The sequence below is a fragment of the Nitrospira sp. Vd2 genome, assembly GCF_979581665.1.
On record NZ_CEFZSK010000011.1, the window covers coordinates 224,495 to 338,466 of the forward strand.

The 113,972-nt window shown below is 59.5% G+C and carries 109 protein-coding genes and 2 tRNA genes (1 of these 111 cut by a window edge); 36 read left to right on the forward strand and 75 right to left on the reverse strand.

Going from position 1 to position 113,972, the window contains the following annotated elements; all coding sequences use genetic code 11:
- Positions 1-39: 39 nt before the first annotated feature.
- The 5 genes from AC1U7K_RS06190 to AC1U7K_RS06210 all read left to right on the forward strand — a co-directional run bounded on the left by AC1U7K_RS06190 (position 40) and on the right by AC1U7K_RS06210 (position 2,001).
- Positions 40-231 (forward strand): hypothetical protein, encoded by a 192-nt coding sequence (locus AC1U7K_RS06190; protein WP_480250070.1) that lies wholly within the window; start codon positions 40-42, stop codon positions 229-231.
- Positions 232-361: 130 nt separating this feature from the next.
- Positions 362-781 (forward strand): hypothetical protein, encoded by a 420-nt coding sequence (locus AC1U7K_RS06195; RefSeq protein ID WP_480250071.1) that lies wholly within the window; start codon positions 362-364, stop codon positions 779-781.
- Entirely contained in the window at positions 750-1,628 is an 879-nt protein-coding gene (locus tag AC1U7K_RS06200) for a DUF4403 family protein (protein WP_480250072.1), read from the forward strand. Before AC1U7K_RS06195 ends, AC1U7K_RS06200 begins: the two co-directional genes overlap by 32 nt.
- Positions 1,612-1,827: a hypothetical protein gene (locus tag AC1U7K_RS06205; protein WP_480250073.1), complete on the forward strand. Its 216-nt coding sequence runs from the start codon at positions 1,612-1,614 to the stop codon at positions 1,825-1,827. The genes AC1U7K_RS06200 and AC1U7K_RS06205 overlap by 17 nt, the downstream gene beginning before the upstream one ends.
- Before the next feature lie 18 nt (positions 1,828-1,845).
- Positions 1,846-2,001, forward strand: coding sequence for a hypothetical protein (locus tag AC1U7K_RS06210; RefSeq protein WP_480250074.1), 156 nt, complete (start codon positions 1,846-1,848; stop codon positions 1,999-2,001).
- Positions 2,002-2,096: 95 nt separating this feature from the next.
- Here AC1U7K_RS06210 and AC1U7K_RS06215 read toward each other — a convergent pair whose 3' ends face one another.
- The 3 genes from AC1U7K_RS06215 to AC1U7K_RS06225 all read right to left on the reverse strand — a co-directional run bounded on the left by AC1U7K_RS06215 (position 2,097) and on the right by AC1U7K_RS06225 (position 4,053).
- Entirely contained in the window at positions 2,097-2,549 is a 453-nt protein-coding gene (locus AC1U7K_RS06215; RefSeq protein WP_480250075.1) for an FKBP-type peptidyl-prolyl cis-trans isomerase, read from the reverse strand.
- Between the two features lie 92 nt (positions 2,550-2,641).
- Positions 2,642-2,959, reverse strand: a complete 318-nt coding sequence (locus AC1U7K_RS06220) for a hypothetical protein (RefSeq protein ID WP_480250076.1) — start codon at positions 2,957-2,959, stop codon at positions 2,642-2,644.
- Positions 2,960-3,528: 569 nt separating this feature from the next.
- Positions 3,529-4,053 carry a UpxY family transcription antiterminator gene (locus AC1U7K_RS06225; RefSeq protein ID WP_480250077.1) on the reverse strand — a complete coding sequence of 175 codons (525 nt, stop codon included), beginning with the start codon at positions 4,051-4,053 and terminating at the stop codon, positions 3,529-3,531.
- Between the two features lie 257 nt (positions 4,054-4,310).
- On the opposite strand from AC1U7K_RS06225, the gene AC1U7K_RS06230 reads away from it, so the two are divergent.
- Positions 4,311-5,186 (forward strand): PAS domain-containing protein, encoded by an 876-nt coding sequence (locus tag AC1U7K_RS06230; protein ID WP_480250079.1) that lies wholly within the window; start codon positions 4,311-4,313, stop codon positions 5,184-5,186.
- A gap of 71 nt (positions 5,187-5,257) precedes the next feature.
- On the opposite strand, the gene AC1U7K_RS06235 is transcribed toward AC1U7K_RS06230, so the two are convergent.
- Positions 5,258-6,265 carry a PAS domain-containing protein gene (locus tag AC1U7K_RS06235; protein ID WP_480250081.1) on the reverse strand — a complete coding sequence of 336 codons (1,008 nt, stop codon included), beginning with the start codon at positions 6,263-6,265 and terminating at the stop codon, positions 5,258-5,260.
- 336 nt (positions 6,266-6,601) lie between these two features.
- Between AC1U7K_RS06235 and AC1U7K_RS06240 the strand changes: the two genes are divergently transcribed.
- The 4 genes from AC1U7K_RS06240 to AC1U7K_RS06255 all read left to right on the forward strand — a co-directional run bounded on the left by AC1U7K_RS06240 (position 6,602) and on the right by AC1U7K_RS06255 (position 9,796).
- Complete coding sequence (locus tag AC1U7K_RS06240) at positions 6,602-6,913, forward strand: hypothetical protein (protein WP_480250082.1); 312 nt, start codon at positions 6,602-6,604, stop codon at positions 6,911-6,913.
- Between the two features lie 107 nt (positions 6,914-7,020).
- Positions 7,021-7,701: a response regulator gene (locus AC1U7K_RS06245; RefSeq protein WP_480250084.1), complete on the forward strand. Its 681-nt coding sequence runs from the start codon at positions 7,021-7,023 to the stop codon at positions 7,699-7,701.
- A 516-nt stretch (positions 7,702-8,217) separates the two neighbouring features.
- A complete protein-coding gene (locus tag AC1U7K_RS06250) occupies positions 8,218-8,706 on the forward strand; it encodes a Spy/CpxP family protein refolding chaperone (protein ID WP_480250085.1) in 489 nt (162 codons plus the stop codon).
- A 418-nt stretch (positions 8,707-9,124) separates the two neighbouring features.
- The gene (locus AC1U7K_RS06255; RefSeq protein WP_480250086.1) at positions 9,125-9,796 is read left to right on the forward strand and encodes a hypothetical protein; all 672 of its coding nucleotides are present in this window, start codon (positions 9,125-9,127) and stop codon (positions 9,794-9,796) included.
- Positions 9,797-9,935: 139 nt separating this feature from the next.
- Here AC1U7K_RS06255 and AC1U7K_RS06260 read toward each other — a convergent pair whose 3' ends face one another.
- From AC1U7K_RS06260 to AC1U7K_RS06270, 3 genes are all read right to left on the reverse strand, one after another.
- Entirely contained in the window at positions 9,936-10,694 is a 759-nt protein-coding gene (locus AC1U7K_RS06260) for a GAF domain-containing protein (RefSeq protein WP_480250087.1), read from the reverse strand.
- A complete protein-coding gene (locus AC1U7K_RS06265) occupies positions 10,682-11,389 on the reverse strand; it encodes a response regulator (RefSeq protein WP_480250088.1) in 708 nt (235 codons plus the stop codon). Before AC1U7K_RS06265 ends, AC1U7K_RS06260 begins: the two co-directional genes overlap by 13 nt.
- A 282-nt stretch (positions 11,390-11,671) precedes the next feature.
- The gene (locus AC1U7K_RS06270) at positions 11,672-14,089 is read right to left on the reverse strand and encodes a PAS domain-containing sensor histidine kinase (protein WP_480250089.1); all 2,418 of its coding nucleotides are present in this window, start codon (positions 14,087-14,089) and stop codon (positions 11,672-11,674) included.
- 401 nt (positions 14,090-14,490) lie between these two features.
- Between AC1U7K_RS06270 and AC1U7K_RS06275 the strand changes: the two genes are divergently transcribed.
- Positions 14,491-15,186 (forward strand): response regulator, encoded by a 696-nt coding sequence (locus AC1U7K_RS06275; protein ID WP_480250090.1) that lies wholly within the window; start codon positions 14,491-14,493, stop codon positions 15,184-15,186.
- A gap of 34 nt (positions 15,187-15,220) precedes the next feature.
- Here the strand turns inward: AC1U7K_RS06275 and AC1U7K_RS06280 are convergent, their stop codons facing one another.
- Both AC1U7K_RS06280 and AC1U7K_RS06285 read right to left on the reverse strand, forming a co-directional pair.
- A complete protein-coding gene (locus tag AC1U7K_RS06280; protein WP_480250091.1) occupies positions 15,221-15,883 on the reverse strand; it encodes a response regulator in 663 nt (220 codons plus the stop codon).
- A gap of 353 nt (positions 15,884-16,236) precedes the next feature.
- Complete coding sequence (locus AC1U7K_RS06285; RefSeq protein ID WP_480250092.1) at positions 16,237-21,234, reverse strand: pilus assembly protein; 4,998 nt, start codon at positions 21,232-21,234, stop codon at positions 16,237-16,239.
- 543 nt (positions 21,235-21,777) lie between these two features.
- Here AC1U7K_RS06285 and AC1U7K_RS06290 point away from each other — a divergent pair.
- Both AC1U7K_RS06290 and AC1U7K_RS06295 read left to right on the forward strand, forming a co-directional pair.
- Positions 21,778-22,197, forward strand: coding sequence for a hypothetical protein (locus AC1U7K_RS06290; protein ID WP_480250093.1), 420 nt, complete (start codon positions 21,778-21,780; stop codon positions 22,195-22,197).
- 89 nt (positions 22,198-22,286) lie between these two features.
- On the forward strand, positions 22,287-22,694 hold the full coding sequence (locus AC1U7K_RS06295; protein ID WP_480250094.1) for a hypothetical protein: 408 nt from the start codon (positions 22,287-22,289) through the stop codon (positions 22,692-22,694).
- Between the two features lie 948 nt (positions 22,695-23,642).
- On the opposite strand, the gene AC1U7K_RS06300 is transcribed toward AC1U7K_RS06295, so the two are convergent.
- Positions 23,643-23,906, reverse strand: coding sequence for a hypothetical protein (locus tag AC1U7K_RS06300; protein ID WP_480250095.1), 264 nt, complete (start codon positions 23,904-23,906; stop codon positions 23,643-23,645).
- A 47-nt stretch (positions 23,907-23,953) separates the two neighbouring features.
- On the opposite strand from AC1U7K_RS06300, the gene AC1U7K_RS06305 reads away from it, so the two are divergent.
- Both AC1U7K_RS06305 and AC1U7K_RS06310 read left to right on the forward strand, forming a co-directional pair.
- On the forward strand, positions 23,954-24,304 hold the full coding sequence (locus AC1U7K_RS06305) for a PG0541 family transporter-associated protein (protein WP_480250096.1): 351 nt from the start codon (positions 23,954-23,956) through the stop codon (positions 24,302-24,304).
- An 823-nt stretch (positions 24,305-25,127) separates the two neighbouring features.
- Entirely contained in the window at positions 25,128-25,346 is a 219-nt protein-coding gene (locus AC1U7K_RS06310; protein ID WP_480250097.1) for a hypothetical protein, read from the forward strand.
- Between the two features lie 1,523 nt (positions 25,347-26,869).
- Here the strand turns inward: AC1U7K_RS06310 and AC1U7K_RS06315 are convergent.
- Positions 26,870-26,945: transfer RNA gene (locus tag AC1U7K_RS06315), tRNA-Thr, on the reverse strand.
- A 75-nt stretch (positions 26,946-27,020) separates the two neighbouring features.
- Entirely contained in the window at positions 27,021-28,904 is a 1,884-nt protein-coding gene (locus tag AC1U7K_RS06320) for a caspase family protein (protein ID WP_480250098.1), read from the reverse strand.
- A gap of 371 nt (positions 28,905-29,275) precedes the next feature.
- On the opposite strand from AC1U7K_RS06320, the gene ubiA reads away from it, so the two are divergent.
- Positions 29,276-30,187 (forward strand): 4-hydroxybenzoate octaprenyltransferase, encoded by a 912-nt coding sequence (ubiA, locus tag AC1U7K_RS06325; protein WP_480250099.1) that lies wholly within the window; start codon positions 29,276-29,278, stop codon positions 30,185-30,187.
- A 79-nt stretch (positions 30,188-30,266) separates the two neighbouring features.
- Here the strand turns inward: ubiA and AC1U7K_RS06330 are convergent, their stop codons facing one another.
- The 14 genes from AC1U7K_RS06330 to hpnH all read right to left on the reverse strand — a co-directional run bounded on the left by AC1U7K_RS06330 (position 30,267) and on the right by hpnH (position 44,368).
- Positions 30,267-31,286 carry a c-type cytochrome gene (locus AC1U7K_RS06330; protein ID WP_480250100.1) on the reverse strand — a complete coding sequence of 340 codons (1,020 nt, stop codon included), beginning with the start codon at positions 31,284-31,286 and terminating at the stop codon, positions 30,267-30,269.
- A gap of 11 nt (positions 31,287-31,297) precedes the next feature.
- Entirely contained in the window at positions 31,298-32,059 is a 762-nt protein-coding gene (locus tag AC1U7K_RS06335; RefSeq protein ID WP_480250102.1) for an ethylbenzene dehydrogenase-related protein, read from the reverse strand.
- A 111-nt stretch (positions 32,060-32,170) separates the two neighbouring features.
- Positions 32,171-32,890, reverse strand: a complete 720-nt coding sequence (locus tag AC1U7K_RS06340; RefSeq protein ID WP_480250104.1) for a c-type cytochrome — start codon at positions 32,888-32,890, stop codon at positions 32,171-32,173.
- Between the two features lie 30 nt (positions 32,891-32,920).
- Positions 32,921-33,562 carry a c-type cytochrome gene (locus AC1U7K_RS06345; RefSeq protein ID WP_480250105.1) on the reverse strand — a complete coding sequence of 214 codons (642 nt, stop codon included), beginning with the start codon at positions 33,560-33,562 and terminating at the stop codon, positions 32,921-32,923.
- Positions 33,563-33,720: 158 nt separating this feature from the next.
- Complete coding sequence (locus AC1U7K_RS06350) at positions 33,721-35,577, reverse strand: cytochrome ubiquinol oxidase subunit I (protein ID WP_480250106.1); 1,857 nt, start codon at positions 35,575-35,577, stop codon at positions 33,721-33,723.
- A 42-nt stretch (positions 35,578-35,619) separates the two neighbouring features.
- The gene (locus tag AC1U7K_RS06355) at positions 35,620-36,570 is read right to left on the reverse strand and encodes a hypothetical protein (RefSeq protein WP_480250107.1); all 951 of its coding nucleotides are present in this window, start codon (positions 36,568-36,570) and stop codon (positions 35,620-35,622) included.
- 180 nt (positions 36,571-36,750) lie between these two features.
- The gene (locus AC1U7K_RS06360; protein WP_480250109.1) at positions 36,751-37,863 is read right to left on the reverse strand and encodes a cytochrome b; all 1,113 of its coding nucleotides are present in this window, start codon (positions 37,861-37,863) and stop codon (positions 36,751-36,753) included.
- A gap of 54 nt (positions 37,864-37,917) precedes the next feature.
- The gene (locus AC1U7K_RS06365) at positions 37,918-38,847 is read right to left on the reverse strand and encodes a QcrA and Rieske domain-containing protein (RefSeq protein ID WP_480250110.1); all 930 of its coding nucleotides are present in this window, start codon (positions 38,845-38,847) and stop codon (positions 37,918-37,920) included.
- A gap of 24 nt (positions 38,848-38,871) precedes the next feature.
- Positions 38,872-39,672, reverse strand: coding sequence for a c-type cytochrome (locus AC1U7K_RS06370; RefSeq protein WP_480250111.1), 801 nt, complete (start codon positions 39,670-39,672; stop codon positions 38,872-38,874).
- Between the two features lie 35 nt (positions 39,673-39,707).
- Positions 39,708-41,417: a cytochrome ubiquinol oxidase subunit I gene (locus AC1U7K_RS06375; protein ID WP_480250112.1), complete on the reverse strand. Its 1,710-nt coding sequence runs from the start codon at positions 41,415-41,417 to the stop codon at positions 39,708-39,710.
- A 27-nt stretch (positions 41,418-41,444) separates the two neighbouring features.
- Positions 41,445-42,026 (reverse strand): c-type cytochrome, encoded by a 582-nt coding sequence (locus AC1U7K_RS06380; RefSeq protein WP_480250113.1) that lies wholly within the window; start codon positions 42,024-42,026, stop codon positions 41,445-41,447.
- Positions 42,027-42,195: 169 nt separating this feature from the next.
- Positions 42,196-42,552: a hypothetical protein gene (locus AC1U7K_RS06385; RefSeq protein ID WP_480250114.1), complete on the reverse strand. Its 357-nt coding sequence runs from the start codon at positions 42,550-42,552 to the stop codon at positions 42,196-42,198.
- Between the two features lie 390 nt (positions 42,553-42,942).
- The gene (locus AC1U7K_RS06390) at positions 42,943-43,329 is read right to left on the reverse strand and encodes a hypothetical protein (RefSeq protein WP_480250115.1); all 387 of its coding nucleotides are present in this window, start codon (positions 43,327-43,329) and stop codon (positions 42,943-42,945) included.
- Positions 43,330-43,351: 22 nt separating this feature from the next.
- The gene (hpnH, locus tag AC1U7K_RS06395) at positions 43,352-44,368 is read right to left on the reverse strand and encodes an adenosyl-hopene transferase HpnH (RefSeq protein ID WP_480250116.1); all 1,017 of its coding nucleotides are present in this window, start codon (positions 44,366-44,368) and stop codon (positions 43,352-43,354) included.
- Between the two features lie 103 nt (positions 44,369-44,471).
- Between hpnH and AC1U7K_RS06400 the strand changes: the two genes are divergently transcribed.
- Together AC1U7K_RS06400 and AC1U7K_RS06405 are read left to right on the forward strand one after the other, a co-directional pair.
- Positions 44,472-45,329, forward strand: coding sequence for an SDR family oxidoreductase (locus tag AC1U7K_RS06400; protein ID WP_480250117.1), 858 nt, complete (start codon positions 44,472-44,474; stop codon positions 45,327-45,329).
- Positions 45,330-45,890: 561 nt separating this feature from the next.
- A complete protein-coding gene (locus AC1U7K_RS06405; protein WP_480250118.1) occupies positions 45,891-46,058 on the forward strand; it encodes a cysteine rich repeat-containing protein in 168 nt (55 codons plus the stop codon).
- Here AC1U7K_RS06405 and AC1U7K_RS06410 read toward each other — a convergent pair.
- From AC1U7K_RS06410 to AC1U7K_RS06420, 3 genes are read right to left on the reverse strand one after another with little or no spacing between them, the layout of a single operon-like run.
- Positions 46,053-46,769 carry an FHA domain-containing protein gene (locus AC1U7K_RS06410; protein ID WP_480250119.1) on the reverse strand — a complete coding sequence of 239 codons (717 nt, stop codon included), beginning with the start codon at positions 46,767-46,769 and terminating at the stop codon, positions 46,053-46,055. The two genes, AC1U7K_RS06405 and AC1U7K_RS06410, sit on opposite strands and share 6 nt — an antisense overlap.
- A 12-nt stretch (positions 46,770-46,781) precedes the next feature.
- Positions 46,782-47,603, reverse strand: a complete 822-nt coding sequence (locus AC1U7K_RS06415; RefSeq protein ID WP_480250120.1) for a Stp1/IreP family PP2C-type Ser/Thr phosphatase — start codon at positions 47,601-47,603, stop codon at positions 46,782-46,784.
- Between the two features lie 7 nt (positions 47,604-47,610).
- Complete coding sequence (locus tag AC1U7K_RS06420) at positions 47,611-48,990, reverse strand: serine/threonine-protein kinase (protein ID WP_480250122.1); 1,380 nt, start codon at positions 48,988-48,990, stop codon at positions 47,611-47,613.
- A gap of 195 nt (positions 48,991-49,185) precedes the next feature.
- Between AC1U7K_RS06420 and AC1U7K_RS06425 the strand changes: the two genes are divergently transcribed.
- The 3 genes from AC1U7K_RS06425 (at position 49,186) to AC1U7K_RS06435 (ending at position 50,442) form a co-directional block, all read left to right on the forward strand.
- Complete coding sequence (locus AC1U7K_RS06425) at positions 49,186-49,893, forward strand: DUF72 domain-containing protein (protein WP_480250123.1); 708 nt, start codon at positions 49,186-49,188, stop codon at positions 49,891-49,893.
- Positions 49,890-50,078, forward strand: a complete 189-nt coding sequence (locus AC1U7K_RS06430; RefSeq protein WP_480250125.1) for a hypothetical protein — start codon at positions 49,890-49,892, stop codon at positions 50,076-50,078. The genes AC1U7K_RS06425 and AC1U7K_RS06430 overlap by 4 nt, the downstream gene beginning before the upstream one ends.
- Positions 50,079-50,184: 106 nt before the next feature.
- Complete coding sequence (locus AC1U7K_RS06435) at positions 50,185-50,442, forward strand: hypothetical protein (RefSeq protein ID WP_480250126.1); 258 nt, start codon at positions 50,185-50,187, stop codon at positions 50,440-50,442.
- 43 nt (positions 50,443-50,485) lie between these two features.
- Here the strand turns inward: AC1U7K_RS06435 and AC1U7K_RS06440 are convergent, their stop codons facing one another.
- From AC1U7K_RS06440 to AC1U7K_RS06515, 16 genes are all read right to left on the reverse strand, one after another.
- Positions 50,486-50,911: a bactofilin family protein gene (locus tag AC1U7K_RS06440; RefSeq protein WP_480250127.1), complete on the reverse strand. Its 426-nt coding sequence runs from the start codon at positions 50,909-50,911 to the stop codon at positions 50,486-50,488.
- 666 nt (positions 50,912-51,577) lie between these two features.
- A tRNA-Cys gene (locus AC1U7K_RS06445) sits at positions 51,578-51,653 on the reverse strand.
- A gap of 65 nt (positions 51,654-51,718) precedes the next feature.
- Positions 51,719-52,906, reverse strand: a complete 1,188-nt coding sequence (ispG, locus tag AC1U7K_RS06450) for a flavodoxin-dependent (E)-4-hydroxy-3-methylbut-2-enyl-diphosphate synthase (RefSeq protein WP_480250128.1) — start codon at positions 52,904-52,906, stop codon at positions 51,719-51,721.
- Between the two features lie 14 nt (positions 52,907-52,920).
- Positions 52,921-54,885 carry a 1-deoxy-D-xylulose-5-phosphate synthase gene (dxs, locus tag AC1U7K_RS06455; RefSeq protein ID WP_480250129.1) on the reverse strand — a complete coding sequence of 655 codons (1,965 nt, stop codon included), beginning with the start codon at positions 54,883-54,885 and terminating at the stop codon, positions 52,921-52,923.
- Positions 54,886-55,036: 151 nt separating this feature from the next.
- On the reverse strand, positions 55,037-56,245 hold the full coding sequence (locus AC1U7K_RS06460; RefSeq protein ID WP_480250132.1) for a BamA/TamA family outer membrane protein: 1,209 nt from the start codon (positions 56,243-56,245) through the stop codon (positions 55,037-55,039).
- A 20-nt stretch (positions 56,246-56,265) separates the two neighbouring features.
- Positions 56,266-56,886, reverse strand: coding sequence for an MlaC/ttg2D family ABC transporter substrate-binding protein (locus AC1U7K_RS06465; RefSeq protein WP_480250133.1), 621 nt, complete (start codon positions 56,884-56,886; stop codon positions 56,266-56,268).
- Between the two features lie 47 nt (positions 56,887-56,933).
- Positions 56,934-57,377: an outer membrane lipid asymmetry maintenance protein MlaD gene (gene mlaD / locus AC1U7K_RS06470; protein WP_480250134.1), complete on the reverse strand. Its 444-nt coding sequence runs from the start codon at positions 57,375-57,377 to the stop codon at positions 56,934-56,936.
- A 120-nt stretch (positions 57,378-57,497) separates the two neighbouring features.
- Positions 57,498-58,250, reverse strand: coding sequence for an ABC transporter ATP-binding protein (locus AC1U7K_RS06475; RefSeq protein WP_480250136.1), 753 nt, complete (start codon positions 58,248-58,250; stop codon positions 57,498-57,500).
- Positions 58,251-58,507: 257 nt separating this feature from the next.
- Positions 58,508-59,269: an MlaE family ABC transporter permease gene (locus tag AC1U7K_RS06480; protein ID WP_480250138.1), complete on the reverse strand. Its 762-nt coding sequence runs from the start codon at positions 59,267-59,269 to the stop codon at positions 58,508-58,510.
- 15 nt (positions 59,270-59,284) lie between these two features.
- Positions 59,285-60,055, reverse strand: coding sequence for a phosphorylase family protein (locus AC1U7K_RS06485; protein WP_480250140.1), 771 nt, complete (start codon positions 60,053-60,055; stop codon positions 59,285-59,287).
- 47 nt (positions 60,056-60,102) lie between these two features.
- Positions 60,103-62,268, reverse strand: a complete 2,166-nt coding sequence (gene shc / locus AC1U7K_RS06490; protein WP_480250141.1) for a squalene--hopene cyclase — start codon at positions 62,266-62,268, stop codon at positions 60,103-60,105.
- A gap of 179 nt (positions 62,269-62,447) precedes the next feature.
- Positions 62,448-66,092, reverse strand: coding sequence for a chromosome segregation protein SMC (smc, locus tag AC1U7K_RS06495; RefSeq protein ID WP_480250143.1), 3,645 nt, complete (start codon positions 66,090-66,092; stop codon positions 62,448-62,450).
- A gap of 218 nt (positions 66,093-66,310) precedes the next feature.
- Positions 66,311-67,261, reverse strand: coding sequence for a 4-hydroxy-3-methylbut-2-enyl diphosphate reductase (gene ispH, locus AC1U7K_RS06500; RefSeq protein ID WP_480250144.1), 951 nt, complete (start codon positions 67,259-67,261; stop codon positions 66,311-66,313).
- Between the two features lie 146 nt (positions 67,262-67,407).
- The gene (locus AC1U7K_RS06505; RefSeq protein WP_480250146.1) at positions 67,408-68,403 is read right to left on the reverse strand and encodes an inorganic phosphate transporter; all 996 of its coding nucleotides are present in this window, start codon (positions 68,401-68,403) and stop codon (positions 67,408-67,410) included.
- A 332-nt stretch (positions 68,404-68,735) separates the two neighbouring features.
- Positions 68,736-69,365: a DUF47 domain-containing protein gene (locus tag AC1U7K_RS06510; RefSeq protein WP_480250148.1), complete on the reverse strand. Its 630-nt coding sequence runs from the start codon at positions 69,363-69,365 to the stop codon at positions 68,736-68,738.
- Between the two features lie 10 nt (positions 69,366-69,375).
- Complete coding sequence (locus AC1U7K_RS06515) at positions 69,376-70,368, reverse strand: 3-oxoacyl-ACP synthase III family protein (protein WP_480250149.1); 993 nt, start codon at positions 70,366-70,368, stop codon at positions 69,376-69,378.
- Between the two features lie 148 nt (positions 70,369-70,516).
- On the opposite strand from AC1U7K_RS06515, the gene AC1U7K_RS06520 reads away from it, so the two are divergent.
- Positions 70,517-71,410, forward strand: a complete 894-nt coding sequence (locus AC1U7K_RS06520; RefSeq protein WP_480250150.1) for an outer membrane protein assembly factor BamD — start codon at positions 70,517-70,519, stop codon at positions 71,408-71,410.
- Between the two features lie 309 nt (positions 71,411-71,719).
- Here AC1U7K_RS06520 and AC1U7K_RS06525 read toward each other — a convergent pair whose 3' ends face one another.
- From AC1U7K_RS06525 to resB, 6 genes are all read right to left on the reverse strand, one after another.
- Entirely contained in the window at positions 71,720-72,928 is a 1,209-nt protein-coding gene (locus AC1U7K_RS06525) for a geranylgeranyl reductase family protein (RefSeq protein ID WP_480250151.1), read from the reverse strand.
- 153 nt (positions 72,929-73,081) lie between these two features.
- Positions 73,082-73,828, reverse strand: coding sequence for a cytochrome c biogenesis CcdA family protein (locus tag AC1U7K_RS06530; protein WP_480250152.1), 747 nt, complete (start codon positions 73,826-73,828; stop codon positions 73,082-73,084).
- Positions 73,825-74,382, reverse strand: a complete 558-nt coding sequence (locus AC1U7K_RS06535; protein ID WP_480250154.1) for a peroxiredoxin family protein — start codon at positions 74,380-74,382, stop codon at positions 73,825-73,827. Before AC1U7K_RS06535 ends, AC1U7K_RS06530 begins: the two co-directional genes overlap by 4 nt.
- Positions 74,383-74,387: 5 nt before the next feature.
- Positions 74,388-74,996 (reverse strand): TlpA disulfide reductase family protein, encoded by a 609-nt coding sequence (locus AC1U7K_RS06540; protein ID WP_480250156.1) that lies wholly within the window; start codon positions 74,994-74,996, stop codon positions 74,388-74,390.
- Positions 74,997-75,095: 99 nt separating this feature from the next.
- On the reverse strand, positions 75,096-76,007 hold the full coding sequence (gene ccsB / locus AC1U7K_RS06545; protein ID WP_480250158.1) for a c-type cytochrome biogenesis protein CcsB: 912 nt from the start codon (positions 76,005-76,007) through the stop codon (positions 75,096-75,098).
- A gap of 68 nt (positions 76,008-76,075) precedes the next feature.
- Complete coding sequence (resB, locus tag AC1U7K_RS06550) at positions 76,076-77,503, reverse strand: cytochrome c biogenesis protein ResB (protein WP_480250161.1); 1,428 nt, start codon at positions 77,501-77,503, stop codon at positions 76,076-76,078.
- 330 nt (positions 77,504-77,833) lie between these two features.
- On the opposite strand from resB, the gene metK reads away from it, so the two are divergent.
- The 3 genes from metK (at position 77,834) to AC1U7K_RS06565 (ending at position 81,433) form a co-directional block, all read left to right on the forward strand.
- Positions 77,834-78,982 (forward strand): methionine adenosyltransferase, encoded by a 1,149-nt coding sequence (gene metK / locus AC1U7K_RS06555; protein WP_480250163.1) that lies wholly within the window; start codon positions 77,834-77,836, stop codon positions 78,980-78,982.
- A gap of 79 nt (positions 78,983-79,061) precedes the next feature.
- Entirely contained in the window at positions 79,062-80,318 is a 1,257-nt protein-coding gene (gene ahcY, locus AC1U7K_RS06560; RefSeq protein WP_480250164.1) for an adenosylhomocysteinase, read from the forward strand.
- A gap of 473 nt (positions 80,319-80,791) precedes the next feature.
- Entirely contained in the window at positions 80,792-81,433 is a 642-nt protein-coding gene (locus AC1U7K_RS06565; protein ID WP_480250167.1) for a hypothetical protein, read from the forward strand.
- A gap of 905 nt (positions 81,434-82,338) precedes the next feature.
- On the opposite strand, the gene AC1U7K_RS06570 is transcribed toward AC1U7K_RS06565, so the two are convergent.
- From AC1U7K_RS06570 to AC1U7K_RS06595, 6 genes are all read right to left on the reverse strand, one after another.
- Positions 82,339-83,280, reverse strand: a complete 942-nt coding sequence (locus AC1U7K_RS06570) for a hypothetical protein (protein WP_480250169.1) — start codon at positions 83,278-83,280, stop codon at positions 82,339-82,341.
- Positions 83,281-83,650: 370 nt separating this feature from the next.
- Positions 83,651-83,797: a di-heme oxidoredictase family protein gene (locus AC1U7K_RS06575; RefSeq protein WP_480250170.1), complete on the reverse strand. Its 147-nt coding sequence runs from the start codon at positions 83,795-83,797 to the stop codon at positions 83,651-83,653.
- 55 nt (positions 83,798-83,852) lie between these two features.
- Positions 83,853-84,047, reverse strand: coding sequence for a hypothetical protein (locus AC1U7K_RS06580; protein ID WP_480250171.1), 195 nt, complete (start codon positions 84,045-84,047; stop codon positions 83,853-83,855).
- Entirely contained in the window at positions 84,044-84,313 is a 270-nt protein-coding gene (locus tag AC1U7K_RS06585; protein ID WP_480250172.1) for a hypothetical protein, read from the reverse strand. The genes AC1U7K_RS06580 and AC1U7K_RS06585 overlap by 4 nt, the downstream gene beginning before the upstream one ends.
- The gene (locus AC1U7K_RS06590) at positions 84,297-84,446 is read right to left on the reverse strand and encodes a BrnT family toxin (protein WP_480250247.1); all 150 of its coding nucleotides are present in this window, start codon (positions 84,444-84,446) and stop codon (positions 84,297-84,299) included. Before AC1U7K_RS06590 ends, AC1U7K_RS06585 begins: the two co-directional genes overlap by 17 nt.
- 255 nt (positions 84,447-84,701) lie before the next feature.
- A complete protein-coding gene (locus AC1U7K_RS06595) occupies positions 84,702-85,901 on the reverse strand; it encodes a di-heme oxidoredictase family protein (protein WP_480250174.1) in 1,200 nt (399 codons plus the stop codon).
- A 141-nt stretch (positions 85,902-86,042) separates the two neighbouring features.
- On the opposite strand from AC1U7K_RS06595, the gene AC1U7K_RS06600 reads away from it, so the two are divergent.
- Both AC1U7K_RS06600 and AC1U7K_RS06605 read left to right on the forward strand, forming a co-directional pair.
- A complete protein-coding gene (locus AC1U7K_RS06600; RefSeq protein ID WP_480250176.1) occupies positions 86,043-86,762 on the forward strand; it encodes a DUF72 domain-containing protein in 720 nt (239 codons plus the stop codon).
- A gap of 67 nt (positions 86,763-86,829) precedes the next feature.
- Positions 86,830-87,819, forward strand: coding sequence for a VIT1/CCC1 transporter family protein (locus AC1U7K_RS06605; protein ID WP_480250178.1), 990 nt, complete (start codon positions 86,830-86,832; stop codon positions 87,817-87,819).
- 141 nt (positions 87,820-87,960) lie between these two features.
- On the opposite strand, the gene AC1U7K_RS06610 is transcribed toward AC1U7K_RS06605, so the two are convergent.
- Positions 87,961-88,707, reverse strand: a complete 747-nt coding sequence (locus AC1U7K_RS06610; protein WP_480250181.1) for an endonuclease/exonuclease/phosphatase family protein — start codon at positions 88,705-88,707, stop codon at positions 87,961-87,963.
- 310 nt (positions 88,708-89,017) lie between these two features.
- Here AC1U7K_RS06610 and trxA point away from each other — a divergent pair, with 310 nt between their 5' ends.
- Complete coding sequence (gene trxA, locus AC1U7K_RS06615; protein ID WP_480250183.1) at positions 89,018-89,413, forward strand: thioredoxin; 396 nt, start codon at positions 89,018-89,020, stop codon at positions 89,411-89,413.
- Here the strand turns inward: trxA and AC1U7K_RS06620 are convergent.
- The 11 genes from AC1U7K_RS06620 to AC1U7K_RS06670 form a co-directional block, all read right to left on the reverse strand.
- Positions 89,403-89,924, reverse strand: a complete 522-nt coding sequence (locus tag AC1U7K_RS06620) for a hypothetical protein (protein ID WP_480250185.1) — start codon at positions 89,922-89,924, stop codon at positions 89,403-89,405. The two genes, trxA and AC1U7K_RS06620, sit on opposite strands and share 11 nt — an antisense overlap.
- Positions 89,925-90,189: 265 nt before the next feature.
- Positions 90,190-91,065, reverse strand: coding sequence for a succinate--CoA ligase subunit alpha (sucD, locus tag AC1U7K_RS06625; RefSeq protein WP_480250187.1), 876 nt, complete (start codon positions 91,063-91,065; stop codon positions 90,190-90,192).
- 298 nt (positions 91,066-91,363) lie between these two features.
- A complete protein-coding gene (gene sucC / locus AC1U7K_RS06630) occupies positions 91,364-92,596 on the reverse strand; it encodes an ADP-forming succinate--CoA ligase subunit beta (RefSeq protein ID WP_480250188.1) in 1,233 nt (410 codons plus the stop codon).
- Positions 92,597-92,760: 164 nt separating this feature from the next.
- Positions 92,761-94,341 carry an FAD-binding protein gene (locus tag AC1U7K_RS06635; protein WP_480250190.1) on the reverse strand — a complete coding sequence of 527 codons (1,581 nt, stop codon included), beginning with the start codon at positions 94,339-94,341 and terminating at the stop codon, positions 92,761-92,763.
- A 107-nt stretch (positions 94,342-94,448) separates the two neighbouring features.
- Positions 94,449-95,165, reverse strand: coding sequence for a 2Fe-2S iron-sulfur cluster-binding protein (locus AC1U7K_RS06640; protein ID WP_480250191.1), 717 nt, complete (start codon positions 95,163-95,165; stop codon positions 94,449-94,451).
- A 66-nt stretch (positions 95,166-95,231) separates the two neighbouring features.
- On the reverse strand, positions 95,232-97,472 hold the full coding sequence (locus tag AC1U7K_RS06645; protein ID WP_480250193.1) for an NADP-dependent isocitrate dehydrogenase: 2,241 nt from the start codon (positions 97,470-97,472) through the stop codon (positions 95,232-95,234).
- Between the two features lie 53 nt (positions 97,473-97,525).
- Positions 97,526-99,772 (reverse strand): aconitate hydratase, encoded by a 2,247-nt coding sequence (locus AC1U7K_RS06650; RefSeq protein ID WP_480250196.1) that lies wholly within the window; start codon positions 99,770-99,772, stop codon positions 97,526-97,528.
- Positions 99,773-99,879: 107 nt separating this feature from the next.
- Positions 99,880-101,706, reverse strand: a complete 1,827-nt coding sequence (locus AC1U7K_RS06655) for a citrate/2-methylcitrate synthase (protein ID WP_480250199.1) — start codon at positions 101,704-101,706, stop codon at positions 99,880-99,882.
- A 151-nt stretch (positions 101,707-101,857) separates the two neighbouring features.
- A complete protein-coding gene (locus tag AC1U7K_RS06660) occupies positions 101,858-103,057 on the reverse strand; it encodes an ATP citrate lyase citrate-binding domain-containing protein (protein WP_480250201.1) in 1,200 nt (399 codons plus the stop codon).
- Between the two features lie 245 nt (positions 103,058-103,302).
- Complete coding sequence (gene mutM, locus AC1U7K_RS06665) at positions 103,303-104,124, reverse strand: bifunctional DNA-formamidopyrimidine glycosylase/DNA-(apurinic or apyrimidinic site) lyase (RefSeq protein WP_480250204.1); 822 nt, start codon at positions 104,122-104,124, stop codon at positions 103,303-103,305.
- On the reverse strand, positions 104,117-104,767 hold the full coding sequence (locus AC1U7K_RS06670; RefSeq protein WP_480250206.1) for a uracil-DNA glycosylase family protein: 651 nt from the start codon (positions 104,765-104,767) through the stop codon (positions 104,117-104,119). The genes mutM and AC1U7K_RS06670 overlap by 8 nt, the downstream gene beginning before the upstream one ends.
- A gap of 234 nt (positions 104,768-105,001) precedes the next feature.
- Here AC1U7K_RS06670 and AC1U7K_RS06675 point away from each other — a divergent pair, with 234 nt between their 5' ends.
- Together AC1U7K_RS06675 and AC1U7K_RS06680 are read left to right on the forward strand one after the other, a co-directional pair.
- Positions 105,002-105,361 (forward strand): hypothetical protein, encoded by a 360-nt coding sequence (locus AC1U7K_RS06675; RefSeq protein WP_480250209.1) that lies wholly within the window; start codon positions 105,002-105,004, stop codon positions 105,359-105,361.
- A 44-nt stretch (positions 105,362-105,405) separates the two neighbouring features.
- Complete coding sequence (locus AC1U7K_RS06680) at positions 105,406-105,603, forward strand: hypothetical protein (protein ID WP_480250210.1); 198 nt, start codon at positions 105,406-105,408, stop codon at positions 105,601-105,603.
- Here AC1U7K_RS06680 and AC1U7K_RS06685 read toward each other — a convergent pair.
- Complete coding sequence (locus AC1U7K_RS06685; RefSeq protein ID WP_480250211.1) at positions 105,600-106,793, reverse strand: small ribosomal subunit Rsm22 family protein; 1,194 nt, start codon at positions 106,791-106,793, stop codon at positions 105,600-105,602. The two genes, AC1U7K_RS06680 and AC1U7K_RS06685, sit on opposite strands and share 4 nt — an antisense overlap.
- Positions 106,794-106,846: 53 nt before the next feature.
- Here AC1U7K_RS06685 and AC1U7K_RS06690 point away from each other — a divergent pair, with 53 nt between their 5' ends.
- The gene (locus tag AC1U7K_RS06690; protein ID WP_480250213.1) at positions 106,847-107,095 is read left to right on the forward strand and encodes a hypothetical protein; all 249 of its coding nucleotides are present in this window, start codon (positions 106,847-106,849) and stop codon (positions 107,093-107,095) included.
- 80 nt (positions 107,096-107,175) lie between these two features.
- Here the strand turns inward: AC1U7K_RS06690 and AC1U7K_RS06695 are convergent, their stop codons facing one another.
- From AC1U7K_RS06695 to AC1U7K_RS06715, 5 genes are read right to left on the reverse strand one after another with little or no spacing between them, the layout of a single operon-like run.
- Positions 107,176-108,525: a transketolase C-terminal domain-containing protein gene (locus tag AC1U7K_RS06695; RefSeq protein ID WP_480250215.1), complete on the reverse strand. Its 1,350-nt coding sequence runs from the start codon at positions 108,523-108,525 to the stop codon at positions 107,176-107,178.
- Positions 108,526-108,558: 33 nt separating this feature from the next.
- Positions 108,559-109,323: a carbon monoxide dehydrogenase beta subunit family protein gene (locus AC1U7K_RS06700; RefSeq protein WP_480250216.1), complete on the reverse strand. Its 765-nt coding sequence runs from the start codon at positions 109,321-109,323 to the stop codon at positions 108,559-108,561.
- A 21-nt stretch (positions 109,324-109,344) separates the two neighbouring features.
- Entirely contained in the window at positions 109,345-109,668 is a 324-nt protein-coding gene (locus AC1U7K_RS06705) for a 4Fe-4S dicluster domain-containing protein (RefSeq protein WP_480250217.1), read from the reverse strand.
- A gap of 30 nt (positions 109,669-109,698) precedes the next feature.
- Positions 109,699-110,415, reverse strand: a complete 717-nt coding sequence (locus AC1U7K_RS06710) for a 2-oxoacid:acceptor oxidoreductase family protein (RefSeq protein WP_480250218.1) — start codon at positions 110,413-110,415, stop codon at positions 109,699-109,701.
- A 54-nt stretch (positions 110,416-110,469) separates the two neighbouring features.
- Positions 110,470-111,369 (reverse strand): thiamine pyrophosphate-dependent enzyme, encoded by a 900-nt coding sequence (locus AC1U7K_RS06715; protein ID WP_480250219.1) that lies wholly within the window; start codon positions 111,367-111,369, stop codon positions 110,470-110,472.
- A gap of 365 nt (positions 111,370-111,734) precedes the next feature.
- Between AC1U7K_RS06715 and AC1U7K_RS06720 the strand changes: the two genes are divergently transcribed.
- From AC1U7K_RS06720 to AC1U7K_RS06740, 5 genes are all read left to right on the forward strand, one after another.
- Positions 111,735-111,983 (forward strand): methylenetetrahydrofolate reductase C-terminal domain-containing protein, encoded by a 249-nt coding sequence (locus AC1U7K_RS06720; RefSeq protein WP_480250221.1) that lies wholly within the window; start codon positions 111,735-111,737, stop codon positions 111,981-111,983.
- A 1-nt stretch (position 111,984) separates the two neighbouring features.
- Entirely contained in the window at positions 111,985-112,383 is a 399-nt protein-coding gene (gene queF, locus AC1U7K_RS06725) for a preQ(1) synthase (protein WP_480250222.1), read from the forward strand.
- Between the two features lie 104 nt (positions 112,384-112,487).
- Positions 112,488-112,859, forward strand: coding sequence for a DUF4864 domain-containing protein (locus AC1U7K_RS06730; protein WP_480250223.1), 372 nt, complete (start codon positions 112,488-112,490; stop codon positions 112,857-112,859).
- 69 nt (positions 112,860-112,928) lie between these two features.
- On the forward strand, positions 112,929-113,762 hold the full coding sequence (locus tag AC1U7K_RS06735; protein ID WP_480250224.1) for a symmetrical bis(5'-nucleosyl)-tetraphosphatase: 834 nt from the start codon (positions 112,929-112,931) through the stop codon (positions 113,760-113,762).
- A 148-nt stretch (positions 113,763-113,910) separates the two neighbouring features.
- Positions 113,911-113,972, forward strand: partial view of a response regulator gene (locus AC1U7K_RS06740; protein WP_480250225.1) — the beginning only. The gene runs 298 nt beyond the window's last position; 62 of the gene's 360 nt are visible here — the first part of the coding sequence; its start codon is at positions 113,911-113,913; its stop codon lies beyond the right edge, outside the window.

Sequence of the window (113,972 nt, forward strand, 5' to 3'; positions counted from 1 at the left end):
ACGTTATGGTAGTGGTAGCAACCTTTGTGGGGAGGGAACATGACGCACGTAATGCTCCTGGTCTCGATGCTGATGATCGGTCAATTCGCCGCGGGCTGTACGACGCATACACACGAGCGTGAGGATCGGCCGCCGGCGGTGATCCACCAAGACGTGACGCCGCCGTCCTCTGATGCTCGGGAAGCTGCGCGCGAAGGAGCCCGTGAAGGCGTCCGAGATATGACCCGATAAGGCGAGCAGCTGTTCAAGATGAGCGGCGGCGGATGCTGCGTGCATCCCGCCTATGCAGGTGGGGAAGCTTGGGGAGAAGTGGCCCTTCCTGCAATTTCATCCCTCGTATCCGCGCTAAGGAAGACACGCCATGAATAAAGGGAGTGCCGCATCGCTGTCGCTCTTCTTGCTCACCATGGCATGCAGTCACAACTTGCCCGATTACCGCGTCCAATCCATTGCACAAGTTCCCCCTGCTGGATCGACCGTGGTGCAATCGCAACTCCCGCACTCTTCGTTGCCCGTCGCGCTGCAGATCGACCTCTCACCGGTTCAAAAGACCCTTCAGTCCGCGGTGCCCGACCGGCTCACCGAAGCGGGCCATCCGCTCGGGAACGATTATCGGTGGACGTTCCTTCGGGACGGCGAACCCACGGTATCGGTGCAGGACGGTTTGGTGATCGTGCGAAGCACGTATAAAGGCGACCTGGAGGCGAAAGCCGGCGCGCGGGTGCCGGCTCGATCCCTTGTATTCCGTGGTGGAGACGTCCGGCCGCCTCTCGGTGCGTGACGAAGGCAATCGTTTGATCGTGCTCTTGGACGATCCGCAGACGACGATTGACTTGAAGCCGGAAAGCGATTCGAAATGCAATATGTTCAACGTGCCCGTGAAGGACCAGCTCGTCGAGTTATTCAATCGAGATCAGTTGACGCAGGCGGTGGAAGCCGCTGTCGACAATCGGTTTGAAGTGCCGCTCGACACGCTGTGGTCGAAGCTTCAGACTCCGTTCGCCGTCAATGTCGTTCCGATCAACGCTCAAGTCTGCCTCTATGGAAAGCCGGAAGACATGGTGATCGGCGGACTGAAAGGCACGGGGACCGAGACGATCATACCCGTGGCCGTCAAAGAAACGCCGACGGCCGTGTTCGAACCGCAGTGTCGACGATCGGGCGCATCGCCGCTCAAAGTCGGCACGGGCAAAGTTTCGACGGAGCGAGAACCGTATAAGGTCCTCGCCTCCATCGCGGTGCCCTACGCTGCGATCAACCAGTCGCTACAGGACAAACTGTTTCACCAGGAATTAACGCTTGATGGCTGGATCAAGGACAAGGTCTTGATCGAACGCGTCAGCGCGTCGGATCTTTCCGGCAAGATGCTCATCCTGGTTGAGACGAGCGGCGATCTCAACGGCAAGATCTATTACTGGGGGACGCCGCAGTTGGACAGCCAGGGCATGATCGTCACCACTCCCGACCTCAAGATGGCCAATGAATCGAAGGCCATGTTGGACAAGATCAAGCTCGGCTATTGGCAAACGATCGATCAGCAGTTGCGGCGCCGTCTGCTGGCGGCCAGTTCCATTGACCTCTCGGATCGATTGGCCAAAGATGCGATCCGCGATGAACGGACAACATAAGGCGAGCGACTTTACTATGGACCTGCTGATGACGCGTCATCAGCCCCAGCGCGCCTATTCGACACCCGCCGCGCTCGTCGCCGACGTCGTGTTGGAGGGAACCGCGCAAGGCACCGCACAGGTGCCCGCCGAAACGGCGCCAATCCGGACTGATCCGGAACGGTCGCCGATGTCCTCGCGGCGGTCCATGGGAATGTAGACGAGGAGGAAGATCCCCATGACGGATTGGGCCAAGACAGAAGCCGAATCGATCATCGACGCCTTTGTGGCCGACCACTCGTCCGCTGATCTGCTGCATCTTCAGGAATCGATCGCCGCAGCGTTGCGCCATGCGTATGATGAGGGCAAGTCGGCCAGCAACGTGGCGGCGTAACGCTTGAGCGACGAGGAACGGCGCCGACGCGTCGCCTCGACCGCGATCGGCGCACGGTCGGCTTCACCCGATTGACGTCTGTCGATCATCGACCTCTAGCGCCGATCAGCACCATTTTTGATCACTTCGACCACGCTGACGTCGAAGATCAAGTCCTTTCCTGCCAGCGGATGATTCGCATCGAGCGTGATACGCGTATCAGCCACGTCGGCCACACGAACAGGAACCGTGTTTCCGGCGCCATCATTGACTTCCAACTCCATACCAACCCGTGGATTGACACCCTCCGCTGAAAACAGCGCGCGATCCACGTCGACGCGCAACGACGGTTCGTACGGTCCATAGGCGTCATGGCTCGCGATCCGTTCGGTTTTCGAGTCGCCCGCCTTCATTCCTTGAACGGCCTGATGAAAGCCGCTGATGATGCCCGTTGAGCCCACCTGAAATTCGATCGGATCGCCGCCATACGAGGTATCGAAGACCGTTCCATCGTCGAGCTTTCCGGTGTAATGGACGCGAACGGTGTCCCCTGGTTGAGCGTATTCCATCGGCAGTCTCCTCCCTCCACAACGGTTGAGCCGGACCGAGGCCGGCACCGGAAGCGAGGTGCTCCGGTGCCGTTCGGAGTTTAGCGGTACTTTTAGCGGTACCAGCGAGCGTCAAGTGGCTGAATCGAGGTCGTTGTCCCTCCTGGTGTCACATAGGCCACGACCTGATCCCCTTCTTTCACCGGTCCCACATGCGTGGACTCATGAAGCAAGAGACGGACTTCTAGTCGGTCAGCTTCGACGATCACGGCATCCGGCTGGACTTTTTTGACCTCTCCATAGATCGTGCCTCGCACGACTTTCGCTTGGGCGCCGTCTGCCGCTTCTGGAAGAGAGGCGGCGTACGCGTGTTGCCCCGAGAATGCAAGGGCAGCGACTGCGGTCACGATCCAAATGTAGGTTTTTCCCATGGTGACCTCCTGGGGATAGAAAAATAATGAGGCCAAAGCAACTGTCGGTGCGGCCGGCCGCAGTGCGCGATCCGCCACAATCAACTATTGCTTTGGCCTCGTTACGCTTATTGAACCCGCTTCGAAGATAGGCCTATGTCGGCCGCCTCTGAAATGAAGGTCAGACGGAGAAGGAAAGATAGTGCCGAAGCGGGCTGACGCCCACAAAACGGATTCGTTGTATGACGTCGACCACGGCGCCCGGGCACCGTTCACGAGGTGCGGCCCTCGGAGGAGAAGAGCCCCTGCTATTTTCCTTCCGGCGTTAAGGTCAATCCGGCCTCGGACCCCGCTCGGGGCGTTCTCTCGCGTTGTGGCTTTCCCGCTTCCGGGCCACGCTGACCCGGTATGACGCCCTCACTCGACGTGGCCTGATCTAGTGACGAACTGACGTCAGAGCTCCCGCGCTCCTCCACACGAATTTGCTTACAACGAAGGAAGCGGCCGAGACGGCCTGCTGGTGATGTGACCTTTAGAGGAAGCTGGGGCCGTTGGACTTGATGCCGAAAGGCCGACGAGGCTGATTGGCGTCACACCGCCGCTTGGTGGACCGCGACGAGGTCGGCGCCGTTCATGTCGACGGCCGCCCCTTGCTGAATCAAATTAATGGATACGACCAGTCGTGATCCATTGCCTTTTCTCATCAAGACTCCCCGCAGCCCCATAAGTGGGCCTCGCACGACCTCCACTTCGGTCCCCGGCGCAAGGCCGGGATACGGATCGTAGGGGTAGTGGCTCTCGATCACGCGCTGAAGAGCCTCAATTTCACGATCGGGGATCGGCTCCAACGTTCCCAGGGCACTGCCGATGATGGATACCACTCCCGGAGTCTGAAGGACCGTGAGCTTTTGTTCGAGATGAAACCGAGCAAAACAATAGCTAGGGAACAACGGCCATTCGATCCGCTTCCGTCGATCCTTCCATTGACTCACTCGTGAGATCAGTGGCAGCAGGGGTTCGATTCCTCGACCGAGTAACTGCTCACGAACGACTTTCTCGCTGCGGGAACGCGTCCGCACCGCGTACCATAAAGCATCGGACACGAGGAGAAACATGCAGGCCCTCCATCTGGGAACAAACCCTATGCATGGTGTAGCAAAAGAAGGTACCGCCGTGCGACAACGTACGCCATCGCGCATTCGATGATTTTTCTGTCGTGCATATCGTGATAGACGAGCAATCTAAGGAGTTGCCAGATAGGGTAAAGGGAGGGAGAAATGGTGGTCAGCCCTGAATTCTACACCCTACCAAAAGGATATCCGGGCTTGCTATTCTAAGTGGCTGTCGGTTGGACCTTCATGGGACGGCAAATATGGAACGACGCGATCACGATAAGAAGCGAGCGTCAAGCAAGACCCCGTCATCTACACTGAAGCGCGCCAAGCCGACCGTGTATCCCGCCAAAAAGAAGAAAACACGACAGCAGCCTTTTTCGGACGATCAATTCCGCTTGATGGTCGAAGCGGTCAAGGACTACGCGATTTATATGCTCGATCCAAAAGGGCGCATCATGAGTTGGAATTCCGGGGCGCAACGGATCAAGGGGTACGCGGCGAACGAAGTCCTCGGCAAGCATTACTCCATGTTCTTTACCAAAGACGCCATCGACGCTGGAAAGCCGCAACTGGAACTCGCCCTCGCCAAACGTGACGGCCGTTTCGAAGAAGAAGGTTGGCGCGTTCGAAAACTGGGGCCGCAATTTTGGGCCAATGTGGTGCTCACGCCGATCTATCACAATGGGCGATTGCGGGGGTATGTAAAAGTCACTCGGGATCTGACGGAACGAAAAGCGGCGCAAGATGCGCTCTTGCAGAGTGAGCAGTGGCTCCGCACCACGCTCGAAAGCATTGGGGATGGTGCGATTGCGACCGATGCGGCCGGCGACGTGAAGTTCTTAAACCCGGTCGCGGAGGCATTAACGGGCTGGAAGCAAGCCGACGCAAAGGGGCAACCACTCGACACGGTATTTTCGATTATGAACGAAGAAACCCGGAAGCCGGTGACCAGCCCATTCTTCAAGGTGGTCGCCAGTGGCAACATCGTGGGGTTGGCAAATCACACGGTCCTGATACGACGGGACGGCACGGAAGTGTCTATCGCGGACAGCGCCGCTCCCATTTTGAGCCCGGACGGCAATATCATCGGTGTCGTCATCGTCTTTCGTGAGCAATCACATTCGGCGCCATAACGCGAACCGCTCGCCCCTCGGCTTGGCGCCTTCCTCAACAGGCCAACGAACTACGGTGGCTTCGAGTCAGTCTACGGCTTCAACGAGGTGGATTCCTGCTTCAAGGCGGCAATCTCTTTTTCAAGCTTGATCATCTTCAGTTCCCGGTCCACGACCACGTCGTGGAATTGCTCGAGCTCGGTGAGACGCTGCTGAAGGTCCGTCGTGCGCTCCAGCACACGGCGTTCGAGTTCTTCATTCGCTTTGCGGAGCGCCTCCTGGGCCCGGCGCCGCTCCGATAAATCCCGCGTGACTTTGGTAAAGCCGATAAGGGTTCCGTCCTTATACAAGGGAGTAATAACGACATCGGCCCAAAAGCGGGAGCCATCCTTCCTGACGCGCCACCCTTCTGCCTCCGTGCGGCCGTGCTGTTGGGCCTGAGCCAGCAGTTTCTGTGGCATGCCCGCCTGCAGATCGGCCGGTGTATAAAAGCACGAAAAGTTCCGGCCGATGATTTCGTCGGCGCGATACCCTTTGAGCAGTTCAGCACCGGTGTTCCAGGTTCGGATGTTCCCTGCAGGGTCCATGAAGTAGATCGCGTAGTCTTTGACGGCCTCGACAAGGAGCCGAAAAAGCCGTTCGTTATCGGCCCGCTGCTTCAATTCGTCGTTTGCCGCGCGGAAGGACTCCTCGGCCCGACGCCGCTCGGATAGATCTCGAGTGACCTTCCCAAAGCCTATGAGCTCGCCGTCCTCGTCGTACAACGGAGTGATGACGACATTGGCCCAAAAGCAGGAACCATCTTTCCGGACCCACCAGCCCTCCGCCTCCGCCCGTCCGTCCTGTGTGGCCTGCGCCAGCAGTTTCTGCGGTAACCCATGGCGTCGATCTTCCTCGCCGTAAAAGCGAGAGAAATGCTGGCCGATGATTTCATCGGCTCGGTAGCCGTTGAGGAGCTCAGCTCCCGTATTCCATGTCATGATCTCGCCGGTAGGGTCCATCATCACGATCGCATAGTCCTTCACGGCATCAACGAACAACCGCAAGAGATGCTCGCTGTTTGCGTTCCGCGGCAGGCGCCGGTGGTGGTTCCAGTCCATATCCGCCTATATAGAGGAAAGGTGGGCGATCATTAAAGTTGGCCACAAGCGAGTGTCGGTGTAGGCAGGATCACTACAGCGGGGCGGCCGCCCGCGTGAAAACTGGAGAAAAACTCGGCAGAGGCAGCGTTAAGAGAGCCAAACGATGCCGGTTGTCGGCCTTGGCACACCGGAGCCAAGGACTTTAATCAAGCTTGGAAGCGGCGCCGACGACACGACATCCGGGGGTGCTCCGCGTCCATGTGTAGGCCCATGCCTATTGACAGGCGTTTCAGAGTGAGCGTACCGTGCAATTATGCTCATCGTTGGCTCTACTTAGGATTTACTTAGATCACGATGGCGTCGAAGCTGTACATCACCGGGCTTCCTTTCTATCTCAGCGAACGTCAGCTCCGCTCGGCCCTGTCACACTGTCCTCTCACGTGGCTCTCAATCGTTCGCTCGAACCACGGCATCGTCTCGATGGGCGAAGTGGACAGCGTTGAGGAGAGCCAACGCCTCACCGAGGTGCTGAATCAATGGTCACTGAACGGCCAGTGCAAGATCGCCGTCATTCCATGCGACATCGCACAAGCGTGCACGGTCGAGGAAATGGTCCTACGAGCTGCGCTCCGGCGCAGCCCAGACGCGAGCAGATCGGCGGCGTAAGTCCCAGCCGGCTGCTGGACGGGTCCTGATCGGTCTCGCGTACACAGAACGACCTGCGCGCATTGTTGCAGTTGTGTGGCCTCACGGCGGTGAAAGGGCCTCCCGCCATGCGCGGCGCGACACTTTTTCTCCTGGATGATGACCCGGCATTCTCCGGCGTCATCCCTCACCTCCTCGAACGAAGAATCCCAGGCACGCAGATCACGTGCTTTCGATCCCCGCAGGCCATGCTCGAACGTCTCGCATCCGGCCGACCCTCGACAATTCTGACGAACTGCTCGCTCGACCACATGGACGTCTTCGATCTTCTCAAGGAGATCGCCAGGCGTCGAAGCGACGCTGCAACGATCGTGATGTCGACTGCCGTGGACACCGCAAGATGCGACGCGCTGCTCCAGTCCGGTGCGGTCGAAGTCATCCCAAAGCAGCCGGACGGCGACATGCTGGAGAGGGTGGTGAGAACGGCGGATCGGATCAGCCGCCTGCGGCGGCTTGTGCGAGCGAAGCAACTGCGTCTGGAGCGTCTCCACCTGACTCTCAAGACGCTCGAAGAGATCATCAGCAATGCGAAAGGCCGACCGGCGAGGATTTCCTCCCCCTCATTCGCCCATCGCCTTCTCGACTTTCATCGGCGATCCCGTCACACCGTGGAGACGCTGCAACGTTCGTTGGACGCGTTGCACGACTCCATGGAGCTTGTGAAAACCATGCTCACGGAAGCCGAAGCGAAGCTGAGCCAAGCGATGAATGCCGCGCGGCGGGCGACGTTTGCGCGGCTTCTTCCGTAGCGCCCTCACGCCTTCCGCTTCAATCTCCCTACTCTCAGAATCTTCTGATCATGAACGGCCGGCGAGCCGGAGGGATTTGTAAGCGCCCATCGCGCGAACTGGGATTGCAGAGCATTCGGATGGCTTGTGCGTCGGCAGGTCAAAACGGGCGCCGAAGTCCGCCTCAGCGCCCGTACCGGCTCTTGGGCTTGGCTCGCTACCCGGCGAGAAGAAGATGAATCCCCTCCCCTCGTAGGCTGCATCAGCAGGTGTGATTCCGAGCCGGTTTCCAATCACGCCCTGCTGGCGCAGTCGTCACGATAGCAAGATCACAACGACACCACAAGCCGGGCAAAGTCTCTACGGAAGTGATCCAGATGATCGACCGCTTCATTTCGTCCCATCTGTCCCTCACACTGACGAGGCGAGGATCAAGAGCTGTCGTAACCTTCTTCCTTGGCCACACGACTGTGACCCATATAGGAATGGCCGCCCGTCGGTGGCGGCCTGCCTGCTCATTCACAGTGGAGGTGATCTATGCACTCGCGATCTGCTTCAGCCTACTTGCGTCCGATGCTCATCAGCCTGACCGTCCTGACGTGGCTGGCTTTGCCGACAGCGGCGCTGGCCGACCCGGATGAGCACCATCCCGATTTTGCCAAGCACGCCTTGTGGAGTCTGCTGTACCATCAGAAGGATATGGGCCTCTCGGCCGAGCAGGTCGAGAAGATCAAAGAGATTCAGATCAACTACGCCAAAGCGCACGTCAAAGCGGAGGCGGACACCAAATTGGCGAAGATCGATGCGATGGTGTTGAAGATGGATGAGAAATCCGATCTCGGCGCGATCGAAGCCGCCATGCAAAAACACGAGCGGGCCGAGACGGCCATGCATCTCGAGAGCGTGAAGGCGATCCGCGCCGCGATGGCGCTCTTGTCTGCCGAGCAGCGAGACGCCTGGAAGATGCACATGATGAAGCTCGGCAAAAGACTTCATGAACGGACACACGGCTGCGAACGGGATTGAGAAGACGCTGCGCCTGCGAGAGCGGGCCGAGCACGCTCAGGCCACGTCTCTTCACCGGTCCGTCTCGCAGGCACCGTAGATGGGAGAGACGATCTGTTGGCGCTCACGTGGCTCCCGGTATTCGCTCTGACATTGACGGCCGACGTTGAGCGCAACGAGCACGTGCTGTGGTCCACAGGGATCACCCATCGCGAGGTTCATCCATGAGGGGAGACGGGCATCATTCACTTCGATGTGCCGAGGCCCGGCCGGCCCGGCTGCTGATCATCGACGATGATCCTGTTTTGCTCAATGCGCTACGGACGGCGATCGCCTTGGACGAGATCGACTCTCGGCCTTGTTGATCACTGTCCTGACAAGGCGGCACGATGAGCGCGACTTAGCGCATCAGGCGGCCTGACGGCAAGGAGGAGGAGAAATGACACGCGTTGCCAGGAGCGTTGTCTTGTCGGCGGCCTTCCTCGGTGCCGTCCATCCAGCAGTCTCTTCTCTTGCCGGCGAGCCGACCAGACCCTCCTCCGTCGCCGGTGCGCCGGTCGCGCAGGGTGTCGTGCTGACCTATTTGCTGGACCCGCGCGGTGATGTTGAGGGACTGCTCTTGAGGGACGGCTCACAAATGCATATCACCTCGCGTGCATCGAGTGCGTTGATCAACAGCGTTCACCCCGGCGATCTCGTGCAGGTCTATGGGTCTCGGGAGCCGGCCTCTCCGTTGGTCAAGGCCGATGTCATCGTCAATGTCTCGGATGGCACAACGTTCACGGTGCCCTACCGCCTCGACCTGCCCATCCTTCCTGAAAGCCGGCTCTCGATGCATCACATGACGGCAGGAGGAGCCGTGCAGATCTTGCTGTACGACTATCTGAAGGGAGTAGTCCACGGCATGCTGCTCTCCGACGGCACACAGGTTCGCCTTCCTCCCGATGTCGGTGAATCCTTCCGCCGGTCGTTGAAAGTGGAGCAGCACGTGCAGGTTGAAGGGTATGGAAAAGAGACGACCTACGGACGCGCCCTCGAAGCGGTCGCGATCGGGGTTCAAGGACGTCCAGTACTCCCGCTCGACCGCGCCAGCGAAAGCATCGACCGCTGATCCAATCTCAGCATCGCGATAGGCGCGGTCCTCGACGCTTTACCGCAACAGGTTGAGCACTCCTTCGAGACGGCGTGGGGAAGCCGCGTGCGGATACAGCGGATGATCCGGGTAGACGAGACGCCGAGTGAAGAGTCGGCTAGGCGGCGCTCTCCTCAGTCCTGAGGGGGGAATCAGATGGCGAGCCGGTCGCCGCGACGGCGCGTTCAAAGCAGACCAGCCGTTCGCGCAGCCGCGTGATCTCCTTCTCCAGATCGATCATCTTGAGCTCGCGGCCGACCACCACATCGTGGAACGCCTCCAGCTCGTCGACCTTCTGCATGAGCTCGCGCTCCAAGGCCTGCCGCTGCTGCAGTTCGGCCTCGGCCTTCACGTAGAGATCGCGTAGTTCCGCTGCCCGCGCTTCCGCCGTCTGTTTCGCCTGTTGGAGCTGCTCGATCAGTTGCACGTTCTCCATCGCGACCGCGGTGGAATCCGCGAGGGCGCTCAAGAGGTCGATCTCCTCGTGTGTGGCTTCATGTGGCGTCGCCCAATACGTGCCAATGGCGCCGATCGGGTCCCAGGACCGTATGGGGACCATCACGAGGCTCTTGACGAACGTCGCGCGGTACGCGTCATGCGGGATGCGGGCATCGGCGTAGATATCGGGCACGCCGAGCGCCGTTCGATGCAGAATGGCCCAACCCGAAATACAGGCGGACAACGGGAACCGCTGGCCCTTCCAGAGCGGGGCAATCGCGTCCTCATCGGCGTAATACACGCGGTCCCCTTCCCTGAGCACGAAGGTCGCCCCATCGGCGTGGGTGTGGGTGCGTGCCGCGTGGCGCACCGTCGCCATGACGTCCGCCAGCGATCTCGCGGATGACAGCCGCCGCAGCACATCGATCAACCGTTCCACAGGCTGGTGCCCCTTAACGGAAGACTACATGACGCGCGGGGTGCGAACCGTTGACGAAGCCGGGCGCGGGCTCGCTCCTCTGCCGCCGTCTCGGCGGCGGCAACTTCCGCCTGGTAGCGCCGGCACTCGGCCGCTAAGAAGTCCCGTATCCCCTCGGCCTGGACAATCGTCTTCGTCAGCGTGCCGACGGCGGAGTCCATGATTGCCCTTGTCGGGTGGGGTCCCTGCATGCCTCGATCGCTTGATGTCTTCGACTGAGCCACGCGACGTTCCAGCCGCTCGAGGCGTTGTCGAAGACCCGCGACAAGCGCCTCTTGACGAATTAAACGCTCCGCGACTCGATGCGCACGGATCGCATACCGGACGGCTGTCACAAGCACATCACGCTCGAACGGTTTGGAGAGGAAGTCAAAGGCGCCGTGTTGAAACGCTTGCTCAGCCACTTCCAAGTCCGGCACGCCCGTCATCACGATGATCGGCGTGGTCGGGGCCGCGTCCTTCAGCTTGGGAAGCAGACGCAGTCCGTCGCACTCCGGCAGCGAGAAGTCGGTAATCAGCGCGGCGTACGCGTCGCGTGCCAGGCATGCCAGTGCGGCCGAGGGCCGTGTCGTCGTTTCAACGGCGACGGAGAGTTGTCGGGTGATGATGTGCGGAATGACTTCGACTAACGCGGGATCGTCGTCTAGCACCAACACTCTAGATTCGACCATGGGCGAGAGTGTACGTGATGCCGACGAGCAGGGCAAGATCGGACATCGCTCTACGATACAGACTTTATAGGGGCGATCATGTCTGCCTCCTCAAGGCGGGCGGTCCAGCCGACCGCGGAGACCACGTCGGCGGCTTCCTCGAAGCGGCCGAGTTCGAGTTGAGGCAGCCGGTTTACGTTCCTGCTCGGTGACCCGCTGTCGCCGGACGCGCATCACGCTGATGCTCAACCGATCGCTGCGGTCGCGATCTCCCGGTTGCGAGAATCGTTACACCGCTGTGCCATCTGCTCCCTCGGCTGGTCCCGCCCGGAGTGGCAGTCGGATAACAAAGGCTGTGCCGACGCCCGTCTCGCTGTCGACGCTGATCGAGCCGCCCATGTCCTTTACGATGCGGTAGGAGATCGACAATCCGAGCCCCGTCCCCTTCCCGACGTCCTTGGTGGTGTAGAACGGATCAAAGATGCGCGAGAGCGCATGGAGGGCGATTCCGTGACCCGTGTCTTTGACGGTGATGATCGCATCGCGGTCTTCCCGGCCGGTGGATACAGAAATGAGCTTGCTGTCCGCGTGCTCGACGGCATCGCGGGCATTCGTCAGCAGGTTTACCAGGACCTGTTCAAGCTGAATCCCACTCCCGGTCACGACCGGATCTTCGGGGCTATAGATTGATTCGACGCGAATGTCGCACAGGCTAAATTGCGTCTCCAGCAACTGCACCGCCTCCCGGACGACGGTATTCAGCGAAATCTGCTCTGTGGCGGCCTTCGGCTTCCTCGCGAACGTCCGAAGATGGTCGATGATCTTTGCGGCTTTCGTCGTTTCGCGCTGTGCCAGGCTAAGAGAGGCTTCAATCGCCGGGTCAATGTGTGCGTCACGCAACCGGTCCAGGACATTCCCGACGCACAGGTTGATATTGTTGAGCGGATTGTTGAGTTCGTGTGCGATGCCGCTCGCCATCTCGCCCAGACTCGCCAGCTTGGCCGCCTGCACCAGCTGCTCTTGCTGCTCGCGTAGTTCCCGCTCACGCCGCTGCGCCTCACGCAGGAGACGATGGACCTCTTCTTCGGCGCGCTTGCGCTCCGTGATATCGATGATGAAGGCGACGCATTCCGACGCCGGTCCGGTGCCCTTCAGCCGCGTCGGGGCAAACAATCCCCACCACCGCGATCCGTCCCTGCGGATGTGCTGCTTCTCGTAAGGCGCCGTTTCACCCTTTGTCGCCAACTCCTCCGCGGCGTGAGCCGTGACGGCGAAGCACTCAGGCGGTGTGAGCGTGTTCCAGTCGACGACCCGCAGCTCCTCGCGACTGTACCCGCTCATCCGCTGAAAGGCTGCGTTCGCGTCTATCATCCGTCCGTCGAGCGTGAAGAACAGGACGCCGACGGTGTCGATGGAGAGCGCCTTCTGCAGCCGGCCCTCGCTCTCGCGCAATGCCTCCTCGACACGCTTGCGCTCGGTGATGTCATTGAACAGGATGGCGACTTTTCGTTCCGCCGGCGTGCCAACCCTCCACGCATACACCTCGTAATACCGGTGCAGTTGCGCTGCACGGTTCTCGAACCGCCTTGCCTCGCCCGTCAACGCGATGTGGCCGTAGATTTGGAACCAGTGCTCTTCATGCTGCGGCGCGATTTCCCTCATGCGGCGGCCGACGGCATGCGGGATGCCGGTCTGGCGCTCGAAGGCCGGATTGACGAGGAGAAACCGGTAATCCACAGGCTTCTCATTCTCGTCGAACAACACTTCAATGGTGCAGAACCCTTGATCGATGGACTCAAAGAGCCTGCGGTATTTCTCCTCCGACTCACGCAACGCGCCTTCAGCCCGCTTCCGCTCTGTCACGTCGTTGAACAGCACCGCCACATGTCGACACTCTGGATCGTCGATTCGGAAAGCATACACGGTCCACCATCGCTGCAACGGGGCGGAGAAGTACTCGAAGCGCGCCGGCTCACCGGTCAACGCCACGTGCCCATACACCTCGCAGGAGTACGGGTCCTGGCCGGGTGCGATGTCGCGCATCCAGCGGCCCACCGCGTTCTCGATACCTGTCTGTCGCTCGAAGGACGGGCTGACTTCCAGGAACCGGTAGTCGACAGGCTTCTGATGTTCATCGAACAGCACCTCAAGCGTGCAAAAGGCTTGATCGATGGAGTGGAACAAGGCATTGTATCGGTCTTCCAATTGTCGGAGTTTCGCTTCGGCCCGCTTCCTCTCGGTGATATCGGTGACCAGCATGACCACGCCGTGGACGGTGCCGGCGGCATCGACGTGCGGAGTGTACGCGGCGTGAATCGACCGCCGGTTGCCCGTCTTGTACTGCACCTCCGCTTCGTACTCGAAGGCCCGTCCGGCAAGCGCGGTCTTGATGTGCGGGCGAATGATGCGCCACGCATCCTCTCCCAACACCTCGCGCATAGAGCGGCCCAGAATCTCCTCGGTCGTCAGTCCAAACCAGGCCGTGTAGGCGCGATTACAGAATTGATAGCGGCATTGAGTGTCGACGTACGCGAGGAGCGCCGGGACGTGATCCGCTATGAGCTGAAGCTGCTCGCAGCTCGGCCCTCTGGCCGGCTCCCGGCTCCGCAGCTTCTCTAATTCAGCCTGCAATTCCCGGATACGGGCTTCGAGATGTACCGTTGATGGGGGAACAGTCCGATGACCGTCCGCTCCCGGGACGCTCATGAAGCGAATCCCCTGACACGATAGTGCGATGTCATGATTACGGAGGATACAGTAGACGCGAAGCAGGGTCTGTAGGCTTTCGCCTTACGGGAGCTGTCATCTCCCTTACTCTAATCAGGGCCGCTGCGCTGGTTCCAACCCGCTCAGGAGTACCTGCGCGGCCTCCTCGCCCTCCGCCGCGGCCGCGGCGGAGGGGACGCAAGTACAAGTCGACCGAAGGGGTAGGCGTGATCTCAAGCCGCGCGCGAAGAGGGAACCCCTGGAATTGCTCGGACAACGTTACGCATCATGATGCGCTGATGCAGAGACGATCGGTCATCACATCGCCCTAGTATCTGACGTCTGTTAGGTCCATGACAGTGAGGTGTCGTTGAAGATGGTACCGTGGGGACGATACTGACGTGGGACGTCTCATGTCTTCCGCCGTGCTACTTGTCGATGACGACCCCGCGTTGCTTTGCGCACTGCCGGATGCATTGCGTCCGCGTGTTCCGTCCTTGCTCGTCGAAACCACCACGTCTCCGCGCGAAGCGTTAGCCTCAGTTCAGCGGAAACCGTACGAGGCAGTGATCACCGATCTACGGATGAGTGAGATGGATGGGTTGGCATTGCTCTCGGCCGTCAGAGCGATCACCGATGAGCTACCCGTCGTGATTATGACGGGAACCGCCGATGTAGACCTGGCTCGGCATGCGCTGGACAACGGCGCGTTCGACTTCCTGTCGAAGCGCTTCGAGCTTGATGATATGACCAACACCGTCCGGGCGGCCCTTCGGTGGCACAGGTTGAAACGCAAGCAGAGGCAATATCAAGTGGCGCTGAGCCAATTGATGGTCCGCCTCGCTGATCTTGAGACGACCCATGCAGGCAGAGACACTTCGCCGGTCGAGCGCCACGGCGATTGCGCGATACGGCAGATTCTCAAAGATTCACAGGAACACGTTGAGCAGTCCTTCCAAACGGCTCGAAGGAGCAGCGAGCGGATGAAGCAAACGATCCGGGTATACGACAAACTCATCGCCAGGCAGGCGGCCTTCACGGCCGAGCTGCGGGAAGAAGCGTACCGCCGCGCGCTGAGCCGATTCGCCTCCCGTTAACAGCGCCATGTGAAATGGGCGCTCGTGCGCCTCGTTAAGACGGGCGGTCTAACCGACCACGGAGACGCAGGTCGGCGGCTTCCTCTAAGCTGCGGAGTTCGAGCCGAGAGGCCGCCAGTTTGCGTTCCTGCTCAGTGAGCCGCTGTCGCAGGACGCGCATCACCCTGATGCTCAACCGATAGCTGCGGTCGAAGGACGGGACCAGGAGCTTCGAGAGTTGATCGCGCGGAGCAGGCCGGACACTCCACCGCTGCGCCTCGATGCGTAAGCGGTGCAGACGGTGGAGTCTCTGTTCGATGGTCTGGACGCGATGCCGGAGACGATACACGCGCAGGGCATGCTGCACCACGGGGATGAGCTGCCGAGCTGGGATGAGCTTACGCACGAGGTCGAATGCCCCGCCTTCGAGCGCCTGTTGGATCCTGCGCGGCTCGACGTTCTCGGACGCGCAGATGACCGGGCTAAAGGGCTGCTGCCGCTGAACCTCGTGTAGGGCGCCGAATCCCGTGCCAAACGGTAACGTCAGGTCGGTGACCGCCACACTGACCGGCCGCTCGATTAAGAGTCGTCGGAGCGGTACCAACGAGTTGACGTGTTCCAACGCGACACCCGGCAGTCCTCGGCTGACAACCTCATCAACGAACTTCACGAAGGCGGGCTGTTCGGTGACGAGCACCAGATGTTCGGACGATGGCATGTTGAGGAACCTCTGGTGGTATGGACGGCTTCGGAAAACGGGCCAGATTGTCTCACATTTTCGGCGCCTACGCGATCATTTCACAGTCGTACGTAGGTCCACTATGGGAAGGCAGCGACAGCTCGTTCGTAGCAGTATGCGCGTCCGGCACTACACACAAGAACGGTTCACGGCAGCCGTCAATGCTGTTTTGCAGACAGCACGCCCCCCCTACGCGCCCCCGACCTGTTCCCCATGCTTGAAATCACCCGACAGTTGCACGATCCGGACATCGTCTTCCGCAAGCACCGATCTGCGAGGACAAGAGCCTGCACGCCATGCCGCCCGACTGTTGCTCGCCACTGGCATGGATGCTACAGCCGTTGATTGTTCCAAGATAAGTAGCGACTCCAGATCGGCGCGACCTTTGTACAGACGGAGTTGAGCGCGCCGGTGCTCGACTGAATGATCCCGACGACACGACTCTGACACCCGCTGCCGCTGGTCGCGCTCCCCGCTCCTCCCGTTCCTTGGCCGCTGATAAAGACAGCCATCTCAGACCCGAGCCCCGTGCCGCTTCCGACGGAGACGGATCGGAGGGCATTGTTCGTCCCCCCACCGTTCGGCGTGGTGCCCAAGAAGGCGTTTGTACTCGCACTTCCTGTGAGATAGAAGAGTCCGTAGAGGTTACTGGCCCCGGCTGACGTGCAAATATCGCTGGCCGGCGTGAATGACGTAAAGAAGACGGCGCCGCCGATCAGCGTCGGGGTGACCACGACCCGCTCGCCCGGCGTCGGTAAGAGGATATACCAGCCGTCCATGCCCTGGATGAGGCCTTGAAGCGACGTGCTGGTCGTTCCTGTCACCGTCGAGACGCCGGGCACGCCTGAAACCTGACTCCCCGTGCAATCCACGCACACAGTCGCGTTCGAGACGTTCAACAGATTGTTGTTCCAGCAACTCGTGACGCTGCTTTCGGTACAGGTTTGGCTCATCACCGAGTCTTTGATGCCGAAGAAATATTGCGTTTCCGTATTGGACTTATCCGCGGTGCTCCAGAAACGGCCCGTGCCAAAAAAGACCCAGACCTTGTTGGTGTCGTCCATCGTGACCGCCACGCCGCTGGTCACAGGACCGGGCGTGGTGCTGCCGCTCGGCGGAAAGGTAGCCAAGATTTCCGTCGGGACACGGGCACCGCCTGTTGAAAATCCCCAGGTGCTGGATTGGCACGGGGCGCTTGTACAGGGATTCACTATCAGACGATACAGTTTGCCCTGCCATGGTGGCGTGCCGGCATTGATCGTCGTGCCCATGTAGCCTACATCGACGCGATAATCCAGATCGCGATCCACCGTTGTCAGGTCGCTCATAAACGCATTCGCAGTGCTGACAGGAAAGGTGACGACGCCGGCGTTCGCGCTCCCTGGCCCGGCAAGGAGATCGATGCCATACAGTTTGGGCGACTGCGTGATCCCGCCGTTGTAATCGGTGGGTCCCGACCCGATGAGCAGATACCATTTCGCGTTGGTGGCGTCCGAGGGGTTGGGGGCAGTTGTTGGATTCATGCGCACGACCGCCGGATAGCTCGTCGTCAATCCAAGGCCGGCATCACTAAATGCCCACAGGAGTTGCGGATCTTTTTCGGGGTCGGTGATGTCGAGGACGAGATAGCCGCTGTAAAAGGTCCGAGTGTCGGTGGGGTCGGTCGTGCTGCCGTTATTGTTGAAGTCGGCGGTCAACGTCATGGGCGGGGCCTGACTTGTGCAGTTCCCGCAGCTTCCGCCCAGACGGAGGCCGACGATGAGGATCGTCCCCCAACCGGACGGGTGGGAGGTACTCTGGCCGTTGATGCAGGGCGTCGGCGCCGCCGTCCCGGCATCGCAGAAAATTCGGACGTCCGTCGCTTTTGGTTTGAGATCGACGTAGTAGACGTGACTGTAGTTTGGGTCTGCGAGCCAGCGGAGATGAGGCAAGAGCTGTTGCGGGATAAAGGCCCACAGTTCCTGGCCGAGTGGCGGGGTCTTCGTCACGAAGGGCGCCGTCAAGCGCTGAGTGGTAAACCAGCCATTTTCAGTCGTTCCTGATGTGGTTGGATCATCCCCGGGATTATAGAAGCCCGCGTTGAAGGCATGGAGCATTCCATCGTTCGCACCGGCGTAAATGACCTGCCGACGCGTCGCATACGCCTGATAGAAGGCTTGGTAAGAAGGATCGCCATAGAGCAGATCATAGCGTTCGTGAGGCGCACCGACCAACGTCGGCGTGGAATTCACGATGTCGCCAAGTTTCCAGGTCTGGGCCGTGCCGGCAATCGTTAATTGCCGGTTACGCAGCCCGGCGACCTGATTGCCGAGAATGAAGTTAATGACGTTATCGGTGGTAAATGGCGCGCTGGCGCTCGTATTTAAGTAGGGGGCCAACGCGGTATCATTGGCGACGGAGAACACAAGTTGTTCGCCGGGATCCACGATTCCGACATTGTTAGGATCCACCCACGTCAGGATGCGCCGCGAGGACGGTGCAGTCGACGCCAGCACGCTGCCGGCTTCCCAAATCGGCCGGAGGGACGTCAATGGTTGATTGGACACGGTGGGAGTCGAATTATCGGCTTTCCCGTCGCCGTTCGCATCGGCAAACTTATTGATCAGGACCTGCCCGTATGTCGGGCTGCCGGGGTTATTGTCATAATAGGTCGTGATGATGAAATCAGTATTATAGACCAGTCGGCCATCTCCGTTCGTGTCCTCCCGTAGATTGCCGAACTGGTCGATGAACAGCGACTGCAGGTAGCCGAGCCACCGGACTTCGTTGAGCGTCGCGGTGTCGAACGTGGAAGGGAGAAAATACGCTTGATAGAGCGCACCGGTGCCTCGCGAGGAGTTCGCGAGCACGGACACGGCCGTCCCTGATGCCGTCTTGCTCAGAATTGAGACAAACGCAGCCCCCAACTGTGCCTGGAGTTGCAGCGGATTGGCGGTGTAGAAGTATGTGTCGGGCTGCCCGTCGCTGTTGGCATCCCATTCAGACGGTTGATCGGGAACGTTATTCCCGTTCCTGTCCGTGAAGCCGCCATACTTGGCGGCATACCACAGCGGATCGTTTAACACCTGCGCGGTCGTCCCGCCGACGGCAAAGGTTCGCGTGTTGACGGAGTTCCCCATCCCGTCGACCGCGGAGCTAATCCCATTGTAGACGTCGCAATCATTAAATCCTGCTTGTCCGCCACACGTAACGTCCAAGTACTGTCCGGGTGCCGTCACACCGTTGATGAAGTAGCCGGCGTAGTCAGTATGGCCCGCCGCGCCGTACAACCCTTTGGTCTTGACTGTAATGGACGTGGACGTCGTCTTGACGTACAGCCTCATCCGGACGTCGAGCTCGTAATCCCATCCATAGTCGGCATCGTCCCAGAGGATATCGACACACGAAGTAAACCCATTGCCTTGTTCGGTCGTCCAATCGACGTCGTTTTGACAGTACTGGAAATCGACGATTTCGCCGCCGGAGTTATCGCCGTTCGTCCCTTGCGACGTGCAGCCGCCGTAGCCGGGCGAGCCCCAGCCGCTGGTCGGACAGCCGTCATGAAAGGCGGGAATGATCTGGACTTGCTGGCTGCCAACCGTGTAGGTGAGCGTGGGGAAGGGAGGATCGGTGGCCACACTGTACGTCGTCACCGACTGCGTGCCTGTCACATCGGTCCGAAGGTCAGTCGTCTTCGCATAATTCGCCAGCCCGGCGAGATAAAACGAACCCTGTTTGGTCGGCTCTTCGATGCAGAGCCCCCGGAGGCTGGCGAAATTGCCGGACTTCGGCGTGCACTGGCGGTCGTACGTGGAGCCGGACTGACCGATATAGACGCTCCCGATCCCTTCGAGCGCATTGATATTCGCGTTCGCAATTAGCGTCTGGACGCCGGGCACGTCACTGGTGCTGATCGTGTTGTACCAATAGGAACCCGGGAGTTGATCGGAATCATACGAGGGGCGGGGATCGGTCAGCATCAGGATGAACGGCTTCGAGCAATACGGGCAGTTTCCCCCCGTCGGACTATAGGGGTCGACCCAAGAGGAGGCAACCGTTAACCCGAGGAGCCCGGCGTCGGGACTGCTCACTTGGAACTGCGAGGTGGGCCCGCTCTTGCCCATGAAATAGCGCAGTGCCTCGTAAAACATCTCGCCGATTGGATTGCCCCAGCTTCGGCAGATACCGTTATTCGACGTACTTAAGTCGAGTATTTCGGCGCTATTACAGTTGTTATTACTTTGAGCGGAGGTCGCCGAGGCCGTGCCTTCATACCAGCTGTCTCCCCAGCTGTACTGTACGATCTGAAAGCGATCGATATTGGTGATAATCTGCGACGTCGACGCGACCATCCCGGTCGCGGGGTCGATTTCTCCATTGACGTCCGTAATGTTACTGCGCAAGACGCCGCCGCTCACATGGGCCCCGTAGCTTCCACTGATCAGCGCAAATTTCATGAAGATCGTATCGTCGCTCGTCGTCGCCGTGCCTTTTCGATCCACGCCCAACTGCTGCATGAGGCCGACGGGCTTATAGTGATTGGTGTTGCTGCTATCCGTATAGGTTTGGCAATTGACCTCGAGCATGGCCGGATTACAGACTAAAACGTCGGCGTTATAGGTCGCGTAGACGGTGAGGGCAGGCCCATAGGGAGAGCTGGAGTTTTGATTGTACTGCCACAGGCATTGCTTGTTCTCCGTGCTGGCCGCATAGGGATAGTAGCCGTTAATCACCATGATCAAGCCCGAGGTCTGGGATGCCGCGGTATTCGTGTTACAGAACGTGATGCTGGCCCAAGAAAATGGCGTTAATGATGAGATGTTGGTCCCGTTGTAGACCTTGGCCCACGAATGGCCGTCTTGCGGGAGCAACGTCCGGCTGAGGACGGTCGTCGACGTCGTATCGATGCTCCGGCGACCGCCGTAGAGAACCTTCCGGGTCACGTCAATCCGAGCCATCGTGGCCCAGTTGAGAAAATTTCCGCTCCAATTCCCGGTGCAGAAGTGACCGTTCGGGCCGGTCGCAGAGCCGACGGGCTCGAATCGTGCGGATGGCGAAGCGCCACTGTTGTAGGTGTAGCACTTCGTCCAGTCGAAATAGCCGTCGTACTGGATCGTGTCCTTGTACGTCGTGTCGACGACGCCGTCGCCGTCGAGGTCGGTGATGTCGTTGTAGGCCTTCAGAAACAGCCGATGGTCCTTTGACGCAAGCAACATGACCAGCGGCGGAACCGTATTATTGATAAACGGAGGGAATGCCGTGTACGCCGACATGGATGGAGCCGCTGCTTCCGCCGAAGGGCCGACCGCTGCAACCAACAACGCGAGGGCGAGCATGACCGCGTTTCTCATGCGACATCCCGGCCGAGTGGCGGACCGGTAGGCCAACGGTTGTCTCGTGATGGAGAAGTCCTGCGGTGGACGACAAATGTTAGGTGCCGTCGGAAACGAACCCAGAAGAGCGGCGGTGTTTTGTGTGATGAATGACCAGTGCATGACTTCCTCCCCGGCACACGCTGTGGTCTTTCGACTGCACCGAGCAGCCGGTGCAACGCCGTTGCCGAACGAGGAAGAGTGGGGGTGCGTATTGACACGCAAAAAAGGTTGTCACTTGTGAATCGCTTTCGGTCGTCGTGCTCTCCAGTCACGTGCGTCGAGTGCGATTCTGCACGAGAAGTCCCAAGAAAAATATCGGCGGAAAGCAATTTTTGCTTTGACACAGCGACAATTCTTGCCACAATAGCACGTAAGCGATCCGAGCAGCATCGGGCCGGGATGCTATTCAGATTAAATAAACTTAACAGCACCACATCCCGTGAAGCGAACTTGGCGACGCGGTTTTGCGATGCGCCGTTTGGAAGATTCTCGCCACTAACTCACACGGTCCGTGTATTGATGATCATATGGCTGATTGCGTGGGTGAGCGTCGTTCCGCTTGTTCATCTTCACCTCGCGCAGGTCTTTGACGACACAGACGCGAGCATCGCCCGTCAAAGTGAAATTCCACACACCGTTTTCTCCCCCGACGTCCCTAACGAGTTTGCCGCTCGCGATCATCAGGCACGGATTCCGCAGTCGGCCGTCACCGTGCCCACGCCGATAAATAAGGGCGAGCTGTGGCTCGCGGCTCTTCGCCCTTACGACGATGACAAGCTCACCAAAGCCACGCAGCATTTCGAGGGCGGGTCTTCACCGCTCGCTCCAGTTCAAGTGCACCGGCAGGTTCGCAGAGCTATCGCGACCAGCTTCTTTGTCCCCAAAACGCCCAACAGGACAATCGCTCTCCTTCGCGGCCCCCCAGTGTCCCTGGCCTGAATCACGTCAATCTACCGTGCGATGCACACGCGCCCGGTGCAGAAGTGCACGGGTACGCGTCGCCGCATGTTGCCGAAAGAGGAGGACGTATGGTGAAGGGAACGCTGATAGCCTTCTGTGTCCTAATCGTGCCGGTCATCGGCGCGGCGTCGGCCGATTCTCCATGGTTAGGGATCTATGTTGGTGCGCGCGTGCCCAGACATCACATTGTAAAATCGCAGGTAATCGTCACGCGCTACAGCGGCGGGCCGACTGAAGCGCTGCACTACGACAAGGGAATCAAGGCATTGGGAAAAGAATGCCGTACAGACGGCGGCGTGGCACTTGTGAATCTCCACATTTCTTTTGAGCTGGGAAGTACGAGCGAGGGGGAAGGCGGAAGGGTCAAGACACACGGCGCGTCCAAGGAATATCTGATCTATGCCGACTGCGTCCTCACCGCGACTAAGGAGGACACGGAGCAAACGTCCCCGGCCGGTTTGGCGCTGGAACGATAGGGGGCCATATGGAAGCAACGAGCAGCGCACGCCAACGGCGCGTCCAATGGCTTCTTCGTCATCGGGAGTTATGGCACGACTTTCCGGGGACCATCGCACAGATGTCGGCCGAACATTGGGCGAGACAGGAATACATTATTAATCGGATGCGCATTGAACGACTGTACTCGCACTCTACGCGCGCGAGAGACGTGAATCTGATTAAGTTGTTGAGGGAGGCTAGGAGGCGACAGGTGGCTAGTATGGCACACGGCTGACCGTTGAGCTTTTAAGCGCTGTCCCGCGAGGATCGGTCGAAGAAAGGCGGTAGCATCGATTCCGGGCCGACGCTACGTGAGGTACTCTGCCCCGCCATTCTGGCGCAGCCAATTGCCCGGGCCGCATAACAATACACGTATGAGGACAATGGTGTTCTTAATTTAAGTCAGCGTCCTTGAGGGGCCACGCTTCAGTTAGACGAGGCCGAAGCTAAAAGCAAGGCCCTGCTAGAACGCCTGTCAAAATGACTGCCGTCTTGGAGGCGGTGCTGTGGATTTTGAACACTGCGCGCAGTCGCGCATGCTGCCGTGGTTATAGTGAGGCTCGGACGAGAGGAATGATTCGAGAGGAAATAGAAGGGTTCGCGGCCGAAAGCCTCTAAGCGTGCGAGATCTTGGAACGGGAGTCGCTGTTGGAACGATGTGGGCGTGCCACCCGGCCAATGCTATTCTCTGCTGGTGGCAGTGAAACCGATGCACGAAAGGGTATTCCGCCGCAGTGGCCGCCCCATTTATCCGCATGAGGCTACCGTGAATCACACGCATAAGCAATCTGTGTGGTGTTCCGACACCTTCCTGCACAAGGCAAGCAATAGCGCTAGGCGCGGCATTTCAACTGATTGATCTACAGGAAGGGTGCACGACAAAAAGATTGACACATTTTCTCTGACCTACGGTGTTTGCTAGAACCTCAGTGCTGCTTTCTAGCCTTCTGCCCGGCTTTTCCTTTTCTCGCTGCCTTCCTACCCTGTGGCACCATCGACGGCTTGCCGCCCTTGGTCACCTCTCGCTGGTAAGGTGCAAGTTTTTGACGTTCCGCATCTGAATAGATTCTCGCACCGTATTTCTCCATCAATTCGATCTGAGCCTTCACATCACCACGGCGGGCACGAGCAAGAAGGTTTTTCCGTGCATCGTCTTCTTCTTCCCGGCTTGGAGTGCCATCACGACGCATACTGCATGATATCACGTATTCGTGTTATTTGCTGTATGGTTGCTTGCATGATACAAATCAGCCATGCAGCAAAACAAGCCGGGAGGCCCACTATGCAAATGCTCACGATAATATCTGGCGCTAAAATTGAAGAGCAAGTTCGCTTGTTATTGGACAACCTCGCCGTCAAAGGCTACACCATCATTTCCGACGTGGGAGGTAGCGGTCAAACTGGGACGGTGTTTGGGAAAGGCTTATGGACCGATCGCAGCAAGTTATTTCTCATTGCCTTGGAGGACGAGCAGATGGCTGCATTGGTGAACGCGGTGAGGGAACTGCATGCCAAACTTGTCCAAGAACGCCACGGGCTTGCCGTGCCGTTAAAAGTTCTTCTGCAGCCCTGCGAGCTGATCGTCTAACAAGATGGACATTCCAACTCAGATAGATGTCGTTATTGTATAGGTCATAATTCGATCTGCAGTCGATCCTCACGGCGTTAAGCTGCTCGTATCTTCTCCTTGGTCAACGGCACACTGTCGATGAACCTCTGCATCGGGTCTTGTCGTAACACCATTTCCTGATGGGAACGCTGTATCCTGCTCCCCTCTGAGTTGAGACCACCTCTAAGACAGGTCGAATAGCGGACCACGGGAGGTGGACGTGATCGATGAGACAAGTGAACCGAGGTCTGTCGCGCGACCCTGCAGCGTCGATCCGAGGGACGGACGTCTCGGCGTCGGGAGCCGAGATGGCTGCGTGCCCCGGAGCCGTTGATTACCGCCCATCCCACCTTCGGCTATCGCCGGTTGTGGGCGCTGCTCCGATTCCAGCGCGGCATCCACGTGAATCAGAAGGCGTCTACCGAGTGCTGCGGGAGAAGCGCTGGCTGGTCCATCAGCGGTGCGCGACGCCGCGTCCGCGGCTCGCGGTCCGGTGCGTCAGGCCCGTCGCAGCAATGAACGGTAGGGGCGATGGACCTCACGCATTCCCTGCGGGCGAGATGGCTGGGCCGATTTGGCGGCGGTGATTGATTGTCATGATCGGGAAGTCATTGGCTATGAGTTCGCGTTGCGCAGTCGCGCCAAGCAGGCTGAGCGAGCGGTGGAGGCAACATGATTGACCAAACAGCAAGCGCCTCGTGTGATCGGAAGATCATTAGATCCTTGCCACAGAACTGGCAGTTGGTCCTCGGCACGTTGAAGCGGCCGTGACACTTGAAGCCAGCAGCGAAGTGGAAGAGCGGTGCGACAGGCGCAGGCGGCGATGACGGGTGCCGGATTCGCTGCGGCGGGTGCCGTCCGCGCCGAATGGCACGCGAAGACCTCAGACCTGATCGAAGAAGGCGCGCCCACCGTCGCGGTTAATCACGGTCCCTTTACCAGCCATCTGGATGCCCACTACGGCTTAATGCCGCTACTGCTACCAGTTGCCATGGTCGTCGCATTTTCCAGCGACCCGTAGCATGACCATTACCAAGGTGAGGAACAAAACAATACCAGTGCAAGCACAAGGATACCTGCGATAATGGTAAACCCATGGTTGATCACGATGTCCATCATGGCATCCTCCTGTCGTATGGAACGTGCCTTTTCGTACGACGTGCCTTTTCGTACCGTGATCGACGCTGAGGCGCCTTGTACATCGTGCGTTTCAGGATTTTGTCGTGGTTACGGATTAGGGGTAACTATCGTGCGGACCGAGACAGGTAAGCGTTCTAGGGCCGGATCGGTAGGGAAACAGGCGCGACATCAGAGATCGCCCGATCGCTAATGTCATGGCCCGACGTGTGGCGCCCCCTGCTACGAATCGTTGGGCAAGGGGTCCGGGCCCTGACCGGGCTTCATGTCTCTGACACGTCGCGTCGGGCGGCTGCTAAATATTCCTCTGATGGCCTGATGTCACCATCGCCGTCGCGGATCATGGCAAACGCTTCCTCTCTCGCTTCAGCCGGGATATCGATGATTGATCCCCAGGCTGAGCGCGTGCTGCCGATGCTGCAGCATATGTATGGACACATCAAATTCAATCGTTCCCACTGATATGACGGACAGCGCGTACTTCGCCGATCCACGGATATACGATCAGAATTGACGGGTACGAACTCCATGTCGATTAGCCATTCCGGCACCAACAATCCACCACAGCGTGAGCACGCCAGTAGTGGTAAACGTGCGAACTCTGCTTGAGTTCGCACGTTTATCCCTGGGCATCCGAACGACTAGAAGTTGGTGCCCGTGCCTTTCACGGGGTTGGGGGCTAATCGTTCGGTAGTTGTCCGCACCATGCCCAGTGGCGCGGGGACTTTCCCCCAGCTTTGTAAAAACTGGATCACATGGAAATTATCTGACGGGCGGTGGCGATAGAATTCATTCCTGTGTGCCCCGATTTGGGGCCTGGTTCGCCTGATGCCGGTATTGTTGCTCATGTGCGCGTGCTTCGTGTTCTTGCTTCGTGGCCCATTGGTTCCAGCAGCCATCGCAGACGAACACCCAGTGGCCATCCCCGTGTCGCGGTCGCATCGAAGGCCTGACCAATGTCTTTGAACACCCGTATGAGATCGCCGGGGCGAAGGGTACTGTCAAAACTGACAGCAGGCGACTAAGTGTGAGCGCTACCACCACATTTGTCAGCGATATCGGGTTCGGCAGACGTTGGCGTTGGGCTAGCACGGCGGGGATCGAAAATCGCAAAGTGATGGCCCGGATTCTCAAGAGGTCAAAACTCCCGCTCTACTTCACACCCCATTGTCTCGGCACACCGATGCGAGCCTCATGCTGCAACGGGGGGAACCGGTGTCATACGTCCAGCGGCAGCTCGGCCATGCGAGCATTCAACTCACCGTGGACACTTACGGCAAAGTGGCTGCCAATGGGGAACAAGGCCGCCGTCGAGCGGCTTGATACGGTAGCAGCCGAGGCGACTGGTAGCAAAGTGGTAGCAAATTCGGGAAGAGAAACCGAGAGCCTTCTAAGTCCGTGGATTCATGGAGCCGGCGACTGGGATCGAACCAGCGACCTGCGGTTTACGAAACCGCTGCTCTACCAACTGAGCTACGCCGGCCGGAGTAGATGGAAGAAAGCGGCAGGAACTCGATGATACCTATCGGCCGTAGTCGTGTCAACGGCTCCGCGACTGTCATTTCAGGCGCGCAAGGATGAAGCGACGCATCGTTTCCGGCGGACTGCCGTTTGGCAAGCAGAACATCCCTGGCGCCACGCTTTCGGTCTTGGCCTCCGGCGCCTGCTGCACGAACGCACAGAGTTCGGTCATATCGACCGTGCCGTCATGATCGCGGTCCGCCTGTCCTTTCAGGCCCCTGAACACCATTGCTGCAAATCGACTCTGACTCTCCGCTGAACTCGTCGAGTCAGCGGCGTCTACGCCGATCAACTCCACCAGCGGTACGGTCGCGGCCTTACCTACTGTGGGCCTCCACTGCGGCTCTTTGGCAGCGAGGTTCGCTGGGTCGGACAGGAGCGAGACGTCCAACATCAGCACAATGCGCTGTGCCGTCACGCGCGTCAAGGCATCATGCAGGCGCCGCAGGGAGAGCAGGCGCTGCGGCGTCGTGAGGTCCGCCTCATACGGCACAAGCACGACTGCGCCCGAGGGTTGCACCACCGCGTGTGCCGAAACAAAGATCAGCAGCTCGCTGTCCGGTGTGGTCTCATGCGGCAGCCACTCCTCGAACGCTTCAATGAGATCGTCCTTCAAGGCATGCTCGTTCACCAACACGCGGGTTCGCTCCGCCGGCACGCCGCCGAGTTTTTGAAAGTATGCGGCCATGCGCTCCGCGTTGCGAGCCGCCGACGGGCGAGCCGGGACAGTGTCCTTGCGATAGGTCTCGATGCCGACCGCGAGCGCGATTCGCCGCGCGTTCGTCATCGTCGGGAGGTCCGGCAGGCCGTCGGTATCCGCGGACGCCGGCTCGGCTCGCGCCGGCGGATGCCACTCCACCTGAAATTTTTTCTGGTCGGCCGCGGTCGCATTCGCCGCCGCGACCGTCAGGACAATTTCCGCTTGCTGGATGAGATCGGTCGACGGAATCACGCCGGTGAGCTCGACCCGCTTTGTTTCGTTTGGCTTTAATTCCCCGATCGTCACCATGGTGGCAAGATGTTGGACGAGCTCCGGCGTACCCGAGACCTGCAAGATCACGTCTTTCGCTGGAGCGGATCCAACGTTCGATACTTCGGCCGCCAGCACGACTTTCTCCCCGCTCTCGAACCGGTCGTTTTGCTGATCTTCACGAAGCATCACCCGGAACGTCAGGACGGCGCCACCCGGTGCCGTAAGCGGCGCCGCGGACGCGGTCGGTGGCATGCTATTGCCGACGGCGGCGGCCGTTGTGGCCGAGCCCCGACGGGCGACCGCGGCGTTTGCCGCATCCCGTAGCTTCAACGACGTGCCCAATTGTTTTATGAATCCCTGGCCCAGGATCGTGACCGCCTCATCGGCAATCTGCTGGAGACCGGTGACGCCGCATTCGCGCGCCTCTGTCTCGACGGTCCCTCGTGCTTCCGTACGCAAACTCTTGGTGTACAAGATCGTCCCCGTCGTGTCGGTATACGTCACGGTTCCGCCGACTGTCACCTTCGCGGGATAAGACTTCGTGGCCTTGCGGTGGATAAAGAGATCCACTTCCTGAAGGCCCAGCGCGATGTCGAGCACACCGTCGACCGGCTTTGCGAATCCCGGCGTCACAACCTCGACCCGCTCGAACACCATCGCCATGTCGCGCTTCATCACCGTCAGAAATCGATCGCCGATCGGCACCGCCTGCCCTTGCCCGCAGGCGTCGGTATACGAGACGGCCGCACCCGTCGCGGACGGATCGAACCGTAAGGCGACGACCAACGGCAGCCAATATCCTTCAGGGTTACTCGAGCGAGTGAACATCTTCGACACGCTTTGACAACCGGGCAGCCCCACGACGATCAGGCTGAGACTGAGCAGAGCCAGGCGGTTGATCTGAACCAGGGAGAGCAATCGTCGAGCGGGACCACGGAGAGGCGTCACCCGGCTGGTATACCGGAAAGCCCGAGTGAAGGCAACGCTCGCCCGCATTATCGATGAACAGTTCTGCTGCAATCGCCGATCCGCTGCTGCGACAGGCGTGCTCGCCACTCGGTCAGTCAACATACTGCGGTGAGTATGCCTCCTTCCCTCGCGGCTGCGCTTGCCCGTCTCGCGCGCGGCTCTGTCTTCACACCCGCCCGCCCCAGGCGTTTATCTCACCCACCCAACCCCAAGCCGCCAAGACGGCTCTTTCCGTTGGACGCGCCCCGTCCCGAAGTTCGCGACGAACCCTCACGAATAACCTCACGAATAATGCGGGCTAGCGGCCGTGCGCGTTGACACATCTTGCGCCTCTTCAGTAAGGTTCGCGCATGTTTTCTTCCATCCGCTCCTCCGCCCCGGGGCCCGAGGCGCAGGTGCTTCCGTCCGGGACGCCGCCGTGGCAGACCTGGCTGGACCTGATCCGCCTCTCCAATCAATCCGGCACACTGTTGCTCATGCTGCCCACCTGGTGGGCCTTGGTGGTCGCCTCGCACGGCCGACCCCCGGTCTCCTTGCTCGCCATTTTCGCAGCCGGGTCATTCGTGATGCGGAGCGCCGGCGTGGCGATGAACGATCTCGCCGACCGCGCAATTGATCGGCAGGTGGTACGGACCAAGCAGCGTCCGCTCGCGAGCGGACGTCTCGCCCCACGCCACGCTGTCATGCTGATCCTGCTGCTCCTCATCGTCGCGGCGGCCTTGCTGCTCGCCTTGAACCATACCGTCCTCGTGCTCAGCCCGGTCGCCGTAGTTCTCGCCGCCGCCTATCCTTTTGCCAAACGTGTTCTCGCGCTGCCCCAAGCCATCTTGGGCGTCGCCTTCGGCTGGGGTGTGGTGATGGCATGGGCAGCGGTCACGGAACAGATTGACGTCTCCACCTGGCTCCTGTACGGCGCCGCCATCGCGTGGGCCATCGGCTACGATACCATCTACGCGCTGCAAGACCGCGAAGACGACGCTCGGATCGGCGTGAAGTCGTCGGCCCTCTTGTTCGGTCGTTACACCTGGTTGGGAGTCGGTGCCGCCTTCTTCATGATGATCGCCCTGTTGGCGATTACGGCAGGACGAGCGGAAGCGAATGTTGCAGTATTCGGAGCCCTGGCCGGCATTGCGGGATTCTTAGTCCGGCAAGTGACCGAGCTTCACCGGCCGGTCAGTCGCGAGCGGGCGTTTCGCTTGTTCAAGCAGCACGCCTGGGTAGGCTGGGCCGTGTTGGCTGCGCTGTGGTTGGGATTCGCCTGATCGCATCCAGACGTAGAGAACTACCGGGGATGCCAGGCGGCAAGCGTCCATGGTCGTCGGCTTTCGTCGATCCGTCGGCTCAGTGTGCGGCCGCCTTTTCAATTGGCTTTTCAGCCCGAGGCGCACGAAGCGTCGCCAGGTACATCGTGACCGCTTTGGCGTCGCTATCGTTGAGACCAAGGGTCGGCATCCGGGTTTCGGGCTTCATGGCCTGCGGGTACTTGATCCACCGATACACCCACGTGGGATTCAACCGGAACCCGGCACGGTCGAGCGCCGGTCCGACGACGCCGCCTTCTTCGCCGATCCGGTGGCACGCGTTGCATCCGTACTTGTTCGAGTAGAGCCGTTTACCGGTTTCGGCGAGCTTGACAGCTGCTTCCGGTGGCATCGCAAGGTCCGGGCGTGCGACAGGCGGCAGTTTCGGTCGCGAGCTGAAGGCCGCCGCGACGGCTTTGGCTTTTTCCAATTCCTTCGCCGCTGCACCGAGCGCCTGTTGCTCCTTTTCGGTCGCGGCATCATCGACCTCGGTCCCTTTCTTATCAGCCTCTTCCTGCGCGCGCTTCTCGGCAGCCTCCAGCGCCTGCTTGGCCTGATCGAACGCCTGTTGCGCCGCCTGCAGGTTGTTCTGCACTTCCTTCTTGCGTCCCTCGATATCGTAGGTGAGCTTCATCCCGTGCAGCGTGCGGACATACGCGACAATGGACCAGATTTCTTCTTCCGACAGCGTGTACTTGAACGTCGGCATCGTGGGGACGGCGAACTCATCGTCACCGATCTTGTCACCGATCTCCGGCGTCGTATCCTTCATATCGCGTGAGATGGTCGCAAAGATTTCCTCGTCCTTGAACGTCGACATTTCGTTCTTGTTGGAGAGGTCCTTCGGCCGCGGATCCGGCATCTTGTCCCAGTTGTACCCTTCGTTCTGGCGCCCGTTCTCGCCGTGGCAGTGCATGCAGTAGTGCGCGTACAAATCCTTGCCACGGGACACCATTTCATTTTGGAACAACGCACACCCCGCGGCGCCGACGCCGGCCATGATCCCGACGACCACCCCGACGGTCGCCAGCGTCGACACGCGGCTGCCAGCCATCCTCATTTGCCCCGCCGTCATGTCGAGGACCCTTTCTTCAACTTTCGAATGATGACGAACTGCACGGCGACGGCAATCCCGGCCGCAAGCCCGGCGTACATGTATCCCGAATAATCGGGCGGCGGGTCCGCGCGGAAATACCACCAGGAGGAGACCGCCTTTTGCGAGCCCTTTTCCTTGAGGTCGCCGCTCTCCAATTTTTTTCCGTCCCAAACCGCAAAGGCGATATTCACAAACTCCCCGGGGCGGATTTGCGTGTCGTGTTCGGCATCGCCGGTCGTGAGCGGACGTGAAAAGACGACTTTCCACGTGCCGTTTTGATAGACCCCCTTCGCCTTCACATCCTGGGTGTCCTGGGGTTTCAACGTGCCGAATCCTTGGGCCGTCATATCGACGGCCTTCCCGTCTTTGTTCTTCCAGTACCAAATGTTCACGGGCCCGCCCTGAACCTGGAGCATCGGCTGACCGTGTGCAAAGTGCGCCTTTTTGTCTCCGACCATGAACTCAAGCGCCGCCGCGTCGTCGGGATCTTCGCTCGGATCCTCGTATTCGAGCATGATCGCGACTTGATTGCCGTCATGCAGCCCGCGGACCTTCACGTTCTTGACGGTTACTTCTTGGATCCGGTTGGGCCAATGGACTTGAGGTGACAGCGGGAACTCGGACACCGATGCCTGGCTCCACGTCGCGGCGGTGGGATCATCCGCAGGAATGGAGCCTTTGATCATGCCGGCCCGGACAGCCACACTCTCCTGTGCACTCGCCGACATGGTAGCCATCAGAGTCACCATAACGATTGCCCAGCACATCAGAGTCCGCATGCCGACGTTCCGCCTCTGCCCCATGTTCCGTCCTTTCTCCGCTCGTCGTCGTTCGTACGCCGGTCTCGCTTATTCCCAGGTGCGCGGCTTCTGATGCGCGCCATCGTACTCGCCCATGATAATCTTCCAAATCCACTCATCCGGCAGCTCGACCTCCCACCGGGGCATGGCGGACTTCCACGGCATACCTTCGATCGGCAAGCCGACCCCGCCCTTCTTGATGCGCCAGAAGAGATAGCTCTCCTGGAGCATGGCGATCGTCGTGGGATCCGAGAAGTTGGCCGGCGGCGGGTTGAAACCGCGTGACGCCGGTCCCTTGCCGTCGAAATTCCCGCCATGGCACGGGGAGCAGAACGCCGCATAGAGCCCCTTCCCCGTCATGACGTTCTCCGGCGTATTGGGAACCGGGTTCGAGAGCCCGACGAACTCCCCGGGAGGCGCCGGATGAATCGTCCGGTTCTCCGCGGGCGGCTGATCGCTCGGGGCTGTGCTGTTGTACGTTTGCCAGCCCACGAGGAGCGGGAAGACCACCAAAACCAGCAGGCGCGCGGTTTTCATCGCCCCATCCTGTCCATCGCCGCTCAAGAACCGGAAGATCGGCCCCCAAAAGGCCTCGGTCGACTGCCCGCTCAACGTGGCGAAGATCAGGATCCCGGTAGCCGTCAACGCCAGATACAGAAAGATCAGGCTGGCGGGAAGCGGGGCGGTGAAGAGCGGCAAAATGAATTTGAGAAAGACGTAGATACCGACGAGAAGAATAACCGATCGTAAGAGCACTCCACCTTTCATGGCGCGATCCCTTCGTTCACCTCGTTTCCGTCAATTCAACTCGCTTCCGTGAATTGGAATGAGCGCCGCCGTCTGCGCGGGCTTACCCGATCCCCCGGGCGCCGGTGTCGCATCGGTGGCCTGGGTGATCTCCGATGGACTGACGGTAATCGGCTCCCCGCTCATCTGTTGCAGGAATGCGATCACGGACAGGATCTCGTTCTTCGAGAGCCCGATGGGGTTCTTGTTGATGTACGGCATCCGGGCCGGATATTCCTTGGGCGGTCCCTCATGACGATAGTCCAAATAAATGTAGGCTTGCGGCTGCGTCAGGCTCTCATAAATGAACTCGCGGCTCAGCTTCGCTCCGATCCCTTTCAAATCCGGGCAACGCGCGGATTCGCTGGGCCCGATCGAGTGACAGAGCGCGCATTGGCCCTTGCTGAAGAAAATCTTCTGCCCGATCGCCGCCATGTCGGACGCGGTCTTGATGCTCGTCACGTCGAACTTCTCCTCCGCCGGAGGCAGCGAGGCCATTTGCGGCACGCTCAACGCGGTAATCGAAAAGAGGCCCAAGACGATGATGACGAAGCCGATGACCCGAACGAAGCGCGCGTTGATGAACAGCAGAATCGCAATACCCAGCCCGACCACCGAGATCCCGATCAACTGCAACAGTGCGACTTCACTCATATCCGATCCTTCTCTTCTCTACTCTAACCAGCAAGGCGCGTTCTTAGGTGGCCGGCGGGGTGGCCCTCTAACTGCGCGCGTTCGCCGAGCACAGTCTCACCGTGCGCGGTGCGCGAGCACGGAGGGCTACCTCGCCGGCCGCCTATCCGATACGCGCTTTATCCCTTCTCGTCCAGCGCCTGCGACCCGCCCGCCATGGCCGGGATTGCGCCCGCTGGCACCTTCGCTTTCGCCGTCGCTTCCTGCGTGGCTTTCGCCTTGTCGCCCATCGTCGCGACCCAGAAGATGAAGGCGACCAGCATGCAGAACAGGAACGTGTTCAGCGACATGAAGGCAGCCGCATAGCCCAGCGCCGGGGAGTAGGCATAGGGCGATGAATCTCGCATCACACCGTAAATATGCCAATGCACCCGGGACGACGACCGCGCGTACCCCATAAGCGTCATCAGGAGAATGACCATGACGGCATTGAGCACCAGCGCGTAGCCGGCTCGCGGCGGCATGCGGCCCCAGACCATCTCGGTCGTCGTCCGGGCGCTGCGCAGCAGCAGAGCCGTCAACGGCGTGATCGTCAACATGACGAACAAGACGATCAGCACTTGCGACGTCGAGAAGTAGTTGATGCGCACGATGGCGGGGACGAAGTAGCCCCAGACACCGAGCACGATCACCGCGATCCCGGCGAGCACGAGCACGGCGCCCATGACGGCCTTGGCGACCTTGGCCCACGTGGCCGTCTCCTGCTTGCCGGCGCGCCAATACATAATGAAGCTCATGAACGTGACGAGGATCATGAGATTGGCGACCGTCATCTTCGCCGACATGACGCCGAAGACGCCGAGCAGCGGATGGTGCGTGCCGCCCATCTTCCGCGCTTCCTCCAAGCTCGCAACGAGCGAGTGCGGCGTCATCCAGACGCCGAGACACAGCAGGAGAATCACCAGCATGGTCATGATCGGCTTTCGATAGCTGACCTCCGAGCCTGGGATTCGGTGCGTGATGCCGAGCCAGAAGTAGTAGTTGGAGCCGAGGAAGAGCACGCCGATGAGCATCGCTTGAAGGATGAAGAGCCAGGAGAGAAATCCACCCATGAGCGTAATTCCCATCTGCTGGTTGTACTGGTAGATTTCCCGCATCAACCAGTAGCCCGCAAAGGGAAGAGGCAACAACCCGAATACGCCGATGAAGTTGCCGACGTACCCCATCCAATCGTAGTGGTCCCGCTCCTCTGACGTCTTCGCCGACAGGTACCGGATGCCGGCGTAGGCGCCGCACATGTACCCGCCGAGCACGACGTTCGCGATCAGCCGGTGGATGTTCACAGGCCACCACGTCGGGTTCCAAGTCGCCGCCCAGGCGCGAGCGAAGTCCGACCCTTCGCTGATCACCACGGGACTGGCTTGGAACGTCGCCCATGAGTTCGGCACGATCATAATGAAAAACGCAAAGACGTTCAGGAGGAACCCTAGGAAGAGGTGCAGCGTCTTCTTGCCTCCGTCCTGCATGGCGTCCCACCCGTACCAGTAGAGGTACAGGGTTGCCGTCTCAAGAAGGAACAGGATGCAATAGACAATGAAGGAGGGGAAGAAAATATCGGTCAGATACGCCATGAGTTTCGGATAGAAGCCGATCAGCAGAAACAGCAGGATGCCGCCAAACAGCGCCGTCGTCGCGTAGGATGAGGTGAGCAGCTTCGTGAACTCCTTCGCCAGCTTGTCGTACCGCTTTTCACCCGTCTTCCACCCGACAATCTCGCAGAGCCACGCGAAAATCGGCACGCCGAGCACGAACCCGGCCAGCAACAGATGAAGCTGCGCGATGACCCAAATGACATTGCGACTCCCAACGCCCGGAATATCTCGGTACGCGACGGCGGCTTGTGCCGGCGCATCTTGAGCAAGACCGACAGCCGGAAGAGCGAGCGCAATCAGGACCCCCGCAAGTCCTGCCGCATAGAGACGTCTTCTGTGGGTCGTATGACCAATGCCTGGGTGAGATGCAGAGTGATTGATCATGGGACTTCTCCTCCCTCTGCTCAAAGAGCACGAGGGATCGGCCTAGTGTTTACTTGTCTCCGCCGTAACGGGACGCGCGGCCGGCTTGTCAGCCGCAACGTGCGTCTTCTCATGCTTACCGGCATCGACAGCCGGCTTCGACGACTCCTTGCCGGGACTCTCTTTTGATGACGGCTTGCCCTTGTCGTCCTTCTTTTCCGTCTTCTCGGTGGCGGCCTTTTCCTCGAGCGCCTGCACCGTCGCTTCCGCTTGAGCGATCACCTTTTCCGATTTCGACAGCGCTTCGGTCGGTTTGAACAGCGGTGTGGCCTTCACCGTTTCTTTTCGGTACGACTCATGAGGGTGCGGGGTCGTCGCCGGCATGAACGCCCACAGCAGCACGACGAGCACGACGCCGGTGCCTGTAAAAGCGCTGAGCATGAGCGGTTGGTCTCCCGGCACCCGCATCAAGTCCCATTGCCGGACGACAGCGGGCAGCGGGCCGTCGGCCGGAGCCGCCATGGCAGCCTGCCGCTTGACGATCTTGCCGACGAGGAACAGCCATCCCACGATCAGGACGATGAGCACGATCGTCGAGGGCGCTCCCCAGAGCGTGAGTTCGATGCTGATCCGTTCGGCCACCGGAAATTCTTTCAAAAACTCCATGAACCATGCGGCGATGGCCTTGGTCATCTCGATGGTGTTCGACTCGATCACATACGCAATCGGCAGATAGACGGCGCTGATGGCTGCCACCTGCCACCAAATGGTCAACCCGAGCCCGTCGGGGGCTTTCAATCGTAATCGTTCAAGGAAGACGGTCCGGGCACAGAGGTTCATCGCCCAGATGTCGATCGGAATGGACAGGACCAGGAGCGCGCCGAGGCCGGGCATCTCCCAGGGGTGCAGGCCCATGGCCAGCAGCAAGAGACTGATCACGAGCTTGAGTGGAAAGCCGGTCCAAAACGCCGACCAGGTAACGAGCAAGCCAAGCTTGACGGCGGAGATACTCATGGCCGCTCCGACAGGATGTTGAAAAAGGCCGCCAGCGGCGTTCTCGCATCACTCGCAAGCTCAACGTACCAACACGGGAAAGAGCCCGTCTTGGCGGGCTGGGGGTGGGCGGGTGAAAATGAGTACGCCTCGCCTCCTCGTTCGCTGCGGCCTTGCTGAACAGCCTTGTTGAACATCCTGTTAATCGAGAAATGAACGATTGATGATCGCAGAAACGGTAAACACGAGAATTGAGAGCATGACGACGATCCAGCCGATCAGCGCAATCGGCCGCTTGAAGATATTCCGCTCCGGACTCCGGTCGATGAACGGGAGCGCCGCAAGTAGCAACATGAACGCGCCCGGGAGCGCGACCGCGCCCAAGAACTGACCGAACTCACCGGCAAAAATCTTCAGCCGCAGCAACTGGAAGAGAAAGAGAAAGTACCATTCGGGTTCGGGGTGATATTCGCCGGGATCGGGCGTGGCCTCTTCGAGCAGCACCACGGGCTCAATGAACGCCAGACTGCAAATCGTCAGGAAGACGACACCCATCGCGACGATGTCCTTCCAGACCTGGCGCGGGAAGAAGTAATCGGTCTTCGCCTTCAACTCCTCCGGCGTCCCTCGGAACGGTCCGGCCGGTCCCGCCTTGCGGAACAAGAACAGATGGAGGCCGGCAAGACCCATCAACGCCGCGGGAAGGATCATCACGTGAATGACGAAGAACCGGCTCAGCGTCATCTGCCCGGGTGTCGGGCCGCCCTTCAAGAAGCGCGCGAGAAAATCGCCGACGATCGGCGTCTTGTCCATGATCTCCACGCCGACGGTGGTCGCCCAGAAGGCTCGCTGATCCCACGGAAGCAGATAGCCCGTAAACCCGAAGCCCATGACGATGCCGAAGAGCGCGAGCCCGACGAGCCAAATCATCTCCCGGGGCTTCTTGTACGCGCCCCAGAGAAAGACCTGCGACATGTGCGCGAACACCATCACGACCATCGCGGAGGAGCCCCAAAAGTGGTAGCTCAGCAGGAACCAGCCGTAGTCCACCTCATGAATGATGTACTGCGTGCTGGCATACGCGTGGTCCGCGGTCGGCACATAGTAGAACATGAGCAGGATGCCGGTGACCGCCTGCATGATGAAGACGAACAGCAGCACGGAGCCGAAGACATACGCCCAACGCGAGCCGCCGGGCACCGGCTCGTTGAGCATCTTGGCCTGAATCGTCTTCAGACCGACACGCTCATCGATAAACTCGACGACTTTTTCCAACGGACTGGGCTGGGTCTGAATCGAGGGACCTGCTTCCATTCCCACACCTCGCGGCAGCGCAGTCGGCACGCGCCTGCCGGTTGATCGAAATCCTTACACGATACGGATCTGCGCCTTGGTTCCCGCCTTGAATTCCATGTCGATGATTTGAACTTCTCCGTTCGCCGCGACCCGAATCGGAAGCGGATCGAGCGGACGCGGGGCCGGGCCGTCGAGGACTTTTCCTGAGGCATCGTAGATGCTCAAATGGCACGGGCACAAGAACACCTGGCCCAACACTTTGTGTGAACGCCATTTGTAACCGCAGCCGAGATGCGGGCATTTTCCGGAAAAGGCCACATACGGCACATCCTTCTTATTCGTCCAAATGACCTTGCCCTTGGAGTCATGGAACTCCATATCCTTGCCCTTGTACACGGCATCCAAGACTTTCGGTGAGGCGCGGAGGATCCACACGTTCTTGTCGATCTCCGCCTCCGGCATGAACGCTTCCTTGACCTTCTTCTTGTACTTGAATTGAACGCCCACATCGTCCGTCTTGATCTTGTTCACGCTGCCGATCTTGAGCCACGAATTGTCGAACGGCGCGTACATCGGCTTCATCAGATATCGAAGAACGGGGAAGATGAGGGGGAGTGAGATGAGGATCCCGATGGCATGGGTGAAGTTGGTAAAGAAGGTCCGGCGCTTGACGTTTTTTTCGAGGTCCGGCAGCGGGACCAGCACCTCGCCGCACTGCACATGCAGTCGATCTTCCAGGTGCGCGATTTCGACCTCGTGCGTCGTCACGAAGTCATCGCGCTTCAACGGAGGAAACTGATCCAAATCCGTGGCCGCTTTGAGCTGGATGAGATCGTCGGAGACGACCTGGACCTGCGACATGGGAATCTGGCGCTCGCCAGCTCCATTCCTGCCGACGACGATATGGCTGATGTCGTGGGACAGCGGATCGACGATAACACTCGTCACCTCGCCGACTTCCCGCTCGCCCGACCGTACTTTGGATTTCAGTTTGGGCTGCATGGATGTGCTCTGCCGCGGCTTCCGCTATTTCTTCTTGACGGGTTTCGGCGTGTTGACGGATGGGTTCTTGAGCGTCGCGAGGAACGCCACTAGCGCATCGACGTCCTTATCCTCCATTAGCTCACGGTACTTGTTGGGCATCTTGCCCTTCTCGTACTCCTGCTCGAAGCCTTCGGCCATAAAGCTCTTGGGATCGAGGATCTTGGCACGAATCTCCTCGGGCTTCATCAGGCTGCCGATGTTGTCCAACTCCGGACCGCGCTTCTTCCCACCCTCGCCGAACAGCTTGTGGCAGTTGTAGCATTCCTGGAGGTTCCACTGCTCCTTGCCGAGCGCGATGATATCGCCACTCGCCGCCGCAGGCGCCGACGGCTTTTCCCCGTTGGCGGCGACCGGCGCGCCCCCGACGTCGCCGCCGACCGCTTGCAGCCGCGCCATCAGGGCATCGGCTTTCTCCGAGAGCGCCTTGGCACGAGCGAGCAGTTCCTCGGCCTTGCCCTGCTCCGTGGCCGCGCGCTTCGCCTTCAGCAACTTTTCGATCTTGCCCTTCTCATCTTCGGGGTCGAACTGCGGCAGGAACGAGGCGCCACCGATATAGACGGTCGAGACGATGACGTAGAAGACGATCAACGCCACGATCGCCTTGACGCCGGCCATCGGCCGGAGTGACGGCGCATCGAGCAACATGAAGACGAACGCGCCCAGCATCGCGTAGGCGAAGAACATCCCTTGGAAGACGGGGGGAAACGCAAGCAGCTTCGCCGCGACGACAAGAATGATCCCGATGACAACACCCGCGACACCTTTTTTAATGATGTTCTTCATGCCGCGCCTCGATTATGCATCCATGATTACGTCGATTACTTCGCGCCGGCGGGAACCGCCTTGCCCTCCGGAACCACGACCTTCGATTCCGCCACCCGGAGTGTAATAATGATCGCAAAACTCACCACGAGATAAAAGGCCAACGTGATACCCGTCACCCACCATGCGGAATACGACAAGGTGGGGGTAAAAGACTCGGCCGTGAAGTCGGGATACAGATTGTATGTATGGAAATACTTGCGCAGCAGGGACCGAATCGCACCCATCAACCCCATCGTCCAAATCATGCTGAAGGCCAGGAAGACCAGGACGAACTGCGACGCGAAATCAATCTTGCCCCAGACGATCGTACCTTGCCGGATCGCTCGGTTGTACAGGATGTAATTGACGACGGTGACGAACACGAGCGTGAACGCCGCCGAGTTCTTCGCCGGCATCAGCGCGAGAAATCCCCAATCCGAGGGCAACTCCAAATGTTCGGTCGCGAGCGCTTGCGTCGCGACGAATCCGTGGGGCGTCATCCAGATGGCATTCCCGATCACGACCATCAAGAAGCCCACCTTCACGACCGTCCTCGACGAGACGGTGATCGGAATGAACCGTCCCAGAATCACCGGCAGCAGGACCAACGGCAAGAGCACCATCAGTGATTGCGGGTCCGGCGCGGGGAAAATCGTCCACGCGTAGGTCATCACGAAGGGGAGTGCAATCATGACGATCACGGTCAACACGGACATCCGCACCCGCTCGACCCCTTCGATCCGCTTCATGCTCAGCCAGATGTAGTAATTGCTGGCGAGGAAGATGAGGCCCACCATGGCGCCTTGCATCTCGAAGAACATCGAGAGCTGGTCGGCCATCATGTACGGACAAATCGAGGCGTCGTAGTCGCACAGTTCATAGGCATAGAGATACCCCATGAACGGCAGGAACAAGAGCGCGCCGACCCCAATCAGGTTTCCCACGAACCCCATCCAGTCGTAGTAGGCGCGGTCGTCTTCCTTTTTCGCCCCCATGTACATGTATGCCGCGATCAAGCCGGCGATAAAGCCGCCGAACGTCACATTGCCGACGAGTCGGTGCAGGTTCATCGGAATCCAGCTGTAGTTGTAGATCTTGTCCCACAGCGACGCCGTCTGCACGAAATCGACGAGGGAGATGCCTTCGGCCGCCTTGGCTGGCGTATTCATGAAGGAAGTGGGACCGTCGATGATGAACAGCGTGACCGTACCGATGATGTTCAGCAACACACCCAGGGCGATGTGGCGGCCCTTCTTCTCGCCCTTCAACGCATCCCAACTGTAGAAATACAAATAGAGGACGATGGTTTCGCCGATGAACAATAGCGGATAGATGACCGCGAAGATCAGGAAGAAATGATTGATCAACCAGGTCGTGAACTGAGGATAGGTCGCCAGGAGGACAAAGATGAAGAGGCCGCCCGTGAGCGCGGTCATACTATAGAGGATGACCGTGACTTTCGTGACCTCCTTCGCAAGCCGGTCATATCGCGGATCCTGCTTGCGATAGCCGAGCCATTCGGAAATCACGACGAAGATCGGCGCGCCCAGGATAAAGCCGGCAAACAAAATATGGAGCTGCGCGACCACCCACACACCGGTGCGATTCCCGGTGTAAGGGAATTCACCGACGGGGGCGTTCGGGATCTGGGCATACGCCGAAGTCCCGAACGCCGCCAGAAGACCAACCAGAAGAAGGAGACCTATACTCCGTTGGTTCTTCATGTCCTGCCGTCTCCCAAAGAAATATGCTTACTTCCCTTCTCCACCCGCCGGGGCAGGAGCGGACGCAGGCGCGGAGGACACACCGGTCGTGCCACCGGCGCCGGCCGCCGCCGGTGCAGCGGTGCCGATCGCGACCCAATCCTTCTTCGCCGGATCCCATTCCTTGCCCTTCAGACCGAAGTTCCGCTCGAACAAGACGAGCTTCCAGCGATCTTCCTCCGACAGCTTGCTCTTCCACGCTTTCATTTTGGTGTTCGGCACACCCTCAGAAATGCGCCAGAACCACACCGAATCCGAGTACAGATGCATGCGCTCGCCGTTGCGGAAGTCGCGTGCACCGGCCTTGACCGGCTTGCCGTCCTTTCCATGGCAGCTTGCGCAGTTCACATCGGGGTTCTTGGCCCCAATGAAGATCTGCCGCCCCTCTTCAGCCATGGCCTCGTTCCCCCACCAGCCGGCCGGCATGTGCTTGTCGGCATATTCCGCGGGCGGCGGTGGCGGCGCCACGATCGGGCCTTCGCCCCCCTCGCCGCCGCAGCCGGTGAGCATCAATACGGCGCCCGTCAATCCCGACCATACCAATGTCTGCACCCACACTCTCTGCTTCATGTGAGACTGTCCGCTCCTTTCTCTGCCCCTTAGCACAGGGCCGCCATCCGGTCTCAACAAAAAGACGCTTTCGCTCAGGCCAGGCCTGGAGCAAAAGCGCCACCTGCCGTGCTCAAAGACTCGTAGCTTGCTACTATAAGAATCGTACGGCGAGCCGGAGCCGCAACTGTCACGACCGCGACTTTCGCTGTCCCTTTCCCCGCTTTTCCGGTCGCCGCCGCTGCCTCATCAACTTAGTCCCGACCATTCCCGCGACTGCCGCCACTCCGAGGCCCAAGCCGTAATACACAAGACGCGACGAGCTATGGTGCCCCTCGCAGCCTGCGCCGAAATTCACCGTCGCCTTTCGTTCGGTCTTGACATCCTTTGGATCAAAGGCCGCCGCGATCTGCTGCTCCCGATCTCCCGCAGTGACGAGAATCGGATCGCCCTGATTCTCATTATGGAGGTGAAGGGTAACCGAGTAATACCCGTCGGTATCGGTGTAGACGGTCTTGCCCGTCGAAATCCTGGTGTCTTTCACCATAACCTCGACGTTCGAAGATGCTCGCCCATCTCCACCGCAGACATAACCTTCAACGGTGTACCGGTGATCAGCCTCATGCTCGGCGTGTGCAGGCATGGCGACACACACGAGGACTAGACTGCCAACACCAACCGGCCAGTGCCAGGCTCGACGGAACTTCACTCCACCCTTCTCTACCCCCGACCGAGCATTGATTCGCTACGGCGCCTCAAACGTTTAAATCACGGGGTTTTTAGGGCGCATCCTTCTAGCACAGCTGCCCTTCTTTGTCAACAATACGGCGGGCAAAACGCCTGGCGTTCCACGGCAAATGAGGCGTGATTCACCCTAGTGTGAAGACCGAGGCGAGACGGATCGGAGAAATTCCATTCGCCAAACGCGTAAGCGTCGCTAGAGATGGCCGCGCGCCCGGGCCTCCGAAGCCGCCTGTTCTGCCTCGGCACGGCGCTGCGCCTCTTTCTTGGCGACCCACGCTTCCCAGGATTTGCCCGAGGCGGTGTCTTTGCCGGTAAACGCGATCGCCGCGATCTCTCGATACCGAATCGCCTGCATGGCGCCGTCCACCTTCGGATAGATCTCAAGGAACGGCTCGGGCCCGGCGGCCTCGCGATTGCAGACATATCCCTCCACGGCCACGCCTGATTTCAGCTCCAAGGTCACGTCGCCTCGATAGTCGAAGGCCTGCTCCACGGCGTCATGGAGTTCTTCGGGCGTGGCCGGACGGAAGATGCGACCTTCGAGGGAATCGGCGTCCGAGGGGACCGGCGATGGCGTCATCGCGGAATGTGAACCGGCAGGGCTAGTGCGCGTTCGGCATCAAGGTCAACTTCACCGTGTGCATGAATCCGGACCACGACCCGAATGTATCGGACACGGCAGACGCCTCATAACCGCAGTGGACCATGCAGTCGGCACACTTTTCGTTCCGGTCGGCGCCGTAGAGATGCCATTTGGTGCTCTCGATCAGCTCCCGGAAGGTTTTCACGTACCCTTCCTGTAGCAGATAGCACGGCTTCTGCCAGCCGAAAATATTATATGTTGGATTGCCCCACGGCGTGCACTGGTACTCCCGGTTTCCCATCAGGAAGTCTAAGAAGAGTGGAGATTGATTGAACCGCCACCCCCGCTTCCGATCGGTAAGCAGGTGCCGAAAGAGCTCTTTGGTTTTTTCGCGCTTGAGAAAGTTCTTTTGATCGGGCGCCTTTTGATAACTGTAACCTGGAGAGATCATCATGCCTTCCACGCCCAGTTCCATCATCTCATCAAAAAAGGCGCGTACCCGTGCCGGATCGGCATCATCGAACAGGGTCGTGTTGGTCGTGACGCGAAAGCCTCGCGCCAGTGCGGCACGAATCGCCTTGACCGCAATGTCGTACACGCCGTCGCGACAGACGGCATGGTCGTGATCCTCGCGCAACCCGTCCATATGGATGCTGAAGGTCAAATATTTGGACGGCGTATAGTCGTCGAGTTTGCGCTCGAGGAGAATCGCATTGGTGCAGAGATAGACGTATTTCTTCCGCTCGACCAGCCCGCGGATGATCTCCGGCATCTCGGGATGGATGAGGGGCTCTCCGCCGGGGATGCTGACCATCGGCGCGCCACATTCATCAACCGCGGCAAAGCACTGTTCGGGAGTGAGTCGCTTGTCGAGGATATGATCGGGGTACTGAATCTTCCCGCAGCCCGCGCACGCGAGATTGCACCGGAACAGCGGTTCGAGCATGAGCACGAGGGGATAGCGCTCGGTCTTCTTCAGCTTGTGCGTCAGCACGTACTTGGCGACTGTGTACATCTGCGATACTGGGACACCCATGCCTACTCCTTCTGCGGCCTACGCAGCGACTTGTGCGCCACGCTACTACAAAGCCCTCAATTTTTCAAGTAAAGTATCGCGCAGTTACTCGATTGCGAACGCCATGACCACTCGCTCGCCTGTCGTCTGGGTCACCGGTGCCGGCGGACTCATTGGCCACCACGTGGTACGAACCGCGCGTCGATGGGCCCCACACATGAAAGTATACGGGACGACGCGCGATCAGGTCGACCTCCTCGATCCTCACGCCGTGCGGGACGCGATGCAACGGTTGCGGCCCTCTGCCGTCATCCATTGTGCCGCTATCACGAAGACCGACCTTTGCGAACGCGATCCGGGACTCGCCAAAAGCGTGAACGTCGAGGCAACGGCTCGCCTCGCGGACCTCGCCGAGCGAATTCCCTTCTTGTTTTTCTCAACCGATCTGGTCTTCGATGGGAACGCCGGCTGGTATGATGAAACCGCCTCCCCTCATCCCCTCAATGTGTACGGCCGGACCAAGGCCGAAGCCGAGCGGATCGTGCTCGCCAATCCTCGCCACACCGTGATCCGGACCTCCCTCACAGCGGGGGTCTCTCCTACCGGAGATCGCGCGTTCAACGAACAGATGCGGCGGGTGTGGCAGGAGGGACGGCCTCTGCGCCTGTTTACCGATGAATTTCGCTCACCACTCGCGGTCGCACTCACCGCGCGTGCCGTGTGGGAATTGTTGGCGCTCGATGCGCCCGGTCTGTATCATCTCGCCGGTGCCGAGCGGTTGTCCCGGTGGGACATCGGGCAATTGCTCGCACAACGCTGGCCCAAACTGAATCCGACCATCGTTGCCACATCACGCATGGAATATTCGGGACCCGCCCGGCCTGCCGATACGTCATTGAACTGTGCGAAGCTGCAGCGCCGGCTCTCGTTCCCGCTCCTTGCGTTCTCTCAATGGCTCGCAGCGCACGCCGATGAGTTGTAGCGGTTCCTATCGCGACCGCCGGGTGAGCCGAAGAGCGATGCCGATGGGTGGAGTCGATTTTTCTGACCGTTTGACATATCCTGTCCCGGTTCTGGGATGTCCCGTGCCGGTCGTCTCCGGTTGAAGCTTTCATGGCTCCATTCGCAGGCCGTCGGGTTCGCGCGATCCTCGTCGTGATGCTCCTCACGATCGTGGTGCTCGGCGCGGTCTGGGGCGCCGTCGTCGTGAATCTGCGCTCAACAAGTCAAGTAGCCGAGGCGCCTTCACCTCCGGTCGTCACTCCGCAGCCGTCACCGCCGCCAGTCACACCTCCCGAACCGCCGCCCTCGTCGGCGACGCCGCCTGCAACTGACCGATTGACCGCCCCCGCGGAGCCGCCCCCACCGGTCTCGACTGCAGAGGAACCGGAGCCTCACCGCAGTCTCGGTCCGCGGTGTCGTGCGGAATTGGAAAAGCTGTGCGAGGGGATTCAACCGGGAGGGGGCCGACGGAAGAAATGCTTTGAAGAGAACGTATCCAAGCTCTCACCCGCGTGTTCAGCAGCAGGTCGAAGAGCGGGCGATGAAGGTCAAGAGGGCGATGGCTCACTTCAAGGCGGCCTGTGAAGGCGACATCAAGCAGTTTTGCCGGTTCGTGGAAACGGGAAGCGGTCGGATCCTCCAGTGCCTCAAGCAACACTACAAGCAGGTCTCCGATCGGTGCTATCAAGCGTTGGTGGACTTGCTATGAGGAAGATCCGTCCTTCATCGAAAAGTACATTTTGACGCCGGCGACCTCGATGACATCGCCCTCTTTCAAATCCGTCTGCTCCTTGACCGTCGCGTGATTGACCTGGAGCGCCTTGCCTTCCTCGGAAGGACTGATGTAATACCCGTCGCCACGGCGGCCGATCATCGCCGCTACTTTTGGCGCAAACCATCCGCCGAGCTTGACCGCCGCATTGGCTTGTGAGCCGATGATCGTCAGCTTGTTGGTCAATGTGTATTCCTTCCGATCCGTCTTCCCTGACACGACATGCAGCATGCCGACATGCGACTCGCGGTGCGGACCGTCTGCGGTCTTCGGCGATTTGAGGATGACGGTGCGGTCGCCGTTCGCCACCTCCGACCGCTTCCCATGCGACACCTCCGCCGTCTCGTCCCGAAAGACCAGCCGATGCTTGCCGATTACGGCAATATCACCGTCTTTCAATTGCTGACGGTCGATTCTCTTCTCATTGACGAAGGTACCGTTGGTGCTTTGAAGGTCTTCGAGGAAGAACACGGACTGAATCTTGACGAGCCGCGCATGGCGGCTCGACACGCTGCCGTCTTCCAAGACCAGATCGTTATCCGCCTTGCGGCCGATGGTCAGCTCTTGCCCGGTTAACTCGATCTCTTTGACGACCGATTCGTTGTACTTGACCGTGATCCGCGGAACGCGCCCCGTGCCTTGCATCATCTCTGTCCTCCTTCACCCTCCGCGATGGTTCAAGAGCTGGTTTCGCAACCGCTGCCAGAAACTCGGCCGGACCCCCTCATCGAAGGCGACGATGACCACGGTGGTGTTATCCTCTCCTCCGGCCGCGTTCGCCATCCAAATCAAGCGATCGGCCAATGCTTGAGGGTCATCGTCCATCTGCGCGGCCTTGAGGATATCGGACGGCTTGACGCGCCGGGTGAGGCCGTCCGTGCACAGCAAGACGCGGTCGCCGCTTCTGACCGGCACTTCGCCCAGCTCCACATCGACCGCGGCCTCGACGCCCAAGGCTCTCGTGACGATATTGCGCTGCGGCGACTGCTCCGCTTCATCTTCAGTGAGCAATCCTTGACGGACCTGCTCCATGATCAGCGAATGATCGGCTGTCAGCGGTTGTATCTGCCGTTCGCGGATCAGATACAGACGGCTGTCGCCCACATGCGCGAGCGAGACCACCTCTCCGCGGACGAACGCCGCGACCACCGTGCTCCCCATCCCCGAGCAGTTCGGTTGCATCTGGGCTTCCCGGTGGACCGTCTCGTTCGCCACCCGGATGGCGCTCGCCAGTCGATTCGTCTGGGGCAACACCGTACCGTCCTGTCCACCGAGCAGCGGCATGTCGCCGTTCTGCACGCTTTCGAGGACATGCTTGTGAATGGCTTCGACGGCTAACGCACTCGCCACCTCGCCTGCATTTCCTCCCCCCATCCCGTCGCACACGACATACAGGCCCAACAAGGGATCGACGCAAAAGGCGTCCTCGTTGTGGGCCCGCTTCAGCCCGATATCCGATTTCGCGCCGACCCGCATCTCCATCACACCCTCAGACCGCTACACCGTTGAGACAGTCGCGCAAGTCGTGGGCAAAATCGCGCGCACGCGCGTAGCGCTGCGAGACGTCCTTCTGAAGCGCGCGATCGATGATCGCTTCGATCAGCGCCGTCAGATCAGGACGCAGCGAACGCAACGAGCGGTGACGCTCATGGGCGATCTTAAACAGCAACGAGGCCATATTGTCGGCCTCGAAGGGCTTCTCGCTCGTCAATAATTCGAACAGCACGACGCCCAATGAGAACACGTCAGACCGGCCGTCGACCGCTTCCCCCGCAAGCTGTTCGGGCGACATATAGTTCGGCGTGCCCAGAATCACGGTCGTATGGGATTTCGTCGCCGTGTTCAGTCGGGCGACACCGAAGTCCATCACCTTGACCGTGCTGTCGTTTGTCACCATGATGTTTGCCGGTTTGATATCCCGATGCACCACGCCGCGCTCATGCGCATAATCGAGCGCGTCTCCGACCAGCGCGATGATTTCGATCACACGCTTGACCGGCAACAATTGCTCTTTTCGACACCAGGCGCTGAGCGTGGTCCCCTCTAGATATTCCATCGCGATGTAGCCGAGACCCGCCTGCTCGCCGGCATCGTAGACCGTGATGATGTTTGGATGCGCCAGCCGGCCTGTCGATTCGGCTTCCCGAAAAAACCGTTCCTTGATTTCCTTGACGTGCTCGGGATCGTCCAAATCCAATCGCATGGTCTTGATCGCCACCAGTCGCTGGAGCGTTGGGTCCTTTCCCAAATAGACGATCCCCATCGATCCACGACCCAACTCCCGAACGATCTGATAGCGACCAAGGCGCGATGAAACGGCCGGCGCAAGGACCATTGTCTTGTCGCCGAAGCCCTGACTTCCTTTGTTTGATGTCGGCTCCGCTTGCTGCCCTCCGTTCGTCGCCGAGGCCGCGAGCCATTCCTCACTCCACCGCAAAAGAATGCCGACGTTGCCGATCCACACGAGCGTGAACCAACTTGCCACGCCGACGCTTGCCATCACCCAAATCCAGGGATAGACCTGCGCTCCCATGCGCCCAACCAGGGGGATCAGGTACGGAATCATCGCTTTGTGCGCGAGAAACAGAATGAGCAATGCCGCCATTGGCTTGGCAACCTGGCGGAGGAGCCTCAATCCATATTCAGATTCGTCGATCACGATCAGTGAGATTCCATGGGCCAAACGCCAGAGCAAGACGACCGCAACGCCGTGACCTGCAAACCGCACCGCCGTAGCCGCCGTGATCCCGATTCGGCCGAACGACGTGTGCGCGAACAAGGGCAGATGGCTGAGAAAGAGCCCGGCCAAGGGCGCAAGCAGAATCGCGACCAGATATTGCGCCGCCCAGACCCAAGACCGCTCCGTCATCGCCTCACCACGCCACCTGGAAAGTCTAGCTAAAGATCATGGAGTGTCAAAGACTTCGAGCCTCTCGCCCTTTGTCACTCGTCTCCGCCTCCACCACTTTACGCGCGGTTGAAATTCGCGGGGATGGGAATGAATGAGGCGTAGGCCGTGGAGGAGCAGAGACGATCGGCTTGCCCTGCTTTGTTAGAATGCGCCATGGCGCTGTCGCCGTTGATCCATTTCAGGACATCCACCTGGACCTATGAAGGCTGGTGCGGCCTGGTTTACACCCGAACCTATCCGAAAGGCCGATTCAAACAGGATTGCTTGCGGGAGTACGCCGAGTACGTGTATCGCGGTGAGCGCGTGTTCCGAACGGTGGGATTCGACTTCACCTTTTACGGCCCTCCGTCTGTTCGGCAGTTGAGTCACTATGCGAGCCTGTTGCCCACCGAATTCAAAGTGTGTGCGAAAGTCTGGCAAGACATTACCGTGCCGGCCTTCGGGACCGGGACACGGCGAAAAGAGCTGCCAGGGCCCAATCCGCATTTTCTCGACGTCGACTACTTCAACGAACAATTCCTCCTGCCCTTTGAAGAGGCATTCAGTGAGCATACCGGACCGTTCATTTTTGAATTCCAACGGACAGCCATTGAACCCGCCGACTTTCTTCGTCGCCTCGACTGCTTCCTCTCCAAGCTCCCGACCAAGCACGAGTACGCGGTGGAAGTGCGCAATCCTCGGCTGCTCGGATCCCGGTACCGAGACATCCTTGGAACGCACGGCATCGCGCATGTCTACAACCACCTCACGTCACTCCCTTCGCTTGCCGAACAGCACGAACGGCTTGGAGAGAACTTCACGGCCTCCTTTGTCGTCTGCCGCCTGCTGACGCCTCGCGACAGAGCTATGGAGACACGGTGAAAGCGTACCAACCGTACAGCAAGATCGTTCGCCCTCTCCCCGAGATGCGCCGGGACACCGTCCGGCTGGTGCAGCAAGCAGTCGCGGAACAGCGGCGCTCCTACGTGCTCGTGAACAACCGGTCGGAGGGCCGTGCTCCGCTCACCATCCACGCGATTGTGGACCAATTGCTCGGCACGTCGTGACCCGGCTGTCGGGCGGGTCGCCACAGAAAACGAGCTACGACGCCGACAGAAGGCGCATTGCTCCATCCCTAGAATAAGGAGAACCGCTTAACGGAAGGAGGACGGTATGGTGTCGATCGCTCGTACGATGGCTGCCTGGTGCATGATCGTCATGTTTGGAACCACGCCGATCGCGCTGGCGCAGACGGGGTCAGGTGGGACGGGCACTGGAGGGGGCGCACCGGGAAAAGGCGGCACACAACAGTCGCAGGAGATGATGCACAAGGAGCGAATGAAAGAGCAGAGCCAAGGTTCACAATCGCCGCAAGGCCAAAGCTCCAGCACCAAGGAAGAAGAGAAAATGCCGAAGAAGGGAAAGAAATAGCAACCGGATGGCTTCGGGGCAGCCCTCGCTGCCCCTTCTTTTACTACAACTTGACCAGACGCGGCCCGCTCTCGTCCGTTTTTGCGATCGCGCCCTCGCTCATGGCGCATCGGCCTGTAAACCGCACCCCTTCCTCGATGACGAAGACCGGCGTCTGAACGGTCCCATCCAAGACGGCCGGTTTGAGAAGCTTCACGGCCTGCGCAGCAATGACATCCGCAGTGACCCGCCCCCGGCTGATCAAGGTTCCTGCGGTGATTTTTCCCCGCACTTCAGCTTCGTCTCCGAGAATCAACGTCCCATTTGTCTGAATTTCGCCATCGACGAGCCCGTCAATTTGCAGCGTGCCGTTGTAGACGATGTTGCCCTTGAACGTGACGCCCTTTCCGAAAAACGCTCCGATGTCTCCGGCAGGCAATGCGCTTGTCGCCGAGTCGGCCTCCTCGCTCCCGTTTCCCTTGTTCCACATACGGGTCTCCTTTCCCAGTTCCCCACTGCTCGGTCTACCAGAAACGGGCGGATAGTGCCATTGCGAGGCGGAGAGGTCAATAGGTTCAGTCGGAAGTCGTGTGCCATGGCGGCAAGGACTGAGGGATTCACTGGTGGAGACGGGATGAGGGTCCCATACTATCAGCCGGTGGCGCGAACAGCTTCAGATCTACCGACACAGCTAAAGGACAAGGAATTTCACGTGAGGTGGCGGCAAGGAGCTAATGCCACATGATGTTCGATTATCCACCACTTGAAATACTGGCGATCATATCCACGGGCTTCTTCCTGCGATACAGAATTTTCCTTTCGGTCTCCCCTATAATTGCCGCAACACACCCAAACACTATCGCCCCACTCAGCACCAGCGCGCCTATATAAAGGATGTCAGCCATCGATTCCTCCCTTCGATGCAAATGACCTTAGGAGGAAAAGGGGGCAAGGTCGATGCCTTCCCGCTGACCGAAATGATCGGCAAAAACAAGGCTCTAGTGAATGGGCCGGTTAGGGCAGCCTCGAAAGCCATCTCATCGGTCGTCTCTCTGTGCCGAGTGAGACAGTCGAGGAATAGAGGCACACACCCCAGAAGATCGCCTGCCTGGCCGGGAAAGAAGTCATCGGATGCGGTCGAACATAAGCGCGGAAGTGGAGGCGCCGGGCGGGTTCGAACCGCCGCATCGCAGTTTTGCAGACTGCTCCCTTAGCCACTTGGGTACGGCGCCTTGGTCGGCATTATAGCGATCGGGACGGGCACAAGACAATGGAAACGCAATTGGAAGAGGAGGACTTACCGTTTGTTCGGCAGGACCGGAATTTCTCTCGAGAGCGTGGAAGGCTGTGTGTCGCTGTCCGGTGATCGGAGGGATTCGCGTGAATCGAATTCGCCACAATCGGAGCCGACGCCTTCGGCTTCCTTTTCCTTCGCCATCAACTCGACTTCTTCGATGAGGCAATCCATCAGTTCGGGCATCGGGACTTTTCGGACAAGTTTCCCTTTCTTGAACAAGATTCCGACTCCCTCGCCACCGGCAATCCCGATGTCGGCCTCTTTCCCTTCGCCGATTCCGTTCACTACGCAACCCAACACTGAGACGTTGAGCGGCGCTTTGATATGGCCGAGCCGCTTTTCCAACTCGTTGGCCATCTTGACCACGTCGATCTCGACGCGCCCGCAGGTCGGACAGGCAATGACGTTGATGCCGCGATGCCGGAGTTCGAGCGATTTCAAAATCTCAAAACCGACCTTGACCTCTTCGACCGGATCGGCAGCGAGCGAGACACGAATGGTATCTCCAATGCCGTGCGACAGTAGCCAGCCGAGTCCAATCGCGGACTTTACGGCGCCCGTCATCGCAGTCCCCGCCTCGGTGATGCCGATGTGAAGCGGGTAATTCGATTGTTGCGCGAAGAGGTAATAGGCGTCCACCGCCATGTGGACGTCGCTCGCCTTGAGGGACACCTTCATGTTCGTAAAGCCGACATCCTCAAGCGCGTGGACGGCGTTGAGCGCCGACTCGGCGAGCGCCTCGGCGGTCGGATAGCCGTACTTCTCCAGCAGCGGCCGCTCGAGTGATCCGCCGTTCACCCCGACGCGGAGCGGGATGCCGTGGTCGTTGACCGCCTGGATCACCTCCATGACTTTCCACCAGGCGCCGATATTCCCGGGATTGATCCGAACACAATCAACGACCTCAGCCGCTTTCAGCGCGAGACGATGATCGAAATGAATGTCGGCAATCAGCGGGACGCTCATCGCGTGTTTGATTTTCGGCAGCGCGGCGGCGGCCTCCATATCGGGGACCGCGACGCGGATCAACTCGCAGCCCGCCTCTTCCAGCCGCCGAATTTGTTCGATGGTCGCAGTCACATCCCGCGTGTCGGTCGAACACATCGACTGGACGGAGATCGGCGCATCGCCGCCGACCAGAACCTTTCCAACGCGAATTTGTCGGGTCTTACGTCGCGTGATGTACATCGTGTCTCTTGTGCTTAACTCCCCTGTTCATCGCCGATGGACTCGCGTCGCCCTCGGGTTGCCAGGGCCGGTCCCCTCGACTCTCGGTCGGAGACAGGCGTATCAGAACGCTGCGCCAGCAGGTTCCTTACAGTCTCGTAAATCCCTTCAGCCGTCAAGCCATATCGCTCGCGCAACAAGTCTTGTGGCCCCTGTTCAATATACCAATCGGGAAGGCCGATCGTCTTCGTGCGGAGGTGGGTGATTCCATGGTCGGACAGCGCTTCGAGCACGCCGGACCCGAAGCCGCCAATGCGACAGCCTTCTTCCACGGTGACCAGATAGCGAACCTTTCTCGCCACGCTTGCGACCAACTCCGTATCCAGCGGCTTGACGAATCGTGCATTGACGACCGCGGTTGAGATTCCCTCTGAGTCCAATCGCTCTGCCGCTTTGAACGCCTCCCAGACCGTGACACCGATCGCGACGACCGCCACATCCGTGCCGTCTTTCAACACTTCGCCTTTGCCGATCGGCAACGCGGCCGGCTCTCGATCGAGGTCCACACCGAGACTCACCCCCCGAGGATACCGGACGGAGGCAGGGCCATTGTAGCTGAGGCACGTCGCCATCATGTGCTGTAATTCGTTCTCGTCCTTTGGCGCCATCACCACCATATTGGGCACATGTCGAAGGTAGGCAAAGTCAAACGCGCCATGATGCGTGGTGCCGTCTTCCGCCACCAAGCCGCCGCGGTCAATACAGAACGCCACGGGCAGGTTTTGCGTCGCCACGTCATGGACAACCTGATCGTAGGCGCGCTGCAGGAATGTCGAGTACATCGCCACGACGGGCCGCATGCCCTGCGCGGCCAGGCCCGCCGCAAACGTCACCGCATGTTGCTCGGCAATACCGACGTCATAGAGCCGGTCCGGAAATTCTTTCTCGAACGCGGTCAGGCCGGTTCCCTCGCACATCGCAGCCGTGATTGCCACAATGCGCCGATCGCGACGAGCAAGCTTGATCAAGCTTTCCACGGCGAGCGCCGTGTACGTCGGCCGCACGGCTTTTTTCGCTGGTTGGCCGGTCACCCGATCGAAGGCGGGGCAGGCGTGGAACCAGACGGGATTCTTCACCGCCGGTTCGTAGCCCAAGCCCTTCTTGGTGATGACGTGTAAGAGTACCGGCCCCTTCAACTTAAGCACGTTCTCCAGCGTGGGCAGCAGGTGCTCGAAGTTGTGGCCGTCGATGGGACCGACATAGCGAAATCCGAGTTCTTCGAACAGGAGACCGGGTAGGATCAGCCCTTTGGCCAACTCCTCCGCCCGCTTTGCCATCTTTTGCATCGGCTGCCCGATTTGTGGAATGGCACGCAGGAACTGGACCGTTTCCTCACGGATGCGCGCGTAAAACTCTCCGGTGAACGTTCGGTTCAGATACGCCGAAATCGCGCCGACATTCTTCGAAATCGACATCTGGTTGTCGTTGAGGATGACGAGAAAATCCTTCCCCAAGCCGCCGGCGTGGTGCAGGCCTTCGAGCGTCATTCCCGCGGTCAACGCGCCGTCACCGACGACGCAGACGACCCGATGCATCTGCCGCAGTTGATCGCGCGCCTCGACCATTCCAAAGGCCGCCGACACGCCGGTGCCCGCATGCCCGGCATTGAACGTATCGTACTCGCTCTCCTCGCGCTTACAGAACCCGCTCAAGCCGCCGTACTGACGGAGAGTGTGAAACTGCTCACGGCGGCCGGTCAGCAGCTTATGCGTGTAGGCCTGATTGCTTGTGTCCCAGACGATCTTGTCCTTCGGGGTGTCGAGGAGGTAATGAAGCGCCACCGTCAATTCGACCACGCCGAGATTTGAGGCCAGGTGTCCGCCGACACTGGACACGACGGAAATGATTTCGTCCCGAATTTCTTGGCATAGCTCCGGGAACCGATCGGGTGACACACATTTTAGGTCAGCCGGGCTGTGAATGGTCTTCAAGACCGCCATACGTTTCTCCTCATGGGATTCAATCAGAACCGACCGAAGGCTCGGCTCGGCGTTTTGTGACGGGAATACCGGGGCATGAGTAAGACCGAAGAAGTTTCCCACATGGCTTTTGTTAAGTCAAGCATTTACGTACGATCGACCGCGCTGCCGCTTAGAACGGGAAATCAAGGCCCGCGTAGACAGCGCCGCCTTCGTGGCTATAGCCGTAGTCCACACGACCCACGATGCTGGGGCGGACGATGCCGCGAAAGCCGACTCCCGGCGTCACTTGATACTCCTTCAAATGGCGATGACTTAACGAGCTGAAGGACGGGAAGACGGTGCCGGCATCCACGAACGGTGCAACTTCAAAATCCGCCGTGACATTCATCACGCGAAAACGCATGACGTGGATCCGTTCTTCGAGGCTGAGCGCGAGAAGATGGTTATCAATGAAGCGGTCCACACCGAATCCACGTAGATTATTCTGCCCGCCCAAGCTGCTTCGCTCGTAAAACGGCACTTCCCCCCCGAAGGTCGTCTGCAATTCACCACGGACTACGAGGATGACGCGTTTGGAGTCACTGGGGAACAACTTTTTCGCTTCCAATCCATATCGGAAGTACAAGGGATGGTCGCCGTTCCGGAGGTTGTTATTGACCTCGGCGTAGGCGACAAGCTGCGAGCCCACCGTCGGCGTCACTAAATTGTCACGGGTGTCGTAATGAAAGGTGGCGCGGTGACCGAGGATGGACGCGCCTTGCATGCCGACGACGTCTGGAAATTCCTCCAGGCTGAAGGGCAGGTCGGTCGCCCCGCGCTGGACTCGCACATCGCGAAATCGCTCCCCGATCGAAATTTGCGTCACCTCGTTCAGATAGACGCCGAATTTCCAGTTGGCCCGAATTTCTCGAGCGGTGTAATTGCTCTGGTTCGACAGCGGCATCTCCTGTCCGATGCCGTAGAACCGGGAGGTCGCGTTCTTGAAGAACGACGCGCCGATGCTGAAGGCATAGCGCCCGTTGCGGAACGCCGGGTCGGTGTAGCTGAACACCAACTTTCGCTCGATCTGCTCGGAATACGATCCGATGAACCGCAGTTCCCGGCCCCCGGTATCGTAGCGGAACACGTTAATGGAGCCCCGCGCACCGACGATCGAGTTCACCACGAACATGGGCGCGATCACGTACCGGAGCTCTCCTTCGGGACTCGTGACCAGGGTGGGGACGAGAAAGCCCGCGTCGTTGCCATCGTTTTTACTGGTCGAGACGGAGGGTACGGGAAAGTACGAGACGTCGGCGGCGGCCTGTTCCGCGAGGAGGAGAGCGATGAAGGGCAGGGTGAAGCGAAGAAACAGACCGCCAAGTGAAGCCAAGGACATGACGGGGAGATGCGGTCCTCTTAGGGCGCGGCGATCTTATCCGATTTGGTTCGCAACTTGTCCACCAGATCCTCGTATGACGAGGAGTGAATGATCTTGCTGAACTGACCGCGATAATTGCTGACGAGGCTGACCCCGTCCAAGATGATGTCGTAGACGCGCCAATCGCCGGATTTATTCAAGAGGCGGTAGTCCATCGGAAATTCCGTCTTCCCGGTCGCGACTTTCGTCCGCACTTCGGCAAAGTTGTCCTGCAAGCGTTCGTTCACATACTGGATTTGCTCGCCCGAGTAGGCTTCAATGCGCGCGATATACGTGTTCGTCAACAGCGCTCGAAACAGATCGACGAACTCCTGTCGCTGCTTCTCATCCAACTTGGCCCATTGCGTTCCCAATGTCCGCTTCGCCATCTCGTCGTAGCTGAAGCGGTCGCCGATCGCCTTCTCGATCCGCTTGCGGCGATCCTCTTGTCGTTCGGGCTTCTTCATCTCTTTGTCCTGCAAAATGCGGACGACCTGATCAATGGTGGTCTTCACCGATTCAGTGGCAGTGGCGGCCCGGACAGGAGCAGGGAAAACGCCAATGAGTGCCGCAATCGTAAGACATCCCATCACTATGGCCAACGAATGAACAACTCGCATGCCTACCTCCACGGCTCTCCCCTGTGCACGACCCTCAAGCCTTTTCGTCACTTCACGTTGCCATGGATAAACTGACCGATCAACTCTTCCAGATCGACCCCGGATTCGGTGTCGCGAATGCGGTCGCCGGGCTTCAATGGCTCGCCGCCGCCACCGGGGGACAACGCCAAGAACTTCTCCCCGATGATCCCGCGCGTCTTGATCGAAGCAATCGTATCGCTATAGAGCTTCACGCCGTCTTCCAGGCCGAGAATGACAGATGCGCGATCGCCTTTCAATCGGATGGCCTTGACGCGCCCGACCTCGACGCCGGCAATTTCGATTGCCGCTCCGCTCTTCAACCCAGAGGCGCTGTCGAACTCCGCTTCAATCTCGTATTGGTGACCACCGATCACTTCGAGTTTCCCGAGCTTGATCGACAAGTAGCCCAGGCAGACGATGCCGACGGCCACGAAGAGTCCGACGACCAATTCCAGCTTCGTTTTTTCCATGAGTGGCTCCGTGCCTCGTCCCCGTTAGTCGTTCGTGCTCCGCTCGTGCCGGACAACCGACAGGCGCATCGGCATGGTATCCCGCCAGCCGCCCATCCGTGTTCAGCGTCACGGACACGGTCAATGATTGGCCATTTCCGCCTTGACGGTCCCTCCGACGGTAATAAATTCGCGAATGGCAGGGTCGGCCGTCTTTTGAAACTCCGTCGCCGGTGCCATGAGCGCAATCCGACCCTCTCGCAGCATCGCCACCCAGTCTGAAATCGAAAAAATTTCTGGAATCTCGTGACTCACCATGACGCCGGTAAAGCCGAAGGTCCGTTGCAGCCCGATGATCAGATCGTGAATCGTCTTCGCCATCAGCGGATCCAAACCGGTCGTCGGCTCATCGAAAAGGATGATCTCGGGCGCCATGACCAAGGCGCGTGCCAACCCCGTGCGCTTTTTCATGCCTCCGCTCAATTCGGCCGGATACTTGTGTCCCATGCCGGCCAGCCCCACCTGCGCCAGCTTTTCGTTGACGCGTCGTTGGATCTCGTTCTCGGAGAGCTTCAGCTTTTCACGAAGCGGAAAGGCGACGTTTTCAAAGACGGTCAACGAGTCAAACAGCGCCGCCCCCTGAAACACCATGGCGAAACGCTTTCTCACCTCGTTGAGCGCGGCACCCTTCAACCGAGACAGTTCGATCCCATCGACCCACACTTCGCCTCGATCCGGCTTGAGCAGCCCGATCATGTGCTTGAGCAGGACGCTCTTGCCCTCACCGCTTCGGCCGATGATCGTGGTGAGCTTTCCCGGCGGAATCGTCAAATCGACGCCCTGCAGCACCGGCTGCGCTCCAAAGGCTTTATGGACATCGACGAGCTTGATCATCGTTCGCTCAGGTCACGCGTGCTGAGTGCTGAGTGCGTAGTGCTGAGTGGCAGAACGGGAAAGAGGTAAGGTTCCAATTTTTTGGATCGTCGTCATTCCTGGGCGGCTCCGATTACTCAGCACTCACAAGACACGGCCGGCTCACCATCTCGCCGGCGTCCACAAACGTAACGCGCCTTATTCGGCGCGTCGTGGACCTCGCCGGCGCACCCAAACGTGGCGTTACTTATCCGTGCGCCGGGCGCCTCAGCACTTCGTTAAAGGAGCACCGACGTGAGGAAATAGTCCCATACCAGAATCAAGACGGAGGATAGGACTACGGCTTCCGTCGTTGCCGTCCCCAGCCCTTCGGCGCTCATCTTGGTGTAGTAACCTTTGTAGGAGCAGACCCACGTCACGATCACTCCGAAGCTGATCGACTTCCAAATCCCGCCGTAGACGTCCTTCCATTCCACCGCGGATTCAATCGAGCTCCAATATGAACCGGAACTCACTCCCAAGAGATCCACGCCGACCAAATAGCCGCCGTAGATCCCCACCACGTCGAACATCGCGACCAATAGCGGCACCCCGATGAGCCCCGCCAGGAGTTTTGGCGCGACGAGGTACTGTTGCGGATTCACCGCCATCGTGTCCAAGGCATCGATCTGCTCGGTGATCCGCATGATCCCGATCTCGGCTGTCATCGCGGACCCCGCTCTTGCCGTAACCATCAACGACGCGAGCACGGGGCCCAGTTCCCGAATCATGCTCAAGGCGACGGCCGAACCCAGGAGGGCTTCCGAGCCGAATTTTCGCAACGTGTAATAGCCTTGAAGGCCCAAGACCATTCCCGTAAACATGGCCGTCAGGACGACGACGAACGTCGACTTGAAGCCGATGAAATGGAGCTGCTTGAGGATTTGGAACGGGCGGAACGGCGGGCGCACGAGCCAGAGGATCGTGGAGATCAGGAACAGGAGCATCCGTCCCATCTCTCCGACCAGGAACAACGTCGCCGCGCCGACCCGTTGAAGCATGCAGTCACCGTTCCATCATGATGTTGAGGCGGCCATCTTCTGAATGACCGACCCTTCGTCGAAGAATCGCTCGAACAGGGCCGTGATGCGGGCACTCGCCATCGCCGTGTGCCGACGCAGTCTCAGGAGACCGATGGCCGCCGACGGGCGTGCCAGGGACCAGATCGCGCGAGGCCAATGACGCCGGTGCAAGAACAAGTTGAAATCGACGGGCAAGTCCTCATCAAGAAGATCGGAGACAGCGCGGACCACGACGAATGGAAGGTGATGCTCGGCGGCAACCGCACCAATAGCGGCACTCTCCATGTCGACCCCGATGGCCCTGATGCGCGCCGCGAGCAACCGTTTCTCCGCCGCTCGTCCGACGATGTGCGACACCGTCACAATCGATCCGCGGTGCCACGGGATCCCCGCAGCCTCGGCCGCTCGTTGCGCCCGAGAAATCATCGCCTCTGTGCACGACCATCGAGTCTCGCCGCCCCCGGCGCCGCGCTCGTCAGCAAGGACCACTTCGGTCCCGATCAAGAGATCACCAATGGCGGCAGGAATCAGCGCGCCGGCGAAGCCCGAGGAAATCAGCCCATCGAGCGCGTACCGTTGAAGGATCGCGCCGCAAACGCCCCGAGCACGGGCCGGTCCCATACCCGTCCGCGCAACGATCACGCGAACAGGGCCGGAATGGCAGATGGTCGCAGGCTCAGGTGAGAGGCGCCCGTCGACACGCAGCGCACGGCAGACGGCATCACACTCCCATCGCGTGGCCGCGAAGATGCCGATCTGTTTCAAGCAGAGCCCCACGCGCGGTGCGGCAAGCGTGGACGGCGCATGGCTGGTCAGGCGTCCTGTCGGAACACGCCGCTCTCGAAGGCTTCCCGCCGGAGTTCATCCGCGCGGGCTTGCCCGCGTGCCCGGACGTTGCGATACATGGCAAGGGCCCAGAGAGGGAAATACTGGCAGTACCAATGGTAGCGCAGATAGAAAACGCGCGGGAATCCTGTTCCGGTGTGCTTGATCTCTTCCCAGGAGCCGTCCTCTCGCTGATGCCGCAGCAAGTAATTCACCCCGCGGACGACGCTGATGGAATCGGATTCTCCGGCTGACAACAGGGCGAGAAGTGCCCAGGCCGTTTGGGACGGTGTACTCTCCCCTCGTCCCGCTTCGGCCTGATCGGCATAGGAGAGACACGATTCTCCCCACCCGCCGTCGGCATTTTGTTTCTCCTCGAGCCAGGCGACGGCACGACGAACATGAGGAGCCGACATGTCCTCGCCGATTGCCCGAAACCCGGCAAGAACCGACCACGTGCCATAGATGTAGTTGACGCCCCATCGACCATACCAGCTACCGTCCTCTTCCTGCTCACGGTAGAGGAAGTCGAGCGCGGGTTTCACGGCGGGATGACGCCGGTCGAAACCGAGCGCGCCGAGCATTTCCAAACAGCGTCCGGCCAGATCCGATGTCGGAGGATCGAGCAATGCGCGGTGGTCGGCGAACGGAATCAGATTGAAGACCATTTTGCTGTTGTCCCGGTCATAGGCGCCCCATCCGCCGTTCGAGCTCTGCATCGCCAGGACCCACCGAGCCCCTTTGGCAATGGCTTCGAGCTGTCTGCCACGGTCGGCCATCGCAAGCTTGCAGAGGGCCATGATGACGACGGCACTATCATCGACGTCGGGATACAGTTCATTCTCGAATTGGAAATACCACCCGCCGGGCTTGGCCCCTTGCGCCGACACGGCCCAATCCCCGACGGTTCGCGTCTGTCGGCTGAGGAGCCATTCGCCGCCCTTGAGCAAGGCCGGATGGTCAGCGGGCAAGCCGGCCTCGATACACGCATTGATCAAGAGCGCCGTATCCCAGATCGGCGAGAAGCAGGGTTGCAGGTGCAGTCCCTCCATCTTGCCATGCTCGGTATGGACGTGATCGTAAACCTCGAGTTCCTCGATCTCGCGCAACGCCTTCGCCACGAGCGGATGGTCCACGTCGTAGCCGAGGCACCGCAAGGCCAGGATGGAGTTCGCCATGGCGGGGTAGATCGCGCCCAACCCGCCCGAGCCCTGCATATGCTCGATCATCCAATCCGCCGCGCGCTGGACGGCCGTGTCCCGAAGCGTTCGGATCGGCATCCGATCGTAGATCTTGAGGAACCGGTCGATCGTAATGAAAACATTGCGCCACGTGAACAAAGCCCGATCTTTCCTCAGCGGCGGCACCCGATTGAAGTCCATCAGATGACGAGGCTCAAGATACAACTCATCGATCCCTTGCTCGCGTGGGATACGGCACACCGGACGGTAGGAGAAGACGATCAGCAAGGGGATGAGCACCGCACGACTCCAATACGAAATCGCATAGATGCTGAAGTAGAACCATTTGGGCAGCAGCATGATCTCGGGCGGCATGCTCGGGATGCCCCGCCAGTCATACTGATCGAACAGGGTCAAGGCGATCTTGGTAAAGACGTTCGCGGACGCCACGCCTCCTTGCGCGAGAATCGCCTCCCGAGCGCGGATCATGAAGGGCTCGTCTTTGGAGACCCCGGCCAGCTTGAGCGCGAAGTACGCTTTCACCGACGCGCTGATGTCCGCGGGGCCGCCGTAATAGATCGGCCAACCGCCTTCGGGCAATTGCGTGGCGGTCAGGTATCGGATCGCCTTTCGTTCACGGTCGGGATCGACCCGATTCAAGAAACGCCGAAGCATCAAATATTCAGACGTCAGCGTCGTGTCCGCCTCTAATTCGGCAACCCAGAAGCCCTCCACGTGCTGACGCTTCAGCAACCAGCTCTTGCTTCGTCGAATCGCTTCGTCGATGAATTCGGATTGCCCGACCGAGGCAGCGGCGCGGCGAACCGTCGGGTCCGGATGCACCACGGGGTGTCGGTTGTACGACACGAGCCGAAGGACCGGCGCACCAAGACGCGACGTCTTCAGGCGCCGCGGCATCGACGCGACCAGGCTATCGGACAAACGAATAATGAGGCTCTTAATGAGTTTCATGTAGTCGCCTCAGCGACCAACAATAGCAATGTATCCGGGAGGGAAAAGGCGCCGGGGTGCAGTGAGGAGTTCACCCCCACGTCGAACGAAAACCATATTCACAACGGGCGTTTATAGCAAAGGTGCCTAAGGGTGTCAAGCAAACCGTGATGACTGAGCCACAAGGTCTGACCATTGCTTCAAGCCGGCTGCAGGTCCGCCAGCCTCACCGACACGAGCTTGGAGACTCCCGGCTCCTCCATCGTGACGCCGAACATCGAATCCGCGATCGACATCGTCCGCTTGTTGTGCGTGATGACGAGAAACTGCGCGCTTTCGGCCAGCTCGCGCAGCACGGTGGTGAAGCGGCCGATGTTCTCTTCATCCAACGGCGCGTCGATCTCATCAAGAATGCAAAACGGTGTCGGACGAATGAGAAAGCTTGCGAAGATCAACGCCATCGCGGTCAACGTCTTCTCTCCGCCGGACAGCATCGTGATGCTCTTGAGCCGCTTCCCCGGCGGCTGCGCGGCAATATCCACCCCCGGCTCATCCGCAGTCGTGCCGCCTTCCGGGTCCGGCTCGGGCTCCGTCAAGACCAGCTCGGCGCGACCGCCGGGAAAGAATCGCGTGAACACTTCACCAAATTTCTCCTGGAGCTCGTTGAAGGTCTCTAAGAATAATTCCTTGGTCGTCCGGTTGATGCGGCTGATGATCTCCTTGAGCGACGCCACCGACTTCGAGAGGTCTTCTTCTTGCGTCGTGAGAAATCGGTACCGCTCCTCCAACTCGCGGTGCTCCTCGATCGCCGCCAGATTGATCGGGCCCATTCGATCCAATCGCTCGCGGATTTTTTGGAGCTGCTCACGCACGGCCGTCATCCGTTCGGATGATCCGTCCGCCTCCGGCGCCTCCTGCGTCAACACCGCTTCAACGGAGAGTTGGTATGTGCCGGTCAACGTCGCTTCGCGCACGGACAGTTGCGTCATGATCTCTGCGCGGCGCACTTCGATCGCGGTTCGGCTCTCCAGCACGGCGGTCACCGCGTGCCGGACCGCGGCGAGCTGGCGTTCCAATTCCTGAGACATGGTGAAGTCGTGGTCGTATCGTTCTTGCGCCTGAACCAGCGCCTCTTTGATGACTAGGGCGCGTCGGTCCAATTCGTGAAAGACGGCCTCGCTGCGATCGCGAAGTTCTCGGCTTTCTTCTACGGACTGCGCGAGCGCGCTGAGCTGATCGCGCAACGAGGCACGGCGCGCGGCTTGACTCTCCTGCTCTTCGAGCAACCGCGCCAGGTCCTTTTTCCCGTGCTCGAACCGCGCCTCGGCGGACGCCTGTGCCGCCCGGGCTTCTGCGACGCGTTGCTGCACCGCCTGACTCTCCTCTTCATCGGCACGTAGGCGCGCCTGCAGGCCAAGGAGCATCTGCTCACGACAGGCGTGCTCTTCCCGCAAACCGGCCGCCTCACCTTGAGCCGATGCCATTTCCGCCTGAAGGTGTCGCCGCTCTTCTTCCTGCGTATCCCGTTCTGTCCGTATCGTGCCCATCCGCCTCGCAAGTTCTTCCACGTTGCGCTGCAGGGAGACCTCATCCTTCGCGAGCCCCAGCACCCGCATCTCGGCATCGCGGATGGCTTGCGCCAGTTGCTCGATCTCCTGACGCGTCGCCTGGAGCTGCACAGTGAGCGACGCGAGTTCCGTTCGCTGGATCTCAAGCCCGGCGACGAGCGACGTTCGCTCCTCTTCCAACCGTTGCACTTCCCGTCGGCGCAGCAGCAACCCACCGCTCGAGCCGGCCGTTCCACCCGTGACGACTCCCGCAGGGTCAAGCACCTCGCCATCGATGGTCACGAGCGTCGGGCCGTCGGGCGCTGACCAGAGGCCGCGCCCCCAATGCTCGATGGCGACTTCCAGTGAGTTGACGAACACGACGCCGGCAAACAGCGAGGCGACCACCGATGGCGATTGCGTGTCGCTCCTGAGCAACTCGACGGCGAGGCCGATGATGCCCGGCTGGCCGTTCAGCGCAGGCCACCAGGCGGGCGCGTGCAGCCGGCTCTCGGCGTACCGGGGCTGAAGGGGAATGAACGTGCCACGGCCGAGTCCTTTCTGGATCAAGAATTCGATCGCTCTCCGGCCGTGGGCCGGTTCGTCGACCAGCCATGCGCGAAGGCGTTCGCCGAGCACGGCCTCGACGGCCCGCTCCAGTCCGGGCGGTACGATCAACCATTCGCCTACCGACTCTTTGACCGCCGCGCACGCGCTCCGGATCGATGTCGCCTCCTCTTCCCCTTCACGACCATACCCCAGCTCTTCACGCAACACGCCTTGGAGCGCCTTGAGCCGCGACTCGACGGCTGCCAATTCCTCCTGGCGCCGGCGGATCGCCTGTTCGGTATCACGGGCGGACGCCTCCAAGCGACGCCCCTGTTCCACGGCGGCCTCGTGCCGCGCACGCAACTCCTGAATCGTTTGTTCACCCTGTTGCCGTCCGGACAAGGTCTGCTCCAACCGATCGATCAACCCCGCGTGCTGGGCTTCGATTTCCATCAACTCTTGACCGAGTCGCTCGATTCGGCGCAGGGCCTGCGCCTCTTGACCTGCCAAGGTGGTCAACCGGTTTTCGGTACGGGTCAACTGCACGGTCATGCTCAACAGCTCTTGGCGGGCCCGAGCCTCTTCCGCGGCATCGGCGGCGCGGCGAGCCGCGATGCTCTTGGCCGTCTCGCTCAGTTCATCACACGCCATGCGTGCGCGCCGCACTTCTTCTTCGTCCGCGGTGATTCGATCGCGCAGCGCATTCAGGGCAGTCGTGACGCGTTCGCTGTCGGCCGTCAGGCGCGCGAGCTCCTCTTCGGCATTGACCCGCTGCTGCTCATACAGCGTCAAGCGGCCCTTCTCAACTTCCATCGCGGTCAGCGCTTGCGCTTGTTGTTGCTCCACCTGGGCGAGTTCGTCGCGCGTCCGACTGACCGCCTCACCACCGGAGATCAACCGCAGCTTCGCGCCTTCGAGTTGTTCTTCCAGTTGGCCCTGGTCGGCTAACTGAGCCGCCTCCTGCGCCTCCAGCGCCCCGAGTTGCGTCTCCACCTCGGTGCGCGCGCCCACGAGTTCCCGGCACTCATGCGTCAGGAGACGCACTTCGAGGACCTTGGCCTCATCATGCAATGTTTGGTAAGAGCGAGCCTGGCGCGCCTGGCGCTCCAGCGAATTGAGCTGGCGCTTGACCTCGGTGATGATGTCCTTCACGCGGAGGAGGTTTTGCTGCGTGGAGTCGAGCTTGCGGAGCGCCTCCGCCTTTTGCTTTTTGTAGCGAACGATCCCGGCGGTCTCTTCGATCAACTCGCGCCGATCTTGAGGGCTGGCATTCAAGATCTGCTCGATCCGCCCCTGCTCGATAATCGTATGGCCCTTCGTGCCGGCACGGCTGTCCAAGAAGAGGCTGCGGATGTCCTTGAGCCGGCAGGGCGTCTTGTTGATGAGATATTCGCTGTCGCCGTTACGGTAGAGACGCCGGGTGATCATGACCTCATGGAGCTCGCCCCATTGCTCCGGAAGTCCCGGGAGGCCCCTGAGGCGGTCGTCCTCGACCCCGCTCATGATGAGCGACACCTCGGCCATTCCCAACGGCTTTCTCGTTTCGGTGCCGTTGAAAATGACGTCCTCCATGCGGTCGCTTCGCAACGTCTTGGCGCTCTGCTCGCCTAACACCCAGAGGATGGAATCGACGACGTTACTTTTGCCGGTCCCGTTCGGCCCGACGATGGCCGTCACCCCTCGCGGGAATTCAATTTTCGCCTCGGCAAATGACTTGAATCCCGTGAGCTCCAAGGACCTCAGATGCATCCGCGTCCTCCATACCAAGGTTGGCTTGAACCGTTTCCCACTTTAATTGTTTTCATTTGCTTGTCGGGCAAACGGGGATCGTTTCTCCAATGGAAACGTTGGCGGCCCTTCTACCATAGGCCCCGACCAAAAGCAAAAGAAAACACAACGGAAAGGGGTGGTGGCGGGCAGAGAGCCACAAGAAATAGAGCTTTAGTGAAGATCTGTCAAAACCCGACTTAGAGCCGTGCGCCCTGAGAAGATTTAACGGTGACGAGTTCCTTAGGCAGGAGAAATTCGACGTCCTCTTCGATCACGGTGAGTTCCTCGAGTTCGTGTGCGCCGTGTTCTTTGAGATAGGCGACGACTTCCGCGACGAGCACCTCGGGTGCGGAGGCACCGGCCGTGATCCCGACCGCGTTAGCCTGCTTCAACCACTCGGGATTGATGTCGCGGTAGGAATCAATCAGGTACGAGGGTATGCCGCAATGCTCGCCCAGCTCGCGCAGCCGGTTGGAGTTCGAGCTGTTCGGCGAGCCGATGACGAGAATGACATCCACGAGCTTTGACAGCTCCTTGACGGCATTCTGGCGGTTTTGCGTGGCGTAGCAGATATCTTCCTGATGCGGGCCTTTGATCCGCGGAAACCGCCGGTTCAGCGCCGCGACGATATCGCGGCATTCATCCACGCTCAGCGTGGTCTGCGTCACATAGGACAAGTGCTGGACGTTTTCAACCTTGAGCCGCTCCACGTCATCAACGGACGATACGAGATGGAATTTATCGGGAACCTGACCCAGCGTCCCGATGACTTCGGGATGCCCCGCATGACCGATGAGAATCAGCTCGTAGCCTTGGTTGTAGTCGCGATTGACTTCGTTGTGCACCTTGATGACGAGCGGGCACGTCGCATCGATGACCTTGAGATGGCGGCGGTTCGCCTCTTCCCATACTTCTTTCGCCACGCCGTGCGCGCTGAAAATCACGATCGCCCCGTCCGGGACTTCGTTGAGCTCTTCCACGAACACCGCGCCCTTCTCGCGGAGGGTGTTGACGACGTGGCGGCTGTGGACGATCTCATGCCGGACATAGATCGGTGCGCCATACGCCTTCAACGAGAGATCGACGATCTCAATCGCCCGATCCACCCCTGCACAGAATCCACGCGGCTTGGCCAAATAGATTTTCATCCCACTCCTCATAGATCGGAAGCAATCTGAGTTACGATACGTGACCGCGCCCGGAAGGTCAACTGTCTTGGCGGTCGAGGACATTGCCGGGGACGATCGCACCATGTCTGCGGAACGCAGCTGACCGTCCTGTTTCAACATCCTGCTCAAGCGAGCGCCGAGATGAGCAGGTAGAGCAGCGTCGCGAGCAACCCGGCGCCGGGCAGCGTAAAGACCCACGCAGAGAGAATCCGCCCGGTCACGCCCCATCGCACCGCGGAGAATCGCTTGATCGCCCCAACTCCCATCACCGATGACGTGATCGTGTGCGTCGTACTAACCGGCAACCCGATATGGGCCGTGGCCAGCAGGACGGCCGCCGCACCGGTCTCCGCCGCGAATCCGTGCACCGGCTCGAGCTTGACGATCCGCATCCCGAGCGTCCTCACGATCTTCCAGCCGCCCACCGTCGTGCCGAGCCCCATGGCGAGCGCGCACAGCGTGATCACCCAGCCCGGCACTTCGGCCTTTTGAATCTGACCGGCCGACAACAACGCGAGCGTGATGATGCCCATGGCTTTCTGCGCGTCATTGGCGCCGTGGCTGAAGGCCATGAACCCGGCCGACACCAGCTGGAGCCGGCTGAAGACACGCGTGGCGACGCTGCGGGCGGTGCGGAAGAACACCCAGGTGATCAGCACCATGAGCGCAAGGCCCATTAGAAAGCCGACCAGTGGCGAAATGACCATCGCTTCGAGCACTGATCGTAAGCCGCTGAATTTCACCACCGCCCATCCGCCGTGGGTCAGCCCCGCCCCCACCATGCCGCCGATCAGGGCATGACTCGAACTCGTCGGCAGCCCGAGGAGCAACGTAAAGAGATTCCACAAAATCGCGCCGCCGAGAGCCGACGCGACGACGGCTTGCGTGATCGCCGCGGGATCGACGATTCCGGCTCCGACCATTTTTGCCACCGCGGTCGACATGTAGGCACCGGCGACATTGAGAAAGCCGGCCAGCACGACCGCGGTGAGGGGACTGAGCACGCGGGTCGAGACGACGGTTGCGATCGCATTGGCGCTGTCGTGCCAGCCGTTCGAAAAATCAAACAGCAGCGCCAACAGCACCACCAGCAGCAACATGCCGGAGAGGTCAGGAAGCATACAAAAGTGCTGAGTGCTGAGTCCTGAGTGCTAAGTGGAGGGCAACTGAAGAGAGCGCTGAGGCGCCCGGCGTCACGAATAAGTGACGCCACGTTTGGGCGCGCCGGCGAGATGGTGAGCCGGCTGTGTCTTCCTGAGTGCTGAGTGCGGGGTACCGACGTGCCGAGTGCTGAGTGCTGAGTGCTGAGTATCGATGAATAGACGGGAGGACCGCCGCGGCCAACTCGGACTTTTCTTTCCACCCGCTATTCATCACTCGCCACATCGAGCGGACCAGATTTTTGTGCTTCCAGACTCAGCACTCATTACTCAGCACTCAGCACTCAGCACTGTTAGATGTGTTTAAGCGCGATGCGTTCCAGGATATTCGCCACGTCTTCACAGCGGTCGGTGCCTTCCTCGAAGTTCTCGTAGATTTCTTTCCATTTGATCACCGCAATCGGATCCTTTTCCTGCTCGAACAGCGTCGAGATCGCATCGCGCGTGATCCGGTCGGCTTCGTTCTCCAAACTGTTCACCAGCACGCAGTACTCGGTCACGTCTGCATGCGGTTTCCCGAGTCGGTCGATGCCGGCCCCGACCGCGACCGACGCCTCATAGAGAATGTTGGCGAGCTTAACGGCGGGCTCGGCGGGCTTCGTGATCTTGAAGACCACGAATCGATCGGCCACCGCCTCGACCAGATCCAGGATATCGTCGAGCGCGCTTGCCAGGCCGTGGATGTCTTCTCGATCGATCGGCGTAATGAACGTCTGGTTCAGCTTTCGGACGATGTCGTGTGTAATCGAGTCCCCGATATGCTCGATGTCCTTGATGGCCTCCGCCTGCGCGGTGGGATCGTGGAAGTGCTCCATCATGTCCTTCAATCGCCGGCTCCCTTCGATCATGTTGTGTGCCGCCTTCTGGAACATTTCGAAGAAGGCCGTCTCGCGCGGGATCAGGCCAAAGAGCAGCCGTTTCATGCCATGCCTCCTACCATCGCATCAAGCCGGTTGCCCATGTCAGCCCACCGCCAAACGCGCCCAACACGATCAAATCCCCCGGCCGCAGGCGTCCTTCCCGGTTCGCGAAATCGAGCGCGATCGGCAAAGAGGCCGACGACGTGTTGCCCACCCGGTCGATCACGGAGTAGAACTGCTCCGGCGAGAAATGTGTGCGGCGGGCAACGGCAGCGAGTAATCGTCCGTTCGCCTGATGACAGATCGCATGCCTCACGTCCTGGACTCGGTAGCCGAACTCCTTCAGCAGGTCACCGACGGCGCCAGCCAAGCGCCTCACGGCCTGCCGAAACAGCGGACCGCCATCCATCCGTAACACATGCTGCATCTGCGCAATGGTCTCGCGCGTGGCTGGCCGTCGCGAGCCGCCCGCAGCAATCCCGATCACCCCGTACCGCGCCCCCTCGGCGAACAGTCGGATGCCGAGCAGGCCCCGTTCCGTGTCACCGGAGTCCGCTGACAAGACCGCGGCCCCGGCCCCGTCACCAAACAGAATCGCCGTCCCCTGATCGCGGCGGTCGAGAAACTTTGACTTTACCTCGGCCGCGATGACCAAGCAGCGCCGAAACTGGCCGGAACGGAGGAATCGGTCGGCCATCGACAGGCCATAGAGAAAGCCCGAGCATGACGCCGACACATCGAAGGCGGCCGCGCCCTTGATCCCCAGGCGACCTTGTACCAGGCAGGCGGTGGAGGGAAACGCCATGTCCGGAGACGTCGTCGAGACCAGCACGGCGTCGATGGAGGACGGAGGAATGCCGGCGGCCCGACACGCCCGCCGCGCCGCCTCCTCCCCTAAGTCGCTCGACGCTTGCGCGTCGGTGGCCCAGTAACGGGTGCGAATGCCGGTGAGGCGATACACGCTGTCCGGGTCGATCTGCGCAAAGGCCGCGACCTCCTCGTTGGATACCGCCCGCTCGGGGACATACGAGCCCGTCCCGATGATCCGTGTAGTCCGAGCAGTCATGAACGTGTCGTGCGAGGGTGAGGGAGACGACCGGTTTCGAGCACGCGCGATTATAGGGACCGCTGAGAGACGCGTCAATCTGGTTGCTTTTTCTGGACAGCTTTTGCTAGCGTTGCTACATTCAATTTAAGGAGAGTGACCGATCAATATGATGCTGCGTATATTCCTCATCCCGCTCGTTTTCGTGATGCTTCTTACCGACGGGTGTTCCAGTTCCAAGTCGTCCAAGTCGAGCGGGAAGGCCTTGAGCAGCACCGATGAGCAAATCTTCATCGGCGATACGGTCGAGAAGAACTACGATCCTAATGTCATCATGAAGCGCGCGGAGTCCTTCTTCGAGAAGGAGGACTACCCCGAGGCGATCATCGAATACCAGCACTTCTTGGATCTGCATCGCGTGCACGTGCTCGCGTCCTACGCGCAATACAAATTGGCCGAGAGCCATTTCAAGCAGATCAAAACGATCGACCGGGACACCGATCCGATTTACAAGGCGCTCGAGGCGTTCGAAAAGCTCCGGCGTGATTTCCCGAACAACCGCTACGAATCGGAGGCCGTCGAGCGGATCAAGACCTGCCACCGCTTCATTGCCGAAAGTTACATGTTCGTGGGACGCTTCTACTACCGCCGCGAAGCGTATCTCGCCGCGGCGCACCGATTTGAAGCCGTCCTCAAGCAGTATCCGGATATGGATGTCGCGGGTGACGCGCTCTATCAGCTTGCCTTGACCTACAAAGAAATGGGCGCCGATGATTGGGCCCGAGAGAAGCTGATTGCGTTTGCAGAACGATTCCCGAACAATGAACGCGCGAAAGACGGGCAGAAACTTCTGGCGCAGCTCAACGCGAAGATGCCGACCGAGGCCGTGGCTCAGGCGCCAAGTTCGGCACCGACCATCGCGAGTGCAGGTCCGGTCACGCTCCATGGCGGCGCCGTGCAGGATCATGTGAACGCCCTGGTTCCCGGAACGGCCCTCAGTGCGGCTCCTGAGCGGGCAACCGGTGTCACGACGACCCTCTGCCGGCTCGGCGCGTGGTGTTGAGCCCCCGCCTTCCCTCCCTTCATCTCTAGAGCCTATCTCAACATCGTTTCCGTCGTAAGAGCAGCCGGAGCGGGGGCAACGGCCCCGCTTGCAGATAGAGCGGGGTGGACCGCTCGGACGCTCCCCGCGGCGCGCCGCTTCAACTCCGCTGCATCCAAGCGCCGCTGAACGCAGCGTCAAACAGGAAGCGGCTTTCCTCGCCGCGTTTCCGCTGAGCGGTTCACCACCCCGCTCTGATGGCGCTCCGCCGCTGCCCCGCCTCCGGCTGCGAGAAAGATGATTTTGAGAGAGGTTCCAGCAAAGAATCCCTTAGCCTCCGTACACAGCGCGCAGCGCAAGGGCACGACGAACGCGTTGCCGCAGCGAGGTCTTTGTCATGCCTTTGGCGTTCGCGTAAAAGCTTTGATAGGTATCCCGGCCGCGCATCACATCGTAATAGAGGTGCATGACACGGTGATGGTTCGACAGCAGCCGATGGCAGAAACGAGGGAAGGTGTAGACGACGTCAGCCATCCGCGCGGCCACTTCGAACTCAGGGTAGATCTCCTGTCTGACCGCCGCCTCGTAGGCATCCAACGCCCGCGGGGACTCGCCGATGGCGCCGAGGATCGCGCGGGCGGCCAACTGTCCCGACTGGACCGCATAGTAAATCCCTTCACCGAACAAGGGATCCACTAAATGACCGGCGTCGCCGACGAGCAACGCACGACCGTTCACGAGCCGACTCTCATCACCTCGCACGCCTGCGGAAGAATAGACCGGCAGCGGGTGGCCAAGTGGGCGCGGGACGGCACAGCCGGCGAGACGCGGTGCGTGCGCGACGAATCGCTGAAACAGCGCTTTCGGGCTGGCAGCCACGCCGCGGAACGCTCCCACACCGACCGACAAGCCCTGATGCTTCGGAAAAATCCAGCCGTACCCCTTGTAGCTCGCGCCGAGGTCCACGAGCGCCCGGCCATCACGCGCGTGCAATGATCCCTCCTCGACTCTGATCTCGCTTTCCAAGGTCGCCACACGACGAACCCGCCGGTCGGGGAACAGGCACCGGGCCACAGTGCTATTCGCCCCATCGGCGCCGACCAGGAACTGCGCTCGATAGCGGCCGCGCCCGGTCACCACTTCGACCCCTTGGCTATCCATGCGACAGGTAACGGCCGGCTCTTCCTCGCGTACTACGGTCCCTGCACGCTGCGCGCGTTGCACGAGAAGATGATCGAACCGATTGCGCATGACCATGTAGGCGATCGGCTCGACGGAATCGATCGAAAAGCGCTCTTGGCCGCCGCAGCTAAATTCGATGCCGTGGATCGTCTGTTCGACCGCCGAATGGAAATCGGAACCCAGCAGCGCTTCGATGCGAGCCGAGAGCCCGCCGCCACAGACCTTGTATCGGGGATGGGTCTCCTTTTCCAAGCCGATGACCGACACGCCGGCCCGGCTCAATTCATACGCGGCCGTCGCCCCCGCCGGTCCCATGCCGACGACGATCACGTCACACCGATTTGACGGAGAATTCATTTCGAAGGAAACGCAGAGTCAAACAGGCGGGTCAAAACGGTCATCCAACAAGGCCGCAGGCGAAGTTCAAGCCGCAGGCGTACCCGGAGGGTACGTTGAGGACTTGAACGAGCCGAGAACGAAGTTGGGGATCGTTTTCACCCGCCTGAATTTTTATTGTCCGACGTACCAGCCTATCCCATATCGTTCTAAGAAGCTGGTGATCATCGTCAGCGAGTTCGCATAGATCATCACGCCGACGATGACGAGGAACACCCCACTGACCGTCGAGACGCCCCAGAGATAGGCACGGACTTGTTTGAAGTAGGAGAGGAAGCGATCGATGCCGAGCGCCGTGATGAAGAGCGGGAGCGCGAGCCCCATCGAATAGGACGCGAGCAACGTCACCCCGTTCATAAGGGAGTCCGTCGTGCTGGCGTAGAGCAGGATCGTCCCGAGCACCGGCCCTACACACGGCGTCCAGCCCGCGGCAAAGGCGACCCCGATCAGAAACGATCCCACGTAGCCGGCCGGCCGGCTACTGAAGTGAATGCGGCGCTCCGTCGTCAAGAACTTGAGGTTCAACACGCCGAGCAGGTACAGGCCGAAGACGACGATCAGGATGCCGCCGATCCGGCGGATGTGTTCCTGATACGCGATCAGCGCCTGCCCGATGAAACTCGCCGAGGCGCCAAAGGCGATGAAGACGGTGGAGAAGCCGGCAATGAACAGGAGCGAGTTCAACACGATCGTCTTGCGGAACCGCTGCCGTTCGGACGCATCGGTCAGCCGTTCGATCGAGAGTCCCGTGATGTAGGAAACATACGAGGGAACGAGGGGCAGGACACACGGCGACACGAACGACAGCAGGCCGGCGGCAAACGCGGCAAACAGGGAGATCTGCTGGATCGAATCCGTCATGGCATGCGGATCAGCTTTTGAATGAGTTTGATCGCTTCAGGGCTGTACCAGTCGCGCGCGCCGTAAATCCGATTCGTAATGATACCATGGCGGTCCACGAGGAAGGTCATCGGGAGCGTGCGCGTCCCATAGGTGACGCCGACCCGAAAGTCGGAGTCGTGGAGGATGGGAAAGCTCAAGCGCATTTCATCACGAAAGGGACGGGTCACGGCCGATCCCTGCGCGTCGGTCGAGATGGCGAGAATTTCAAAATCCCGCCGGGGAAATTGCTTGTACAGCTGTTCCATCGCCGGCATCTCGATGCGGCACGGCCCGCACCACGTCGCCCAGAAGTTCAGCATGACCACGCGGCCGCGTTGGCTCGACAGCGTGACCGGCCGTCCATCGAGGCTCCACAATCGAAAATCAGGAGCCGGGCCGCCGATCTTGATCGCCGGCTGGCTCTGGGCGGGACTCGATTGGGCTACGGAATCCGACGCACCGGAATCACAGGATGCGGCCGCGAGCACCAGCATTCCGAGGAAAGCCGTGTAGATCAGCTGTCGGCTGGCCATGGAGCTTATGTCGAGGGGAGCGGCTGGACCGCCTTCGGCGCTTTGTTCAGCAGCGTGGTGATGGTGCGGAGATTGTCGAGCACGGTCCAGTCCCGCGGGCCAATCACTTTTTCACGGAGAATCCCCTGCTGATCGATGATGTAGGTTTCCGGGACACCCATCAGCTTATACCGTTTGTCGGTCTGGCCCCAGGAATCGACCAGAATGGGAAATGTGAGGTTCATACTCTTGACGAACGGCGGAATGTCTTTCTTCGTGGTAACGCGATCGATGCTGACGGCCAGGATCACGAACTCCTGCGGATCGAAGTTCTTGTAGAGCACTTCCATCGACGGCATCTCTTCGCGGCACGGCTTGCACCACGTCGCCCAGAAATTCAGAAAGACGACCTTGCCGCGAAAATCCGAGAGCCGGACCGTCTTGTCGTCCAAGTCGGGCAAGCTGAAATCGGGCGCTTCCTTGCCGACGGTCAGCGGCTCGTATTTGGCGCTCTGCATCCAGACGATCCCGAACGCGATCGAGAGGATCGCGATCGAGATCAGGATGATCGGCAGCTTCGGCCGCCTGAGCGGCACCTCAGCCGTCGTCTGCTCGGCAACAGTGTGTTCAGCCATGAATCCTTAAAAGCGTTCGAAGTTCGAGGTTCCGGGGTCGAAGCTTCAGATCCGCAGAACTTCGAACGTCGACCCGTGAACCTCGAACGTTTTTTCAACCTACGCGTAGGCGTGCAGCCCCGACAACAAGAAATTCACGCCCCAGAAACAAAAGATCACCATCAAGAAGCCGAAGACGGCGTAGATCGCGGCGCGGCGGCCTTCCCACCCATGCGTCATCCGCGCGTGGATATATGCACCATAGATGAGCCAGACGATCAACGACCAGGTCTCCTTCGGGTCCCAGCTCCAGTAGCCACCCCAGGCGTAGTTTGCCCACATGGCGCCGAGAATGATGCCGAAGGCCAGGAGCGGGAAGCCGACCATGATCGCCTTGTAGCCCAATTCGTCGATCGTCTCCAAATCCGGAAAGGCTGAATACAGTGCCGACTGCACGCCCCGCCGCTCCGCCCGTTCCTTCAGCAGATACATCAACCCCAGCCCGCCGGCCATGGCAAAGGCCGCATAGCTCGTCAGCGTGACTGATACGTGGATGTAGATCCAATAGCTGTTCAACGCGGGGACGAGCGGCTCGGCGGTCTGATAGCGGTAGGGCAACAAGGACGCCGCCCCCATGGCGATGAAGCCGATGCCGACGACGAACGCGCCGATCGCCTTGATGCGGTAGCGGAACTCGAGCAGCACATAGCCGAGGATGATCGCCCACGAGACGTAGGCCATCGCCTCGAACTGGTTCGACCAGGGCGCAAAGGTCCCGGACAGGTGCATCCGTTCGGTGGCCCGCGCGAGCAACGCCAACGTGTTCACGATCCACCCGAACACGGTGACGATCGTCGCGACCTGACCGATTTGGGCCGCCCAGCCGCTCTCGTTGCTGGAATAGCCGATGGGATGGCCGGCCGCCGCCAACTGCATCGTCGGTCGTTTGGCCACGATATAGGCGACGTACATAATGAGCGCAGCCAGGTACAACCAGAATGTCATATCGAATAAGAACAACGACTTCGCCATAACTCCTCCAACGAGTGAGACGCCTGCGTTCCGAGGCCTTTCCTAGCCGCGCCTGGCGCCTGTCGTTTTCATGTCCCGAGCGTCCGAATCTTCTCCTGCAGCTTGCGAAACTCTTTTTGAAAATCGATCTGGCTCTTGTGGGTCGTCCCACCGAGGTGAACCATCACCCCCCGCTCATTTGGGATCAATTTGGCCCACAGCCGACGGTGATAAATGAACGACGACAGCGTGATGCCGACGACGATCATCGTCGAACCGATCCAGACGATGTTGACGCCCGGATCCTTCGTGATCTGCAAGCCCGTGAACTTCTTCGGCTGATAGCCCACCAGCTCGAAGCTGTACTTTGAATCTTTGATATCAAAGAGATCAGGATAATGATAAAAGATCCATGGGCTCGTTTTCACCGGTCCTTCGGTCACCGCCAGCCGGATGGCTGGGTTGGCGTGTTCGATGGTCTTCGAGTACACCTTCTTCTCGGCCGAATTGAAGCCAAAATCGGCAACGAAGTCGGTCATCACCAACTTGAGCCCCAGCTTGTCAACCGCGGCCTCCTTCTGCCATTCCAAGTCCACGGTCCCAACCACCTGATCCGTGAGCTTATCCTTAATATTGATCCGAGCGATCTCGATCCGGTCCCACGCATCCCCATAGCTTGATTGATAGAACCAAATGCCCTTGTAGACCAGCGGATCATTGACGGTGATCGTCTTGGTGATTTTCTTCTCACCCTGCTCCAGCACCGTGAGCGTGCTGTTGTAGGACTTGACGGACCCGTTGTCGTGGTAGTCGATCCAGAACTTGTCGACGTGCAGATCGAAGTTGCCCTTCGGGATGTGGTAGGTCTGCCCTTCCAGGCACACGCCGAACTCTTGAAATCCGTACAGGCTTCCGATGAGCCCGCCCAACACAATCACGGTCGCGCTCAAGTGCGCCATGTGCGCCCCGACACGGCCGGTAATGCCCTTCGTCGCATAGACCGTCGCTTCGTGGGCATCGTTCTTCACGAGGACACGATAGCCCTTTTCGGCCAGCAGCGTGAACAGCCCTTCGGCAATGTGCTCCTTTGTCCCTCCGACCTGCAATTCGGTCGTGTGTTTCAGGTTCTTGATGAACGGCAGCGTGACGCTCACCTTGTCCTGCTGCATCGAACGCCAGACGGCGGGAAAGCGCTTATAGAAACAGGTCAGGGAGTTGATGCAGAGGAGGGTCAACAAGCTCGTAAACCACCAGGTATGGTAGACGTCCGTGAACCCAAGGCGCAGGAACCAGCGGTACGCGGCCTCCCCATATTCCTTTATATAGACTTCCGGCCGTTCACCCTGTTGGATGACGGTGCCGATCGTGGCCGTGATTGCCAACACGATGAAGAGAAACATGGCGAGCTTGATCGAGGCGAAAAATGTGACCAGCTCGTTTCGAACCTCGTTCCAGCCCAGCCCGGGTGAGCGCTGCGCGGCGCCCGGCTCTACCGCAATCTGTTGCCGTCCATTCATTGGCTTAGGCGCCCCATCGATCGGATTGAGAAAGCAGAAGGTTTCGCGCCGGTGTCAAAGCGTCCGCGCGAACAAAAATGGAGGGATGAACTGCCGCAGGCTGCCTCCAGTCCGAACCTTGCACGACCGCACAACCGCCCGCGAAAGGCGTTGGTATCTTACAAGTCGTTGGAAACCAGTGTCAAGCAAGGCCCAGATCCGTAAGGCGCCGAAAGTCTGATTGACAAACAAAGGTGCCGTGCCTTATGGATGGTGGCTGCTCAAGGGGACCCCACACCCACGCCTGATTAACGACTCGCTGCTGACCATCTCTAAAAAGAAGAGGCCTCGATGAGGAATCACTATCTGTTCACTTCCGAATCCGTGACCGAAGGCCATCCGGACAAGATCGCCGATCAAATTTCGGATGGCATCCTGGACGCCATCATCGCCACAGACAAGCATTGCCGGGTCGCCTGCGAGACGATCCTGACCACCGGCATTGCCTTCGTGGCCGGTGAAATTTCGACCCGGGCGTATGTGGAGATCCCCGACATCATCCGGGATGTCATCAAAGAGGTCGGCTACACCGATGCCTCGTGGGGCTTCGACTACCATACCTGCTCGGTCATTACGTCGATCCACCAGCAGTCGGGTGACATCGCCATGGGAGTGGATTCGGGCGGCGCCGGCGATCAAGGTTTGATGTTCGGTTACGCCTCGAATGAAACCGAGGAGCTGATGCCCATGCCGATCGTGCTGGCCCACCGCATCACCCGCCGGCTCGCCGAAGTGCGGAAGAAGAAGATCCTGCCCTGGGTGCGGCCTGATGGCAAGTCCCAGGTGACGGTGGAATACCGCGACGGGAAGCCGGTGCGCATCGACACGATCGTCGTCTCGACACAGCACAGCCCGGACGTGAGCAGCAAGAAGATCGAAACCGAGATCATCGAGCAGGTCGTCAAGCCCGTGATGCCGAAGCGCATCTTCGATCCGGTCAGCGTGAAGTACTACATCAATCCGACCGGCCGCTTCGTGGTCGGCGGGCCGATGGGCGACACGGGGCTCACCGGCCGCAAGATCATCGTCGATACGTACGGCGGCGTCGGGAGCCACGGCGGCGGCGCGTTCTCGGGCAAGGATCCGACAAAGGTCGACCGGTCAGCGTCGTACATGGCTCGCTACATCGCCAAGAATATCGTGGCGGCCGGGTTGGCAGATAAGTGCGAAGTGCAACTCGCCTATGCGATCGGCGTGGCCGATCCCGTCTCGATCCTCGTTGATACCAAGAACACGGAGAAGACCAACGTCGATGTGCTCGACAAACTGGTTCGCAAGCACTTCCCGATGACGCCGCGTGGCATCATCGATCACTTGAAGCTTCGCCGTCCGATCTACAAGAAGACCGCCGCCTATGGTCACTTCGGCCGCAACGAACCGGAGTTCACGTGGGAGCGGACGGACAAGGCGAAGGTTCTGCGCAAAGACGCCGGACTATAACGTTTAGCCTTACAACAACGGGGGGATGGATGATGAATCCGTCCCCCCGTGTCTTGTGACCCACCATCAGGAGGACCCCGTGGATTACGACGTGAAAGACATCGGGCTGGCCGATCAGGGCAAGCTCAAGATCGAATGGGCGGAAGCCAGCATGCCGGTGCTCCGGCTGATCAAGAAACGCTTCAAGCGCGAGCAGCCGTTGAAGGGCATCCGCGTGACGGCGTGCCTCCACGTGACGACCGAGACGGCCAACTTGATGAAAACCCTCCAAGCCGGCGGCGCCGAGATTCGCTTGTGCGCGTCGAATCCGCTCAGCACGCAGGACGACGTCGCGGCCTCCCTCGTCCAGCACGACGGCATTGCGGTGTTCGCGATCAAGGGCGAGGACAACAAGACGTACTACCGACATATCGAGGCCGCGATCGCGCATCAACCCCAGATCACGATGGACGACGGCGCCGACGTGGTGTCGACCATCCACGCCAAGCGCAAAGACCTCTTGAAGCACGTGATCGGTGGGACCGAGGAGACGACAACTGGCGTGATCCGGCTTCGCAGCATGGCGGCGCGCAAGGTGCTGCGGTTCCCGGTGATCTCGGTCAACGACGCGGACACCAAACATTTGTTCGACAACCGCTACGGCACGGGCCAAAGCACAATGGACGGCATCGTGCGCGCGACGAATCGCCTGATCTGCGGATCGAAGGTCGTCGTGGCCGGCTATGGGTGGTGTGGCCGCGGCATCGCGATGCGGGCGAAAGGCATGGGTGCCGACGTGATCGTGACGGAAGTCGATCCGGTAAAGGGTCTAGAAGCGGTGATGGACGGCTTCCGCGTCATGCCGATGGATGAAGCGGCGCCGATCGGCGACTTCTTCGTGACCGTCACGGGCAACTGCAAAGTGATTCGCGGGGAGCATTTCGCGGCGATGAAGGACGGCGCGATCGTCTGCAACTCGGGCCACTTCAACGTCGAGATCGACATCCCGGCGCTCGAGAAGCAGAGCCGCAAGCGCCGAATCATCCGGCCCGGCGTGGAGGAATTCACCCTGACGAACGGCAATCGAGTCAGCCTGCTCGGCGAAGGCCGCCTAGTGAATCTCGCCACCGCCGAAGGCCATCCGTCGAGCGTGATGGACATGAGCTTTGCCAATCAAGCGCTCGGCGCGGAATATCTCGTGAAGAACTACAAGAAGCTGGAGAAGATGGTCTATCCCGTCCCGCCGGCCATCGACAAAGAAATCGCACGTCTCAAACTCGCCGGCATGGGCGTTGAGATCGACAAGCTGACGAAGGAACAGGAGAAGTATCTCGCTTCGTGGGAGATCGGAACGTAGACAGGAAGCTCAAACGCGCCAGTCGACGAGGCCGCGAGGAGAATCGAATCGCGAGACGTACAGCAATTTGATCTACTGTGGAAGAAAAACTTCCTAAGGTGGCTCGGCTGACGAAGGGGTGCGCGACGCGAGGAATAACGAGCGTCACGTTTGCGCACACCGGCGAGTTGGTGAGCCGGCAGGACAGCAGCTCCGGCGTCGGCCTTATGCGGAGTAAGTCTCACCACTCCCGATATCGTTCTGTTGGCCGGAGCGCCTCGTCGGATTAGAAGAACGGCGCACCGGCAGCCTTACTGCTCTACCCGTCTCACTCCCCGCAAGACCGAACGCCTCCGTGCCCATCTTCCAGCCGAGCGATGATTCAATTTGGACCCATTCGGCTTCTTTGGATCGTTGCCAAGGCGTGTTCGTGATGAACATTGACATGGGTACTACGTAAGATCTAGTATATGTACTTATCTTACATGCGGGGCATGATCATGGCATTACATCGAGTCTTATCACTCTTCCTATTGGCTTTCTCCGCTTATGGTTGTGCTTCCATTAATGGTTCTGTTCCCTTTCGTTACGTCCCCTCCCTGACTAATGCCGAGCCGGTTGAATATCGGCTGGGGATGCAAAAACTGACAGATGCTCGCCCAGATGAGGACAGGGATTCAACGGAGAGCATTGCCGACGTAGAAGAGAAAGTAACGGCGAAATTACTTGAGGACTTTCGATCTTCCCGCATATTTCTCGACGTGGACTTCCCTGCTTCAAAAAGCAAGGACCCAGTCATCATGAAGGGCGAGGTCAAACGGTTTTATTGGAAACTTTCGACTAGCCCCTTGGCGTTTATACCCTTGGTCAATTTGGCAATATACTTTGGTGCGCCAGTTTACGATCTTGAAGGAACGGCAGCAATCCATGTTCAGCTTATCGATTCGCAAAGTGGTCGTCTCTTAGCTGAATATGAAAAGGAATCGACCAGAAACTCATCATCCTCCATTTACAACATGAAAGCGGGAGAGGTCAGTGCCGAACTAGCTGAAGCGTTTCGAGATGTATCTAAGCAAATCAAAGAGGCAATAGTTGCTGATCTACAATCTGGCAAACTTCAAGTTGCAGCGCGGTGAACGCTGCTGAAGAACGAAACCCCAAACGCCTTTCGGCCTTCTACAGCTTCGCGAATCGGCGCTGAGCGCCGAGTATATTGTGAAGAACTACAAGAAGATGGAGAAGATGGTCATCCAGTCCCGCCGGCCATGGACAAAGAAATCGCCGCCTCAAGCTCGCCGGCATGAATATGTCGATCGACAAGCTGACCAAAGAACGGGACTCTAGGCAGGACGCTCTAAACTAGACAGGAAGCTCAAACGCGGCAGCCAACAAAGGCTGCAGGGAGAGTCGAATCGCCAGACCTACTCTTTGTGTTCTTTGAGTGATTTGATCGTTCCGTGATATAGAACGTCCTAAGGTGGCTCGGCTGACGAAGGGGTGCGCGACGCGAGGAATAACGAGCGTCACGTTTGCGCACGCCGGCAGTTGATAAGCCGGCCGGACCTGGCAGCGCTGGCGTCGGTCTTATGCGGAGTAAGTCTCGCTGCTCCCGATATCGTTCTGTTGGCCGGTGCGCCTCATCGGATTAAAAGAACGGCGCACCGGCAGCCTCACCGCTCTCAACACCTCATTCCCCCGCAAGACCGAACGCCTCCGCGCCCATCCCTTCCAGCCGAGCGATCATTACGGATTGCCAACGCCTAGACTGCTCGGTAGCAGACAATGGAAATGACGCTCAGGATTTTAAGTCCGAGAAAGTGTTAGAGACTGAGGGCGGCTATCAGTAGCAATCCCAGCATATCGAGAGGTTAGACGGCAACTCTACCAGTCAAGGAGGCCGATATTTTCGATTGATATCTTGCTGCTTTTCTATGCACGCGATCACCTATCGCAGCTTCCAGGATCCACGAAAAGATTTACCGCTAACCTTTACCACGAAGCTTTTGTAATAGGACTCACAGTCATGCTCAGGAACATTCGCTTATTGTCTATATTCCTTGCTTGCCTCCGAACGACAAAACTTTTCCAAACCTAGCTCTCGGCATCCATAGTAGTTTGAATAGACGAGATACTCTTTACGAAGTTCCTCCCCGACCCGTTGTGCAAGATCAAACGCTTTGGAAAAGCTCGCTATAGCACCGCGTCTGTCACCATTTTCTATAGAGGTGAGGCCCATATCGTCGTATAATATTGCCTCAAGCTGAATAATCCCCACCGGCGTTGCTCCTTGTTCTTTTGACTGAGCTATAAAATTCCTCGCTTCTAAATACGATCCGCCCCAACGAGGCATAAGACCCGCCATAAATCTATTTCGGACTAGGGTGTTAGTTGGGAGCATTCTAACCGCATATGCAAGTAAGGCTGCTGAGGCTTGCTTGTTTCCTTCTAATATCGTAATTCCCATGAGATGATATACACTTAAAAACGGCTTGTCGGTTAATTTTAGTGAAGTATTTAGCTCAACCCGTGCGGTGGTAAAGTATTCGTGCATTTTTCTGACTTTCTCTTGGGGCGTTTGTTGAATGAATTGATCCCCTCTAGCGTCAAAACCTTTTCTCCTAAAATAAGCACCTTTTATCAAGTGTGCCGGGTACGATGTTGGAAACTTACTCTTCCACAGGTCCAGATTAGCTACGTCTTCATCGGTTAAACTGTAGAACTCTCTATATGCATTACGCAGCTCCAAGTCAGACAGCACTCCATCCTCAAATTCTGCTTGGATCTTTTTTGTAGCCGACTCCAGACGTTCGAACTCTCTTGCCTTAAGCAATCCCAGCAACCCTCTTTCTTGCGCATTAGAAGGCCCCGGCAATATTGACAACAATAGACAAGCAACTATCAAGGGAACTAGATTTATACCCAAACTCCTAAATATTCCGGTCCACTGCTCTACGATGAAAGATTTCGCCTTCAGCAATTTCACTTCTCCTTTTTCCGAAGGCACCTTTTCAGGCTACCATCCGCGTCAAAAACTGATTGGGCGCCAATGTTTTCTCATCTGCTTCAATTCTTGTCCGTTGCCTTGAAACACCTCGGGGAGAAACGGCTGAGCCGAGCCTGATTTAAGAGCCTGTGGAAACGTTTTTGCAAATACGTCGGGCGTCTATATTTTATCATAGGGTTGTTACTTCAGAACTCAGTTCACCATATCGTGATTGTACGTATAACGTATTAGCGTATCGTCGTTTTCGAGCGATCATGCCGCGGTTCCCCCTGATAAACTTGTCAACAGATGGCGGTCTTTGACGAAAGCCGGCCGATCTGAAAAGCGTTCAATTATCTAGACCGTCGATCTACAGCGCCTTCAAAAACTCAATCACTGCCTGCCCATCTTCCGCCGGGAGCGCGAGGAACGCATTCCTCGATCTGGCGGCTTCGTCGCCGTGATACATCATGGCTTGCTCGGGGGCTGCCGCGGCTGTCTGGAGGAGTTGATTCAAACGGAAGCGGAGGCCAGAGGGGTGACGTGCGGTATTGGACGGATTATCGGTTACCCTAGTCTTCCAGTAGCTGGAGTTCCTTCTTCACTAATTGGTTCACCACCTCACCGATCTGTTTGCCCTTCTTCTGTGAAATCCGCTCGAGCTGACTTTGCAGCTTCGCATCCAAATAAATCGGCAGGCGCAGCTCTGCGCCATTACGATAGAAGTTTCCTCTGACCCCGCGAGAGAAGTCGGATTGGCGTTTCATCGATTACCCTGCGTTAGTTTTGCCTTGCTGGCACCGGAGCGTTTTGTGACACGCCGCACGGAACGTTCAACTTCGAGGAAGGAACGTAGAGCTTGATTCACGGCTGCTGAATCATGAAAGACTTTCGCTACGTCTGGATCAAGGACAGCTACGTTGGCGCCTTCCTTTAAGAGACGTCGATAGTACTTCCCTCGAATAGCCTTTGAGTAGTCGAACTCATATTCTGAACGAAGATCATCTTCAGAATTCTTACCTTTCCTCTTCATGACGTTTCCTTTCCCTGGACGTCGCAAGCCGCGCGCTAATAATTCTTACAGTGCCCGCCCTCTCAGTGTGCGACACCACTAGAAGACGATTGTTATTCGAATACCCTACCGTAACAAGTCTTCGTTCCTCTATCGAATGATCCGGGTCATCAAAGGTAGCAGAGAGCGGATCAAGAACGCAGTGGTAGCCTCATCAAATGATACCTTGTGCTTCTTGAAGTTTCGTTGTGCCTTGATGGGGTCCCATTCAAACCTCATTCATCGAAGTCCTCAATTGGTGCCACTGAATCGTGGACGGTATCTCGAAGGATTGGCAATGTCAATGAATCGCTGTATGGAAACAAGAAACGTCAGTCAGATCCACGACCGACCACGAGGACAATTCGTTCTACAGCGTCTTCAAAAACTCGATCAGCGCCTGCCGGTCTTCGGCCGGCAGCGCGAGGAAGGCGTTCCTGGATCTCGCGGCTTCGCCGCCGTGGTAGATGATGGCTTGTTCGGGGTTGCTGCCGCGGCTGTCGTGGAGGAGTTGATTCAGACGGAAGCGGAGGCCCCAGAGGGGTGGCGTGCGGTATTCGCCGGGCTTCGCGACGCCGAGCGAGACGCCGTCGTTCAATGTCGCGCCCATGTCGTGCAGGAGAAAATCCGTGTAAGGGTGGATCTCCCGGTTCAGCAGCGCGGCCGGCATCGCGGTCGCCTGCGGCAGGCGCTTGATCGGCGTGGCGCTCGTGCGGTAGCTCGGTACGTGGCACTTGGCGCACTGTATTTGTGTGAACAGCTTCTCGCCGCGCACGACCTGCCCGTCGGTCCCGATCGACGCCTCGCGCTCGGGCGGCGCGAGCATGGAGACGAAGTCCAACAGCTTGTTCACGACGTCCAGGGAGACGTTGGGCTGCGGGATCTGATTTTTCACGAACAGCGGGAATTCGAAATTCGCCGTCTCGGTCGTGAAGCCCGGCACCGGTGAGGTCATGCCCATTTCCTGCCGAAGCGCGTCGGCCACGAATTCGAACAAGCTTGCAACGTGCGCTTGCGAGCCGAACCGCATCAGCCGCCCGTCTTTCATCGCGGGCCGACCGCGAATGCCGTCGCCGTCCTTGTCATCGGGATCGGCGTGCGCCAACAGGACTTCTTCCGGAATTGCCTCGATCAATCCCAATCCCATCAGCGTGGACGGTCGGCGCTTCGACAGAATCGCGTTGTCGGGCAGGGTTTCGGCCGGCCCTTTGGCGATCGACTTATCGTGGAACAGAATCCCCTGAGTGGTGGTGCTGGTCGGCAAAATGTACCGGATGTTCCCGCGATAGCCGGGCCCATGGCCGCCGATCGAGGGAGCGTGATGGCACGCTTCACAGTTCCGCGCGTTGAACACGGGGCCAAGCCCATCACGCGGCGTAAATGGAAACTCGAACAGGTCGCGGCCCGCTTCGAACCGAGTTTTCTCTTCGGTACTCAACCATGCTAACGGCACAGGCGGCTCGTGCTCTTTCTTGGTGATGGGCGCGGGCAGCACCGGCTCAACGAGAGACAGGCTGATCAGGAAGGCCGATACCACCGTCAGGCTGACTTGACGAGCTCCGTGTATCATCGAAGACCTCCTTCTGACCCCTGCCTTTCCTAACGCGCAAGGTCGCCCACCGTTGACGGCACCCTTTCTCGTTTCTCGCGTGGCTTTTCTCGAGTGATTTAACGTATGCTTGGACCTGAATTATCACCGCGACAATAGGCCATGACCAACATTGCGATCGGGCTGTCCGGTTATTCCTATAAACCTTGGCAAGGTGCGGGCCGTTTCTACCCGCCCGGCTTGAGGCCGAACGAGTTTCTCCGCTTTTACGCCGGCCGCTATCGGACCGTTGAACTCGACGGCATTTGGTATCGGCTGCCGACGGAAAAGACCGTGCTCTCGTGGATCGACCAGACGCCCGAGGGCTTTCAATTCGCCGCCAAGGCGCATCGTCAGATCACGCATCTGCATCGCTTGCGGCCCGACGCCCTCGCGTATGTCCGCCTGATGCTCGATCGATTGACGCCGATCGTCAAGCGCGGACGATTGGGACCGGTGCTTCTGCAACTGCCGCCCAACCTGCAACGCGACGATCAACGCCTGGCGGCGTTCTTGAGTGACTTGCCGCCCGGATATCGCTGGGCGATGGAGTTTCGACACCCGTCATGGTTGGTGCCCGAGGTCGAAGAGCTGTTGCGCGCCCATGGAGTGAGCTGGGTGGCGGCCGATACCGATGAATCGCCGGCCGAGATCCGGCACACCGCTGATTTCTGGTACGTGAGACTTCGCCGCAACGATTATGATGACGACCGCCTCGCGCAATGGGCCGATCGGCTGAAGGCGTTCGCCAGCCACGGACCATGCTTCGTATATCTCAAGCACGAGGATCAAGGCTCGCCGTGGCTCTGGGCCGACCGGCTGATCGAACTCATCGGCCGTTGATGGCCATCGACGTCGATTGACGGTGACGCGGTGAGAATGATGCCGCTATAATCCCCACGGTGGCGCGATGCCGCACCCAACCCTTCATGACCCGGCCCTCGAGCGAACGCTGATCCTGGATGAGATCTTCGATCTCGCCCTCTATCGGGCTCTGCGCGACGTGGCCGACAAGTCGCTCGCCGATCTCCTCGACGACTTGATCGAGATCGAAGCGCGCCACGTCGCTTTTTGGCAGCATTTCTTTCAGAGCCCGCTTCGCGAGCTGGACGGTCCTCGGCGCATCAAACTGCAATGCATCACGGTCCTCTGCCGGCTCTTGGGGGCGCCCGCCATTCACCTCGTGCTCGAAGCCATCGAAGTGTACGGCGTGCGGAAGTACCTCTCGATTTGGAAGACCTACAAAGACCAGCCGCTGGGCTCAGCGGTGCGCGGCATCCTCATCGACGAATTCAAGCACGAAGATGTGATCGTCAGCCGGATGAGCGAGCACAAGATCAATCCGGAGCGCATCCGGAATATTTTTCTCGGCCTCAACGACGGGTTGGTGGAAATCCTAGGCGCAGTCAGCGGGTTCTTCGGCGCGTTCGGCGATGCCGCCACCGTGCTGATCGCCGGCACGACGACGGCGGTCGCCGGCTCGCTGTCCATGGCAGCGGGCGCCTACGTGGCGTTGAGCTCGGAGAGCGAGGTCAGGAACACCGAAGAAGACAAGAAGCGCTTTTTGGGAGAGGCCTCGCTGCCGGGTCAGTTCGAAGGCGTGGAGCCGTTCGAGCCGGCCAATGAGCGGCCACTCGGTCCTGCCTTTATCGTCGGAGCGAGCTATTTCGCCGGCGCCGCGATCCCGCTCTTGCCGGTGCTGTTCGGGGCAAAGGACGCGGTCTTTTCGATTCTCACCGGCGGGACCGTCATCATCCTCGTCTCGATGCTGCTCGCCTTTCTCTCCGGTATGGAGGTCAAGCGCCGTATCTTCACGAATCTCGTGATCGTGAGCGCGGCCGTCGCCGTGACCTACCTCATCGGCCGCGTGGTCAAGGATCTCTGGGGCATCGCGATCTGACAGTCCCAGGCGTGGTGTCCCCACTACGCCATGGCGCCGCACTAGGTCATGACCAAGCAGACTGACGGGTCGGCATAACCAGCTGATCAGCGCTCGCGCTGATCGTCATCGCCATTGTTGCCCTGCGAGCAATTCTAAGTCCTAATCATTCAGCGTCACGATCAGCCCGAGATGGTCGGACAGCCCCGCATGAGACGGATTCGGTGGCGCCGACACCACGTCGATGGCCTGAATCGCCGGCAGCGCCTCCCGGCTTGCCCACACATAGTCAATCCGCTTATCGGGCGCCTGGGATTCGAACGTGTAGCCGGGCTCATTCGGACGGCGGTTCGCCCACACATCCGTCCACCCTTCACTCGACAACTGACCGATCAAGTCGCTATCGGGCGTCGCGTTGAAATCCCCGATCAGGAGCTGCGGACCGGGGAAGTGACGGAAAAACGGGAGGGCGGCGTCGAGGTTCTGCACGCCCTGGCTGTGCACCCAGGAGAAATGGCAATTGAAGAGGGAGATGGAACCGACCCGAGCGTAGAGGACAAGACGCACTGCCGGGTCTTCCTGGACTCGGCCGGGTTGAGATCCGAGTGGGAGCAGTTGATGGTCGAGCTGCTCGAAGGGCTCACGAGACAGCCATCCCGAGCCGTCTTGCTTTCCTCTACCGTGCTCGGTCCCCGGCACGAAGACGACATGCTTGTATTCCGAGAGCGTCTTTGACAATTGGGTCGCTTGATCGGCTCCCTCTTCCACAGTCGGATCTTTTCGAACGGCTTGCAGCGCAATGACATCGGGCGCGTGGTCACAAACCACCTGCGCAATCAACTCTTGCCGTATGGGCCAGGCACCATGCTTGGCTTCGTACCAGTTCAGATTCAACGTCATAATTTTCATACCGCACACCTTCTTCTCGATGGGCCTAAATTGTAATCGCAGTCGAGTGAGTTCGAGAATACCGATTTGCTACCATAGCGCTGTCAGCACTGCCGGAGGCCATGCTTCATGAGGGACAAGGATGCTTGCCCGCTCATTGCCGTGGCGGTTGACTTTTGATGGCCGCGTCCTACTTCATCGCTACCGGGCACCGCGAATTGTGAGCGATGCAGGACATACGAGGATGAGATCGAGATGTCGGATGTCTCATTGATTCGCTGCTCGGCATGCGGTGCAACGAATCGAGTCGGCATGCGGTGCAACGAATCGAGTGGCTCGAAACAAGCTTCACGAGGGACTCAAAGCAATCTGTGGGGTGTGTAAGCAGCCGCTCTCGATCGCCGTCACGCCGATCACGGTGACCGACGCCACATTTGCGGCTGAGGTCGAACGGTCACCACTCCCAGTCCTGCTCGACCTCTGGGCTGCCTGGTGCGGGCCGTGTCAGATGATGGCGCCGGTACTCGACGAAGTCGCGCAAGAATTGGCAGGGCGTGTGCGGATCGCCAAGCTCAACCTGGATGAGAATCCCCTGACGGCCTCACGCTTCAACGTGAGAAGCATTCCGACGCTGCTGGTGTTGAAAGACGGCCGGGAGGTGGACCGCCTCGTCGGCGTCCAGCCCAAGGAGGAGATCATCCGCAGGCTGAACCGGCTCACCTCATAAAGACTGAGCCGGCACGCGCGATGCAGAGGAGAAGCACGGACCGAATGCGAAGCTTCTTAATGTCGCCGTTCCCGGGCGCTAGCGTGCGGTGGTCGGCTCCACGACGATCACTTTGACGTGTTGCGGGCATTGGCTCGGGATCCGGCACGCCGATGAAATGGATGTCCCGTTCGCCTTTCAGATGTTCCGGCGTCAACACGTACGTCCCACGGAGACTCGCCGTCCACACCGCTTTCGCCGCCGCCGTGTCGCCCTTGCTGAACACGTACGCCAGCCCGCCGACGACCGTCCCAGCGCCCGCGTACAGCAGTTTCGCCAATCCGTAGGGGATCGTCGCCAACACGCTTGCCGCGCCGTACCCGAAATGCGCCGGCGGATTCACGTGGGCCTGCTCTTCGCTGGCTGCGATCTCTGCCGCTGATGCGATCGAGATGGGGCCGGCGACCAACGTGCACAGGATCACCGCTGCAACCGTCCGCCTCACATCTCTGTTCGTGCCACGTCTCGGCATGATCTCCTCCTTGTTAAGCACGGCTATCTTCCCTTCGCAGCGGGAAGCAAGAGTGTTGCAGGCCGTGTCGTCATGGAGAATAGGCCGGTAGGAAATGAACGAATCGATGGCTGTGTTGACGCTGGTTCAACGACCATGCCACTGAAAGGATGGCGGCACTCTAGTAGAAATGACTAGAAAAGTCCAGCGTCGCTCGAGCGGGCCTACGCGGAGGCGGGAATTGAGCTGGAAGAGAAGCAGCGGGCTATAACGAGATGGAAAATCTTTAGCGGCCGGCCAGTGCCTCTTGGACAGTCTTCCCGATCTCGGCGGGGTTCTTCACGACCCGCACGGCCGCCGCTTCCAGCGCGGTCATCTTCTCCGCAGCCGTCCCTTTGCCGCCTGTGATGATCGCGCCGGCGTGGCCCATCCGTCGGCCCGGCGGCGCCGTGATGCCGGCGATGAACCCGATCACCGGCTTTTTGATGTGCTCTTTGATATAGGCAGCGGCTTTCTCTTCCGCATCGCCGCCGATCTCGCCGATCATCACGACCGCTTCGGTTTCCTGATCCTTCTCGAACAAGGGCAGCACGTCGACGAAGCTCGTGCCGTTCACCGGATCGCCCCCGATGCCCACGCACGTGGTCTCGCCCAAGCCGAGGTTCGTGAGCTGGTGTACGGCCTCATACGTCAACGTCCCGCTCCGCGAGACGACGCCGACCTTGCCCCGCTTGTGAATGAACCCCGGCATGATCCCGATCTTGCACTCATCCGCCGTGATGACGCCGGGGCAATTCGGCCCGATCAATCGCACGTCTCGCCCGCGCAACGCGCGCTTGACCTTGACCATGTCGTTTACCGGAATGCCTTCGGTGATGCAGATGACCAACTTAATGCCGGCGTCCGCCGCCTCAAGGATCGCATCGGCGGCAAACGGCGGCGGCACGAAGATCAACGACGTGTCGCAGGACGTCTTCTTCACGGCCTCACGGACCGTGTTGAACACCGGAATCCCTTCCACCTCCTGCCCCGCCTTCCCCGGCGTGACTCCGGCCACCACCTGCGTCCCATACGCCTTACACTGCGTCGCATGGAACGACCCCTCTTTACCGGTAATCCCCTGCACCACCACGCGCGTATTCTTATTGACCAAAATGCTCACGACGCCCTCTTTGATTGGAATCGGCTAATTTTCAGTCTTCTACTTCACTGGCCTCGGATGGAAGGGACAGCCGCGGAGGCTTTCGCCATAGCGCTCACTGCCCATCGATAGCGGAGACGCTGCGCGTGCGACGGCATTGCGGCGCTTCGCCGCAGCCTTAGAGGAACATGCGGCCAACAGTACGACATCGAGAGCCAGCCTGGCGTCCACGCATCATGGCGAAACCGGAGCCGGCTGCCCTTCGTCAGCCGAGGCTCTCTTCTTCTTCCATCCTCTTCTTTCGTCTCTCCGCTCTCTCTCAAGGCGACGACGGCGTGAGCTTCGCCCCGGCTGTCGGCCGCGCCGGCGCCGCCTTCCTCTTTTTTCCCGTCATCGCCACGATTTTCTGCGCCGCCTCCCAGAGATCCGTCGCCACATCCACCTTGAGCCCCGATTCGAGCAGCAGCTTGCGTCCTTCTTCCGCGTTCGTGCCTTGGAGCCGCACGACCACCGGCAGCTTGAGCTGCACTTCCTTCGCGGCTTCGATCACTCCGTGCGCGATCCGCTCGCAGCGCACGATGCCGCCGAAGATGTTGATGAAGATGCCTTTGACGTTCTTGTCCTTGAGCAGAATCCGAAAGCCCGCCGCGACCGTCTCTTTTGTCGCACCGCCGCCAACGTCGAGGAAGTTCGCCGGCTCGCTGCCCGCGAGTTTAATGACGTCCATCGTCGCCATCGCGAGGCCCGCCCCGTTCACCATGCAGCCGATGTTGCCGTCCAGCTTGACGTAGTTCAGATTGTTGTTGGTCGCCTCGATCTCCAGCGGCTCCTCTTCGTAGAGGTCGCGCATCGAGCGCACGTCCTCGTGCTTGAAGAGACCGTTGTCGTCAAAGGACACCTTGCCGTCCAAGGCGATGAGCTTCTTGTCCGTCGTGATCACGAGCGGGTTGATCTCGACGAGCGCCGCGTTCTTCTCCATGAACAGCCGATACAGGTTGCCGAGCATCTGCACGAACGGGTTGAGCACGACGGGCTCGATCGTATTGAGGCCGATGCCGAACGCAATGTTCCGGCCGTTGTACGGCTGATAGCCCACCGCCGGATCGATCTGCTCCTTGACGATCTTCTCCGGCGTATGGGCGGCGACTTCTTCGATCTCCATGCCGCCTTCCGTGCTGGCGATGAAGACCGGCCAGCCCGTGTCACGATCGACGAGCACGCTCAAGTACAGCTCTTTGGCGATCCCCGCACCCTCCTCGATCAGCACGCGCCGGACCTTTCGACCTTTCGGCCCGGTTTGGTGCGTCACGAGCGTCTTGCCGATCAACTCCTTCGCCAGCCCGGGCACCTCGGCCTGGTTCTTGGTAATCTTGACGCCCCCCGCCTTGCCTCGGCCACCGGCGTGAATTTGCGCCTTGATCACGTACACCGGCAAATTGAGCTGCGTCGCCCACTTCTCCGCTTGCCGCTCGTTCTTGATTTCCTTCCCGCGCGGCACCGGCACGCCGAACTGCGCAAACAACTGCTTCGCCTGAAACTCATGAATGTTCATCGTATGGGAATCCTTATCTGGCGGAATGCTGCAGTGAAGGCGGGATGCTCAAACGGCCGATCCAACGAGGCCGCAGGGAGTTCGAACGCCGAGGCGTACCCGGAGGGTACGTTGAGGCGGGCGAACGACCGAGAACGAAGTTGGGCGGCCGTTTGAGCATCCCGTTACTCTTTCTTGGCGTATTGCGGCAGCACCATGGGTGATATCACCCCGCTCGCCACGCCGTGCTTCCGTGCTTCAGTCCGGAAACGTGCAAGGTGCTCAAGGGTGATCTTCCCCTGTGGAATGGAGACGGCGCGATTGGCGGCCGCGGTGCCGGCGCGCTTGCCGAAGACCATCAAGTCGAGCAAGGAATTCCCCATCAGACGATTGCGGCCGTGCAAGCCGCCGGAGGCCTCACCGGCGACGAACAGCCCGCGGACGTCCGATTCCCCATCCACGCCGATGTGGACCCCGCCATTTTGATAGTGGAGCGTCGGATAGATCAGCACCGGATCCTTCGCGATGTCGATCCCGAATCGCTCGTACTGCTTGACCATCGCTGGAAAATGCTTCGCCAACGTCCCGGGACCGTGTTCCGCTTCCAGCAACGGCGTATCCAGCCACACCCCGACGCGCCCCGACATGGTGCGGATCCCGCGGCCTTCTTCGCACTCCCGAATGATCGAGGACGACACGACGTCGCGCGTATCGAGCTCGTTGACGAAGCGCTCGCCCTTGGCATTGACGAGATGTCCGCCCTCGGAACGGATGCCTTCCGTGACCAACGCGCCGATCAACTGCTCCGGGTACACCGCGCCTGAAGGATGATACTGAAACGTGTCGATGTGTTTCAGCTTGGCCCCGAGACGATACGCCATCGCGAGGCCATCTCCGGTCGCGCCGTAGTGATTGCTGGTCGGAAAGCCTTGAATGTGGAGTCGGCCGATGCCGCCGGTAGCGAGAATGACCGTCTTGGCGGCCACGACGATGAACCGCCGGTTGTCCAAATCGCGCAGCACGGCCCCCGTGCAGCTGCCGTTGCCGTCGCTCAACAGTTCCACGGCCGCGCAGAATTCCAGGAGCTGAATCTGCTGGTTCAGCACCTCATCCTTCAGCACTCGCATGATCTCGAGGCCGGTGTAGTCCGAGCACGTGAGCAGCCTCGGCTTCGAGCTGCCGCCGCCTTTCTTGACGTGCAGGTTGCCGTCCGGGTCGCGGTCGAACAGCACGCCAAGCTCCAACAACCACTTCGCGACGGCCGGACCTTCATCGACCATCACCTTGAGTAGGTGATGATCGTTCTTCATGTGCCCGCCCTTCAGCGTGTCGAGGAAGTGTTGGACGGGGGAGTCATCGGCAGTGACGGCCACCTGGATGCCGCCTTGCGCCATCACCGTGTTGGAATCGCCGAGGCGAAGCTTGGTCGCCAGGATGACCTTTGCGCCTTGCGCATGCGCGTGCAACGCCGCGGCACAGCCGGCCCCTCCGCCACCGAGGACGAGCACGTCGGCCGTATATTGTGGCGTCAGATCCAGGTCGTCCGGGACCGGGCTCTCGCCCTCGAGCAGGGCCGCCAGTTCGCGGACCGTGCGCTCGCCAGCGTTCGGACCGAACTTGATCGGGCGGTAGGCGCTTTCCCGATGGTCGGGATGGTATTTCTTGATCAGCGTGTCACGTTCGGCCGGCGAGTACTTGGGGATCGTTTGCTTGCGGCGCGCGTCGCGGGTCTTGTGAACGATCTTTTGAAGTTCGTGAATGTCCATGGTGCTGAGTCGGGGATCGCCGGTCTCCTACGCCGGCCGCCGGCGTGTAGCACTCGGCGTGCCCGTGCAGCGAGTGGTGAAGGACGAAGAGTGCCTTACCCTTTCTTCTATTTCAATTCCGCGCACAGGTCCTTCAACTGCTGCTCGTTCATCGACAGGACGCGATTCCACTCCGCGTCGTAGCGACCGTCTTCGATCTCCTTGATCCGATGGTAGAGCCGTTCCGGCTTGTCCGCGAAGTGCGCACCTTGCGCCCGGCTGGCATACAAGGCGACGAGGTTGGGAGCAATGTCTGCAATGCACACCGGCGTGCACAACCCGCACATCACGCAGTCCATGAACATCTCGGACACGGCTTTGAAGTCTCCGAAGACCGCGCGCCACACGCCCTCCCGCACGTCGATGCCCTGCGGGCAGGCTTCGGTACAGGCGTTGCAGTTTCGGCAGAGCGGCGCCTCAGGATAGAGCGTAAACAGGTCTTGCTTGGGATCGGCGAGCTTCTGAATGTCGTAGGTCGCCTTGCGCGCAGGAAACGGCGGCACCATGGAGAACGACATGCCGTCTTGCACCGCCGTCTGGCAGGCCAGGCACGTCTTCACCTTGGGATCGTCCTTGGTCCGATAGTAGGTGGCACATGCGCCGCAGAAGCCGCCGAGGCAGCCCGCGCCGCGGACCACTTCCTGCCCCGTATACCAGAGGGCTTTGATCACGGTGATCCCTTCCGGCACCTCGTACTTCTTGCCGGCGATCTCCACCGTGACCATGCGCGGCTTGAGCACCTCGGGCTGGTCGATGACGTTCGTATTGCTCTCTTCTTGTGCCATAGTCACTGATGGACAGGCTAGAGGCACGGTTTCCCGTCGCCTCTAGCCTTCCTCTGAAATCGCTCGTTACGCCGCGATCGAGTCGATGATCGAGTTCAAGGTTTGGCTCGGCCGCATCGCGCGAGAAACCTTCTTGGCGTCCGGGTGATAGTAGCCGCCCAGATCCACCGGCTTTCCCTGCGCACCGAGCAGCTCGGCGTTGATCTTCGCCTCGTTCTCCTCGAGTTGCTTGGCGACCTTCGTGAATTTCGCCGCGAGCGCCGGATCATCCGTTTGCTTCGCCAACTCCTGCGCCCAATACAGCGCGAGATAAAAATGACTGCCGCGGTTGTCGATCTCGCCGACCTTGCGCGCCGGCGACTTGTTGCTCGCGAGGAATTTCCCATTGGCGCGATCCAACGTCTCGGCGAGAATCTTCGCGGTCTTGTTGTTGCCCACCTTGCTCAAGTGCTCCAAGGACGCGGCTAGCGCGAGGAATTCCCCGAGCGAGTCCCATCGGAGATAACCTTCCTCTTGGAACTGCTGCACGTGCTTCGGCGCCGACCCGCCGGCACCGGTCTCGAAGAGGCCGCCGCCGTTCAGCAACGGCACGATCGACAGCATCTTGGCGCTCGTGCCGATCTCAAGGATTGGGAACAGGTCCGTCAGATAGTCGCGCAACACGTTGCCGGTGACCGAAATGGTGTCCTTCCCTTCCTTCATGCGCTGCAGCGAGAAGCGCATCGCCTCCGCCGGCGGCATGATCCGGATATCCAGGCCGCTCGTGTCGTGATTCGGCAGATATTTGTTGACCTTCTTGATAATCTCGGCGTCATGCGGGCGGTTCTTGTCCAACCAGAAGATGGCTGGCGCGCCGGTCGCCCGGGCTCGGGTCACCGCCAGCTTCACCCAGTCCTGGATCGGAGCATCCTTCACCTGGCACATCCGCCAGATATCGTCCTTCTCGACCTTGTGCTCGAACAGCGCCTGGCCGTTCGCGGTTACCACGCGGATGGTGCCGTTGTCCGGCGCTTTGAACGTCTTATCGTGCGAGCCATATTCTTCGGCCGCCTGCGCCATCAACCCGACGTTCGGCACGCTGCCCATCGTGCGGGGATCGAAGGCGCCGTTCTTCTTGCAGAACTCGATAATCTCCTTATAGATCGGCGCGTAGCTGCCATCCGGGATGACACACTTCGTATCGTACGGCTTCCCGTCCGGCCCCCACATCTTGCCGGAATCGCGGACCACCGGCGGCATCGAGGCGTCGATGATCACGTCGCTCGGTACATGGAGATTGGTGATGCCCTTGTCCGAGTTCACCATCGCCAACCGGGGCCGCTTCTGGTAGACGGCCTGAATGTCGGCCTCGATGGCCTTTCGCTCATTCTCCGGCAACGCCTGGATCTTGGCGTAGAGATCACCGAGCCCGTTGTCCGGATCCACGCCGAGCTTCTTGAACGTGTCGGCGTACTTGTCGAAGACTTCTTTGAAGAACACGGAGACGGCGTGCCCGAAGATCTTCGGGTCCGAGACCTTCATCATCGTCGCCTTCATGTGCAACGAGAAGAGCACGTCCTGCTTCTTGGCGTCCTCAATCTGCTGTTCGAGAAACTCGCGCAAGGCCTTGGCACTCATGAACGTCGCGTCGACCACTTCGCCGGCCTGCAGCGCGATCTTGTCCTTCAGCACGGTCGTCTTCCCGTCCTGGCCGACGAACTCGATGCGCGCCGTCGTCGCTTCCGGCACCGTCGTGGACTTCTCGTTCGAGCGGAAGTCACCCCTGGTCATATGCGTGACATGGGTTTTGGACTCGGACGTCCACGGCCCCATCTTGTGCGGATGCTTCTTGGCGTGCTCCTTCACCGACAGCGGCGCGCGACGGTCGGAGTTTCCCTCGCGCAACACAGGATTGACGGCACTGCCCTTGACCTTGTCATACCGAGCCTTGATCTCCTTTTCCTTCTCGTCCTTCGGATTCTCCGGATAGTCGGGAATCTTGTACCCCTGGCTCTGCAATTCCTTGATGGTCGCCTTGAGCTGCGGCACCGACGCGCTGATGTTCGGCAACTTGATGATATTCGCTTCCGGCCGCTTGGCCAGCTCACCCAGCTCGGCCAGGTCATCGGACTGCTTTTGCTCAGGCGTGAGATATTCCGGAAACACCGCCAGGATCCGACCGGCGAGCGAGATGTCCCGAAGTTCGACCGTGACCCCGGCCGCCTTGCTGAAGGCGTTGATGATTGGCAGAAACGAATAGGTGGCCAATGCCGGCGCTTCATCGGTCAGCGTATAGATGATTTTCGTGGCTTTCGTCGTGGTCGTCACGGTTCTCCCTCAACTCTTAGAGTTAGAGTCAAATGAATGATCGGCCGATGGAGTTAGTTTAGGGCGTTCAAGGCGGATCCTGCCTTGAACCATCCGATCTGCTGCTCCGTCATGCTGTGGTTCGCCTGAATGCTGATTTCCTTGCCGTCCGGCTTGTGAATCTTCACCTCGACCGGCTTACCGGGGGCCAGCGCCTTCAGACCCACCACGCTGATGCGATCGTTCTGCTCGATCTTGTCATAGTCTTTCGGATCGGCGAAGGTCAACGCCAAGATTCCTTGCTTCTTGAGATTGGTTTCGTGGATCCGCGCAAAGCTCTTGGTGAGCACGACTTTGACGTTAAGATACCGCGGCGACATCGCCGCATGTTCGCGACTGCTGCCCTCGCCGTAGTTCTCGTCACCGACGACAATGGAACCGATGCCTTTGGCCTTGTAGCGGCGGGCAATCTGCGCAATCGTCAACCCGCTCTCGCCGCTCAGGACATCGGTCCCCTTCCCGACTTCCGGGAAGAAGGCGTTGTTCGCGCCCAAGAACATGTTGTCGCTGATCTTGTCGAGATGGCCACGGTACTTGAGCCACGGCCCGGCTGGCGAGATGTGATCGGTCGTCGTCTTGCCCTTGGTCTTGATCAACAATGGAAGCTTGATGAAATCCTGCCCGTCCCACCGGGGAAAGGGCTGGAGCAGTTGTAACCGTTCGCTGGTCGGCGGGATATCGACGGTGAGCTGATCCCCATTCTCCGCCGGAGCCACGTAGCCTTCCTCGCCTTTGGCAAAGCCCTTCGCCGGTAACTCTTCGCCCTGCGGCGGCTCAAGTTTCAGGACCGAGCCGTCCGCCCCCTTCAGCGTGCCGTGCACCGGATCGAAGGTCAGGTCGCCGGCGAACGCATAGGCCGTGACGACTTCCGGGCTCGCCAAGAACGACATGGTTTCGTTGACGCCGTCGTTCCGACCCGGGAAGTTGCGGTTGAATGAGCTGACGATCGAATCGACGCGGCCCTTGACCGCATCCGCCCGCTTCCACTGCCCAATGCACGGCCCGCAGGCATTGGCCAGGACGGTTGCGCCCATCTGCTCGAACGTCTCCATGAACCCGTCGCGCTTCATCGTGTGGTAGATGCGCTCGGAGCCCGGCGTCACCAGGAACGCGGTCTTGGCCTTGAGCCCGGCCTTCAAGCCCTGGCGGGCGATGTGCGCCGCCCGGCTGATGTCTTCATACGAGCTGTTGGTGCAACTGCCGATCAACGCCGCCTTGAGCTGGGCCGGATAGCCTTTCTCCTTCGCCTCGTCGGCCATCTTGGAAATCGGCCGTGCCAAGTCCGGCGTGTGCGGGCCCACCACATGCGGCTCCAGCTTCGAAAGATCGATCTCGACGATCTGATCGAAATACTTCTCGGGCGATTGCAGCACTTCGGGATCGGCCACGAGCAGGTCGCGATTCGCGAGCGCGAGGTTGGCGACGTCGGCGCGATCCGTCAGGTTCAGGTACGCGACCATCTTCTGGTCGAAGGGGAAGATCGAGGTGGTGGCGCCCAACTCCGCGCCCATGTTCGTGATCGTGCCCTTGCCGGTTGCGCTGATCGTCTCGGCGCCCGGCCCGAAGTATTCAACGATCTTGTTCGTGCCGCCTTTGACGGTCAGCAGCCCGCACAAGTAGAGGATGACATCCTTCGGCGAGGCCCAGCCGTTCAATTTGCCGGTGAGTCGCACGCCGATCAACTTGGGATGCAGAACTTCCCACGGCAAGCCGGCCATCACTTCACCCGCATCGGCGCCGCCGACTCCGATTGCCAGCATGCCCAACCCGCCGCCGTTCGGGGTATGCGAATCGGTCCCGATGATCAAGCCGCCCGGAAACGCATAGTTCTCGAGCACGACCTGATGGATGATGCCCGCGCCGGGCTTCCAGAAGCCCATGCCGTATTTCTTCGCGGCGGAGGCCAGGAAGTTGTACACCTCCTTGTTCTCATCCATCGCGCGCAGCAGGTCCTTCTGTGAGCCGACTTCCGCCCGGATCAAGTGATCGCAGTGAATCGTGCTGGGCACGGCCACTTTCTTCTTGCCGGCCTGCATGAACTGCAACATCGCCATCTGCGCGGTCGCGTCTTGCATCGCCACGCGGTCCGGCCGTAGCGCGAGCATCGCCTTGCCACGATCCCACACTTGCGTGTCGAGATTGTCCGCGTGCGCGACGAGGATTTTTTCCGTCAATGTCAGGCCGCGGCCGAACTTCTTCCGAGCCTTGGCCAACTTCTCCGGCATCGAGGCATACAGTTTCTTGATCAGCTCGAGAGACATGCCCTAACCCCTTCTCTTGGAGTAATGAATTCAGTCGCCCTGCCCTGAGTCTCCACTATCGTACTTGTCTTTCGCATCTCTCAGCACTCAGCACTCATGACTCAGCACTATTTCAACGGAGGCACTTCCCGCCGCTTGGGCGCCGCGTAGTTCACCAGATAATCGAACAAGCGAATCAGCCGGCTGTCCTGCCGCTTCTGGTCCACCCAGTGCCCGATCAACCCGATCGTACGCGACAGAATGAAGAAGCCGTTCAAGCTGTCCACCGGGAAGCCGATATCGACGAGCACGGCCGCCATGGTGCCGTCGACGTTAAGGATCAAATTTTCCTTCTTGGCCGACGTGACCTTCTCGACTTCCAAGGCAAAGTCGAGATGCGGGGTTTTGATGCCGAGACTCTTCACGTAGCCGACCAATTCTTTCACCCGCTTGTCGGGATTGCGGACGCTCTTCACGCGATGGCCGATGCCGGGGACCGGGCCGACGTTCTTCTTCATGTAGCCGAGGAAATCATCGACCGACATCTTGTTGTCCACAGCATACTTGAACCATCGACCGGCATCCGTCACGGCGCCGCCGAACCGCGGGCCGATCATGATGAGGCCGGCCGCGACGGCTTGCGACATGCCGATCCCGGCACACGCCGCGATGATGGTCGTGAGCGCCCCGCTGACGCAGGGGCCGTGATCGGCGGACAGCATCATGATGCGCTTGATGATTTCCGCCTCTTGCTTGCTGATCAGCCGTTTGTCCCACAACAGGCCGATGACGTGCGGAATCTCGTAGCCCTTGTTGATGAGCTCTGACGCCGGGTAACCGTCATACAGTGGCTCGTCGCCGCGATCGTCGCTGATGGTCGTCTTGATCAGCGGGGCAATCGTTACCTCGCCGGCCTTCATCGCCTCATCCACCGTCTTCGGCAGCTTCGGCAAATCGGCAGGAGCCAAGTCGGGAATTGGGATGACCTGGCCGGATTTCACGAACTCTTCATACGTGGCCTTGATCGCCGGGCCCAACGCACCGAACGTGTCGGGAACGATCGCGCCCGCTTTCTTCAAGGCATCAGACTTGGAGCGTGCCGACCCTTCGCCCTTCATGCCTTCCTTTGCACCGGCATGCCCGAACTTCATCCCTTTGGGCAGACTCTCCTGACAGAAGCCGGAGACGACCGCAAGCAACTTGATCCGGCGCTTCTTCGCGCCGTACCATTCGGCCGCCCGCTCTTCCAGATCACCGCCCATTTCGCCGACGATCACCACGGCCTTCGTCTGCGGGTCTTGCTCGAATTTTTCCAGATAGCTCACATAATCGGTGCCGGGATAGGCGTCGCCGCCAATGCCGATGGCCGTCGTAATGCCGTCGGCAAATTGCGAGCAGATCCAAATGATCTCGTTGGACAGGCCGCCTGATTTCGTGATGACGCCGAAGGAACCCTCTCGGTAGAGCTTGCAGGCGACGAGGTTATCGAAGGCGCCGCCGATGACGCCGAGGCGGCACGAGCCGGCCGAGATGATGCCGATCGAGGAGGGACCGTTGAAAATCTTTTTCAGCTTGCGCGCGTGATAGCCAAGCAGCTTCGCGTCTTTCTCCGGCACGCCTTCGGTGATCATGGAGACGAGCTGGATCTTGGGATCGTTCAACGCTTCCATGCCGGCCGCAAGCGCGCGATCCGCGCCGATGTACACAAGGCTCGTGTTGATCTGGGGATGGTTGGTCGTGGCCTCCGCCACGTTCTTGTAGACCGGAATCGTCAGAAGCCCACTCCCGTAGGGCACTTCGTTCATCTTGCCGGCATCCGGCGGATAGACGAACGCGTCGACATTCAGCGGCCGCTTGATCATGTAGCAAAACTCGGCCATTCGGCGCGCCGCGTTCAGCCCCGCGGCTCCACCTTGAATGACCACGTGGGTGTCTTTGTTCGCCAAAATACTCATCAGGCTCTCCCTCATGAGGCTGCTGAAAACGGCCCCCGGCGGCGTTCTCGGTCGCGTGCCTCCTTGCGACGTAGCGCAAGGCTACGCCTCAGTCGCCACGCTCCCTGCGGCCTTGCCGGCGGGCCGTTTTGAGCAGCCTCCCATGTTGTCCTTATCGCTTCTGCAACGCCATGTCGACGATATCAGTCAGCGGCGTGTGACGGTCGTAGACGTGGATGTCGAACCCTTCGTCGCGCAAGGCCCGCATGGCGTCGAGGCCTTCCTTCTCGCGTGGACCGCCGCGGCGCACCCAAATTTTCACGCCGTTCAACTTGCCTTCGGCTTTGGCCTTGCGGAAGCCGTTGATGATGCCTCCGAAGGTTTTTTTGACATCTGTAAAGTTCGCGATCGCCCCGCCGACGATGATGTTCTTGATGCCCGGCAGCGAGCAGACCTTGTCGGTCAACACTTCGACCGCCCAGTCGGGTGGATCGCCCGAGTACTCGGCGTAGTTGGCGAGCTTTCCGCCCCTCGCCACGACGGCATCGGAATAGTAGACACTGGCGCCGCCGCCCGCAGGCAGCATCGCGGTATCGCCACCGGGAATTTCGATGAACTTGACCGAGCCCTTGATCTTCGAGTCGACCCCCATGACTTCCAACTCGTTCTTGGTGTAGGCGCGGCCGAACTCGGCGGCAAACGGGAAATTCCAATCGGGATGGCGGAATTTGGCGTCGGCGTCCAGCAGGGTCACGGCATCGAGCGCTACGAGTTCGCCGTCGCTCTCGCGGGCCACAACCGGGTTCACTTCCAAATACTGCGCGTCTTCATTGTCGAAGCACGCAAACATCTTGGCCGCGAAATCGGCGACCTTCTTGGCCAACGGCCCTGCAAATCCTGCTTCCTTCGCCAGCTTCTCCAAAGCCTCTATGGAAGGGACGCCGCCGATCTCTACACCAAGCTTCTTCACGCGATCCCAGTTGGATTCGACTTCGATGCCCCCGCAATTCGCCACGAGCACGTCGGCGCCCTCGCGCGTAGATTTGACCGCGACGTAGTATTCCTCCTTGTGAGGAACCATTTCGGAGACGATGACCTGAGAGACGGTAATGCTGCCGATTTGTCGGCCCAGCATCTCCTTCGCGGCCGCGACAGCGCCCTTCAAGTCGAGGCGGACCTTGACGAGCCCCAGCTTGAATCGGGACCCCAAGGCTTCGTGCGCCTTGACGACGAGCTTGGCGGTCTTGAGCCAGTCATTGACGTCACCGAGCTTTTGGAGCTCATCGGTGGACGTGACGACGACATAGTTTGGAACGGAGATTCCCCACTTCTTCATCAGCCCCATCCCGGGGCCCTCGAGCACCTTCGCCATGTGAACTGCTCCTTACGGTGAGAGTCTGGGCCGGAGAAAGAGTGGCCTAAGTTAGCGGATTTTCACGCAACACTCAATGCTCCAAAGGGACTAACGAGCAGAGGGAACAAAAGTCCTACTCGCGTTCCCGTCGGGTCCCAGACGGCATTGAGAAAGCCATCGTGCTCTTCGAGTCTAGAGAACTGATTTGAAGCCAGTCAAGAATAAAAATCGGTCAGAATCCCGTGCGTTAGCACGTAACACGATCAGGGTCGCTGGCAGCCAGGACAATAAAACGAGGTCCGTTCACCTGAGAGTCGCTTGATCGCTTTCTTACAACGTAGGCACGGCTGACCGGCCCGGTCGTACACGAGATGGGCACGCGCATATCGCCCTTCCGTGCCGTCCGGCGCGATAAAGTCACGGATGCTCGAGCCGCCCTCCTTGATCGCCTCCCCCAATACTTCCTGCATGGCCCGGTACAGCATTTCAATGCGCGAGGTCGTCAGGGCGCTCGCGACGCGATGAGGATGCAATCGAGTCCGAAAGAGGATCTCGTTCGCGTAAATGTTGCCAATCCCTGCAATCGATTGTTGGTGCATGAGCAACGCTTTCAGCCGTCCACGTCTTCCCTTGATCAGCCGGTGAAAGGCTTCGGGTGTCACAGTCAGCGGATCGCACCCAAAACGCCGGGCCGTGAAGCGGGCGAGCGCGGCGCGGTCGAGAAGGTACAGCCGTCCGAACCGTCGAGGGTTCCAATAGTACAGGCTGCGCTCCGCGGATCCCGCTAACGACAGCATCATGTGAGTGTGCTGGCTCAGCCGAGTGGGGGCCTGAAAGAGGAGAAGGCCGGTCATCCCGAGTTCCGCCGCCAGAAACCGCGTCTCGCCTCGCTTCGTGCAAGCCAGGATCACACTTTTCCCGCGGCGTTCGATGTCCGTGATCATGGAGCGCCGGTACCAGGCAAGCGAATCGCCGCCTTCGCGAATGATATCGTCCCGGCCGATCCAGACGCGATCAATCGTGGCCCCGAGGACCTTCGCCCGCAGCTGGCGCGCGACGACTTCAGCCTCTGGAAGCTCAGGCATGCTGCTGCTCCTGTCGGCGCAAATTTCTAATCAGTTGACGAAAGCAGTCAGTGACCGAGAACCGGAACGCATCCATGGAGGCGTAGTGACGACGAATCGTTCGTTGGTTTCGCGGCGATGGATGTGGAAACGAAATGACCTCCGGCTTTCGGTGGTCTCCCTCATTCGGCAACGTTTGGAGCGCCCGCTCCACCTGCCGAGCCGCGAGTTTGCCGACCGTAATGATCACGCATGGTCGTAGTGTCTGCAGTTCGCCCATCAAGTGACCCAAACAGGCATCCGCTTCTCGCTGCCGAGGAGACCGATTTGTCGTCGACGTCATTGACACCGCCGGATGACATTTGACCACGTCCGTCATGTAGAACAAGTCCTCAAGATCGCGATACCGAGAGTCGCCGATGTCTGAGAGCGCTCGGCGAAGAAACAAACCCGCGGGTCCCGTAAACCGGCGCCCGTTCCGCCAACTCCGATAGCCCGGGGCCTCCCCGACCAACAGGTAACCGGTCGCCGCACTCCCGTAGACGTTCCGATTGAATCGGCGCCACGGATCGAGGGTGGGACACCGTGTACAAGATTCAATGCCTTGTTGAACGGTCAGCAGGTCGCGGAATGGGACGCCGGAGCGACGGGAAGCGGCACGCAAGTGACCACGAGGAACAGAGGCGGCGGTTCGGCAACGGCTCATTCGAATGTCGGCCGAGTCTCTCGATCGCCTTGATGATCCCTTCCACTCCGGCAAGCGACAGGGCACCCGGAGGTTGGGCTGCCAGTATACGGCATCCCGACGAGACAACAGAAGTAGGGGATGATGCCCCCAGTCGATCACCGTTGCGCTGCAAGAATTTGTACCGTTATACTCGCGTCGGAGAACGGAATCATGAGCCAAGTTCCAATTGAAGACATTGAATCAAGGCTGGGCGCCGTACGGTGCGCGATCTGCAAGGGAAACTCGTTCGGCATCGATCGCCGTACCTTGCAAAGCGACGGAGAATGCAAGGGGGTCTGCCTGAAGTGCCGATATTCCTTTCCGGTTCACACGGACATGGAATTCTATACCCGCACCCAACCCGACATTCCCTATCATCTGAAAACTATTCCATGTCCCAAGTGTCAGCACCATGGGGTCACGCTGGATTTCCGCATCGTGATGTCGGTTCGGGAAGCGTATTACTTCGTGACGTGCAACGCGTGCGGTCATCGTTTCCCTGAAAGATCGTCGCTCGAATCGTTTGAATAGTAGGACGCATAGCATTGCCGGGTCGCCGGGTGTATACTGCGCTTATGAGCGATACGCCTCAACAACCGGACAACCCCGTCTCTGATCCGCAATCGCCGCGCGAGGACAAACGCCGACCCAAATCGATTCCGCTCGTTTCGGTGCCCAACGATGCGGAGCTGATGGCCGAGGAAATGGCCGAACTCTTCGAGGAAGACAAGGTCACGCATCAGCACGGGAGCAGCGAGCCGGAAGCCGATTAGCGGGCGACTCGAATCACCTCCACCTGACTCGTCGATCCGATCCGCCCAAGCCGCCTGTCCGTCGGCGTCTTTTTCCATTCAATGTCCTGAACTCGCACGATCGCGCCGCGGTGCCATGCATCGAACGCCGCATTCGCGGCTGAGCGGGCTCGATCGAGACGGCCGATCTCCGGTCGTCCCGATTCATGACAGAGCCAGGCTCGCGTATCGCCCTTCAATCGGCGCAGCTCGCTGACGACGCGGTACACGTCTTTCTCGTTCGGGACGATACGGCGACCATCCTTTCGAAGGATCAGATAGGAGAACTTCAACGCGTCCTTGATGAACCCGACTGCTCGATCGATCACGGTAATCCAGGGGGGTCGGATCCATGGCCGCTCTTCATGGCACCAGTCATCCGGGTTGACAAGGGCCGGGCACGATTGGCGGTGAAGACACGGACTATAGACAGAGGCGAGGCCCAATCGCAGCAGTCGGTCTCGAACGCTGTGCAGATCGCGCGCGATCGGCCGGAGGGCCGGTTCAAGCACGATCAGGGTTCCGTGCGGTGCCAGCCGGTCGAGCACCGTGGTCATCCATTCGGCCCGCCGCTCCACGCGATGCTTTGAATCGATGTACAGCTCGTTCAACACGTTCGCGACGAGAATCAGATCATACCGAGGTGTGGCGATCTTCCGTATCCAGTTGGACTTTTCCAGATCGCCCTCTACAAGCGAGAGTGCCACATGGGGCTTGGTTTCGGTCGCGCAATATTGCTCACACAGCCGTTGAGCCTCGGAGAGCGCCGCTCGACGATCGACGGCCTCTATCAGGCACGAGAGGCCCAAGTTGGATTGGCAGAGCCAATCGGCCACTGCGAGGATTCCCGTTCCGGGTCCTCCGCCAAGATCCAACACTCGCAAGCAGTCCCCATCGGTCTGCAATGCGGGCATCTCATCGAGCAGGACTTGAAGCTTGGCGAGGTTCACGGGCAGGAAATAACTCTGATATGCCTGACGTAGCGAAGAATCCGTCAAATAGTCCGGCTTTGATGTCAGTCCCCCGCGTGTGAAGAGCTCGGATAAAGTCGACACCGCGCGACAAAGATCGCTGAATGCTTGACGGTCCTCCCGGAGGCGCTCCCATCCAATGGCCTGCGACAGAACGTTTAGAAGGGTAGGCGACAACTGGGTGATGCGGCCGGCGAACATTGACCCTACGAAACAGCGTGATGTATTCTGCTGACACAGAGAGAGGTTCAGCGATGACGGATGCCATCATGCAAGCCTATTTGGAAGTCGAGCGAGCCATGCATAAGTACACCGAGACGCTCGAACGTGAGGTGAACGCGCTGCGCAGCTCGGAGGCGGCGGACGCGACACAATTGGAGCGGATGGCGCACGGCGCGAGAGCGATGCGCGATAGCAGCATGATTTATCTCTCGTACGCCAAGTTCATCGCGTATGGCATGCCGCAGAGCGAAGAGTTGGTTCAGGACGATATCCAAACGTAACGTCTTATCGTAAGACGCGCAAAAATGAAGAGCCCATCCGGCTGACCGGACGGGCTCTTTTCGTTAGAAGACCGGACCGACTAGATGCTCCGCATGAAATGCGCGACCTCTTCGGGATCGACCTTCGCCCCCATCACCTGGGACATCGCCACGTTGGTCGATTTCTTTCCGGTCAAACCCGATTCGACCTCGTCCACGATCAACTCGACCGGCATCGACTGACCACCATACACACGCGGACCGCCGATGATCTTGGCTTTGGAGTAGCCATAAATCGCGGCCGCGACATCCTTCGCCAGCCAGCCGACGTAATTGAATTCGGGAATCACGATGAGCTTGGCCTTTGCACACAACTGCCGTAGCTCTTGGGTTGGGAACGGCCGCAGCGAGCGAATCTTGATCAGCCCGACCTTGATCCCCTTGTCGGCACACAGGCGAATGGCCTCGCGCGACTGGGCCACTGCGCTGCCGGAGGCAACCAAGATCGCATCGGCGTCCTCGGTATTCTCGGCGGTACACAGTCCGCCCATGTACTTATTGATGTACTTGCGTGACCGCTCCACGGCCGCCCACACTTCCTGCTGCCACACCGCATGGATGTTATAGGCCATGAAGTTGGACTTCTGGACGGGCGCATCGCGCGACAGACGCGCCGGCGGATTTTCCGCATCCAGCACCGGGACCGCGCCGCGCCACGCTTCGCGAGGCGGTAGCTTGATGCCCCGCTCCTGCATATGGACATACCCGCGCGCATGGGTCACGAAGAAGCCGTCGCATGCGACGCCGACCGGCAGGGTCACATCGTTCTTTTCACTGATGATGAACCCCTTCATGATGAAGTCGAACATGTCCTGCTGATTTTCGGCGTGGAACAGAATCAGCCCGCAGTTGAGCAGATAGGAAATCTCGATGTTGTCAGGCTGGATGGCCAGCGGCGCATTGACGACGCGGCAAGTGAACATGATCACGGCCGGAAGACGATGCCCAGGCCATGACGCGATCGGCTCGATGCCCCGCAACGTGCCTGGCCCGGCGGTCGCCGTGAAGCATCGAACGCCGGCGCGCGAGGCGCCCGCGATGGCGGACATCACACCGTATTCCTCTTCGCCACGGTAATATTCCTTCACGTAGCCTTCGCCATACAGCACCCCGATCAGCTGCATGGTTTCGCTCTGCGGCGTGATGGGATAAGCCACCGCAAAATCCACATTCGATCGGCGAACCGCTTCTTTGGCCGCCTCGCTGCCGGTAATGAACTCCCGCGTCCGTGGGGCCTCCAAGAACATATACTCAGGCGTCACGACGCGCTGCTTTTTCGCCTCGGCGTGAGGGTCCTTTTTAACATCACCCGTGGGTTTCGGCGCAGCGACCGCCGTAATCGGATCGCCCTGTGGATTGGTTTTGACTTCGGTTTCCAATGATTCACTCATAGTTCCACCCCTCTAACTAGAGTCATGCGTCGGCTACCTCTCGCTCTGCATGTGTTCTGCTCGGTGACCGAACGCCGCCGCGCTGGCGAGGCCGGAAGCGGTGGGCATGAACTCGAGCGGATTCGTGTGCGTTTTCCCCCCATGAACGCGCGCCTGCGTCCCGGTAAAACGGACATTCTCTCCGTTGTCCGGTAGCTTCAATCCCATTTCCTCGCGCACTCGCTTCACGATTTGCGCGAAGCGTTGCAGCTTGGCCGCATCGCAGTCCCGGATGGTGAGCATGGCATCTTCATGGCCTTGCTCGGCACACAAGGCACTCGTACAGCAGTTCGTGCCTGCCCGGATCATTTTCAGCGTGAGGTTGGCGTAATGGCAATGGACGCCGACAAAAATACAAGCTTCGATCTTGTTCCCCCAAATTGTAAGGTTGGGATGGTTGGGATTGATCACTTCCTCGTGGTCGATCTTGGGATATTTCGGCCGATAATCCGGCATCGGGATGATGAGCACATCGGGAATCTGCGCGGCAATCTCCAGCACGGCTTTAGCCTTCTCAATGGCGTGCTCGTTCCATGCCCACAACACGAGAGGCCCCGGGAAGATGGTGGCATTCGGGCTCGTCAGCATCACGCGGGCGATTTCTTCCATCGCCTTTTCTTCATTCGGTTCGAGGATTCCGTAGGCCAACGCCTGGCCCGGCTCCGGAAGCATGACACCCAACTGCGCGGCTGATGGCGGATGAAAGCCAGCAGGTCCGGGAACGATAATTCGCTCTTTCGATTGCTGCGTCGTCTGCACGCTCAACTCCCTTCTTCGAACTTACCCAAGGCTGGGACTGGTGAACAACGCGGTTGTCGTCTTCTCGCCGTAGATGACGTTGTCCGTGATCGCCGCCTTTGGCAACTGATCGATCATCACCATCTTGATCGCATGGTGCTTCGCCATGTTATCGCACACCCAGACGCACTGCGCGCATCCTTTGCAGCGATCCACCGCGACATAGGCCGCTCCGTACTTGTAGCCCTTATCCTTGCCGGCCTCGCTGTTATAGAGGATGGTGTTGGCCTCGGGGCAATACTGTGTACAGAGCTTGCAGCTCGTCTGCGCGCAGATATCAACATCGATATCGGCAACAAGATACATTGGATCCTCTCCCAGTAAGCAGCTAAATCGTCATGCGCGGGCCGCGGCGGCCTCTGCTTTCTTCGCAGCCTTCACCGCCTCGTCCCAGTGGTTGCTCGCCGCATAGTCCCACCCGGCCTTGATCACGGCCATGTTCTTTTCAATCAACTCTTGCTTCTTCTTGAACTTTCGCTCGACGACGCTGTCGAGCGCGGCCGTGCCGCCGGACACGACGAACCCCTTGCCGAGGAACCGGTCCTTAACGGCTTGCTCCAAAGATGCAAGGTTCGTGAGGCCGGTAATACAGCCGATGGCGCCCATCAAAGCCATGTTCGTCGCCAGATCCATCCCGGAAATCTCGAGAGACAGCTTGGTCGCCGGGAAATAGTAGAGCTTTGCGCGGCGCTCATCCAACTCCCGCTGGTTGTCCTTGTTCAAACGCATCGGCCCGTCAGAGTTGATCAGCGCAATCCCATCTTCCTTCAGGCCGAAGTAAAACGGCATCGTGTAGGACTTGCCGTGGGTGATGACCTGCGGGTGGAAGATAATGATGATATGGGGAAACGTGATCTCCCCGATCTCGTAGATCGGCTCATCTGACACCCGGACATAACTTTCCACCGGCGCCATCCGTTTCTCTGAGCCGTAGAAGGGCACGATGGTGCTCTCACCGCCGGCATTGATGACGGCTGTGCTGAGAATGTGCGACGCGGTCACGACGCCTTGTCCGCCGACTCCCGCCATCCGAATATTGAACCGCTTTGCCATCGCTCAGTCCTCCCTGTACGTCGGTCACTTAGGTCCGTGCATCACGCGCAGCACTCACCCTTGCGGGATGGCTGCCGCAGCGGCGGCCGGCTTCGGGAGGAACTCCTTGTAGCCATACCGCTCCGTCAAATACTGCTTGGCATCATCGGTGATGTATTCGGTAAACGCGTACCGATCATTCTCGACGTTCTTCGCGTCCTCCATCACCTTGTCCGTTGGGATGGCATATTCGATATTGCAGGAGGTGTAGGCCTGGATATACGTCGGACCGACCTCCCGTGCAATCAGGACGGCTTTCTTGATGACATTCTCGACGCGGCGCGGATTATTGGGCACAACCGTCGCTACATACGCGCAGCCTGACACTTTGGCCATCTCGACCATGTTCATTTTTTCGAACTTCTTGCCGAGCGGCGCCATCTTGAGGACTGCACCGCGATTGGTCATGCCGCTTTCCTGTCCCCCTGTGTTACCGTACACCTCGTTGTCCAACATGATCGTCGTGAATCGCTCTTTTCTGAACCAGGAATGGAGCACGCAGGAGAAGCCGATATCGGCCAAGCCTCCGTCGCCCGCCATGACGACCACGTCTTTGGGCTTATCACCAAACCGGAGCCGCAACCCGCGGGAAAGTCCGCTGGCCACACCATTCGTATCGCCATAGTTGCCGTAGACGAAAGGAATGGCGGCTTGCGAGAGGGCTAACCGACCGCACCCAGCCGTCCCCACCGTAATCGTATCCTCGGGATTGGGGAAGGAGATCATGGCCAGTCGAATGAAGAGAGTCATGGCGCATCCGGCACACATCGGGTGCTCTTCAAGAATTTCCTTGAAGCTGCCCATTTGGGAAACCGCGACTTTCTTCCCGAACGGACCATGCTCAACCATGTCCCGATATTCTTTCGGCATGAACTTTTCAAATCCCGGGGAAAACTTCACATAGTCGAGACTCATGGGCACCCTCCATTTCTCGGCTCGAGCCTCTCGTGCTGAGAGAGACGCTCAGCCGACCGAAAAATTCACAACTGATTCAGAAGCAAAGAGAATTTGAGTTGATGATCCTAACAAAGCGTTTTGATCTCTGTCAATGAAAAATCGACACGAGGTCAGAGCGGCACCGGCAAATCGTATAACGTGCAAGATGCTATTTCAACGCCGCAGAAGGCCCACGATTCACGAAAGAAGCCCTACCGCACCGGATCGCGATAGGCCATTGGTCCTAACTGCTTGGAATCCCAAAGCAGACTGCGCCTTAAGACTGTCGAGCATGTTGTGAAAACGCATTGCCCAAGCGGTCGTCGGCGGTATACAGTAGTCGAATGCCGCTGCGCGTCATCATACCGGGCGAGGATTGTGGAGATGAGCACTGCGGTGGGGTTCATACTCGCCCTCCCATTCCCGACGGATCGCCAAAATCGGAATGTCCGAAATTCATGAGCCACGGGCCGTGCGGGGGCGTACGGAAAGGCGGATTCTGCGAGGTCTACCCCGAGATGATGTGCCCTTGGGTCACGCTGTATTTCGAATTGGAAAAAATCGGCCAGGTTGAGTGGCTTAAGCAGGTGTAACGTGAAACGTGAACGAAAAACAACATTGGGTTACAGCGATGCCCATGCGAAGAGCGGCTTGAGCGCAAAGTTGCCGGACATCGAGACATGGCCGAATCAGTACAAGGGCTACGAGATCATGATCGAGATCCCGGAATACACCGCGATTTGCCCGAAGACCGGCCTCCCCGACTTCGGCACCATCCGGATCCGTTACATGCCCGACCATGCCTGCCTAGAGCTGAAGTCGCTCAAGCTCTACATTCACGCTTATCGAAACCTCGGGATTTTTTATGAGAACGCCGTCAACCGAATTCTTGCCGATGTGGTGACGGCCTGCCGACCGGTGTGGGCGACGGTCACGGGTGAATTCACCGCTCGGGGCGGTCTCAGAAGCGTCATCGAAGCGAAATATCCCTGATTCGCTGCCCTCTGCGCCTTCATTACTCTTTCTTGACAGCAGACCGACAGGGACTACACTTTTCACGTGTTTACGTTGTTTTATGTATCTAACCGTGGGCGCGGATGAATCGTCTCGTCATCCTCCTGATTATCGTAGCCGCTGCGGCATGGTGGTTCTGGGGCAGAACGATCGAGCCGGCGAAAGTCGTCCATGCGCAACTCGAAGCGATCGGCCACCACGACTACGAGCGAGCCTACGGCTACCTCTCCAGCGACGCGAAGCGCCGCATCTCACTTGAGGCATTCCGGGAGGCGGTGAACCAAAACGCGACCGTCGCAAACAACTACACCGCAGAGTTTCTGAACCGTGAAGTCAAGGACGGAGTGGTCACGCTCTCGGGGCAGGTCCGGTCGTTCAACAGCATGAAAACCCCGGTCACCTACGTCGTCGTCAAAGAGAACGATCGGTGGGTCATTCAAGACTATCGCTTCTGAAGATCGGCCCCGTTCTTTGATCCTGATGCCTCGTTGACTTCCTCTCTTCTTTCCCGGAACATTCCATTCATGGCCACCTACGCTATCGGCGACGTGCAGGGCTGTTACCGACAGCTAGAGGCTCTAGTCGAGAAGATTCAGTTCAATCCTGGGACGGACCGGCTCTGGTTCGTCGGTGATCTCGTCAATCGCGGCCCGGACTCCCTGGCGGTGCTCAAGTTCGTCAAAAGCCTCGGTTCATCGGCGGTCACGGTTCTAGGCAACCACGACATTCATCTGCTCGCCGTCTCGGCCGGGGTCATGCCGCATCGAGCGAAAGATACGTTTCACGACGTGCTGCATGCGCCGGACGCGGATGAGTTGATCGAGTGGGTAAGGAGTCGCCCTCTTCTGTATAGCGAAGACCGCTACACGCTCGTGCACGCCGGACTGCTGCCCCAATGGACCATTGCGGAAGCAGTTCATTACGCCGACGCACTTGGCGAACTGTTACGCGGCGACGAGTGCCGAGAGTTTTTGCGACTTGTCTACGATGGCACCGTCATCGAGCAGTGGTCGGAGCAGCTCCCGGCGATGGACAAGCTGAAAGTCGTGCTTGCCGCCTTCACACGGTTACGCGTGTGCTCCGCTGACGGTCGGATGAACCTCGGCTTTTCTCGGACACGGGCCGATATCCCGCCGGGGTACATGCCGTGGTTCGATGTGCCGGGACGCAAGAGCGCGGATTCGACGATCATCTTCGGTCATTGGGCGGCGCTGGGCCTGTACGTTCAGCACAACAGCATCGGACTGGACAGCGGGTGTGTCTGGGGACGGGCACTGACAGCACTTCGTCTTGAGGATCGAAGGATTTTTCAGATCGGTTGCGAGCAGGCGTCCCAAAGGGCGATACGGGTCACCTAGTCTACCGTTCTTGGTTCTTGGTTCTTGGTTCTCACTCCTCACAATTTGTTTGCCCTTCAACGTTCTCGCTGCTATCCTGTACGTTGTTTAACTAATCACAGACGCGGCATGCGAGTAGCGAACCGACACCACAACTGGAGGGACGACGATGGCACGCCACCTCTTGCTTGTCGAAGACGACCATGCATCGAGAGCGGCCGTCGAATCCGC

Excerpts from the sequence above, each read along its gene's own strand:
- AC1U7K_RS06635 (WP_480250190.1), bottom strand. The coding sequence starts at position 94,341 with ATGGACATTCACGAACTTCAAAAGATCGTTCACAAGACCCGCGACGCG.
- resB (WP_480250161.1), bottom strand. The coding sequence starts at position 77,503 with ATGAATGGACGGCAACAGATTGCGGTAGAGCCGGGCGCCGCGCAGCGC.
- AC1U7K_RS06340 (WP_480250104.1), bottom strand. The coding sequence starts at position 32,890 with ATGAAAGGTGGAGTGCTCTTACGATCGGTTATTCTTCTCGTCGGTATC.
- AC1U7K_RS06420 (WP_480250122.1), bottom strand. The coding sequence starts at position 48,990 with ATGACGGAGCGGTCTTGGGTCTGGGCGGCGCAATATCTGGTCGCGATT.
- AC1U7K_RS06480 (WP_480250138.1), bottom strand. The coding sequence starts at position 59,269 with ATGCTTCAACGGGTCGGCGCGGCGACGTTGTTCCTGGTCGGAGAGATG.
- AC1U7K_RS06720 (WP_480250221.1), top strand. The coding sequence starts at position 111,735 with ATGCCGCTGCGCGTCATCATACCGGGCGAGGATTGTGGAGATGAGCAC.
- mutM (WP_480250204.1), bottom strand. The coding sequence starts at position 104,124 with ATGCCTGAGCTTCCAGAGGCTGAAGTCGTCGCGCGCCAGCTGCGGGCG.
- AC1U7K_RS06565 (WP_480250167.1), top strand. The coding sequence starts at position 80,792 with ATGATCATGGCATTACATCGAGTCTTATCACTCTTCCTATTGGCTTTC.
- AC1U7K_RS06710 (WP_480250218.1), bottom strand. The coding sequence starts at position 110,415 with ATGGCAAAGCGGTTCAATATTCGGATGGCGGGAGTCGGCGGACAAGGC.
- AC1U7K_RS06620 (WP_480250185.1), bottom strand. The coding sequence starts at position 89,924 with ATGCCGAGACGTGGCACGAACAGAGATGTGAGGCGGACGGTTGCAGCG.
- AC1U7K_RS06355 (WP_480250107.1), bottom strand. The coding sequence starts at position 36,570 with ATGAGTATCTCCGCCGTCAAGCTTGGCTTGCTCGTTACCTGGTCGGCG.
- AC1U7K_RS06280 (WP_480250091.1), bottom strand. The coding sequence starts at position 15,883 with ATGCCATCGTCCGAACATCTGGTGCTCGTCACCGAACAGCCCGCCTTC.
- AC1U7K_RS06535 (WP_480250154.1), bottom strand. The coding sequence starts at position 74,382 with ATGGCCAGCCGACAGCTGATCTACACGGCTTTCCTCGGAATGCTGGTG.
- AC1U7K_RS06695 (WP_480250215.1), bottom strand. The coding sequence starts at position 108,525 with ATGAGTGAATCATTGGAAACCGAAGTCAAAACCAATCCACAGGGCGAT.
- AC1U7K_RS06305 (WP_480250096.1), top strand. The coding sequence starts at position 23,954 with ATGATACAAATCAGCCATGCAGCAAAACAAGCCGGGAGGCCCACTATG.
- AC1U7K_RS06530 (WP_480250152.1), bottom strand. The coding sequence starts at position 73,828 with ATGACGGATTCGATCCAGCAGATCTCCCTGTTTGCCGCGTTTGCCGCC.
- ispG (WP_480250128.1), bottom strand. The coding sequence starts at position 52,906 with ATGTACATCACGCGACGTAAGACCCGACAAATTCGCGTTGGAAAGGTT.
- mlaD (WP_480250134.1), bottom strand. The coding sequence starts at position 57,377 with ATGGAAAAAACGAAGCTGGAATTGGTCGTCGGACTCTTCGTGGCCGTC.
- AC1U7K_RS06605 (WP_480250178.1), top strand. The coding sequence starts at position 86,830 with ATGCCGCACCCAACCCTTCATGACCCGGCCCTCGAGCGAACGCTGATC.
- AC1U7K_RS06210 (WP_480250074.1), top strand. The coding sequence starts at position 1,846 with ATGACGGATTGGGCCAAGACAGAAGCCGAATCGATCATCGACGCCTTT.
- AC1U7K_RS06640 (WP_480250191.1), bottom strand. The coding sequence starts at position 95,165 with ATGGCACAAGAAGAGAGCAATACGAACGTCATCGACCAGCCCGAGGTG.
- ubiA (WP_480250099.1), top strand. The coding sequence starts at position 29,276 with ATGTTTTCTTCCATCCGCTCCTCCGCCCCGGGGCCCGAGGCGCAGGTG.
- AC1U7K_RS06730 (WP_480250223.1), top strand. The coding sequence starts at position 112,488 with ATGAATCGTCTCGTCATCCTCCTGATTATCGTAGCCGCTGCGGCATGG.
- AC1U7K_RS06610 (WP_480250181.1), bottom strand. The coding sequence starts at position 88,707 with ATGAAAATTATGACGTTGAATCTGAACTGGTACGAAGCCAAGCATGGT.
- AC1U7K_RS06345 (WP_480250105.1), bottom strand. The coding sequence starts at position 33,562 with ATGAGTGAAGTCGCACTGTTGCAGTTGATCGGGATCTCGGTGGTCGGG.
- AC1U7K_RS06440 (WP_480250127.1), bottom strand. The coding sequence starts at position 50,911 with ATGTGGAACAAGGGAAACGGGAGCGAGGAGGCCGACTCGGCGACAAGC.
- AC1U7K_RS06705 (WP_480250217.1), bottom strand. The coding sequence starts at position 109,668 with ATGTATCTTGTTGCCGATATCGATGTTGATATCTGCGCGCAGACGAGC.
- AC1U7K_RS06540 (WP_480250156.1), bottom strand. The coding sequence starts at position 74,996 with ATGGCTGAACACACTGTTGCCGAGCAGACGACGGCTGAGGTGCCGCTC.
- AC1U7K_RS06425 (WP_480250123.1), top strand. The coding sequence starts at position 49,186 with ATGGCGCTGTCGCCGTTGATCCATTTCAGGACATCCACCTGGACCTAT.
- AC1U7K_RS06475 (WP_480250136.1), bottom strand. The coding sequence starts at position 58,250 with ATGATCAAGCTCGTCGATGTCCATAAAGCCTTTGGAGCGCAGCCGGTG.
- AC1U7K_RS06240 (WP_480250082.1), top strand. The coding sequence starts at position 6,602 with ATGGCGTCGAAGCTGTACATCACCGGGCTTCCTTTCTATCTCAGCGAA.
- metK (WP_480250163.1), top strand. The coding sequence starts at position 77,834 with ATGAGGAATCACTATCTGTTCACTTCCGAATCCGTGACCGAAGGCCAT.
- AC1U7K_RS06330 (WP_480250100.1), bottom strand. The coding sequence starts at position 31,286 with ATGAGGATGGCTGGCAGCCGCGTGTCGACGCTGGCGACCGTCGGGGTG.
- AC1U7K_RS06375 (WP_480250112.1), bottom strand. The coding sequence starts at position 41,417 with ATGAAGAACCAACGGAGTATAGGTCTCCTTCTTCTGGTTGGTCTTCTG.
- AC1U7K_RS06245 (WP_480250084.1), top strand. The coding sequence starts at position 7,021 with ATGCGCGGCGCGACACTTTTTCTCCTGGATGATGACCCGGCATTCTCC.
- AC1U7K_RS06585 (WP_480250172.1), bottom strand. The coding sequence starts at position 84,313 with ATGAAGAGGAAAGGTAAGAATTCTGAAGATGATCTTCGTTCAGAATAT.
- hpnH (WP_480250116.1), bottom strand. The coding sequence starts at position 44,368 with ATGGGTGTCCCAGTATCGCAGATGTACACAGTCGCCAAGTACGTGCTG.
- AC1U7K_RS06675 (WP_480250209.1), top strand. The coding sequence starts at position 105,002 with ATGAGCCAAGTTCCAATTGAAGACATTGAATCAAGGCTGGGCGCCGTA.
- AC1U7K_RS06655 (WP_480250199.1), bottom strand. The coding sequence starts at position 101,706 with ATGAGTATTTTGGCGAACAAAGACACCCACGTGGTCATTCAAGGTGGA.
- AC1U7K_RS06410 (WP_480250119.1), bottom strand. The coding sequence starts at position 46,769 with ATGATGCAAGGCACGGGGCGCGTTCCGCGGATCACGGTCAAGTACAAC.
- AC1U7K_RS06460 (WP_480250132.1), bottom strand. The coding sequence starts at position 56,245 with ATGTCCTTGGCTTCACTTGGCGGTCTGTTTCTTCGCTTCACCCTGCCC.
- AC1U7K_RS06350 (WP_480250106.1), bottom strand. The coding sequence starts at position 35,577 with ATGATCAATCACTCTGCATCTCACCCAGGCATTGGTCATACGACCCAC.
- ccsB (WP_480250158.1), bottom strand. The coding sequence starts at position 76,007 with ATGGCGAAGTCGTTGTTCTTATTCGATATGACATTCTGGTTGTACCTG.
- AC1U7K_RS06510 (WP_480250148.1), bottom strand. The coding sequence starts at position 69,365 with ATGAAACGGCTGCTCTTTGGCCTGATCCCGCGCGAGACGGCCTTCTTC.
- AC1U7K_RS06300 (WP_480250095.1), bottom strand. The coding sequence starts at position 23,906 with ATGCGTCGTGATGGCACTCCAAGCCGGGAAGAAGAAGACGATGCACGG.
- AC1U7K_RS06195 (WP_480250071.1), top strand. The coding sequence starts at position 362 with ATGAATAAAGGGAGTGCCGCATCGCTGTCGCTCTTCTTGCTCACCATG.
- AC1U7K_RS06505 (WP_480250146.1), bottom strand. The coding sequence starts at position 68,403 with ATGCTTCCTGACCTCTCCGGCATGTTGCTGCTGGTGGTGCTGTTGGCG.
- AC1U7K_RS06360 (WP_480250109.1), bottom strand. The coding sequence starts at position 37,863 with ATGGAAGCAGGTCCCTCGATTCAGACCCAGCCCAGTCCGTTGGAAAAA.
- AC1U7K_RS06370 (WP_480250111.1), bottom strand. The coding sequence starts at position 39,672 with ATGAAGAACATCATTAAAAAAGGTGTCGCGGGTGTTGTCATCGGGATC.
- AC1U7K_RS06220 (WP_480250076.1), bottom strand. The coding sequence starts at position 2,959 with ATGGGAAAAACCTACATTTGGATCGTGACCGCAGTCGCTGCCCTTGCA.
- AC1U7K_RS06385 (WP_480250114.1), bottom strand. The coding sequence starts at position 42,552 with ATGGTGAAAGACACCAGGATTTCGACGGGCAAGACCGTCTACACCGAT.
- AC1U7K_RS06255 (WP_480250086.1), top strand. The coding sequence starts at position 9,125 with ATGACACGCGTTGCCAGGAGCGTTGTCTTGTCGGCGGCCTTCCTCGGT.
- AC1U7K_RS06600 (WP_480250176.1), top strand. The coding sequence starts at position 86,043 with ATGACCAACATTGCGATCGGGCTGTCCGGTTATTCCTATAAACCTTGG.
- AC1U7K_RS06515 (WP_480250149.1), bottom strand. The coding sequence starts at position 70,368 with ATGACTGCTCGGACTACACGGATCATCGGGACGGGCTCGTATGTCCCC.
- AC1U7K_RS06270 (WP_480250089.1), bottom strand. The coding sequence starts at position 14,089 with ATGAGCGTCCCGGGAGCGGACGGTCATCGGACTGTTCCCCCATCAACG.
- AC1U7K_RS06335 (WP_480250102.1), bottom strand. The coding sequence starts at position 32,059 with ATGGCTACCATGTCGGCGAGTGCACAGGAGAGTGTGGCTGTCCGGGCC.
- AC1U7K_RS06380 (WP_480250113.1), bottom strand. The coding sequence starts at position 42,026 with ATGAAGCAGAGAGTGTGGGTGCAGACATTGGTATGGTCGGGATTGACG.
- AC1U7K_RS06400 (WP_480250117.1), top strand. The coding sequence starts at position 44,472 with ATGACCACTCGCTCGCCTGTCGTCTGGGTCACCGGTGCCGGCGGACTC.
- smc (WP_480250143.1), bottom strand. The coding sequence starts at position 66,092 with ATGCATCTGAGGTCCTTGGAGCTCACGGGATTCAAGTCATTTGCCGAG.
- AC1U7K_RS06295 (WP_480250094.1), top strand. The coding sequence starts at position 22,287 with ATGGTGAAGGGAACGCTGATAGCCTTCTGTGTCCTAATCGTGCCGGTC.
- AC1U7K_RS06525 (WP_480250151.1), bottom strand. The coding sequence starts at position 72,928 with ATGAATTCTCCGTCAAATCGGTGTGACGTGATCGTCGTCGGCATGGGA.
- AC1U7K_RS06225 (WP_480250077.1), bottom strand. The coding sequence starts at position 4,053 with ATGTTTCTCCTCGTGTCCGATGCTTTATGGTACGCGGTGCGGACGCGT.
- AC1U7K_RS06290 (WP_480250093.1), top strand. The coding sequence starts at position 21,778 with ATGATCATATGGCTGATTGCGTGGGTGAGCGTCGTTCCGCTTGTTCAT.
- AC1U7K_RS06390 (WP_480250115.1), bottom strand. The coding sequence starts at position 43,329 with ATGACGCCATCGCCGGTCCCCTCGGACGCCGATTCCCTCGAAGGTCGC.
- AC1U7K_RS06435 (WP_480250126.1), top strand. The coding sequence starts at position 50,185 with ATGGTGTCGATCGCTCGTACGATGGCTGCCTGGTGCATGATCGTCATG.
- AC1U7K_RS06715 (WP_480250219.1), bottom strand. The coding sequence starts at position 111,369 with ATGAGTCTCGACTATGTGAAGTTTTCCCCGGGATTTGAAAAGTTCATG.
- AC1U7K_RS06235 (WP_480250081.1), bottom strand. The coding sequence starts at position 6,265 with ATGGACTGGAACCACCACCGGCGCCTGCCGCGGAACGCAAACAGCGAG.
- AC1U7K_RS06660 (WP_480250201.1), bottom strand. The coding sequence starts at position 103,057 with ATGGCGAAGGTGCTCGAGGGCCCCGGGATGGGGCTGATGAAGAAGTGG.
- AC1U7K_RS06735 (WP_480250224.1), top strand. The coding sequence starts at position 112,929 with ATGGCCACCTACGCTATCGGCGACGTGCAGGGCTGTTACCGACAGCTA.
- shc (WP_480250141.1), bottom strand. The coding sequence starts at position 62,268 with ATGAAACTCATTAAGAGCCTCATTATTCGTTTGTCCGATAGCCTGGTC.
- AC1U7K_RS06520 (WP_480250150.1), top strand. The coding sequence starts at position 70,517 with ATGATGCTGCGTATATTCCTCATCCCGCTCGTTTTCGTGATGCTTCTT.
- AC1U7K_RS06465 (WP_480250133.1), bottom strand. The coding sequence starts at position 56,886 with ATGCGAGTTGTTCATTCGTTGGCCATAGTGATGGGATGTCTTACGATT.
- AC1U7K_RS06215 (WP_480250075.1), bottom strand. The coding sequence starts at position 2,549 with ATGGAATACGCTCAACCAGGGGACACCGTTCGCGTCCATTACACCGGA.
- ispH (WP_480250144.1), bottom strand. The coding sequence starts at position 67,261 with ATGAAAATCTATTTGGCCAAGCCGCGTGGATTCTGTGCAGGGGTGGAT.
- AC1U7K_RS06595 (WP_480250174.1), bottom strand. The coding sequence starts at position 85,901 with ATGATACACGGAGCTCGTCAAGTCAGCCTGACGGTGGTATCGGCCTTC.
- AC1U7K_RS06405 (WP_480250118.1), top strand. The coding sequence starts at position 45,891 with ATGAAGGTCAAGAGGGCGATGGCTCACTTCAAGGCGGCCTGTGAAGGC.
- AC1U7K_RS06680 (WP_480250210.1), top strand. The coding sequence starts at position 105,406 with ATGAGCGATACGCCTCAACAACCGGACAACCCCGTCTCTGATCCGCAA.
- AC1U7K_RS06685 (WP_480250211.1), bottom strand. The coding sequence starts at position 106,793 with ATGTTCGCCGGCCGCATCACCCAGTTGTCGCCTACCCTTCTAAACGTT.
- AC1U7K_RS06690 (WP_480250213.1), top strand. The coding sequence starts at position 106,847 with ATGACGGATGCCATCATGCAAGCCTATTTGGAAGTCGAGCGAGCCATG.
- sucC (WP_480250188.1), bottom strand. The coding sequence starts at position 92,596 with ATGAACATTCATGAGTTTCAGGCGAAGCAGTTGTTTGCGCAGTTCGGC.
- AC1U7K_RS06205 (WP_480250073.1), top strand. The coding sequence starts at position 1,612 with ATGAACGGACAACATAAGGCGAGCGACTTTACTATGGACCTGCTGATG.
- AC1U7K_RS06250 (WP_480250085.1), top strand. The coding sequence starts at position 8,218 with ATGCACTCGCGATCTGCTTCAGCCTACTTGCGTCCGATGCTCATCAGC.
- AC1U7K_RS06190 (WP_480250070.1), top strand. The coding sequence starts at position 40 with ATGACGCACGTAATGCTCCTGGTCTCGATGCTGATGATCGGTCAATTC.
- AC1U7K_RS06650 (WP_480250196.1), bottom strand. The coding sequence starts at position 99,772 with ATGTCTCTCGAGCTGATCAAGAAACTGTATGCCTCGATGCCGGAGAAG.
- dxs (WP_480250129.1), bottom strand. The coding sequence starts at position 54,885 with ATGGCGGTCTTGAAGACCATTCACAGCCCGGCTGACCTAAAATGTGTG.
- AC1U7K_RS06230 (WP_480250079.1), top strand. The coding sequence starts at position 4,311 with ATGGAACGACGCGATCACGATAAGAAGCGAGCGTCAAGCAAGACCCCG.
- AC1U7K_RS06415 (WP_480250120.1), bottom strand. The coding sequence starts at position 47,603 with ATGGAGATGCGGGTCGGCGCGAAATCGGATATCGGGCTGAAGCGGGCC.
- AC1U7K_RS06285 (WP_480250092.1), bottom strand. The coding sequence starts at position 21,234 with ATGAGAAACGCGGTCATGCTCGCCCTCGCGTTGTTGGTTGCAGCGGTC.
- AC1U7K_RS06365 (WP_480250110.1), bottom strand. The coding sequence starts at position 38,847 with ATGCAGCCCAAACTGAAATCCAAAGTACGGTCGGGCGAGCGGGAAGTC.
- AC1U7K_RS06580 (WP_480250171.1), bottom strand. The coding sequence starts at position 84,047 with ATGAAACGCCAATCCGACTTCTCTCGCGGGGTCAGAGGAAACTTCTAT.